This is a genomic window from Chromobacterium sp. W521 (assembly GCF_052805975.1).
In genome coordinates, this window is the sequence record NZ_JBRBAF010000005.1 from 114,157 (window position 1) to 228,960 (window position 114,804).

Sequence of the window (114,804 nt, forward strand, 5' to 3'; positions counted from 1 at the left end):
TGCAACGGGTGTGCTCGGCGATTCTGGCCAATCCAGGCGACCGCCGCGGCCTGAGCGAATGGGCGGAACTGGTGGGCGCGTCCAGCCGCACGCTGGCGCGTTTGTTTCAACAGGAGTTGGGCGTGTCCTATCTGTACTGGCGCCAACAAGTATGCGCAATGGCGGCCCTGCCGCGGCTGGGCGCCGGCGAGCCGGTCACCCTGATTGCCTCCGACCTGGGCTACGAAACCCCCGGCGCGTTTTCCTCCATGTTCCGCCGCATTATGAACGCGGCCCCCAGCCAGTACTTCTCTTGAGCTCATAAGCTGTTCAAAGCCGCGCCGGCAAAAGCGAGGCTTTGAGCAGCCACTCCTCCACCCCGCGGCCCCGCGCGCCGACACGGCTTTGCCGCAGCGCAGCATGATTGTCCGTTTTGACGCAGCAATTGTCCGCTTGCAAGAAGCCTGAGCCAAACCGTTTCAATATGATAAATAGCTATTGAAACCGCTGTCTGGCCAGGTGACCATGTCCCATCCCAACTACGACGCCAAACGCTATTGGCTGCTGATTCTGGCCGCCACCTTTTTGTTTGGCTCCACCTTCCCCACCTCCAAGATCGTGCTTTCGGAAATGCCGCCCTTATGGGCGGCGGTGGCGCGCTTCACCGCCGCCGCCGCCGGCATCGTCCCCATACTGCTGTGGCAGCGCTTCCGCTATCCGCGCGCTTTCGTCCGCCCGCGCCCCTGGGGCGTGCTGGCGCTGATCGGGCTGCTGCAAACCGCCGGCTCAATGGGCTTTCTCAATATCGGGCTGCGCAGCACCACACCGGCCAAGGCCGCCATCCTGATGGCCTGCACCCCCTTGATCGTGGCCTTGATGTCGCGGCTGGCGCTAAAGGAAAAAATCCACCCTCTGGCCGCCGTCGGCCTGGTCCTCGCTTTCTTCGGCGTCGCCGTCTGCATCGGCTTGAACAAGCTGGACGGCTTCGGCGCCGGCGACGCGCTGGTGCTGTGCGGCGCGGCCTGTTGGGCCGCGTCCACGCTGGTGATCAAGGGCAGCCGCATCGTGATCAACGTCTGGGTGCTGACTTTCTGGCAGATGCTGGTCGGTTCGGCCTGCCTGGCGCTGCTGGCCTGGGCCGGCGGAGAAGTCCCCGCCCCGCCGCACAGCGAGCGGGTGTTGGCCGCCTTTTTGTGGCTGGCGCTGCCGGCCACCACCGGGGCCATGGCGCTGTGGTTCATGGCGCTGGACCTGGGCGGCGCGGTGCGCACCAGCGGCTTCCTGTTTCTATCTCCGCTGTTCGCCACCCTGATTTCCTTTGTCGCCTTCGGCTATTCGCTGTCGTTGCATGAACTGATCGGCGGCGTGCTGATTGGCGTCGGCATTTATCTGGTGTCCAAGCGCCCAACCGCCGCCGCGCAGCCTCAAACCGCGCCCGCAGGCGACCAGATCTGAGCGCCGTCGCTTTTTACCCTTTATTCACATGAGCTTTCCCACCATGCAAAAACTCATCATCACCGCCGCCGTCAACGGCGGCATCACCAGCCGGCAAAAACATCCGGGCGTTCCGTTCTCGCCTGAGGAAATCGCCCAGGCCGCCTACGAATGCTGGAACGCCGGCGCGGCGGTGGTCCACATCCACGCCCGCAACCCGGACGGCACGCCCAGCTACGACGCGGACGTCTACGGCGAGATCGTCCGCCGCATCCGCGATCGCTGCGACATCCTGATCAATCTGAGCACCTCCGGCCTCAACCTGCCGCCGCAACTGGAGAAGAAGGAAGCCTGGAATCACCTGCCCTTCCGCCCCGACATCGCCTCCTTCAACTGCGGCTCGGTCAACCACGGCAGCAAGCCCTTCATCAATCCGCCGGAGCTGGCGCGCGCGCTGGCCTTGGACATCCGCGAATACCGCGCCAAGCCGGAGATCGAGGTCTACCACCAGGGCATCATCGGCGAGGCGTTGAAACTGCAGGAAGACGGCTACCTGAGCGGCCCGCTGTGCTTCAGCTTCGCCATGGGCATACAGGGCGGCGCGGCCGCCACTTGCAAGAACCTGCTGCATTTCGTCGAAAGCATTCCGCAGGACAGCGTGTGGTCCGCGCTGGGCATAGGCAAACACCAGCTGGCGATCAATCTGCACACCCTGCTGCTGGGCGGCCATGTTCGCACCGGCCTGGAAGACAACGTCTATTACCGCTACGGCGAACTGGCCCGCGACAACACCCAACTGGTGGAGCGCCTGGCGCGCCTGGCCGGCGAAGTCGGCCGCGAGATCGCCTCCCCCGCCGAAGCCAAGCAGATTCTGGGCATCCACTAAGAACATGTTTACGTTCTCGCGAGCAAGAGCGAGACAAGGCGAAAACGGCTGAAGAAGCGGAGTGTACATACGGTACATGAGCATTCCGAAAACGGTTTCAACGCCGTATCGCCGACGCGCAGCAGATCGTAACGCCAAGCCATTCAAAGGACACACTACATGAGCACGATCGATCCGAATCCGCACAAAGAACAAGGCCTGGAAATCTACGGCGCGCCGCTGAACCAGGCCAAACTGGCGGTGGTGCTGCTGCACGGCCGCCGCCAGAGCGCCCTGGACGCCTACAAAAACGGCGAGGCCATCGGCCTGGCCGACGTCGCCTACATCCTGCCCATCGCCAAGGACCGCACCTGGTATCCGCACAGCTTCATGGCGCCGCTGGAGAGCAATCAGCCCGCGCTGGATCAGGCGCTGGATTGCGTCGAGGCCACCATCGAAGAATTGCGCGGCTACGGCTTCGCTAATCGCCAGATCGTATTGATGGGCTTCTCCCAGGGTGCTTGCCTGGCCGCCGAATTCATCTATCGCCGCCCCAGCCCGATAGGCGGGCTGATCGCCTTCTCCGGCGGCCTGTTCGGCCCCGACGAGTCTGCCTGGGGCGAGCCAACCGCGGCGCTGGACTTCCCGGCCTTCTTCGGCACCAGCAACAGCGACAGCTGGATGCCGCTGGAGCGGATCCAACGCAGCGCCGAGGCCTTCCGTCGCGCTGGCGCCAAGGTGGATTTCCGCGTTTATCCGGACATGCCCCACCACGTTTGCGCCGACGAAATCGACGCGGCGCGCGATTTGCTGTCCGCGCTGTTGCAACCGCAAACCAGCTTGAGCTGAGAGGAAACCGCAATGACCGACGCCTTCATCTGCGACGCCGTGCGCACACCCATCGGCCGCTTCGGCGGCGCCTTGTCCGGCGTGCGCGCCGACGATCTGGCCGCGGCGCCGCTGCGCGCCCTTCTTGAGCGCAATCCGGGCCTGGACCCGGCGGAGATAGACGAAGTCATCCTGGGCTGCGCCAACCAGGCCGGCGAGGACAACCGCAACGTGGCCCGCATGAGCCTGCTGCTGGCCGGCTATCCGGAGAGCGTCCCGGGCCTGACTGTGAACCGCCTGTGCGCCTCCGGTCTGGACGCGGTGGCGCTGGCGGCGCGCGCAATCAAGTCCGGCGAGGCCGAGCTGCTGATCGCCGGCGGCGTGGAATCCATGTCGCGCGCGCCCTTCGTGATGCCGAAGTCGGAAAAAGCCTTCGGCCGCGACATGCAGATCTACGACACCACCATAGGCTGGCGCTTCGTCAATCCGGTGATGGAGAAGCAATACGGCGTGGACACCATGCCGGCTACCGCGGAGAACGTGGCGCGTGAATTCGGCGTTAGCCGCCAGGATCAGGACGCCTTCGCGCTGCGCAGTCAGCAGCGTTACTTCGCCGCGCTGGAAACCGGCGCCTTCGCCGAGGAAATCGTGCCGGTGACGATTCCACGCCGCAAGCAGGACCCGCTCATCGTCAGCCGCGACGAACACCCGCGCCAGACTTCTCTGGAGGAACTGGCCAAGCTCAAGGCGCTGTTTGGCCCGGAATCCAGCATCACCGCCGGCAACGCCTCCGGCGTCAACGACGGCGCGGCGGCGATGATCATCGCCTCGGCTTCGGCGGCGCAACGTCACGGCCTGCGTCCGCGCGCGCGGGTGCTGACCTCGGCCAGCTCCGGCATCGCGCCGCGCATCATGGGCGCGGGCCCGATAGAGGCCAGCCGCAAGGCGCTGCGCCAGGCCGGCCTGGGCATCGAGGACATCGACATCATTGAACTGAACGAAGCCTTCGCCGCTCAGGCGCTGGCGGTCACCCGCGCGCTGGGCCTGCCGGACAACAGCGAACGCGTGAATCCCAAAGGCGGCGCCATCGCGCTGGGCCACCCGCTGGGGATGAGCGGCAGCCGGCTGGTTTTGACCGCCGCCGCGCAGTTGCAGGCCAGCGGCAAGCGCTACGCGCTGTGCACCATGTGCGTGGGCGTGGGACAGGGCGCGGCTCTGATTCTGGAGCGGGTATAAGCCGGACGAGGCGGCCATGACGGCCGCCGCCAAACCATACGAGGGGGGAAACATGCATCAACACGCCAATATCAAAAAAGCCATTCAGTTGAGTAACAGCTTCTGGGACATCACCACCCAGGCCGGCATGGCCAATATCGTCACCCGCAACCTGGGCGACGGCCGTCACGAGGCGGTGGCCAACGGCAAGCGCTTCGTCAATATGTCGTCCTATTCCTATCTGGGCCTGGACTCGCACCCGGACATCCTGCAAGCGGCGGCGGACGCGGTGTTGAACACCGGCTCGCTGAATACCTCGATTTCGCGCATCCGCGTGCAGTTCGACATCCTGCAGCAGGCCGAGGACGCGCTGGCGGAACTGGTGGACGCGGAAACGCTGACCGTGCCGTCTTGCGCCGCCGCCGCCGCGGCAGCCCTGCCCCTGCTCGCCTCCGGCGCGCTGACCGAGGATGTGCCGCCCTTGATGGTGTTCGACAAGAACGCCCACTTCTGCCTGAACATGATGAAGCCGATCTGCGCCGACGAAGCCGAGATCCACACCATCCGCCACAACGATCTGAACGCGCTGGAAGACCTGTGCAAAACCCATGCGCGCGTGGCCTACGTCGCCGACGGGGTCTACAGCACCGGCGGCATGGCCCCGGTGCCGGAGCTGCTGGCGTTGCAGGACAAATACGGTTTGTTCCTGTTTTTCGACGAAGCTCACGGTCTGTCCACGCTGGGCCGCCACGGCCGCGGCCTGGTGCTGGAAACCATGGGCGGCATCAATGAGCGCACCTTGATCGTCACCTCGCTGAACAAGGGCTTCGGCGCGTCCGGCGGCGCCATCTTCCTGGGCCCGCGCCACCACGCGGAGCGCCGTAAGCTGGCCACCCGCTTCGGCGGACCGGTGACTTGGTCGCAACGCATCAACACCGCCGGCCTGGGCGCCATCATCCAGTCCGCGGCCATTCATCGCTCCGAGGAGCTGCCGCGCCTGCAACAGCGGTTGCAAGACAATATCCGCCTGTTCGACCAACACGTGGCCTCCGACAATAGCGGCGAGCCGCTGCCCATCCGCTTCGTCTCCATCGGCTCGGAAGAAAACACCATCTTCTACGCCAAGAGCTTGCTGGAAGACGGTTTCTACACCTCGCCCATCTTCTTCCCGGTGATCGCCAAGGGCCGCGCCGGCCTGCGCATCATGATCCGCGCCAATATGAGCACGCAGGAGATCGAACGCTTCGCCGCCTGCCTCAATCAGTTGCGAGCCGCCCATGAATGAGAAAACCCTGACCGCGCCGCAAGCGGCGCTGGCGCAGCCGGCCGGCCGGCTGATGGCGCTGGCCTGCCTGATCGTGTTCATGGCGCAGATGGCCACCACCGTGTATCTGCCTTCGCTGCCGGCGGTGATGCGGGAGTTGGCGATGAGCCAGAGCCTGGTGGAGATGTCCATTTCCGGCTATGTGGTGGGCGCGGCCTTGCCGGTGCTGTTCTGGGGCTCGGCGGCCGACCGTTGGGGCCGGCGCGGACCGCTGCTTATTTCGCTGGCGCTATTCATCGTCTGCAGCCTGCTGCTCGCCTTCGTGTCCAACGCCGCGGAGCTGCTGACGCTGCGCGTGGCGCAAGGCATCGCCGGCGGCGGCGCGGCCATCATCGCCCGCATCATCGTGCGCGATCACTGGCGCGGCGACGATCTGGCTCGCAAATTATCCGTGCTGTCCATCGCCTTCATCACCGCGCTGGGCGGCGGCCAGTTCATCGGCGGTCTGATCGGCAAATACAGTCATTGGGAAGCCGGTTTCGCCTTGATGGCGGTCACCGGCGCCGTGGCGGCGCTGCTGACCATGGGCCTGCCGCTGCAAGCCGGCCGCCCGGCCGCCTCAGCCTCCGGCCCCAGCCCGTACTGGCGCATTCTGCGCCGCCCCGGCTTTCTATGGCCTGCCTGCGCCGGCGGCCTGGGCTTCGCCACCACGGTGACCTTGCAAGAAGTCAGCCCCTTTGTGTTTCAGGAGCACTTCGGCCTCGCGGTGGCCGGTTTCGGCAACGTCGGCCTGTTGATCGGCCTGTCTTACTTCAGCGGCGCCATGGTGGTGAACCGTCTGGTGGCCCGCGTGGGCGGGTTGCGGCTGATGCGCGCCGGCTCGGCGCTGCTGGCCGCGGCCACGCTGGCCATGCTGCTGGGCTGGCATCTGGGCTTGTTGGAGCATCAGCCCGGCTTGTGGCTGTTCATCGGCCTCTACTGCCTGACCATCTTCGGCCAGGCGGTGCTGTTTCCCAACAGCATGGCCACCGCCGTCAGCGACGCCAAGGAACACGGCGCGCATGCGATGGCCTTGTGCGGCTTCCTGCAGCAAGGGCTGGCCGGCATCGCCGCCACCGTCTCGGTGCTGCTGCATCACGATGGCGCCTGGACGCTGGCGGTAGCCGCCCTCGGCCTGTTGACCCTGTCCCAAGTGCTGTTCAAGGTGCGCCCGCGCGCGTCCTGAATCGAGGAAGCTTATTCATGTCCCGTATTGAATCCCGCGTTCCCGCCTCCGGCGAGGCGTTTGAACGCAATGCCGAAGCCTACCGCCAACTGCGCGAGCGCATCGCCGCCGCCCGCGACGCCGCCCTGCAAGGCGGCGGCCCCGAAGCGCGCGCCAAACAGGCGGCCAAGGGCAAGCTGTCCCCGCGCGAGCGCTTGTCGCTGCTGCTGGACCCCGGCACGCCCTTTCTGGAGATCGGCCAACTGGCCGCCCACGACGTTTACGACCATGCGGTGCCCTGCGCCGGCATCGTCACCGGCATCGGCATCGTCGCCGGCCACGCAGTGGCGGTGTTCGCCAACGATGCCTCGGTCAAGGGCGGCACTTATTACCCGCTGACGCTGCGCAAGCATCTACGCACCCAGCAGATCGCCCGCGAACAAGGCCTGCCCTGCCTCTATCTGGTGGATTCCGGCGGAGTCTACCTCCCCTTGCAGGAAGACATTTTCCCGGATGAGCAGCACTTCGGCCGCATCTTCCGCAATATCGCCGAGATGTCGGCGCTGGGCCTGCCGCAGATCTCCGCGGTGCTCGGCTCCTGCACCGCCGGCGGCGCCTACATCCCGGCGATGAGCGACGAAACCATCATCGTGCGCGGCAACGGCTCCATCTTTCTGGGCGGCCCGCAACTAGTGCGAGCCGCCACCGGAGTGATCGTGGACGCGGAAACCCTGGGCGGAGCCGACGTGCACGCCCGCGACAGCGGCGTGGCCGACCACTATGCGCTGAGCGACGAGCACGCGCTGCGGCTGATGCGCGACATTGTGGCCCGCCGCGGCCGCGGCAGGCAGTACGCGCCGCCGCAAACGCCGCGGCCGCCGCGTTATGATCCGGCTGAGCTGGCCGGCATCGTCAGCGCCAACCCGCGCGAACATATTCCGGCGCGGGAAATCCTGGCTCGGCTGCTGGACGACTCCGCCTTTGCCGAATACCGCGCCCGCTTCGGCGCCACCATTCTGTGCGGCACCGGCCACATCGGCGGCTATCCGGTGGGCGTGCTGATCAACGACGGGGTGTTGTTCTCGGAGAGCGCGCAAAAAGCGGCCAACTTCATCGAACTATGCGCGCAACGCGGCATTCCCCTGCTATTCCTGCACAATATCAACGGCTTCATGGTGGGCGCGGAATACGAGGCCGGCGGCATCGCCAAGCACGGAGCCAAGATGGTCAACGCCGCCTCCTGCGCCCGCGTGCCCAAATTCAGCATCCTGATCGGCGGCAGCTACGGCGCCGGTAATCTGGCCATGTGCGGCCGCGCCATCGGCCCGCAGTTGATGGCGATGTGGCCCAACGCCAAGACCACGGTGGTGGGCGGGGAACAGGCGGCGACAGTGCTGGCGCTGATCCGCGCGGAACAATTGGAAAAACAGGGCAAGGCCTGGACGCCGGAAGAAGAGGAAAGCTTCAAGCGGCCGATCCGCGACGCCTACGAGCGCCAGGGCCAGGCGCTGTACGTGGCGGCCCGCATGTGGGTGGACGCCATCGTCGACCCGGCCCAGACCCGCGAATGGCTGGCGCTCAGCCTGGCGCTGGCCGCCGCCGCTCCCGTCCAAGACACCCGCTTCGGCGTTTTCAGGATGTAAACACCATGTTCAAACGAATTTTGATCGCCAACCGCGGCGAGATCGCGCGCCGCATCGCCCGCAGCTGCCGGCGGCTCGGTATCGAGCATGTCGCCGTCTACTCCACGGCCGACGCCGACGCCGCGCACCTGGAAGGGGCCGCGGAGCGGCGCTGGATAGGCGAGGCCCCGGCCAGCGCCAGCTATCTGAATGGAGAGGCCATCATTGCCGCGGCGCTGGCCAGCGGCTGCGAGGCCATTCATCCCGGCTATGGCTTCCTCTCGGAAAACGCCGACTTCGCCCGAGCGGTGACCGCCGCCGGCCTGGTCTTCATAGGCCCGGACGCCGACACCATCGCCCAGATGGGAGACAAAGCGCGCGCGCGTCAGTTGATGGCGGCGGCGGGCGTGCCGGTAACGCCGGGCTCGGTGGAGGCCACCGAATCCTACGGTCTGATCCTGGAGAGCAGCGCCGAGATCGGCTATCCGGTCATCCTCAAGCCGGTGGCCGGCGGCGGCGGAAAAGGCATGCAGGTGGTGTGGGAAGAAGCCGCGCTGCGCGAGGCGGTGGACGCCGCCGTGCGCGTCGGCCGCTCCAGCTTCGGCGACGGCCGCTTGCTGGTGGAGCGCTACATCGCCCAGCCGCGCCACCTGGAAGTGCAGGTGTTCGGCGATAGTCGCGGCAATGTGGTGCATCTGTTCGAACGCGAGTGCTCCTTGCAGCGTCGCCACCAGAAAATCATCGAAGAGGCACCGGCCTGCGCGATGCCGGCCGCCACCCGCGCCGCGCTGCTGGACACCGCGGTGCGCGGCGCGGCAGCCATCGGCTACCGGAACGCCGGCACTTTTGAATTCATCCTGGCGCCGGACGGCCAGTTTTATTTCCTGGAAGTGAACACCCGCTTGCAGGTGGAACATCCGGTTACCGAAGCCGTCACCGGCCTGGACTTGGTGGAATGGCAGCTGCGCGTGGCCGCCGGCGAAGCCTTGCCGCTGCGCCAGGAGGAGATCCGCGCAGATGGCCACGCCATCGAGTGCCGAGTCTACGCCGAAGACCCGCTGCGCGAATTCGCGCCCATGCAGGGCAAGGCGCTGCTGGCGCGCTGGCCGCAAGGCTGCCGAGTGGACGCGGCCTTCGACGGCGGCGGCGGCGAAGTACCGGCCTTCTACGATCCGATGCTGGCCAAGCTGATCGCCCACGGCGGCAACCGCGGCGCGGCGCTGGACACGCTACAGGCCGCCGCGCGCGACACCGCGCTGCCGGGCCTGACCAGCAATCTGGGCTTCATCGACCGGCTGCTGCGCGAACCGCGGGTGCGGGCCGGCCTGCTGGACACCCATCTGGTCGACCAGCTCGCCGCCGCGCCGGAAAGCGCGCCGGTGGCCGAAGCCGTCGCCTGCGCCGCAGCCGTCGAACTGGCGCTGAACTGCGCCGAATCATCCTCGCCCTGGCAGGGCGGCATCGGCCCCCACGACCGCGCCGCGCTGGACCCGGACGCGCCCTTGGGCCGCCTGAGCTATCGCGCCGGCGCTTCGCGCTGGCAGGCCCGGCTGCTGGATCGCGCCGGCGCCCATGCCCGCGTGGCGGTGGGAGAGCGGAGACTGTGCGTGGAACTGAGCCGCGACGGCGAGCTGTGGCGCGGCGAGGTGGACGGGCTGCGCTGGAGCGCCCTGCCCTGCGGCGACGACATGGAGCTGACGGTGGGCGGCCATCGGCTGCGCTTGCAGGCGGAGCAGCCGGAGGCTGCCGAGGCGGACGCCGACGCCGGCCAACGGGTGACCTCGCCGATGCCGGGCACCGTGGTGGCGCTGCCGGTGGCCGTCGAACAGCGCGTGGAAGCCAACCAGGTACTGGCCGTGGTCGAAGCGATGAAGATGGAAAACCGGATCTATGCGCCGCGCGCCGGCGTCGTCAGCGCGCTGCACTGCCGGGTGGGCGACATTGTCGCCGCCGACCAAGTGCTGGTCAGCGTCGCGGCCGACGACGTGTGATCGCGCTCTAGCCGCTCAGCCATGAAAAAAGCGCGGGCCGCGGCCCGCGCTTTGTCTTGGCTTGCTGACATTCAGGACTGCGCGGTGGCGCTCAGGCCGGCCAGCTGTTGGCGTTCCGGCTGCCGGAAATCCACCGCCATCATCACGGATAGCGCGGTGATGGTGATGATGGAAAAGAAGAACACCTGACGCGCCCAGACGCGGTCGTCGGTGCTGCTCTTGTAGCCGGACAAGGCCATCTTCAGCCACCACAGGCTGGTGGCTCCGGCCACCGCCAGATAGCCGTAGCCGGCGTATCCGCCGAAAGCCAGCATCGCGGTGGCGGCGCCGAAGGCCAGGATATAAAGCACGATCTGGCGCTTGGCGCTGGAAATGCCCTTGACCACCGGCAACACCGGAATCCCCGCCGCCTGGTAATCCTGCAGGCGGAAGATGGCGATGGCGTAGGAATGCGGCATCTGCCACAGACAGAACATCAGCAGCAGGATAGCCGCGCCGGCGTCGAAACGGCCGGTCACCGCGCAGTAGCCGGCCACCGGCGGCACCGCGCCGGACAAGCTGCCCACCAGGGTGCCGTACACCGAATGGCGCTTCATATAGAGGCTGTACACCCCCACATAGATGACGAAGCCGAACAGCACGCAGCCGAAGGCCAGCGGATTGGTCCAGCGCCACAGCGCGTAGAAGCCGGCCAGGCCGAGCAGCAGGCCGTGAGCCAGCGCCGCCCGGGTGCTCATCGCGCCGGTGACCAGCACCCGCTTGCGGGTACGGGCCATCTTGGCGTCGATGTCCTGGTCTATGCAGTTGTTGATCGCACAGCCGGACGCCACCACCAGCGAGAGGCCGGCCAGCGTGGCCAGCAGCAAGCTCCAGTCAACTCGGCCCTGGGCCGCCAGCAGAAAGCCGCCGACGGCCGAGATCAGGTTGCCGAAGATGATGCCCGGCTTGGTCACCTGCAAATAGCGCTTGAATTTCAAGGCGGTCTCTCTCAACGCCGTCTCAACGCATCATCAGCGCGTCGGCGGTGTAGATGATCCAGATCGACAGCCCGACCAGCAGCACGATCACCATGCCGGTGAACAGGAAGGACATGGTGTTGAGCTTGCCCTCCTTGCTGAAGTCCAGGTGCAGGAAATACTTCAGATGCACCACGATCTGCACCACCGCCAGCGCGAAGATGCCGATGGCCGTCGCCTGCGGCGTGAAGGCGCCGCCCATCACCATCCAGAACGGAATGGCGGTGAGCACCACCGACAGCAGGAAGCCGATCAGATAGCTTTTCACGCTGCCGTGCGCGGCGTGTTCATGTGCCTGGCTCATCCCATGGCTCCTTTCAGGTAGACGACGGTGAACACGCAGATCCACACGATGTCGAGGAAGTGCCAGAACAGCGACAGGCAGTTCAGGCGCGTCATCGCGCGGCCGGTCAGGCCGGTCTTGGCCACTTCCATCATCATCACCGCCATCCAGATCAGGCCGGCGGTCACGTGCAGGCCGTGCAGACCCACCAGGCCGAAGAAGGCCGACAGGAAGGCGCTGACCTGCGGGCCGTGGCCCTCGGAGATCAGGTGATGAAACTCGTTGATTTCCAGGCCGATGAAGACGGCGCCAAACAGGAAGGTCATGCCCAGCCAGCCCAGCACCGCGGATTTATTGCCCTTCTGACCGGCGATCATCGCAAAGCCGTAGGTGATGGAGGACAGCAGCAGCGCCGCGGTTTCCACCAGCACGTATTGCAGATCGAAGATATCCTTGCCGGACACGCCTTCCGCCACATTGCGGAACAGCACGGCGTAAGCCGCGAACGCGCTGGCGAACAGGATGCAGTCGGTCATCAGGTAGAACCAGAAGCCCAGCACGGTTTGCGAACCGCTGTCGTGGTGCTCGTGGTCCTCATGCGCTTCGTGCGCGTCTTTTACATAAGTCGTCATGTCGGATTCAGCCCCTTACGCGGTGGTGGTCGGACGCACAGCCTTTTGCGGCTGGGCCGGATCACGCTCGGTGTAGTTGTCCACGTCGATGCCCAGCTTCTCGAAGCGCTCGCGCTCGATGGCTTCCACTTCCTCCGGCTGCACGTAGTAGTCCAGGTCGTTGTCGTAGGCGCGCGCCAGCATGCAGCCGACGATGCCCACCAGGCCAACGATGGCCAACCACCAGATATGCCAGATCAAGGCGAAGCCCAGCACCGTGGTAAAGCCGCCGATGTAGACGCCCACCGCGGTGTTCTTGGGCATGTGGATAGGCTCGTAGGACTTCGGCACCGCATAGGCCACTCCTTTTTCCTTCATGTCGGTGAAGGCGTCGATGTCATGCACCACCGGCAGCTTGGCAAAGTTGTAGAACGGCGCCGGCGACGAGGTGGACCACTCCAGGGTATGGCCGTTCCACGGGTCGCCGCTGACGTCGGCCAGCTTCTTGCGGTCGCGGATGCTAACCGCGATCTGCAGCAGTTGGCAGGCGATGCCGCAGGCGATCAACAGCGCGCCGAACAGCGCCAGGTACAGCCACGGCTCCCATTCAGGATTGGTGGTGTAGTTCAGGCGGCGGGTCATGCCGAGGAAGCCCAACACATACAGCGGCATGAAGGCGAACATGAAGCCGATCTGCCAGAACCAGAACGAGGCCTTGCCCAGTTTCGGGTTCAACTTGAAACCAAACACTTTCGGGAACCAGAAGGTCACGCCGGCCAAGTAGCCGAACACCGCGCCGCCGATAATGGTGTTGTGGAAGTGGGCGATCAGGAACAGGCTGTTGTGCAACACGAAGTCCGCGCCCGGCACCGCCATCAACACGCCGGTCATGCCGCCGATGGAGAAGGTAACCATGAAACCCAGCGTCCACAGGATGGGAGTTTCAAAGCGCAGGCGGCCGCGGTAGATGGTGAATAACCAGTTGAACAGCTTCACCCCGGTCGGGATCGAAATGATCATGGTGGCGATGCCGAAGAAAGCGTTGACGCTGGCGCCGGAACCCATGGTGAAGAAGTGATGCAGCCATACCATGAAGCCCAGGATGGAAATCGCGCCGCTGGCGTAGATCATGGACTTATGGCCGAACAGGCGCTTGCCGGTGAAGGTGGACACCACCTCGGAGAAAATGCCGAAGGCGGGCAGCACCAGAATGTACACCTCGGGGTGACCCCAGGCCCAGAACAGGTTCAGATACATCATCGCGTTGCCGCCGGCTTCCGCGGTGAAGAAATGGAAGTCCAGGTAGCGGTCCAGGCTCAGCATGGCCAGCGCGCCGGTCAGGATCGGGAAGGAACTGGCGATCAGCACATTGGCCCAGGTGCAGGTCCAGGTGAAGATCGGCATGTCCATCAGCTTCATGCCTGGAGCGCGCATCTTGATCACGGTGACCAGGAAGTTGATCGCCGTCAGCGTCGTCCCTATCCCTGATATCTGCAAGGCCCAGGTGTAGTAATCCACCCCCACGTCTGGACTGAATGCGATGCCGGCCAAGGGCGGATAGGCCACCCAGCCGGTGCGGGCGAAGTTGCCCACGCCCAACGACAGGTTGACCAGAATCACCGCCGCCACCAGCAGCCAGAAGCTCAGCGAGTTCAGGAAGGGGAAGGCCACGTCGCGCGCGCCGATCTGCAGCGGCACCACGATGTTCATCAGGCCCGTCATGAACGGCATCGCCATGAAAATGATCATGATCACGCCGTGGGCGGTGAAGATCTGATCGTAGTGATCGGGCGGCAGCACGCCATGGCTACCGCCGGTGGCGATGGCCAGTTGCGCGCGCATCATCAGCGCGTCGGCGAAGCCGCGCAGCAACATGATCATGGCGACGATGATGTACATCACGCCGATCTTCTTGTGATCGACCGAAGTCAGCCACTCATGCCACAGATAGCCCCATTTGCCCATTTTGGAGATCAGGGCCACCAGCATCAGCCCGATCAGGCCGGCGCCGCCCAGCGCGCCCATCACGATGGGTTCGTGGAAAGGGATGGCGTCCAGCGTCAGTTTGCCTAACAGCATGTCTTGATTACTCCTTCACCGTCAGCGGTTCACACAGGCTCTTGGCCAGCGCGGCCAGCTTGACGTCGGCCTCGGTGGCGGCCAGCGAGGTGCGGCCGGTCATGTATTTGTGCAACACGCCCTGGAACAGATAGGGGGTGACGGCGCCGTAATAGGTCACCGGGTTCTTTTCGCTAGGCAGCACCAGGCCGCGATAGCCGTTGACGTCCAGCGTCTTGCCGGAAGCCTTGACCTTGGCCACCCAGGCATCGAACTCAGCCGGCGTTTTGGTGGCGACGGCGTTGAACTTCATGCCGGAGAAGCCGGCGCCGCTGTAGTTGGCGGAGAAGCCCTTGTACACGCCCGGCTCATGCGCCAGCAGATGCAACTGGGTCTGCATGCCGGCCATCGCGTAAATCTGGCCGCCCAATTGCGGGATGAAGAAGGAATTCATCGCCGCGTCGGAAGTGATCTTGAAATTCACCGGCACATTACTGGGGAAGGCCAGCTCGTTGATCGTGGCGATCTGCTGTTCCGGGTAGATGAACAACCATTTCCAGTTCAACGCCACCACCTGCACCTCGATCGGCTTCTGATCCGAATCCAGCGGGCGGTACGGGTCCAGCTTGTGGGTGGTTTCCCAGGTGAGCACGGCAAGGAAGGCGATGATGATGCAGGGAATCAGCCAGACCACCAGCTCGATCTTGGTCGAGTGCGACCATTTGGGCTCGTAGACGGCGTCCTTGTTGCTGGCTCGGTACTTCCAGGCGAAGAACAGGGTCATCACGATCACCGGGATGACCACCAGCAGCATCAGCGCGGTTGCCGTGATGATCAGGGACTTCTGCTCCGCCGCCACCGGGCCCTTGGGGTCAAGGATTCCGCCTTGACACCCGGCGAGCAGCAACGCCGAAGCAATAGCAAGTCCCCGCCACAGGCGTGAGGGTCTTTGGTTTCTCATCATTTACGACTTTACGGGTTGAACATTCTTGTTATCTCGCCCGGGCGCTACGGCTGCGCGCCATCGGCCCCGGCGGCGGTAATCCAGGCCCGGCTCATGACCGGACGGCAACAGCGAGCCCTTGCGCGGCCGACGGCCATGCAAATGCTATCGTCATAATAAAAAACAATGCGGAACTCGCAGCGCGAGCTGATCAAAATCGAAAGGTCGGTATGATCAATCGACAGGGGCGACGTGAATCGCTCCAAGCGGATGACGCGACAGGAGAGCGGCGACAGCCGGCTTTCTCCTGCTGGGACATCACAACGCTGACAGCCGGCGAACCCTCGGGCGGAGACGCGTCTTCCAGCGGGCAAGCGGCCCTGGACGGCGCAGAAAGCGGCGGGAGCATCCCGGTTGTGAAGCCAGGCGGCGCTATTAAAAACAGTTCGCCCCCAACTTTCAAGGGCAAATTTGATCCAGGTTAATGGCCGCCCGCAGGGCAAAACCAGATCACTTGTTACAGATCAATGACGAAAATAACGCCCAAGCTCAGACATGGCGTGATCTAGAACGAAAGCATGAAGTAAATACTCGAACATATACACAGTTTCAAACTGTTACAAAAAAGCAGGAACTCCACCCTTCGCTGTGCACAAAAACAACGCGATTCAATACAAATCGCAACAAAAACATAAACCAAACCGTATGGATTGACAGCCGCGGGAAAAGCCTTTCCCGCGTGCTTCAGGACTCAGGCAGGCATAGCAAGGCATTGCGCAGAAACTCTTCGAAGCTGCGGCTTTCCACCAGCCGGACGCCGGCGCGTTGGCGCATGAAGGAAACGAACAGTTCGTAGATCGCCATCGCCTCCTCGTACTCGGTCTTGCTGATCGCCAGCAGAAAAATCACCCGCGCCACGCTGCCCTCGCCCCAGGCGACGCCGTGCGGCGCGATGATGGTGCACACCGTGGTTTTGCGCGCCAGCAGACCCAGCGAGTGCGGCAAGGCGATGCCGTCGCCCAGCATGGTGCTGAGAATGTCCTCGCGCTCGCGCACCGAAGGCAGGAAATCGGCGTCGACATAGCCCTCCTCGCGCAACTGCCCGCAAACACGCTCGAACAAGGCCTGCTGGCTCAGTCCCGCTTCCGCCACCCAGAAATGCTTGGCGGAAAAATAGCGTTCCAACATATAAGGCCGGGTACGGTCCACCGCCACCAGCCGCGCCAATTGCTCCAACTGGTAATCCGATGGAAACGGCGACAGCAGCGCCACGGGCTTGCGCTTGTCTTCCAAGCGCACCGTGGACACCACGAAATCCGCGCTCACATGCTCCAGCGCCTCGTATTCCTGACAGGACAAGGAGGCGCACACCTCCAACTGCGGGAAACGGCGCCGCAACACCGCCTCCAACGTGCGCAGCGTAGCGTTGCCGCCGTCGCACACCAGCAGGGCCTGCGGCCGGCGCAGATAGCCGATCTGGTAATGGCGCTCCAGCCCCACGCCGATGTGCAGCACCAGATAGCCGATCTCATTTTCCGAGATCCGGTACGGCGAGTGCTTGGCCCAGCTAGACACCGCCGCCAGCGTGAAGTCGTAGGCCAGCGCGTAATGCTGCTTGATGTCGGCCAACACCGGATTGGGCAGATTAATCTGGTAACGCACCCGGGTGATCATGGTTTTAACGTGGGTGATCAGGTCCTCTCGCAATTGCCGGTCGGCGCGTAGATCGTAACGGTAATGGCGGTTGATATAGTCGAGGATGTAGCAGACCAAGGCGTCGGCGTCGTCGGCGTTGATCGCGCTGGGCAACATGCCGGTCAGGCTGCGCGCGGCAATGTTGACGCAGAGAAAGGCCCGCTCGGCGGCGGCGATTTCCACTCCGCTCATGCGCCTCAGCAGGCCAACGATATGCGTGGCGGCCTGATCCACCGCCGGCAGCGTCTCCTCGCCGCAGAAGTCCTGTAGCGGAAAACCGTCGACGATGCGCTTGGCCGCCACCGCGCAATAAAAGGTCAGAAACTGAGCGCCATCGTCGCTGAGACGGACGCCGGCGCGGCTCAAACAGCCCGGCAGGCCCGCGCGCACCGTCGCCAGCGCGTCGGCCAGCACCGGGTCCGCGCTCAACAGCGGGTGGTCCGGCCGCTCCGCCGCCAGTTGCGCCAATAGATCGCTAAGGCAGACGCGGATGGAGGATTCCGCGCCCAACAGCTTCATGCCGTAGTGCGGCTTGGCCTCTATGCTCAGACCGTAAGCGGCCAGACGCTCGCGCACCTCGGCCATGTCCGCCTGCAAGGTGGCGCGGCTCACGCACCAGGCGTCGGCCAGATCTTGCAGCTTCAAGGCGTAGGCGGAACCGAGAAATTGAGCCAGCAGGTAGTGCACCCGCTCGCCGGCCTGTCGCGGGATGGCGCGGCCGGAACCGGCCTGCGGCCGCACCCGCTGGAAGCGTTCCGGGTCGTCGGCCTGCAGCCGGTAGCCCTCGCCGCGCTTGAGCACGAAGCGCGCGCCGTGCTCGGCCAGAATGGCGTTGAGCGCGTCGATATCGTTGCGCACAGTGCGAGTGGACACCGCCAGCCGACGCGCCAGCTCTTCCTGCGGCAGCGCTTCCGCCTGCAGGGCGGCAAAGGCCTGGGCCAGCCGTTGATAGGGGAATTTGACCATGAGCCTCTTTCTTGAACCCATCCGCGCCCGGCCTCCCCGGGCGCGTCTACAACAAGGCTTTCACCATCGACAGCAGCCGTTCAACGTCGCCCGGCCGGGTTTCGCCATTCGCGTCGATGATGGAGCTGTACACATGCGGAATCACCTTGGGCACGCCGGCCTCCAGCGCCAGGCGGACGATCTCGCTGAAGTTCTCCAGCGAGATGCCGCCGGTGGGCTCCAGCCAGAAATCATGGCGCGCGCAGGCTTCCGCCACCGCCAGGTACTCATCGCGGCAGCCCAGTCCTCCCATGGGAAAGTACTTGATCGAACTGCCGCCCATATCCTTGAGCATGGCGATGGCGGTGTCCACCGGCGCCGCGCAAACGGGCGATTCTGCGCTGAGCGGACCGGTGGACACCTTCACCAGGCCAGGAATGCCGCTGGGCGAAACCAGGCCGTTGACCACGGTACGCGCCTGGCCCAGCAGCGCGCGGCTGGCGCCGACGCCGGTGAACACCTGATTGACGTGCTGCGGCTGCACTTGGCCGGCAATGGCGCTGACCATGTCCGACTGGCGCGGATCGCCGGCGCCCAGCCCCACCGACAAGGCGTTGTCGATCAAGGCCGCGTATTCGCGCATGTCGGCAACCGCGCTGTCCACATCGGCGTAGTTCTTCGACAAGACTCCCACCAATACGTGTCCTTCCGCCGCTTGGTGGATATCTCTGGCATTGTGCTTGCTACCCGCCAACACATTCAAGCAAACGCGGCCTTGATAAAAATTGGGTTCCAGTTTCATGCTTATTCTCCCGTCAGCAAGCGGCGGATGCGCGCGCTGATCTGTTCCAGCTGGGCGGCGTCCACGCTGCGCGCGTCCACTTCCAGCTTGCCCTCGTTAGCCCGGTATTCCCGGAAATAAATGGCGATGTCGCCCTGTTTCAGCGCGGCGGCCGCGGCGGCCGCGCTGAGGCCGGACGCGGCGGCCGCGCTGAGGCCGGACGCGGCGGCGTCAAAAGCGATCTCGGCGCGAGCGATGTCGCGGCCGGCGGCGTCCCAGACCAGCCGCGCGCTCACGCCGGCCAGTTGGTTCAGGCCGGCGATGAAGGGCTGCAGCCGTTCCGCCATGGCCGCTCCGCTTTCCTTGTCCTGTTTGAGATAGCGTTCGATCGCGCAGGTCAGGCCCAGGATGCCCTCCTTGCCCACCTTCATCGCCCGGCCTATGCCCTGGCTTTGCAGCTTGACCCATTCCACATACTGGCGGCGGCCCAGCACCAGGCCGCTGGTCGGCCCCTCAATCGCCTTGGCTCCGCTGTAGATCACCAGGTCGGCCCCTTGCAGGTAGTAGGCGCGCAAGTCCTCCTCCGCCGCCGCATCGACGATCAGCGGCACATGGCGGCGGCGCGCCACCTCGGCGGCCTCAGCCACGCTGAGCACGCTTTTCTGCAAGGCGTGATGCGACTTGATGTACAGAATGGCGGCCGTGTCGGGCCCCACCGCGGCCTCAAGTTGCCCGACCGAACACTCATTGCCCCAGCCGGCTTCCACCACCCGACCGCCGCCCAGCGCCACCATGGTGCCAACCGGCGCGCCGAAATTGACGTTGTGCCCTTTGGGCAGCACGATTTCACGCGGCCCGTTGACTGCCTGCGCGTGCAGGTTCACCAGCAGACGCGGATCATCGCGGACAATGACCGCGGCCACCGACTGAGCAATGCCGGCGGATGCGCAGGACACCACGGTGGCGGCCTCCACCTCCAGCAAGCGGGCGATGTAGTCGCCGGTTTTGTCGACCAAATCCTTCATCTCGAAATACTGGCCCAGGCCCTGCGCCACCGCGGCCGTCACCTCCGGCGCAGGCGTGGATACGCCAAGCATGGTCATGCGGCCGGAGGCGTTGATCACCGGTCGCAGCTGGTACCGTTCATAGATTGAAGACATGGCAAGCCTTTCCTTGTTCGGTGGGCAGCAAAACGCCGCCCGCCACCGCCGCCAGCGGCACCAGGTTACGCACGCAAGTCAGCGTGTCGCCGTCGCTGTCGCTCAGCGGCCGCGGCGCGGTTTCAATGTCGAAAATGGTGAGATCGGCGTCCGCGCCGACTTCCAGCCGCCCTTTGCCGCTGAGCCGCAGCGCCTCTGCCGGCCACCGGGTCACGCAGTCCAACACCCGATCCAGCGGCATGCCCAGGCTCAGGAATTTGGACATCACCGCCGCCAGGCCGAACACCGGCCCGCTGACGCGGTTGCGGCAATAGATGTCCGAGCTGATGGTGTCCGGGTACACGCCCAGCGCCATGGCTTCGCGCGCTACGCGGAAACTGAAGCTGGCGCTGCCGTGGCCGACATCCAACAACACGCCGCGCTCGATCGCGGCCCGCACCGAGGCGCGCAGCGCGCCGGCGGCGTCCAGGATGCGGTTGGGCTTGCCGTTGAAACAATGGGTGACGATATCGCCCGGCTCCAGCCATTCTGCGATCTCGTCCAGCGACGGCGGAGTATTGCCGATGTGCACCATCAGCGGCAGCGGCCCAAAGCGGCGCTGGATCTCCTTGGCCCGCGCCAGCGGCGCGATCCCGTTGGCGCCGACCACGCTGCCGCTCAGCCGAGCCTTGATGCCGACGATGAAATCGCGATGAGCGCGGATCGCCGCGCCCGCCAACGCCACGTCGACATCGTCTAGATTGGCCAACTCATGCTGAGTGGCGAGGCCGATGCGCGAAATATTCAACAGCGCGCGCACATCGGTGCGGCAGCCGCCGGCCAACTCGCGGAAAGCGGCGACATCGTCGGCTCCGACGCTCCCCGCGTCCACTACCGTGGTGACGCCGCCGGCCACGCCCACCTGGTCCGGCTCATCGTGGTAAATCGGCGAAGCCGGGTTGCAATGCACATGGCCGTCTATCCAGCCGGCGCTGAGCCACCAACGGCCATCCAGCCGCACCGTGCGCCGGGCCGGTCCTTCCTGACGCCCCAGCCCGGCGATCTTGCCGTGGCGGACGGCGACGTCCAGCACCGAGCCATCGGCCAGCAAGGCATCCTTGATCAGCAAGTCATCCATCAGCGCCTCCTCAGACAATCGCCACCGGGAACAGCGTGCCCAGCAGCATCGCGCCGAGGATGGCGCCGCCGGTGATGGGTTTGCCCCACAGATAGAAGACCAGCGCGCCCAGCAACGAGCCCACGCCAATGGGAATGGACGCCGCCATCGCCGACAAGATGATCAAGGGGCCGAGGAAGCGGCCAGAGGAGTTGCCGGCGCCCATCATCACGTCGGCGCCGTAAGTGGAATTGCCCTGATTGATGGTGAATTTGCGCGCAAAGACAATCACCGCGCCTATCAGCAGGCCGATGACCAGGCCGGTGGCCAGCGCCGCGCCGAAGTTTTCCACCGGAAACAGAATCCCCGCGCCGAGGAACATGGCCGGAATGCCGAGGCCGACGCCGGTCATGATGGCCCCGCCTATGTCCAGAATGCCCACCAGCGAGCCTTCTATCACCCGGGCAAAGAGGAAGCTGGCGCCGAAGGCCGCCACCGCGCCGTAAACGCCGGTATCCATGCCCGCTCTCAGCATCGAGACGAAAGCCACCTCGTTGAAAGCGCCGATGCCGTAGACGTAATACATATGTGTGCCGGCAAAGACGCCGGCGGACAACAGCCCCACCAAGAGCGGGAAAGACCAATCCGCCAACCAGAAACCAGCGTTGTGTTGTTGCTCAATCATTACGTTCTCCTTACGAACCTGTTTACGATCTGCTGCGCTGCGGCGATACGGCGTTGAAAACGGCTTCGAAATACTCATGCACCACGTGTACATTCCGCTTTCTCAGCCGTTTTCGCCTTGTCTCGCCCTTGCTCGCCAGATCGTAAATACGTTCTTAGCGCTCAAGCGCCGCGCACTGCGGCGTGCAGCAGTTCCAACCAGGACGGGGCGTTCAAGTGGAAGCTGCTGAGCAACTTCAGATCAAAGCCGCGGAAGAAGGCGCTGAGCGCGAACAAGGCCACGATAGCCGCCATCATCAACTTGGTGATCTTGTTCCAGCCGCCCTCGTCCACTCCCTTGCCGATCAGAATGCCCAGCACCAGGCCCGGCACGGCATTGCCCATGATCAACTGGGCCAGACCGCCAAACACCGTGCCCCACAATCCGGAGCGACGGCCGGCCTCAATCGCCGCCAGCCAGAAAATCACCGGCATCACGGTATTGACCAGCAGATTGGCCGCGGGCACCAAGACCTTGACCGCGGTGATTTGCAGCGAAGCCGGCACCGCCGAAGCGGTGGTGTTCAGGAAGGCCACCAGCAGCATGCCTATCACCCCGCACACCAAGGCCATCTTGCGCGGGTTGTGCAGGGTCTCCGCCAGGTTGCGGTTGCGCGCCAGCAGCGCCGCCGCCCCCCAGTGCGGGATCACCCGGTGATCGATGTCCTGAGTGAAAGCGCCGGCCGCCACCGACGAGGCCCAGGCGTTGAAGAAAAAGCCCAGGCCGAAGGAAAAATGCGAGGCCGGATCGCCCTCGCAGGAATTGAGTTCGCCCAGGGTGCGAAAGGCGCCCATGCCTTGGGACGTTGGCGCATGGAACATTCGGGCCGCGCCGGCGCCCACCGCAACCCCGACCAAGCCGCCGATCAACAGCGACTTGAGAAGAATGATCAGAAGCATGGCTTCCTCCTCTGGTATGAAACGACAGCCAGCGCCTAAGCTTGGCGCACAGTGAACGGCACGGCCTCGATATCCAGCACGGTCACGCTGACCTCCACCTCCAACGTGACGGCATAGCTGAGCCGGTCCCGCGGCAGAAAGAAGAACAAAAAGCGCTCGCAACGGCGGACTTCCTCCGCCGCGACCACCGCCACCCGCAGGGGCTCAATGCGCAGCAGCACCTGATGGCCGGCCGCCGTCACCGCGCGCTGCACGCCGGACAAGGCATCGGCGCAAGCCTGCGCCTTGCTGTCGCCGCGGCCGCTGACCGTCACGCTGGATTCGAAACGCCTTTGCATCGCTCAGCCGCCGTATTTCTTCAAATAGGCGGCCACCAGCCGCTGCCCCAGCTCTTCCTTGTCCATGAAACCGAACCCGAGCACGGTGTAGCCCTCCTCGATCGCGGTCACGCCCTCCTCCACCGAACGCATGCCGTATTTGGCCTTGTAGCCGTACTTGGTCTGCGCGGTGATGGCGCCGGCGCCGCCGCTGCCGCAGAAGGAAATCCCCAGCTGCGCGCCCTCCGCCTGCATCACGTCGCCCAATTTCATGTCCGCGGCCATGCCCGGAACCACCACCGCGCGCGCGCCGGCGGCTTCCGCCCCCGCGCCCACTTTCTGTCCCTTGCCCAGGCGGTCGCCAATCACTACGGTTATCTGCGTCATAGTCTTCTCCTCTATCTCTCTAGCTTTGCACGGCGGACTTCAGGCCTTGTTCTTGGCCATCTCGAAATGAATGGACAGCAGCAGCGCTTCTTCTTCCGGCAGGTTGCCGAATAAGGCCACCACCGCGGCGGACAAACGCCGCGTAGTGTCCGAGATCTCGTCGAACAGGCTCTTGTCGAAATCCGGCAGGCCCTCTCCGGTCAAGGAACGGCGTGCCATCGCCAGCACATGCGAATCCAGCTTCTGCTGCTGAACCTCGGTCAAATATTTGCCGGCCGCGTCCAGCAAGGCGGGAACCTGCCCCAAAACCTGGTCCGCCAGACGACGGATAGCGGCCTGGTCGACAGCGATGGGACGGACTTGATCGTTCATGGGGTTTCCTTTGCAAAACGGTTGGCGATGTCGAGAAACTGTAATCAAGCCGCCGCCAACTGTGGACCGGTGGATTTTCCGCTTCGAAACGGAAATCGCCTGCTCGCCGGACCGGAACAACACCGTCCTGACCGTGCTTGCAGTTGAAGCGCGCGGCGGCTCGGGCGATACTTCGCGGATTGACCACTGAATAGATGGATGCAAGGCATGACTCACCGCATCGTGTTTGTAGAAGACGACGCCGACCTGGCCGAGCTGATCAGCGACTTCCTGTCCCGTCATGAAATGGACGTGGTTGTGGAGCCGCGCGGCGACGCCGCGCTGGACACCATAGCCCGCGAAGCGCCCGATCTGGTGCTGCTGGACATCATGTTGCCCGGCAAGGACGGTCTCTCCATCTGCCGCGAGCTGCGCCCCAAGTTTGACGGCCCCATCATCATGCTGACCTCGCTGGACAGCGATATGAACCAGATACTGGGCCTGGAACTGGGCGCCAACGACTACATTCTGAAAACCACGCCGCCCTCGGTGCTGGTAGCGCGGCTGCGCGCCCAATTGCGCAACCTGCGGCCCGCTCCGGCCAACGCCGACGCCGCCGCGCCCAAGCCGGGCACCCGGAAAGTGGTGTTCGGTCAGTTGGCCATAGACCCGATCAGCCGCGACGTGACGCTGGCCAACGAAAAGATTCCGTTGTCCACCTCGGACTTCGATCTGCTGTGGTTGCTGGCCAGCCACGCCGGCGAAACCCTGAACCGAGATATCCTGCTCAAGGAAATGCGCGGCGTCAGCTACGACGGACTGGACCGCAGCATAGATGTGGCCATCTCGCGGCTGCGCAAAAAACTGGGCGACAACCCCAGCGAGCCGTTCCGCATCAAGACCGTGCGCAACCGCGGCTATCTGTTCTCCTTGTCCGGCTGGGAGTAAGCGCGCATGCGCCGATTGTTCATCCAGTTCTACCTGCTGCTGATGACCTGTTTCCTGGTGGCAGTGGTCTTGGTGGGCGCGGTCTACAAACAGGCGGTGGACGATGTGGGCGAGCGCTATCTGTCCGACCTGCTGCGTACCACGCTGTCGCTGATCGAGGCCGATTTGCGCGGCGTGCCGGAAGACCGCTGGAGCGAAACGCTGGCCAACTCCGATCACGGCTTCACCTTCCGCGTCAAAGTGGAAAAGATGAGCAGCTATCTGCTGGACGACGAATCCAAGCAGGCGCTGGACCGCGGCGAAATCGTGATGCTGGAAGACAAATACGTATTCCTGCAAAAACTGGAGGACAGTAACTACCTGTTGGTGGCCGGCCCGCTGCGCTATCTCTTTTTCCTGCATCAGCTCAAATGGTTCGACTACGCCCTGCTGGGCTTCATCGGCCTGTCGTTGGCGATCCCGGTTTTCCTGTGGATGCGTCCGCACTGGCGCGATCTGGTGGCTCTGGAACAAACCGCCGGCAAGCTGGCCAGCGGCAACCTTTCCGCCCGCGTCGACCTGCCGCCGCGCTCTGGCGTCAGCCAGTTGGGCGTCGCCTTCAACCACATGGCCGACAATATCGCCGCGCTGATCAACAGCAAGAAAACGCTGACCAACGCCGTGGCTCATGAGCTGCGCACGCCGCTGGCGCGGCTGCGCTACCGGATGGCGCTGCTGGAAGGAGACGAAAGCAGCCCGGAGCGGCAGGCGATCGAACGCGACTTGTCCGCCATCGACAAACTCGTGGAAGAATTGCTGCTGCACGCGCGGCTGGACCGGCCTGAAGCGCCTCTTAAGCTCAGCACCTTCGACGCCATTCCCTGGGCCAAGGACCGCATCGCCGGCCAAGCCGCATTGACGCAGGACATTCAGTGGCTGGAGCCTGCCGGCGCCAGTCTGGCCATCACCGCCGACGAACACCTGCTGACCCGGGTGCTGGACAACTTCCTGTCCAACGCCCGCCGCCACGCCAACCACCTGGTGCAAACCAGCATCATCGTCGAGCAGCGCCACTGCATCATCATGGTGGACGACGACGGCCCCGGCATTCCCGAACAAGACCGCAGCCGAGTATTCGACGCCTTCGTGCGGCTGGACGAAAGCCGCGGCCGCAAAACCGGCGGCCATGGTCTGGGCCTGGCCATCGTTGCCGGCATCGCCCGCGCCCACCGAGGCGAAGTCAAAGTGGAAAGCTCGCCGCTGGGCGGCGCGCGCTTTCTGTTCCGCTGGCCGATCTGAACCCCGCCGCCGCCAAATATGTACATTCCGTAACATTGGGATACACAGAGAGCATAGACTCAGCCCCTTGTCATGGTTAGCATTTCGGCCTGAAAAGGATTATGTGTCCACTTTCATACCAATCCAAGAAACTTAGGAGTTTCACAAATGAAAAAGCTGGCTCTGCTTGCTCTGACCGCTGCTTTCAGCCTGGTGTCCGTTAACGGCTTCGCCGCTGAAAAAGCTGCTGCTTCCGCTCCGGTTGCGATCCACAAGGCTAAAAAAGCCGAGAAAAAAGTAGCGAAGAAAGAAGCTTCCGCTGCTCAAAAAGCTCAGGCCGCCAAAGCCGAAGCTTCTGCTCCGAAGGCTAAAAAAGCCAAGAAGCACGTAGCTAAGAAAGAAGCTTCCGCCGCTCAGAAAGCTCAAGCCGCCAAAGCTGAAGCTTCCGCTCCGAAAGCTAAAAAAGCCAAGAAGCACGTAGCTAAGAAAGAAGCTTCCGCTGCTCAGAAAGCTCAAGCCGCTAAAGCCGACGCTTCCGCTCCGAAAGCTAAAAAAGCCAAGAAGCACGTAGCTAAGAAAGAAGCTTCCGCCGCTCAGAAAGCCCAAGCCGCTAAAGCCGACGCTTCCGCTCCGGCCAAAAAAGCCGCTAAAAAGCACAAAAAGCACGCTGCTAAGAAAGAAGCTTCCGCTGCTCAGAAAGCCCAGGCCGCTAAAGCCGACGCTTCCGCTCCGGCCAAAAAAGCCGCTAAAAAGCACAAAAAGCACGCTGCTAAGAAAGAAGCTTCCGCTGCTCAAAAAGCCCAGGCCGCTAAAGCCGACGCTTCCGCTCCGGCCAAAAAAGCCGCTAAAAAGCACAAAAAGCACGTAGCTAAAAAAGAAGCTTCGGCTGCTCAGAAAGCCCAAGCTGCTAAGAAAGAAGCTTCCGCCCCGGCCAAGAAAGCCGAGAAGAAAGATTCCAAAAAAGCCGCTCAGAAAGCCCAAGCCGCTAAGAAAGAAGCTTCCGCTCCGGCCAAGAAAGCCGAGAAGAAAGCTTCCAAAAAAGCTGCTTCCGCTGCCAAGTAATCAGGCGGCAAGCATTGCCGGCACCTCCGGCAATCGCACATAATTCGGGGCGCTTCGGCGCCCCGTTTTCATTTGCAAGGCCACACTCGATGAAACTCCCCCTGCTTGTCCTCAGCCTGCTGCTGGCTCCGCTGGCTTCCGCCGCCCCCAAGATCTCCGCGGAACACAAAATCCTGTTCTTCGGCCAGGACGACCGCGTTCGCACCCGCCCCGACCATCAACCCTGGCTTGCGGTAGGGCAATTGCAAACTCGTTCGCGCACCATTTGCACCGGCGCGCTGGTGGCCCGCGACGTGGTGCTGACCGCAGGGCATTGCTTTGTTGACGAGAAAGGCCGGTTCGACCCAGCCGTCAGCTTCACCGTCGGCCTGTGGGGCGACGAATACACCGCCCGCAGCAAAATCCTGGAAGTTCAGGTGGACAAGAGCTTCCTCAAAGGCCTGGACCGCCGGGCGGACGGGCTCTACATCCCCCCGCGCATCGCGCCGCGCGACTTCGCCTTCGTGCGCCTGGCCACCCCGCTGGGCGATACCCAGGGCGTATTGCCGGTCTTCAGCGGCAACGCCAAACAGTTGCGCGAACTGCTGAATCAGCAAAGTTGGACGCTGACCCAAGGCGGCTACCCCATCGACGATCAAAAGCACCTGCTGGTGCATAACGCCTGCAAAGCCACCAAACTGCGCCCCGACGGCCGGCTGACGCACCGCTGCGACACCCTGGAGGGCAATAGCGGCTCGCCTGTGTTCGTGATGGGGCCGGGACAGCCCGTGATCGTCGCGGTGCAAAGCTCCGCCCCCGTCGCCGCGCGACGCAAACAAGAAGACAATATGAGCGTCAGCGCGCCGATGTTCTACGATGCGCTGCAGCAGTTCATTCGCAAGAGCGCCAAGCCATGAAAAAAGCCCCGTTTCCGGGGCTTTTTTATTGAACTGGGCTCGACTCACTCCGCCAGCGCCTGGCGCTGCAGCGCCACCAGCTCGCGGATACCGGAACGGGCCAGGCCCAACATCGCCTGCAGCTCTTGATCGCCAAACGGCTCGCCTTCAGCCGTGCCCTGCACTTCAACAAAACGGCCGTCGCCAGTCATCACCACATTCATATCGGTGTCGCAGTTGGAGTCTTCCGCGTAATCCAGATCCAAGACCGGCACGCCCTGATACAAGCCGACCGAAATCGCGGCCACCTGGTCGCGCAGCGGATTCTCGCTCAACTTGCCCTCGCGCAGCAGCAGGCCAATCGCATCGGCCAAAGCCACATAAGCGCCGGTAATGCTAGCGGTGCGGGTGCCGCCGTCGGCCTGGATCACATCGCAATCAATCTGGATCTGGCGCTCGCCCAGCTTCTCCAGATCCACCACCGCGCGCAGCGAACGGCCGATCAGGCGCTGGATCTCCTGAGTGCGGCCGGACTGCTTGCCGGCGGAAGACTCTCGCCGCATGCGGGAGCCCGTGGAACGCGGCAGCATGCCGTACTCGGCCGTTACCCAGCCGCGGCCCTTGCCCTTCAGGAAGCCCGGCACGCCGTCGTCCACGCTGGCAGTGCAAATCACCTTGGTATCGCCAAACTCAATCAACACCGAGCCTTCGGCATGCTTGAGGTAATGGCGGCTGATCCGCACCGTGCGCAAAGCATCGGCGGAGCGTTGGGAAGGTCGCATCATGTCATCGTCCAGAACGGGAAATGCCGACGATTATAACAGTCGTCGCAGCCGGCGCAGGCGCTCAGTCGTGCTTGCCCGCTACCCGGCTGGCCAGAATCTCCTGATGCATGGTTTCCAGGTTGGAATCCAGAATCATCCGTCCCAGCTGACGCGGCGTCGCCTTCTCGGTGTCCAGCACGTCCTCGCGCTCGCCGTAGTCCTGCGCCTCGTCCAGCAAGGTCACCGCCGCCGCGGACAAATTGTCTCCTCCCGCGCCGGCGCGGCGTTCCGCCACGTTCATCAACGCCGGCAACACTTGGCTGACATTGCGGCGGACAAACACCTTTTCCAGTTCGGGGTCCATGACTTGCGACCACAGGCCATCTGAACACAGCAGGATGGAGCACCCCGCGCCCACGCTCTGTTTCTCGCCGACATCGATGTCCGGATCGCTGGCCGCCCCCAGACAGTTGTAGATCTTGTGGCGTTCCGGATGCACCTTGGCGGCATCCTCGCTCAACTGGCCCTGATCGATCAGGCGTTGCACCTGAGAATGGTCGCGTGAACGCAGCCGCAGCCCCTTATCATCCAGCAGATAGAGCCGGGAATCGCCTACATGACACCAATACAACTGACCCTGCTGGATGATGGCGGCCACCACCGTGGTACTTGGCACCTCAGGCAGCCTATGATCTGCGGCATAGTCGAGGATGACCTGATGCGCGGTGCTCACCGCGTTGACCAGAAAACGGTTGGGATGCGTCAAAAGCGGCGTGGCTTGCTGATAGAACAACTCGCTGAGCAGGTCCACCGTGATCTGCGCCGCCACCTCTCCACGCAAATGCCCGCCCATGCCGTCCGCCACCACCAGCATCACGGCATCTCGAGAATGCGCAATCACCAACCGGTCCTGGTTATACGCCCGCCCGCCGATTCGGCTTTCCTGATAAATGGATAGTTTCATGCCGATCCCCTCATCATGAGCGTCCGCCAGTCAGATTTTTTATCCATCCCACCCACTTGCTGCCCGCCAACTCTTCCGGCTGACTGTACTCCTCAGCCATCAGACGCTTTTGCAGCTCCGGCACCGTGGCCGGCCTCTCTTCCGGAGACAGCGCCAGGCATTGGTCGGTCAACTCCAGCAACTCGCGGGAATACAAATGACGAAACGCCTTGCTCGCCGGCGTCAGCCTGTCGCTTTCCTTGCGTTCCTTGGAAATCTGCGGCGTACCGCCGCCCATGCAGGCGTAAAGACAGGCCCCCAAGGCGTAGATGTCGGTCCAGGGCCCAAGCGGCGCGTCTTTCTCATACTGCTCGGGCGCGGCGAAACCGGGGGTGTACATCGAGGCGAAATGTTTGTCGCGGCGAGACAGCGTCTGCCTGGCCGCGCCGAAATCCAGCAATAGCGGCGCGCCGTTGCGGCGCACATAGATATTGGCCGGCTTGATGTCCAGGTGCAGCAAACGCTGCAGATGAACTTCGCGCAGCCCGGACAACAGCGCGGCGAACCATTTGCGCAAGCGTCGTTCCTCCAGCCGGCCACCAGCGAGTTCCAGCTCGCGCACCAGCGAACGGCCGTCCGCGTATTCCATCACCATATAAACCGTCTGATTAGCGCGGAAGAAATTAATCACGCGCACCACGGTGGGGTGGGAAATGCCGGAGAGAATCCGCCCTTCCTCAAAGAAACACTTCAAGCCCAGGTTGAAAGCCTCCCGATCCAGTTCGTGCGGCACCGTCACGTGGCCATCCTCGTCCCGCAGCGCCAAATTGCGCGGCAGGTACTCTTTGATCGCGAACTTATTGTCCTGATCGTCCAAGGCCAGATAGACCACGCTGAAGCCGCCCACTGAGAGTTGGCGAACAATCGTGTACTCCCCCAGCCGGGAGCCGGCCGGCAGGGCTGTCTGCTGGTTCGATTGAGTCATGGGATGTCAGTTGTTATAGTGTCCACAGGCCTTGGATTGAGCTTAGCAAAGCAATTCGGGCCCAGCCTTGAGAATGTAAACAATCCGCTCATCTAAGGGGGTGTCTGATGATTTTAAGTATGACAGGCTTTGCCGCAACCAGCAGGGAATTTCCCGGCGGCTTGCTTAGCCTAGAAATTCGCTCGGTCAACCACCGCTACCTTGATCTGCAAATGCGTTTGCCGGAAGAGCTGCGCGTGATCGAACCGCAACTGCGCGAACTGATTTCCGCCAAAGTCAGCCGCGGCAAGCTGGAATGCCGCGTCGGCATCAATCAGGTGGACAGCGCCGTGCCGACGCTGGAACTGAATCAGAGCGTTCTGCAGCGCCTGATCGAAGTCTCCCAGCAGGTGCGTGAGCAGGCAGGGGAAAACCGCGGCCTGTCCGTGGGCGAACTGATGCGCTGGCCCGGCGTGATGAAAACCAACGAACTGGCGCCGGAAGTGCTGCAACAACTGTGCACGGAAAGCCTGACCGTGGCCTTGAAGGACTTCAACGCCTCGCGTAGCCGCGAAGGCGAAAAGCTCAAGGTGGTGCTGGAGGAGCGCATCGCCGGCATGGAAGCCATCGTCGTCGCCATCAAACCCAAGCTGCCGGCCATTCTGGACGCTCATATGTCCAAACTGTCCAGCCGCCTGCAAGAAGCGCTGGGCAATATCGACGAAGACCGGCTGAAGCAGGAATTCGCGCTGTTCGCGCAGAAGATAGACGTAGACGAAGAACTGGCCCGCCTCAGCACCCATCTGAGCGAAGTGCGCCGCATCCTGAAGGCCGGCGGCCAATCCGGGAAGCGCCTGGACTTCCTGATGCAGGAACTGAACCGCGAAGCCAACACCCTTGGGTCCAAATCGGTATCCACCGAAACCACCCAAGCCTCGGTGGAACTGAAAGTCCTGATCGAACAGATGCGCGAGCAGATCCAGAATATCGAGTAAGCACGGCACCGGCGGCCAAAGCCGCCGCGGCAAGCGTTCCTAGACCTTAGGGAAAGACCAAGACATGACCAAAGCAGAACTGATCGCGGCATTGGCGGAAACATCCGGCCTGAGCAAGGCCGACGTGCTCCGCGTATTGGGCGCTTTTGACGAAGTGCTGCAAAACGCGTTGGCCAAGGGCGATGAAATCACCACCGTGGTGGGTAAATACAAAGTCAAGGAAAGCGCCGCGCGAACCGGCCGCAACCCCAAGACTGGCGAAACCATCGAGATCGCCGCCAAGCGTAAAGTGGTGTTTCTGCCCAGCAAGCAGTTGAAGGACAAAGTCGCCTGAAGCGTTCTCAGCTCTCACCGCTGTTCGAAAACGGCGAGGCTGAGCCTCGCCGTTTTCTTAAGCACCGGTTCCCAATCTGCCGCGCTGCGTCGATGCGGCGAAAACAAGCTCAAAATGCTCATGTCCCCCTCGACCATTCCGCTTTTTGGCTTGTTTCCGCCTTGTCTCACTCGTGCTCGCTAGATCGGGAACAGACTCTTTTCCGCCGGCTCAGTTCTGCCGCCAGATCAGCCTGGCGATCGCCGACGAATCCAACTCGCCCTCGCCCTCGGCCACGATCTGATCAATCAGGCCCGATACCCGTTCGGCTTCCGGCAAACGGATGCCCTGCTCGCGCGCCGTCTCCAGCACGATGCGCATGTCCTTGGCGTGCAACTTAGCCTTGAAGCCTGGCGCGTAATTGTCATCTATCATCCGCTGGCCGTGGATATCTAGCACTTTGCTCTGCGCAAAACCGCCCAGCAAGGCCGCTCGTACCGGCGCGGGATCGACATTGCAGGCCTGGGCCAGCTTCATGATTTCCGCCACCGCGGCAACCCCGACGCCGACCGCGATCTGATTGCAGGCCTTGGCCACCTGACCGGCGCCGCTGGCGCCGATATAGGTAATGGTTTGCCCCATGGCCTGCAAGGCCGGCCGCGCCCGCTCCAAGGCTTCCGCCTTGCCGCCAACCATGATGGTCAGCGTGCCGTTGACAGCGCCCACCTCGCCTCCGGAAACCGGGCAGTCCAGGAAGTCCACGCCGAAAGACGCCAACTTTTCCGCAATGCGGCGCGCGCCATTGGGTGCGATGGTGCTCATATCGGCGCATACCAGGCCCGCGCCGGCTCCGTGAACCGCGCCTTCCTCGCCCAGCAACACCTGCTCAACATCCGCGGTATCCGACACATTGGTGATCAACAGCTCAACCTGGCCAGCCAGCGCGGCCGGGCTGTCCGCCCAACTGGCGCCGGCCTTCAACACATCCTCCGCCCGTTCGCGGCTGCGCGCCCACACCGCCACCTGATGGCCCGCCTTCAGCAGATTCAATACGCAGGGACGGCCCATGATGCCCAGACCGATATAACCGACTTTCATTTGCGACTCCACGATGAAAACGACGACATTCATCGAGGATAAGGGGAAGCGCGCCGCAACGCCAGCGCGCGGCGGAGGGAAATCAGGGCTCGGGCAAGGGTGCCGGCTTTCGCCCACCCAACCAGGCCTCGAACTCATAATCCTTGCCGGAGGCGTGATGCTCCAAAAAATAGACGAAGGCCAGCACCTCGGCTACCGCGCGGTAGAGTTCCGGCGGGATGTTCTTATCCAGGTCCACCTGCATCAGCAAGGACACCAGCTCCGGGGAATCATGGACGAACACGCCGGCTTCCCGGGCGCGGTCGATGATGCGCTCGGCCAGCTCGCCGTAGCCCTTGGCGACGACCTTGGGAGAGCGGTGGCCCTCCTGGTAAGACAAAGCCACCGCCGAGCGGCGCTTGTCCTCACTCGGCGGCCGCGCCATCGTCCTTCACCACCAAGCTAGCCAGGGCCAGGCCGGCCGAGGCCAAGCCCGCCTCCAGCCGGCTGGCGTTTTGAGTGATCAGCTGTCCCGCCTGCTCGTCTTCGGCGGCAAAAGACACCTGCACTGTCTGGCCCACCAGACGGATGCGCGCCGCCATGCCGCCCAAGGCCGGCAGGTTCAAGGATAGATTGGTGGACCAGGCCTGCATCTCCTGCTGGCCATTGCCCTCCCGGTCGGCCTCGGCCTTTTCCTGCTCAATCACCATTTGCATCGGCTGGCCGGGCCAAGCCATCCCTTGAAACTGTAGCTGCTGGTTTTCCAAGCCATTGAGCTGTCTTTGCACCAGATTGCCCAGTTCCTGAGCCTGCGGCCGCACGCTAGCCGCGGCGTGCTCGGCGCTTGCCAGCGTCTGGCTCATTTTGGCTTGCGGTTCCTGCTTGATTTCGGCCAGACTGGTGCGGCCGTCGGCGAAGTCCTTCAGATGAGACTCATAAAACAAGCCGCTCTTGGCCACACCCTGCTGCAAATCCTCAGCCACCTTGGGCGGCGGCTGCTGTGCCGCATTGACCAGCACCGGCTTGCCGGCGTCGCTGGTCTGGGTGGACAACAGATGCGTCAGATAGCGGGAAGCCGGGCTCAAGGCCACTTGCACCGAGCTGCTCTTGCTTTGCTCTGCGCTTTCCTTGCTTCCATCCTGCAATAAGAAGGTCAGCGCCGGCTGCAACGACGCAACCTTCAGCTGCAAGGTATCCCCGCTGACCGTCGCTCCCTGAGGCAGATTCAGAGTAAACAGCGCATTCTTGATCAATACCGCCAGCTGGTTATTGTCCAGCCGATCCGCTACGCGCGCGGTCACCTGCTCGCCCAGCAACAGCGTCGGCAAGCGGCTGGGCAGCGTCGCGGTTTCCAGCAACAGCTTGGCCCCCTCGCCCAACAACTGCGAGGAGTTGATCTGCTGCGCCGGCAAGACGCCGGTATTGATCGACGGAATCATGAGGTGGGACTATTTCGGTACAGGGAAACGATCAACTCGGCCTCGCTGCGGGAAATGCCGCAGCGGGAGGCCACTTCGGAAGCCGTCAGGCCCTGGCGAATCATCTCGATAGCCTGGTTGTAAGGGCTGAGCCCGACATCCCCGTGCGCCTGCTGTTCCATGCGGGACAATAGGCGCGACATATCCCGCTGCATAGCGCTGATCTGCTGTTGCTGCTGGTCGAGATACATGGTGGTCAAGCTGTCGCGTTTGGTTTCCAGGCGCAGCACGCGCCAGTAAACATAGGCCACCGCCATGGCCAGCATCAGCCAGAGCACAACCATCAGGTATGGGAAGAAGGTGCCGGACATCTTGGTTCCCCATGGAAGAGTTTCCGCCGTGACTTAATTTTATGGCGAAACCTCCAACAACCCAAGGCCAACCCGCCATCAAATCATCCCCGCCGTCCCGGCTGGGCGATCCCGGCGGCTTGCGGTCAACGATAGTGTTTGAGCACCCGGGAATTCTGATTGATCAGCACCAGTTCGGCGCGGATCTCCTCGCTCCATTGCGCAAGTTCAGCCTGAACCGCCTCACGGCGGCGCACCAGTTCGCACAAGCTGTCGCGCTGCTGCTCATCCAGCACCTCCAGCGCCTCTTTGCTCAACGCCGCCAGCAAACGCGACATAAGCTTTTCCTGCTGCGCCTGCAAGGCGCTGAAGCCTTCGTAATCCTTGACCGTCACCGCCGCGGCCACACGGGAAGTCAAGGTCTCAAGTTCCGCCAACAGCGAGCCAATGGCCGTGGCGTGCGTCGTAGCCGTCATGTCCCCGCCACCGCGCTGGCGGCCGGCTGACTGCGGTCCACCTGCTGCCAGGCCGGAAGTATGGTTTCCAACAAGCTGCGCACTTCAGCCAGAATTACTAAGTCATTCTTGAGACTGGCTTGACCCAAGCGGGTTTTCATATATAGATACAGCTCGTTCAGGTTCACTGCCGCCTCACTGCCAGCTTCGACATCCAAGGCAATGCGCAAGCCTTCGACGATGTCCATCGCTTTCGAGATCATGCGCGCCTTTTCATCGAAACGCTGAGCTTCGATTGCAATGCTGGCAGTCATGATCGCCTTGATTGCGCCCTCGTACAGCATCACCACGATCCCGATAGGACTGGCGCCATAGACCGCCGCTTTCAAGGCATCGTTTTCATAAGCCTTGTTGAACTGCTTCAACATTCTGGAATTCAGCATTTTGTAACCACCCGCTGTACCGGGCCAGTGTGCTGTTGCTCAGCCCGCACCGGCCCTCAGCTAAAAATCATGACTGGACGACTAAACTTATACCTGAGACATCAAACCACTCAAATTATTGGTGGAGGCCTGCATCTTGGCCAACGTCGCATTCAACGCGGTATATTGCTGAGTATATTGTTTCTGACGCGCAGTCAGCCGGGCAGTCAGCGAATCCTGCGAGGCTTTCTCATTGGTGATGCGCGAATTGATCGAAGTCTTGCTGCTTTCCACCACGCCGGTCGGACCCAACAAACTGTTGATTTCCTTGTTCAGCAATTGGGCAATCCCATTATTGCTGCTGTTGCCAAACAAGTTTTTGACCGCGGTTGGATCTTTCTTCAAAGCATCGTTGAACTTGGTCGAGTCCAACTTGATAGTGCCATCCTTCTGAATGGCAATACCCGCCTGAGACAGATAAGCGAAGGAATTGACCGGATCGACGCCGGGGATGGCTTGAGTCAGCACGCTCTGCAACTGCTGCTGAATGGACAAGACAGAGGCATTGCCCTTCATGCTGCCGGTACGAGCATCCTTGATGGAGCTGAGCACCTGGTTGTAGGCGTCGACGAAGCTCTGCAAATTCTTGCTGATACCGGCCGCATCCTGGTTCAAGGTCACGGTGGTATTGGCATTTTCCTTATATAGGTCCAGTTCCACCCCAGGAATCGCGCCGCTAACCTTGTTACTGCCGGATGTTACTTTCACGCCGTTGACGGTCAGTTCCGCATTACCGGCAAGCTTGGACTCGCCGACCGCATCCGTGCTCTGCGACAGTCCAGCCATCACATTGCCGTCCACCCTGCCGGTGTCCGTGCTGCCGGCACCTGTGATGGTGAAAGCGTTGTCGGTGCCGGAAGAGGTCGAAGCCAGGACCAGTTTATAATTATTACCGTTCTTGACCACGGACGCGTTGACGCCCATGCCTTCGGCATTGATCTTATCGGAAATGGACTGCAGGCTGACCTTGTCGCCCGGCTTGTCGCGCAGCTTGACCGTCTGTTCCTTGCCGTTGACGGTGAACTTCAATTCGTCAGGCGCGCCGGGGATATCCGCCTGGGCATCGGTGATCTTGTTACTGCCTATCTGATCGAACACCAGCTGCCGCGAAGTGGCCAGTTTCGACACATTGACGACATAGGTACCGCTAACGCCACCGGAGGTAGTGCTGACCCCTGCCACCGAGCTATCGCTGGCGGAGACTTTGAAAGCTTGCAGAAACGACCCGGAAGACAAGCTGGTAATTGCGCTTTGCAGCGCGGACAACGCAGATCCGATCTTGCCGAGGTCGCTCAGCTGGGTGTTGTAGCCTTCCAGTTTCTTCTGGCTGGCGAGCAATGGCCGGGAATCGATCGCCATTAGCTGGCTTACGATGGTTTGAACGTCGATCGCGCCGACTGCTGTAGTTATCCCTGCCATATATTCATCACCCTTTCAATTTTTATTGAGCCGCGCCCCGGACTCAGGCCTTGTCCTTCAGCAACATGCCCTTGAAATCGCCAATCGCCTTGGCGATCCGGATCGCGTCCTCGGAAGGTATCTGCCGGATTACCTTCTGAGTTTCCTTGTCAACGACTTTCACCACCTGTAAATCGGTATCCTTATCCACCGAGAACTCCAGCTGGTTATTGTACAGCGAGGCCACGCTGTTCAGCTGCTTCAACGAGGACTGCAGCTGCTCGGTAACCGACGGCTTGTCCTTATTGGCGGTATTCCCCGCCTGCTGTTGCTGAGCCTGGCCGGCTGCAGCCACTGCCTGGGCGTTGTCAGGCAGGCTCGCCGCCTTGTCAGCGCCCTGGCCACTTTGCGCTAGTTCCACCGCTTGCTGGCGGGGAGCGGGCGACGCTGTGTTGGCGATCGGCAGCGATTGTAAAGAAGGTATTTGCATGGCTACTCTCCTGACGCGCGCAGCTCCGGTTGCCCAACCAACCGGAGCTGCCGCTGGCTCATACCATCATTCTAGAACTTATTGCAGCAGGGTCAGTGCCGACTGCGGCAGCGAGTTGGCGTTCTTCAGAATCGAAGTACCGGCCTGTTGCAGAATCTGGTTCTTGGTCAGGTTAGCAGTTTCCGCCGCGAAGTCCACATCCACGATACGGCTGTTGGCTGCGGTCAGGTTTTCCACGTAGTTCTGCAGGTTGGCCACTACCGCGTCGAAACGGTTCTGCACCGCACCGAAAGTCGACCGGATGTTCGAGATCGAAGCGATATCGGCATCCAGCGACGACAGCGCGCCCGAAGCGTTGGACTGCGTCGTCACGGTCACGGTACCGGTGTTGGTCAAGCTCGAGTTGTAAGTGTTCAACACACCCGCCGAGGTCAAGTCTGTCGACGAGATGGAAACTTGGTTGTTGGCCGCGCCGGACGACCCCACCTGGAAGGTCAGCACCGAACCACCAGACAACAGGCTGGTGCCGTTGAACTGCGTGGTTTGCACGATACGCGAGATTTCCTGGGTCAGCTGGTCCACTTCGCTTTGCAGCTGCGAACGGTTGGTGTTGCTGACCGAGCCGTTGGCGGCCTGCACCGCGATTTCACGGATACGCTGCAGGTTGTTGGCAATCTGCCCCAACGCGCCTTCAGCGGTTTGCCCGACGGAGATACCGTCGTTGGCGTTCTTGATTGACTGGTTGTTACCACGAATGGCGGCGGTCAGGGTCTGGGAAATGGCCAGACCAGCGGCGTCATCCTTGGCGCTGTTAACGCGCAGGCCGGAAGACAGGCGTTGCAGGGAAACCTGCAATGCATTGTTGGAGTTGCCGAGGTTGCGCTGCGCATTCAGCGAAGCAATGTTGGTGTTGACGGTAATAGCCATGGTGATTCTCCTGATGTCCAGTTGGGCAAAGCGACTTGCTTATTCACCATATCGTCAGGGTCACAATAAACTTTATAGCTGCAATGTGAATTTTACCGCATCACTACCTTCTCGGTACTTCCATATCTGGCCTGAAACTCAGCAAAGTAGGATGCCCGAGCAAACAGACACCCTGCCTTGCGTCCTCAACTTACTGCAGCAGCGTCAGAGCGGACTGAGGCAGCGAGTTGGCGTTCTTCAGAATTGAAGTGCCAGCCTGTTGCAGAATCTGGTTCTTGGTCAGGTTGGCGGTTTCCGCCGCGAAGTCCACATCCATGATCCGGCTGTTAGCCGCGGTCAGGTTCTCAGTATAGTTCTGCAGGTTGGAAACCACGGCATCAAAGCGGTTCTGTACCGCGCCGAAAGTCGACCGGATGTTCGAGATTTGGGCGATGTCCGCATCCAGCGAAGACAAGGCGGCTGATGCCCCTGCCTGCGTGGTTACGCTGATCGTCCCGGTATTGGTCAGGCTGGAGTTGTACGCATTCAGCGTACCGGCCGAGGTCAAGTCGGTGGACGAAATCGATACTTGGTTAGTGGCCGCACCGGACGAGCCGACCTGGAAGGTCAGCACCGAACCGCCAGACAGCAGACTGGTGCCGTTGAACTGGGTGGTCTGAACGATACGGGAGATTTCCTGGGTCAGCTGGTCCACTTCGCTTTGCAGCTGCGAGCGGTTGGTGTTGCTGACAGAACCGTTGGAAGCCTGTACCGCGATCTCGCGGATACGCTGCATATTGTTGGCGATCTGGCCCAGCGCGCCTTCGGCGGTCTGACCAACGGAGATGCCGTCGTTGGCGTTCTTGATAGCCTGGTTGTTACCGCGGATGGCGGAAGTCAGGGTCTGGGAAATCGCCAGACCAGCGGCGTCATCCTTGGCGCTGTTAACCCGTAGACCGGAGGACAAGCGCTGCAGGGAAACCTGCAAGGAGCTGTTGGAACTGCCGAGGTTGCGCTGCGCATTCAGCGAGGCAATATTGGTGTTTACGGTAATAGCCATGTTATTCCCCTAGAGATCAAGACTGCGTCAAGCGGAACTTCGTGAGTTGCGCAGCATGCTTACTAGATCGTCTAAAGGTTAATAAACTTGACCAAAACGGTATTTTTACCAAACCATTCCCGTTAGCACCACGCCCCGGCAACGCCCCGCAGTCTGGCGCAAACACAAACAGGCTCCAAGAGCCTGTTTGATATCACCCCACCTTTGAGCGGCCTAGACCACGAAGCCAGCGCCGGAATACCAGCATCCTCACCGCTCAAAATGGCCTCAACCGCTCAGAACCCGGAACCAGTCATCGTTATGGTCCTCCAGCCAGTAATGGCGCTCTACCCAGGCGCGCAGCTGATCGCCCTCGCGCTCAGCGGCATCCAGATCATGAACGCGACTACGGATCGCCTCGACCCAAACCCCCACTTCATTCGGCACCCGACATACCGGCGCGTCATTGGTCTGGTAAGGGAAGATATCAGTGCATACCACCGGCCACGCCATCGCGCCATATTCCAGCAGGCGCAAATTGCTTTTAGCCTCATTGAAGGCATGGATCTCCAGCGGCGCAACCGCCAGGTCCAGATCCAGCTTGGCAACGACTTCCGGATACTCTGCGAATGGCACAGAATGATGGACCTCGGCGACATAGGGGCGGAATTGCGGCAGGCACATGCCCATGAACACCCAGTCCACCTCGTCAGCAGTCTGCTTGATCACTTCAAACAGCAACTCCAGATCACCGCGATGCTGAGATGCGCCTACCCAGCCTACTCTTGGCTTTCGACCTGTCCGGCGCTGAGCGCGCAAGTCGCCCCATATGCTCTTGCGCAGACGGTTAGGAATCACGATACGCTGATCTATCATATCGCGGGTAAACTGTTCCAACGGCTCGGTGGACACCACCAAGGCATCGCATAAGCGCAGAACCTTGCGCAAACGTTGCTTGGCATCCGGGTACAAGCGCTTCCAGTGATCGTACAGATTGCTCTTTTCCGGCGTGCCTCCAATCAGATCATCAATGCCGAACACCACCCTTATTTCCGGCATGAACTCTCGGTAAGCCCCCAAGGCATCCTGAACCGCATCATTGATGCCGGTATGCAATAAGAAGGTATCCGGCGCATGCCGCGCCATTTCGACCAGCGATAGCAATCCATGCGATGGTTGATGGATTTCGCCGTCCAACTTGCCTTGTTCTTGCAGCACGGACAAGGGCTGGCTCAGACGGTATTCACCGCTTCCCCCCGGCACCGGCAGTCCCAATACCCGCTTGCGTCCAGCCACCTGTATATCCCAGGACACCACCTTGTGTGTTTCAAGCTCCATCTTCCGGCCGCTTAACGACAAGTGGCGGTTATATCCAGGATCCGTGGCCGCACTTGGCAGCCAGCGCCGCAATGCGGCCTTCAATTCGCTTCGCTCCCTAACCGCCGCCTCCAGTGCCACGATAGGATCCACTGTTGCCCTGCCAATACTCTTGGCATGATGGTGATACAGAGTCACAAAGGGGTTATACACATTGCGCAGGCCGGCAGCCTGTACCTTCAAGCACAAATCCACATCGTTAAAACATACTTTGAAATCTTCCTCGTCCATACCACCAACCTGAAGATAAATCTCCTTGCTCAGCAGCAGGCAGGCCCCGGTAACCGCAGAGTAGTTTTGCAGAGTCACTGAGCGGTTTAGATAGCCGTTCTCGGTCAGATCTTGACCTTCAAACACGTGGTCGGCAATCGCGTACATTCGCCCAGGCAGACCCAGCACAATGCCCGCATGCTGGATCTTGCCGATTTCGGGGTAGATCAGGCGCGCGCCCACCACCCCGACGCCAGGCTGCTGGGCCGTCGCCAGCATGCGCTCCAACCAGCTGGCAAAAATAATCTCGGTATCATTGTTCAGCAGTAGCAGAAACTCCCCTGCGGCATGCTGAGCGGCCAGATTGCACTGGGCCGAAAAATTGAAGGGCGCGTCGTAGCGCAGCACTTTCACCCGCCCGGGGAAACGTTGCTGCAAGAGCTGGTAGTACTCCTCCGTTTCCGGCTGCTCGGAGCGATTATCTACAATCAGCAGTTCGAAGTGGGGATAGCCGGTCTTTTCAAACAGACTGTCGACACATGGCTCCAAATACTCCAGCTTGTCGCGAGTCGGCACGATGACCGAAACCAACGGCTGCCCTCCCACTTGGTAATTGAAATGGAAAGTGCCTGGTGCCATACCCTCGCTGACTTCCGCCGCCGGAACCAGCCCTGCGGCGTGATTCTGCAAGGCAACCAGCCTTGCCGCCTGGCCCAAAGGCTCGATATCGCGGCTGCTCCAAGGTAGCGAAATCAACACATCATCCAGGTGACCGATGCTCTGCGCGCCCTCCAAGGCGAGCAACCGCAGCAACACGTCATAATGATAGGCATTGGGGAAGGCCTGAAAGCCGCCGATTTTGGCCAAGGCCGCGGAAGAGAAAGCGACTGCACTGCCGACGTAGTCCATGGAACGCAGGTAGTCCGGCGAAAAATCCGGCAAGAAGGACGGCAGGAAACGCTCACGCATCGGCGAGATCACATCGTGATCGGTATAGATAGCCAGCCACTCCGGATGGGCATCGATCGCCTCGCCCAATCGCAGCAAAGCATGCGGCTGCAAATGGAAGCCCGCCGGCAGCAACAGTGTCCAGTCGGCGGGAACATCGGCAACGATTCCATTCACGGCCGTCACCATGGTTTCATAATCTTCCAGGCTGTCCAACTGCAACCACCCCAGTTGATCACTGCTATCAAATACCGGATCAGGCACCGGCGCATCCGACAGCACGATCAAACGCCAATACGGGTATAACTGACTCTCCATGCCCTGGAAGCTCGCAGCCAAGCGCACCAACTCTGTCTGCGGCGCCAGGCACAGCAGATTGAATTTGGGACGCGATGACCACTCTTTCATCATGCGCTCGGCCAACTGCTCCGCATGGATCTCGCGGAAGTTATGGTTGCGCCACCACAATTGGTACTTTCTCGCCTCAGCCGCATCGTCTCCGGTCAAAGGCTTCATGGCGACCTCGCCCCAGGCCTCCGGCATCGGTTTACGCAGCAAGGGCGGCAACACACTGTTCCACAGGGAGAAGACCCCCGGCATGATCTGCTCCAGCAGCCGATTGTTCAGCACATGCTCCCTAGCCATTCTGGCTTGGCGTTTGCGTAAGTCCGGGTTATCGATCAGCGCGGCGATGGCGTCAAACCAGCCATCCTCGCTATTGTCGGCCAATTGAGCTAGACCAGTCCCCTTCAACCAGGCATAGGGCGGCACATCAGATACTACAGAGGCCGCTCCAACCAGCGAATACTCGAGCCACTTCAGATCTGACTTGCCGTTATTGAACTCAGATGCCTTCAACGGCGCCAGAGCGATGTCCAACCGTAGTTCAGCCAAAGCACCCAGATATTTCTGGTAAGGCAAAAAGCTCGAAACCCGACGTACGCCTTTCAAACCGAGCAAGGACTGGGGCACATCTCCCCAGAACACGAAGCGGACCTGGCCAGCGTAATCCTGGTAGATACGATACAAGGCCGCCGACAGCACCTCCATGTCCTTCTTATGCGTTTCTGTACCGGCAAAGCCTATGGTCAGCACATGCTCATCGTTCAGATCGACCAGCGGCTCCACCAGCCGCGCGGAAGCCACGCAGTTGGGCACCACGGCGACATTGGCGTTATAGCGTCTCAGCTTCTCGGCCAGAGTCTCAGTCGTGGTGGTGATGAGGGCGCAAAACGGCATCAGCCATTCGATGACCGGGAACAGTTCATGAAACATATCGTACATCGGGTGGCTTTCCGGCATCCCAATCAGCCAGTCATCCACTTCGTAAATGATAGGCTTGCCCGAGTCGACGATCATTTGCAGCAAGGGCTTCCACCCCTTGGAGGGGAAAGCCCGCTGCACGACAAAGACGTCCATCGCGTCCACATAAGCCTGTTCGGACTCATACGGGAATTCGCCATTCGGCATCAACTGCGCCGAATTGCTGTAGAAGCAAGTATCGAAAACAGGCGCCAGCATATTCAGCATATCGCCAAGGCGAAGGCGAAAGCACGCGGCATCCAGGCCGTCCCGCGTTAGCACGCCTATCCTCGGTTTCTTGCCTATGATGTCTAGAAGACGATGCTGCAGCTTGTTTTCACTCATTTTCTAATCTCTTTTCTTTAAACATGGAATGACAACGGATAGAGTGCCCGACAATCGAATTCTGTCGCCTTCCCCCGGCTCACGGTAAACGCATGGCCACGACTCACTTCCCAATGCCCGGATCATGCCGCAAGCGACAGGGCATTGCCAGCATACGGACCTTCCCTTTTCGGCGCAGCCCCATTTCCCCAGGCTAAAGGCCATTAGTAGCCTTGCGGCAATTTCCCCCTTTCTATAGCCTACCGCCACTCAAGTTAAGCGTATACCAGACGATAAAATGCTAGCCCGCACACATTGGCATCACAAGGAATCCTCCATGCAAGTCTTGGTAACTGGAGCCGCCGGCTTCATCGGCAGCCATGTCTGCGATCTGCTATTGAATGAAGGGCATCAGGTCATCGCGCTGGATGATCTGTCCACCGGCAGCGAGCGCAACCTGTCCGCACTTTCCTCGCATCCCCATTTCCGTTTCGTGCACGCAGACATCCGCGAGCGCGAAGCCATCAAGCCTCATTTCGCCGGTGTCGACTGGGTCATTCACCTGGCAGGGCGATCCGACATCGTGCCTTCCATCGAACAACCGGAAGATTATTTCGACGTCAACGTCAACGGCACGCTGAATGTGCTGCAAGCCGCCAAGCTTCATGGCATCAAAAAGCTGGTGTACGCCGCATCTTCTTCCAGCTACGGCATTCCCGATGTGTATCCGACACCCGAGGATACTCCGATCAAACCGGAGTATCCGTATGCCCTGACCAAGGCCATGGGCGAAGAACTGGTACTGCACTGGGCTCGCGTCTATCAATTGCCGGCCTTGTCGCTGCGCCTGTTCAATGTTTATGGCCCGCGCTCGCGCACCAATGGCGCTTACGGCGCGGTATTCGGCGTATTTCTGGCCCAGAAGTTGAAAGGCTTGCCGCTGACTATCGTCGGCGACGGCACCCAGACTCGCGATTTCACCTTCGTCACCGATGTCGCCAATGCTTTCGTCACCGCCGCAGCGTCCTCGCTCAGCGGTCAAGCTCTGAATGTCGGCAGCGGCAACCACTACAGCGTCAATCGTCTGGTGGAGCTGCTGGGCGGTGAGCGCACCTATATCCCCAAGCGCCCCGGGGAGCCGGACTGCACCTTCGCCGATACCCGCCGCATCCACGAGCTCCTGGGCTGGCAGCCCAAAGTCAGCTTGGAACAAGGCGTGGACACCATGTTGTCCTGCATCCAGGACTGGGCCGAGGCGCCGGTATGGACCCCAAGCAGCATCGATAGCGCCACTCGCAGCTGGTTCACCCACTTGGGACAAGCATCATGATCACTGATAGTTTCACCGCGGCGCTGGCTCGCTTCCAGCAAGTGCTGTCCAACCTGCGCGTCACGGTGGCGGACCAGGAATTGACGGCCGAAGCCGGCCTGCAACGCGCGCTCGAACTGCTGCGCCGGGCCGGCGCGGAGGACCGCGCGGTCTACCTGATAGGCAACGGCGGCAGCGCCGCGCTGGTGGCGCATGTACAGAACGATCTGGTCAACAAGGCGCGGCTGCGTGCCCATGTATTGCACGAACCGGCACTGATGACCTGCATGAGCAACGACTACGGCTATGCGCGTGCCTATGCCGAATTGCTGGAACGCTATCTCAGAAGCGGTGATATCCTGATCGCGGTCAGCAGTTCCGGCCGTTCCGCCAATATTCTGGCCGCGGCGGAAGCCGCTTCCGCCCGATCGGCCCAGGCCATCACCTTGTCCGGCTTCGCGCCCAACAATCCCTTGCGCGGCGCCGGCCACGTCAATATCTGGTTGCCATCGGACGATTACGGCGAAGTCGAGGTCGGACACCAGTTGATTCTTCACTACTTGTCTGACGCGCTAGCAGAGAAATAGCATGAGCACGGAAAAAATCAAAAGCCTGGACGCGCTGGGCAAACTGGCGCAACAGGCCAAGCAAGCGGGCCGCAAAGTGATCCACTGCCATGGCACTTTCGACCTGATGCACACGGGACATATCAAGCATCTACAACATGCTCGCTCTTTGGGCGACATGCTGGTGGTCACCGTCACTTCAGACGCCTTCGTGCGCAAGGGGCCGGGACGGCCAGTCTTCACCGAATTGCTGCGCGCCGAGAATCTAGCGGCGCTGGCCTGTGTCGACTATCTGGCGATCAACGACGCCGAAACCGCCAGCAACGCCATCGAACACATTCAGCCCCACCTCTATGTCAAGGGCAGTGACTACGCCGACGCCAGCCAGGACCCCAGCGGCAATATCGCGCGCGAAATCGCCTCGGTGCGCCAGTTTGGCGGCGACATCTACTTCACCGACGAAATCACTTTCAGCTCCACCAAGTTGCTGAACGACCACTTCGACGTTCTGCCGCAAGACACCCGACTGTTTTTGGAGAGCTTCAAAAAAAGTTGCCCACTGGCGGATTTTCTCGCCCACGTTCAGGCGCTGGCGAAGATGAAGGTACTGGTGATAGGCGACGCCATCATCGACGAATATCATTACGTTCACACTCTGGGCCAGACCGGCAAGGGCACCTCGCTAGCGGTGCGCTATCAAAGCGAGGAGCGCTTCGCCGGCGGCGCCATCGCAGTGGCCAACCACATCGCCGGCTTCGCAGCCAACGTCACGCTGCTGACGGCACTAGGCCAGCACGACGATTCGCTGGAGTATGTCCGCGGCAAGCTGAAAGCCAATGTCCAGCTTGAGCATCGTTTCTTTAAAAACGCTCCGACGCTTATCAAGCGCCGGTTCGTCGACCAGGAGCTACAGCGTCTGTTCGAGATTTACTTTGGCGGCGAAGAGCAGGAAGACGAAGCACTGGAGCAATCCTTCTGCGACTGGATCGCCCAATATGCCGGCACCTTCGACGCAGTGATCGTGCCAGACTTCGGCAATGGCCTGATCAGCCGCAAAATGGCGCACAGTATCTCCCAGCACGCGGCTTTTCTCGCGATCAATACCCAAATCAACAGCGGTAACCGCGGCTACCACATCATCACCCGCTATCCCAAGGCGGACTTCCTGTGCTTGAACGAACCCGAAGCGCGGTTGGCCACCCATGACCGCCAGTCCCCGCTGGAAGAAGTCGCCGCGGACCTGCGCGCCAAGCTTGATGCCCGGGCAATGGCCATCACCCGCGGCGCCAAGGGCGCGCTGATCGTGGACCACAACCGCGCGGTGCCGATTCCCGCCTTGTCCTCCCACGTGGTGGACCGCATCGGCGCCGGCGACGCCTTCCTGTCGCTGGCCGGCCTGTGCATGGCTTCGGGCGCCTCGTCCGAAATGGCGGTGCTTGCCGGCAGCATCGCTGCGGCACTGGATGTTCAAATCGTCTGCAACCGCGAGCCGATCGACCCGGTCCTGTTCGCCAAGTACGCGACCACGCTGTTGAAGTGAAGGAGTAACGTTCATGGACACCTTTCTGATCGACAGCCACAAGCTGGTCTACCACCCGCGCCGCGTCGCCGACCTGATCGAATCCGGCGACGACTGGGAAAAAGCCAAACACATCTATCCGATCTATCTTGAGCTGTCTCCGGTAGGCGCCTGCAACCATCGCTGCACCTTCTGCGCGGTGGACTACATCGGCTACAAATCGGTGATGCTGGATTACGCGATGCTGGAACAGCGGCTGCCGGAAATGGGCCGGCTCGGCGTGAAAAGCATCATGTACGCCGGCGAGGGCGAGCCGCTGCTGCACAAGAAGATCAACGAGATCGTCGCCTTGACCAAAGCTTCGGGCATCGACGTATCCTTCACCACCAACGGCGTGCTGCTAAACGCCGAGTTTGTCGAACGCTCGCTGGACAAGACTTCCTGGATCAAGGTTTCGCTGAACGCCGGCACAGCCGCTTCCTACGCCGCGGTTCACCAGACCAGGGAGCGCGACTTCCAGCGCGTGGTGGATAATCTGAAATACGCCGCCGCCTATAAGCGCCAACACAATATTGCCTGCACCATAGGCGTGCAAGCGGTATTGCTGCCGGAAAACGCCGCGGACATGCCAGAGCTGGCGCGCATTTGCCGTGATGAGATCGGCGCCGACTATCTGGTGATCAAGCCCTACTCCCAGCATCTGTTCAGCGAGACCCATCAGTACGAAGACATCAACTACCATCCCTATCTGGCGATGGAAGAAGAACTGACCGCTTTCAACAGCCCTGACTTCCAACTGATCTTCCGCAGCCACACCATGCAGAAATACCTGGAAAAACCGGAAGCCCGTTATCAGAAATGCCATGCAACGCCCTTTGTCTGGGGCTATGTGATGGCCAACGGCAGTGTCTACGGCTGCAGCGCCTATCTGTTGGACAAGCGCTTCGAATACGGCAACTTGAACCAGGCCGGCTTCCAGGAAATCTGGGAAGGCGAACGCCGCAAGGAAAGCTTCCACTTCATCCGCAATCAGCTGGATATCAAGGATTGCCGCCGCAATTGCCGAATGGATGAAGTCAACCGCTACCTGGACCGCCTGGTGAACCAGTCGGTGCCTCACATCAACTTCATCTGAGCGCCGCCATGAACACCGCGCACTCACTATTGGAAAACATGCTGCTGATCCGGCGCACGGAAGAGGCCATCGCCCGCCGCTACCCGGAACAGCGGATGCGCTGCCCGGTCCACCTGTCCATCGGCCAGGAGGCCGCCGCCGTCGGCATCGGCCTGGCGCTGGAACGACAGGATCAGGCGGTCAGCACCCACCGCGCCCACGCTCACTACCTGGCCAAGGGCGGCGACCTCGACGCGATGATCGCCGAACTCTACGGCAAGGCCAGCGGCTGCTGTGGCGGCCGCGGCGGCTCAATGCACTTGTCCGACCCGCAAGCCGGTTTCCTGGCCAGCACCGCCATCGTCGGCAACAGCATTCCCGTTGGCGTCGGCATGGCGTTGGCTCAACAACAACAAGGCTCCCGCCAGATCAGTTGTGTCTTTCTCGGCGACGGTGCCACCGAAGAGGGCGTGTTCTTTGAAAGCGCCAACTTCGCCGTCGTGCGCAAACTGCCGGTGCTGTTCGCCTGTGAGAATAATCTTTACTCGGTCTACAGCCCGCTTTCCAAGCGCCAGCCACCTGGCCGCTCGCTGGCCGGCTTCGCCGAAGCCATCGGACTGCGCGCCATCACCGTGGACGGTAATGACGTGGAAGCCGTCCACGCTGTCGCTGGTGAAGCCATTGCGACAATCCGCAACGGCGGCGGCCCCTGTTTCATAGAGATGCCGACCTATCGCTGGCTGGAACACTGCGGCGCGTTTGATGATGACCATCTGAACTACCGGCCATCGGGCGAGTTGCAAGCCTGGAAAGACCGCGACCCGATTCCGCGCCAGATCGAGCGCGCCGGCATCAGCCGCGAATGGCTAGCCGCTTGCGAAGCGCGCATCGCCGCCCGCGTCGACGCCGCCTTCGCCAAGGCAGAAGCCGCGCTGTTTCCGGATGCGGAGAGCGCGCAGAACGGCATCTACGCCACGCCACTGGGAGAGCGAGCATGAGTATGATCAATGCCGCCCAGGCCATCAATCAGGCGCTGCACTTGGCCATGGAGCAAGACCCGGCGGTCATCTGCTATGGCCTGGGCGTCGACGACCCCAAGACCATTTTCGGTACTACCGCCGGCCTGCAACAGCAGTTCGGCCCGCAGCGGGTATTCGACATGCCCACCTCGGAAAACGCGATGACCGGCATCGGCGTCGGCGCGGCGCTGGGCGGGTTGCGGCCAGTGATGTGCCACCAGCGGCTGGACTTCTTCCTGCTGGCCATGGACCAGTTGGTCAACAACGCGGCCAAATGGCGCTATACCTTCGGCGCTCCTCACCGGGTGCCGCTGACTCTGCGGCTTATCCTGGGTCGCGGCTGGGGCCAGGGCCCCACCCACTCGCAAAACCTGCAAGCCTGGTTCGCCCATGTGCCGGGCCTGAAAGTGGTAATGCCGGCCAGCGCCGCCGATGCCAAGGGCCTGCTGCTGTCGGCGATTTTCGATGACGATCCGGTGGTGTTTCTGGAGCATCGCTGGGTGCATCCGGCCACCGACGAAGTGCCGGACGGCGATGTTCGCGTCCCCATCGGTCAGGCCAATATCGTGATGGAAGGCGACGCCGTCACCATCGTCGCGATGTCCTATCTGGTAGCGGAAGCGCGTCACGCCTGCCAGGCTCTGGCCCAAGCCGGCGTGCACTGCGAGCTGATCGACCTGCGCAGCATCAAACCGCTGGACATGCCCGCGCTGGAGCGCTCGCTGGCCAAGACCGGCCGCCTGCTGGTGCTGGACACCGGCGCGACCACCGGTTCCGTCGCCGGCGAAATCATCGCCCGGCTCAGCATCAGCCACTGGTCAGCATTCCGCTGTCCACCGCGGCGGCTATGCGCGCCGGACTGTCCGGAGCCCACCAGCTACGGCCTGAGCAAAGCGTTTTACACAGAAGCAGCCGACATCATCGCAGCCGTCGGCGACATGTTGGGATTGGCAACCCTTCCCCTGGATGCCCTCCCCCCAGCCCGTCCCCACCACGATGTGCCGGGGGACTGGTTCACCGGGCCATTCTGAATGACTTAAGGAGCTTGCCATGAGCGAGAACAAACCCAAGGAAGGCGTCAACCGCTTCGGTCAAAAGACCACCACCATGATTCCAGAGGAAGCGCCGCTGGCCCGCAATCCAGGCCACAAGCTGCGCACCTCCAACGTCATCGTCAACCGCAAGGCGCTGACCGAGGCCGAGGCGCTGCTGGACAGTTATCAACTGGAAAAAAGCACCGGCCAAAAGATCCAGTTCTACAGTGAAGGCAACCAGATCGGCGTGATCCGGATGTCGGAGGGCGAAGGCAACGGCGACGAGCATGTGCCCAACCAATTCACCGGCCCCAGCTTCCGCAACCCGCCGCAGCGTTTCCGCTTTGACGGCCACAAGATGATGCATCACCTGGACCGTGTGCTGGCCTGGCAGCGTGGCGAGCGCTTCGCACCCATCCATATCGACATGGGGCTGACCAAGTTCTGCAATACCGCTTGTATTTACTGCTATGCGGTGGTGCAGAACATGACCAAGGGCACCATGATAGGCCGTGAGGCCCTGCTGTCCTACATCCGCGACTGCGGCCGCCTGGGTGTGCGCTCCATCGGCTTCATCGGCGATGGCGAGCCCACGCTCAACCCAGCGCTGTACGATGCCACCGTGCTGGCAGGGGAGCTGGGCGTGGACACCTCTATGGCCACCAACGGCCTGCTGCTGGACATGGACCGCGCCCACGATCTGCTCAAGAACATGAGCTGGATCCGCTTCAACCTGTCCGCCGGCACTCGCGAGGGCTTCCGTCGCGTGCATCAATCCAAGGAAGCCAATTTCGACCTGCTGGTGGAGAAGATCCGCGCGCTGGTGCAGATCAAAAAGGAATACGGCTACAAATGCACCTTAGGTCTGCAAATGGTGCTGATCCCGGAGTGCTTCGACGAAGTCATTCCCGAAGCCAAGCTGGGTGCCGAACTCGGCGTGGATTACTTCGTCATCAAGCATTGCTCCGACTCTGAATACAAGGAAATCGGCATCAACTATGATGAATATCTGACGATAGGCGACATGCTCAAGGAAGCTGAAGGATATTCCACTGCGGACTACGTAGTGCAGGCCAAGTGGAACAAGATCAACGCCGCCTCCGAATCCGCTTTGTACAAGAACGGCTTCCGCAAATACGATGTCTGCCACGGTACGCCCTTCCTTCTGCAAATATCCGGCAACGGCAAGATCTATCCCTGCGGCCCCTTCTTCAACAAGGAACGCTTTTACATCGGCGACCTTCACGAGCAGTCGTTCTTCGACATTGTGATGGGTGACCGCTACTGGGCGGTGCACAAGGACGTCAGCGAATCCGTGGACGTGCACAAAGACTGCGCCATCGGATGCCGCCAGGACTACGTGAACAAGTTTCTGTGGGACCTCAAGAATCCCCCGGAACACATCAATTTCATTTAACTCGATATCTAACTCGGGGCAGTAATATATGCCCCGTTTTTCAACATACTTAGGTAGCTCGTCCTATGATCTCCGTCGTCATCCCTGCCTACAATTACGCACAATACCTGCCGGATACGCTTAATAGCATATTGCGGCAAGGAATCGATGACCTTGAAATAATCGTTTGCGACGACTGCTCAACGGACAATACCGCGGAGGTGATTCAGAAGTTCGCCGCCAAGGATCCACGGGTTAAGTACTACCTGAACGATAAAAACCTGGGCGCAACGCTTAATATTAATCAAGCCGTCAAGAAAGCCAGTGGCGACTATATTGTGCTTGTCGGCGCCGACGACATGCTGGCGCCCAATAGTCTCAAGACCCTGAAAGAAGCGTTGGACCAACATCCCGAATGTGGCTTCGTCTATGGACGCTACACACTGATCAACGAAAATAATCAGCACTTCCCGCTGCAGCACCCGGGCTGGCTCGACCATGATTACTTCGGCGAACGGGATGAACTTCCAAATCTGCTTACATTCGATTGCTACATCAATATCGTCGCATCAATGTTCCGGCGAGAAATCGTTCTAGATGAGGATTTCTTCGACACCAGTCTGCAAGCCTTCGACGATGAACCCTTTTTCCGGGCCACAGATTGGGACAAGAGCTTGCGACTCGCTGAGCAAGGCATCAAGATCGGCTTCGTCAACAAGAACATCTCGATCTTCCGCGTGCATCAACAGCAGGCCTCCTCCGGCGATAAATATGGCCGCTCCGGCCTAGCACTGTTCGAACACGCTCTCTTGCTCGAGAGATACTTCACCACAGCCAATCTCGAGCGCTTACTGCCTCGGCTCGCCGACATCATCCGTCTGTTCCAGTCCAAATTCGAATACTTTCACAGCCAGGCACTGCCGGAATTCGCCCATCGGCGCGAACTGGCTGAAGCGCGCGCCAATGAAGTTCTGTCTAAAGTGGAAAGTGTGCTATCCAAGCACGCCCAACAAGGTTCCCACGATTTCACTGAGTCGCAGCTACCCGAAGCCAGCGCCACCACACTGAACCCGGAGCACCCTTTTTTCAGCATAGTGTTCACCACTTACGACCGTCCGCACCTTGCAATCAACGCGCTACAAAGTATCGCCGCGCAAAGTTTCAAGGACTTTGAGGTTATCTTGGTCAACGATGGCGGCCTACCCCAAGAGAGCTTGATGGAATGGTTGGGTAGCGAGATCAACGTCACTTATGTGCGTCAGCCAAACCGCGGAGTGGCCTCGGCACGCAATCTGGCGCTGCGGCTGTGCCGTGGCCAATACGTTGTCTATCTCGACGACGACGACATCATGTACAACCACCATCTCGCGCGGCTGCATCACGAAGCCACTCGTCACCCGGGCGCGCTGGTCTTCGGCAACGCCCACTTCATTACCGAGCAGGTCCAATGCGGTATGCGGGAGGAACAAGGCCGCGCGCTGATGGCTTGCAAGCAGTTCGACTTTAACCGCCTGCAAATCTCCAACTACATCCCCATCAACGCGCTGGCCCATCCACTGCTGGTCATCGACGAAGTAGGCGGCTTTGATGAAACCCTAGCCTCGCACGAGGACTGGGATCTGCTGATCCGCCTATCGCGCAAGATTCCCTTTGCCCATTTCAACGACATTACCGTCCAGGTTCGGCGGCGCCTTGGAAACGGCCAGGAATTCGATTCAAGAACAGTGCGCGCCTGGCAAAGCATGAAGCAGGACTTCATGGAAATTTACAGCCGCTATGACGATATGGGGATAGAAGAAATCAAGAAGGCGCGTGCGAAAGTCATGGCGGCAGACCACCCAACCCAAGCCGGCTTGAACTTCAACTGAGCACAGCCAGCCTCCCTTGTCTATGGCGCGGTCGCTGCTCCACACCTGCGGCGACCGGCGACTCAGATCTTCCTGGCGGCAACCAAAACCTCGTTGGTGGGAACTTCGACATAATCCGGAAGCTCTGGCAAAGCCGCATTGAAAGCTGCCCGATATATTTCCGGCGTACGGCTCAGCAGGCGGTCCACATAAACTTCCTTAGCCTGCTCCATCAAATACGGCTTGAGCCAGACCAACTCCAGTCCCAAGGAGTCGAACAAAGCCTGGAAAGACGATTTCGTCCAGTAGGTCAAGTGTTCGATCGGCTTGTAGTAATAAGGGATCGGGCCTTCGGCGTCCACCGTAGTCAAAACCAGATAGCCATTTTGCCTCAACAGCGGCATCAGCTCACGCAATGTTTCTAGCGGGCGGTTCAAATGTTCAAGTACCCCCCATAAGGTCACAAAGTCGAATTGATGCGGCTGAAACGCCTTCAGGGACGCATGGATACGCTCGGCGACGGGCGCCCCCAATTCGACGCCATGGCATCTTGCACCGGCAACCTGAACAAAATCACCGCGCCCCGCGCCGAAATCAAGAATCTCCGAATCATTGCACAGACCCAATACGCCCAATGCCGACAAATTACGCGAGGCATTGCGCATCACCACATCCTGCCGCGCGCGCACATCATGATATTGAGCGTAAAACGCGCTCAACTCTTGGTCCGATGGCATCGGAAAGGTGTACTCCAAACCGCAGGCAGCGCACTTGATCACCTCATGACGCCCAACACCAACTGAGTAGCGTCCTCCCTCCTCCGTACAAACGGGGCACCGTCTCATGTATCCTGTTCTCCAGGGTTCTGGCCTGATTCAGCCCTGATAAAGAATCAGACGCAGCAAATGCTGCGTCTGCACACTGGCATCAAGCCGCTGCGCCATCACGCAGCATGGCCTGCAACACCCCGGTGCACATCTCCACCCCCATCGCGCCGGTGGTGGCGTCAAACTCCACCGTCGCCGCGCCGCCCTTGCCGGCCGCCCAGTTGCTGACCAGGCACAGGTGCGCGTAAGGCAGGTTCATCTCCCGCGCCAACGCCGCTTCCGGCATGCCGGTCATGCCGACTATATCGGCACCATCCCGCTCTAACTTCAATATTTCCGCGGCGCTTTCCAAACGCGGCCCCTGAGTGCAGGCGTAAACGCCGCCCACCACCCCGCTGTGGCCGCTGTCCGCCATCGCGCGGATCAGGCGCTCTCGCAACACCTCGTCATAAGGCGAGGAGAATTCGGCGTGCACCACCGGACGGTCCAGGCCTTCAAAGAAGGTATGCTTGCGGCCCCAGCTATAGTCGATGATGTTGTCCGGCACCACCAGGCGGCCCGGCGGCATGTCGGGACGGATGCCGCCCACCGTGCCGATGGCGATCACGCCCTTCACGCCCTGATCGTGCAGCGCCCAGATATTGGCGCGGTAATTGATTTCATGCGGCGCCAGCGAATGGCCGTAGCCATGGCGGGCGATGAATACCACGTTCTGTCCATTCAGCAGGCCGAAGGTCAGTGCGCAGGAAGGGTCGCCATACGGCGTGCGCACGACTTGACGATGGGTGACTTCCAATACGGGCAGCTGGGCCAGGCCGCTGCCGCCGATGATGGCCAACATGATATGTCCCCTTTGATAATGGTGCGACGGATCGCTTTTTTCACCGCGGCCTGAGCTGGATACGCCCGGCGCGGCTGCGGGATTCTTGCTTGCGGCGGAGCGCCGACGCTCCAATTATGGCCGATTATTTTCCGCCGGCACATGCCGCCGCGCGGTGAATTTGCCCGCGGCGACAGCGCCGGCAATCACCACTTTGTAAAACAAGCACTTGGGGTTTCCTTCCGGATTGCGCAAAATTTATACAATCGTACAAATTCGGCTCAATGCGCTTATACATCCGTATAAACATACAAACATGAAATCGACCAACGCCACTCGACAGCAGCTGCTGGACTGCGGACTAATAATGGCCAAAGAAGCCGGCCGGCGGCGGCTAACCGCGCGGCAAACCCTGTCCGCCGACCTGATCGCCTTGTATAAGGCGCTTGGCGGCGACACACAGCCCGGCATCCCGCCACGCTAAACCGGTCCCCCGCGCCGCGTTTAAGCTGCGCTTAAGTTTACGGTGTTCCAATCGTCTCAATCCCCTATCGCAAGAAAGGACATGGCGATGAACCGTAGACTTCCCCTGCTTAGCCTGCTGCTGCTCGTCAGCGGCGCCTTATACGCCGCCGCCAGCCTGTGGCAAAACGGTTTGCCCGCCAACTACTGGCAATGGCGGCACGAACTGGTCATGCTCAGCGGCGTGCAATTAATGACGGTGATGAGCGCAGCCATGCTGCTGGCCACACGCCCGCGTTGGCTGGAACCGTTGCTGGGCGGCCTGGACCGCCTATACGCGCTGCACAAGCGCCTCGGCATCGCCGCCGGCCTGCTGCTGGCCGCTCACTGGCTGATCAAGCTCTCGCCCAAGCTGATGCTGGCGCTGGCCTGGGTCGCACCGCGGATCAAGAGCGGCGGCGGCAAAGACCCGTTGGTTTCGCTGGCCAAGGACATAGGCGAATGGGCCGCCTGGGCGGTGCTGGCCATGGTGATTCTGGCGCTGCTGCGCGCCGTGCCCTATCGCTTCTGGCGCAAGCTGCACAAGCTATTCGCCCCGCTCTACCTGATGGGCGCCTTCCACGGACTGATCCTGATGCCGGCCGAGATGTGGACACAACCGGTGGGCTGGCTGCTGGCCACGCTGATGCTGATCGGTTCCGGCTGCGCGCTCTACGCGCTGGCCGGCCGCATCGGCAAACAAGGGCAATACGCCGGCCGGGTGGACCGCATAGAAGCCCTGCCGGCCGGGCAACTGGAAGTGATCTGCCAGATGGACGGCTGGCCCGGCCACCGCGCCGGACAATTCGCTCTGGTCAACTTCACCGCCGCCGAAGGCGCCCACCCTTTCACCATCGCCAGCGCCGACCACGGCGACGGCCGGCTGCGCTTCATCATCAAGGCGTTGGGCGATTACACCCGCCGCCTGCCGGACGAACTAGAGATCGGCCAGGCCGTCACAGTGGAAGGCCCCTATGGCGGTTTCCAGTCACGTGGCGGTACACGCCAGGCCTGGGTGGCGGGCGGCATCGGCGTCACGCCTTTCCTGGCCTGGTTGCAAAGCAGGGCGCTGGCGGAGACGCCACTGGATGTGGATTTCTACTACTGCGTGCGCCATCGCGACGAAGCGGCGCGGCTGGAAGAAGTGCGGCAAGCTTGTCGTCAACGCGGCGTGCGGCTGCATCTGATCGAAAGCGAAACCGGCGCACGGTTGAACGCCGATATGCTGCCGGAAGTGGACGAGGTCTGGTTCTGCGGCCCGCAGGGCCTGGGCAAAGCGCTACAGCACGGTCTGAGCCAGCGTGGCGCGCAAGCGCCGGCTTTCCACCACGAGGCGTTCTCAATGCGCTGACGCAAAACGGGCATTCCAACATGCCGGAACGCCCGTCATACCCTCAAGCAAGCCGCTGCAACGCGGCTTGCGCCTCGCCGGCTTTAGCGCGTGGCGTAGACGCTGCGCCTTCCCTGCTCGTCAAAACTCAACACCTGATACGGCTGCTTGCTCGGCCCTTCCATACCCGGGCTACCCATGGGCATGCCCGGCACCGCCAGGCCCACGATCTTGGGTTTGTCCTTCAGCACCTTCTTCACCAAATCCGCCGGCACATGGCCTTCGAACACATAGCCGCCCACCTCGGCGGTATGGCAGGAGCGCAGATCCGCCGGCACTTTCAACCGGCTCTTGACTGCGGACATGTCGGCCTCGTTGCGGCTTTGCATCGCCACGCCGTTTTTCTGCATATGCTCGGCCCAGGCGGTGCAGCAACCGCAATACGGGTCCTTGTGCATCACGCCGTCGGCGGCGGCGGCAAGCGGAGAAATCAGGGAAACGGCCAGCGCGGCGGCGGCCCAGTACAAAGGTTTAGTCATGGCAAGAACTCCAATGCTTTTTGAATGAAAACGCGCGCCAGCCCGCAAACACACGGTTGGCGCAAAAAAACGGCTCATTCATAAAGATTGGGGAGGCCGCTCCGGCGGCGCGGGGATAAAACCGGACCACACTACTTCGGCCTTGGCCTGCAATACCGGGCGAATCGTCTGCAGCGGCAAGCAGGGCGCCGCCGGCCACGGAGCGGCCGGCAACTGGCAACAGGCCGCGGCCTGGGCGGCGCTGGCCGGCTGGGTATGGCAGGCCGCGCCGTCATCCGCCATCCACACGCAGGGCGCGCTGGCGGCCACGCGCCCGCCCATGCTCCAGCCCGCCTGCGGCAAGAGCAGCAGACAGGTTAGCAACAGCAGCAGGGGTAGGCGGATAAGCATCGATTCAGTTACGCGCTCAGCTTGGAACAGGCTTGGGACTGACAGCTAGCGCCTTGGTTCCCAAGCTGTTTCTCAATTTTTGTCGCCCCGAACAAAGTTTGAGCCATGTCATGTTAGCGTCAGATTGCTTGCAATCAAGCCCAAGCCGAGCATCAATCAATAACGATTCGCATTTGCGTTCGCATTAATTCGGTGGGATACTTACGGTCCCATTTGACATTCCTTGCGCAAACTAAACGCCAACGGCATGCAAACAGCGCCGGCCATGCCGTGACGCGGATCAAATGGGCTTCGTTCATGTGATGATTTCCAGGTATCCACGATAATGAAAACCTTTGACTCCGCCGCCCGTCACGGCGTGCGCCTCGCCCTGTTGTCCGCGGCGGTTTCCGCCCTCTACCTGCCCGCCGCCCACGCGGCGGAAGCCGAAGCCACCCTGCCCTCGGTAGTGGTCACCGCCTCCGGCTACGAGCAAAAAATCAAACAAGCCCCGGCTAGTATTTCGGTGATTACTCGCGAAGATCTGGCGAAAAAGCCGTTCACCAACCTGGCCGACGCGCTGACCGATCTGGAAGGCGTCAGCATCAATGGCTCCGGCCCTGGCGATAAGGACATTGCCATCCGCGGCATGCCCGGCGAATACTCGCTGATCCTGGTGGACGGCCGCCGCCAAGGCACCCGCGAAGTGCGCAGTCGCGGCACCGGCGGCTTCCAGCAATACCAGATCCCTCCGATGGAGGCGATTGAGCGCATCGAAGTGGTGCGCGGCCCGATGTCCTCGCTGTACGGCTCCGACGCCATGGGCGGCGTGGTCAACATCATCACCCGCAAAGCGCCCAAGGAATGGCATGGCTCGATGACGCTGGGCGGTACCATCACCGAACATTCGAACGAAGGCAATACCGGCCAGAGCAGCTTCTGGCTGGGCGGCCCGCTGATGAAGGACCTGCTGTCGCTGCAAGTCTACGGCTCGCTGAACAACCAGGCGGAAGACAATATCTTCTACTCCAAGAGCGGCGATGGCGGCAAAGACGCCAACCACATGTCCGACATCAACGCCAAGCTCAGCTTCACCCCGAACCAGGACCACGAGATCACCTTCGAGGCCGGTCATAACGAGCTGCGTAAAACCACCACCGGCGGCAAGAGCATTTCTCCGACTCTCGGAAAATACGATCAATACGATACCCGTGATCACTGGAGCCTGAGCCACAACGGCAAGTACGGCAATATCCGTTCCAATGTCGCGCTGTATCAGGAACTGGCCAAGTCTAGCTCGGACGAAAATAACGTCAGCGACGGCAAAGGCGTGAAGTTGGCCAATACCACGCTGGACGGCCAACTCACCTTCCTGCTGGATCGTCACACCGTGAAAGTCGGCACCCAGCTTGGCCGACAGGTTGGCTCTGATCTGCAGGCTCAAGAAGCCTTCGATCCAAATCGTTTCAAATACACTGGCGCGCCCAACCCGGACAAGGTCACCGTCAACACCTGGTCTCTGTTTGCCGAAGACAGCTTCGAAGCCACAGACAGCCTGACCATCACCGCCGGCGGTCGTGTCGACCACCACAGCGTGTTTGGCACCCACTTCACTCCGCGTGCTTACCTGGTTCAGCACCTGAACTCTCAGTGGACCCTGAAAGGCGGCATCGGCAAGGGTTTCAAGGCGCCCACCATTCGCCAGAGCACCGACGGCTACTGCATGCGTACCGGCAGCCGCGTGGAAACCGGCTTACTGTGCGGCAACTCCAAGTTGAAGCCGGAGGAAAGCACCTCTTACGAAGTGAGTCTGCACTTCGACAATGAACAGGGCTTGAGCGCTAACGCCACGCTGTTCAACAACGACTTCAAGAACAAGGTGGTCAGCTACGGTACCGATCAATTCACCAATGCATTGATCTCTAAGGGCAAGCCGGCCCGCGTCTACATATACGACAATGTGGACTCGGTCAACATCCGCGGCCTGGAATTGTCCAGCAGCTGGACTTTCATGCCGAAGTGGACACTGTCCGGCAACTACACCTACACCAAGTCCAAGCGCGAGGGCGGTAGGGAAACCTCGCTATCCGGTCAATCTCTGAACGGCCTGCCGCTGGACAAAACACCGGAACACGCCGGCAACGTGAAGCTGGCCTGGGCTCCGATGGAAAAGCTGGACCTGTACACCCGCCTGAACTTTGAAGGCAAGCAGTACTACACCGGCTTCCGCAACGGCGCTTACGATGCGCGCACCCGCGGCGGTTCCAGCACCTGGGACTTCGGCGGTAGCTACAAGCTGAGCAAGAACTTCGACGTCAACTTCGCCGTCTTCAATCTGGCCGACCGCAAGGTAGCGATTGATGACCGTGTGGGCAATGCCGAACCCGATCGCACTAAAGCGCCGCTTAACGGCAACTGGATGGTCGATGAGGGCCGCCGCTATTGGCTGACCTTGACCGGCAAGTTCTAAGAAAAGGTTCACGGGCTAGCAAGCATCGTGAACCGCTTCTGACGGCCCGTCTCCGGACGGGCCGGAAATACCGCACGGCAGTTGCCGAATCCGCCGGATTCGCCAACTGCCTGTTCCCGTTTTTACGATTGGAGAATTGATGATGTTGAGCAGCCGCGCCCAATTGACCACGCCCAATGCCGACAAGGTGCTGTACAAGCTGTGCAAGCACTACGCGCTGAAAGTGCCGGTGGAGTTCGACAGCCACCAGGCCCACGTGCACTTCCCCATAGGCGAATGCCGGATCCAGCGCCAGGACGACACCCTGGACATGATCTGTGCCGCCGACGCCGCCGACAAGCTGGCCAAGATCGAATTCATCATGGACGAGCATCTGGGCCTGATGGCCAAGACGCCGGACTTGAAGCTGGACTGGGCCAAGACCGAGTAAGAACCCCAGCCTATCGGCGTTTTCCGAGTACGCCGGGCCTGCCCGGCCGCTCTCGTTTCGGTATGATGCTTGCCCACCCGCTCCACTGCCAAAGCCCGTCCACCCGCCCCTACGGCGGGCTTTGACAGCGGAGCCGTATCGCTCAAGGAATCACAATGAAAACACTGTTCTCCCGTCTGCTGCTGGCCGGCGCGCTGGCCGCGGCCACGCTGGCGGCCCAAGCCGCCACCGTCACCGATATCGCCGGCCGTAAAGTGGAAGTGCCGGCCAAGGTCAACCGCATCCTCTTGGGCGAAGGCCGGCTGTTCTACGCGCTGGCCTTGCTGGAAGGCAAGCAGCCCATCGCCCGCATCGCCGGCTGGCAGGGCGACTTCCGCCAGCTGGACCCGCAAACCTACGCCCAGTACAAACAGCGCTTCCCCGCCATCGACCGGATTCCGCTGATCGGCAAAACCAGCGAGAACTCCGTCAGCGCCGAGAAAGTGCTGACCTTGCGCCCGGACATCGCCGTGTTCAGCATCTCCGGCCACGGCCCGGGCCTGAACAACCCCATCGTGCAGCAGCTGCAAGCAGCCAAGGTGCCGGTGGTCTTCGTCGATTTCCGCAACGCCCCGCTGGAACACACCGTGCCCAGCCTGCGCATCATGGGCAAGGCGCTGCAGCGCGAGGCCGAAGCCGAGCGCTTCATCCGCTTCTACCAGGGCAAGATGGACGCCATCCGCAAGGTGGTGGCCGCCATCCCGGCGCAGCAAAAGCCCAAGGCCTTCCTAGACCTCCGCGCCGGCGCCTTCAGCAATGTCACCAGCGCCGGACGCGGCAGCCTGGGCGAGCTGGTGGACGCCGCCGGCGGCGTCAATATCGCCGACAAGCTGATCCCCGGCGCGGTGGGCGAAGTGAATATGGAGCATGTGCTGGCCAGCAATCCGGACCTGTACATCGGTACCGGCACCGCGGACGCCGCCGAGAAAACCGGCATCCAGTTTGGCGCCAACATCAGCGCGGCGCAGGCGCAGGCCTCACTCAAGCGCACCGCTGCGCGCAGTCCGGTGGGCGCCTTGCGCGCGGTGCGCGAAGGCCGCACCTTCGGCGCCTGGCACCACTTCTACAACACGCCTTACCACATCGTGCTGCTGGAAGCCTTCGCCAAGGAATTGCAACCGGCGCGCTTCGCCAAACTGGACCCGGACGCCAGTTGGAAGCAGCTGCACCGCGACTTCCTGGCCATCGAGCCGCAAGGCACTTACTGGGTCAAGGGCGTTAAATGAGCAGCGAAACCATGACGCTTTCCGCCGCCTCGGTGGCGGCGGATTACCGCCGCACCCTGCTGCGCCGGCTGCTGCTGGTGGCCGTGCTGCTAAGCCTGCTCGCCATCTCGCTGACGCTGGACGTCACCACCGGCGCCAGCGGCATGCCGCTGGCCGAATTCTGGCAGACGCTGTGGCACCCCTCCGCCGCCGATCCCGCCACGGAAGTCATCGTCTGGCAGATCCGCCTGCCCTACGCGCTGATCGCCATCGCCGCCGGCCTGGCGCTGGGCCTCGCCGGCGCGGAAATGCAGACCGTGCTGCACAACCCGCTGGCGGACCCGTTCACCCTGGGCCTGCAGCCCGCGGCCGCCTTTGGCGCGGCGCTGGCCATCCTGCTGGATGTCAGCATCCCCGGCGTCCCCGGCCCGTGGATGCTGCCGGTCAACGCCTTCGTGTTCGCGCTCGGTTCCGCGCTCTTGCTGGACGTGGTGGCGCGCTGGAGCAATATGCCCACTAGCGGCGTGGTGCTGTTCGGCATCGCGCTGTTCTTCAGCTTCAACGCCCTGGTGTCCCTGCTGCAATTCGTTTCCACCGCGGACTCGCTGCAAGACCTGGTGTTCTGGCTGATGGGCAGCCTGTCGCGCGCGGACTGGCCCAAGATTGCCTTGCTGTTCGGCGCCTTCGCGCTGATCCTGCCCTGGTCGCTGAGCCAGTCCTGGCGGCTGACTGCGCTGCGGCTGGGCGAAGACCGCGCCGCCAGCTTCGGCATCAATGTGCGCCGGCTGCGGCTTAGCTCGCTGCTGCGCGCCAGCCTGCTCACCGCGCTGGCGGTGGCCTTCGTCGGCACCATAGGCTTCATCGGCCTGATCGCGCCGCATATCTCGCGCCGGCTGGTGGGCGAGGACCACCGCTTCTACCTGCCGGTGAGCGCGCTGACCGGCGCCGCCATCCTGTCCATGGCCTCGGTGGTGACCAAGAACCTGGTACCCGGCGTCATCGTGCCGGTGGGCATCGTCACCTCGCTGGTGGGCATCCCCTTCTTCATCGCCATCGTGCTGCGCAATGGAGGCCGCCAATGAGCTCCGCCCTGTCCATCCATCAACTCTCGGTCAGCTACGGCAAGCGCCAGGTGATAAGCGCGCTGGACGTGCCCTGTCTGCGGGCGGGCGACATCACGGCCTTGCTGGGCCCCAACGGCAGCGGCAAATCCACCTTGCTGCGCGCCTTGGCCGGCCTGCAGCACAGCCGCGGCGACGTCCGCCTGGACCAGCGCGCGCTCAGCCGCCAGCGCGGCGAAGTGGCCTACCTGCCGCAAACCCTGCCGCCCAGCGTGCATCTATCGGTGTTCGAATCGCTGATGGTGGCCGGCCAGGCCACCGCCGCCGGCTTGTCTCGCCGTCATGACGACCAGCAAGTGTTCGCGCTGCTGCAATCGCTGGGCATCGAGCAACTAGCGCTGCGCTACCTGGACCAGTTGTCCGGCGGCCAGCGCCAGCTGGTGGGGATCGCCCAGGCGCTGATCCGCGAACCGGCGGTGCTGCTGCTGGACGAACCGCTGTCGGCGCTGGACCTCAACTACCAGTTCCACGTGATGGATCTGCTGCGCCGCGAAACCCGCCGCCGCGGCATGGTCACCATCATCGTGCTGCACGACCTCAACGTGGCGCTGCGCCACTGCGACCGGGTGCTGATGCTGAAGGACGGCGCGCTGCAAGCCAACGGCGCGCCGGACGAAGTGATAGACAGCCAAAGCCTGCGCCGCGTCTACGGCGTCAGCGGCCGGGTGGAGCGCTGCTCCCAGGGCGTGGCGCATGTGCTGGTGGACGGGCTGCACAGCGGTTTGCGCTGAGAACCTGTTCATAATCTGCTGCGCTGCGGCGATACGGCGTTGAAAACAGCTTCGAAATGCTCATGTACCACTTGTACATTCCACTTTCTCAGCTGTTTCCGCCTTGTCTCGCTCTTGCTCGCGAGATTTTGAACAGGCTCTGAAAGTCTGTCAGATGTCTGCTGCGAACGGCCGAGGCCGCTGGCGATCCCCAGCAGCCTCGGCTGTTTTCATGGCCAGCCCGGCCTCAAGCCTTGCAAAACCCCAGTGCCGGATGGAAGCGCCAGCCATTGTCAGACTGCGGCAAGCTCAACCCGCCAAAGCGCCGCGCGCAAGTCTCCAGTTCCATGCCCAGCTCCGCCGCCAGCTCGGCCAAAGCCGTTGGATAATCGCTGACGCCCCAGGGTCGGATATTCGGCTGCGTCAACGCCGCCTCCGGCACTCGCTGGTTCAAGCTGGCCTCCACCGGCGTGAAATGCGGCGGCTCCGGCCACGGCCGGCTTTCCACACGGTGCAGCGCGTAATCGTCCCCGTCCTCGGTGGGCAATAACAGCAAATCCACCTCCGGCTCGCCGCCAGCGCGGAAAGGCTGCTGCTGCGCCAGCACGCCGCTGAGCAGCGCCTGAGGCTGTTGCCAACAGCTATACGCCCCCATCGGAGCGATGGCCGGCCCCTCGCGCCCCGGCCGGCTGCTGGCGGCTTTAGCCTGGCCCGCCGGCGACATCAGCTGCGCCAGCCGCGCATGCTCCAAGTGCGACAAGCGCCGCTGCGCCTGCAACGGCTCTGGTTGCACGATGCGCGGCCGCGCGTCCAGGTGCCGGTACTCGTCTTCCTCCAGCAGTTCGCTCAGCAGATGGCTGCCCAAGGGGAACGCCTCATCCTCAAAGCCCGGCCAGCGGAAGGCCGGCTGCGCCGGCTGCTCCACGCTGCGCAGATTGCGCTCGCCAATCAGCACATTCACCTTGTCCCAAGGCTCCGGGCGGTGGCGGCGCAGCCGCCCGGCCAGCTGAATCAGCGAACGCATGGACGAAGGCTCGACAATCGCCCAATCGTAATCATGATCCCGTCCCACCTCCGTCACCGGCGAACCCAGCACGATGAACACATGCTCGCGCTCCGGCTCCGCGTCCAGCTCGCGGCGAATGGCCGGCAGCGTGAACACCGCTTGCGGATCGGAACGATTCAGCGCCTGGTCCAGCTGGCGCTCGATGCCGGAACGCAGCAACAAGGGGTATTGCGAGTGGTAAACGCATAAATGCAGCTGCCAATGCGCCGGCCACGGCAACGCGTACAGGGCCAGCGCCACCTCGAACAAAGGCTGGATATTGGCCATGCGCACCAGGCCGAAGCTGACCGCCTGACCGCGGAGCGGATCCCGCTGCTGATTGAGCCGGTGCAAACGCTCGATGGCCGGCTGTAGCTGAGCGGCGAACTCCCGACGCAACGCCGGCGCCTGCCCCTGGCCAAAACTCAGCGGCAATAGTTCAGCGTTGCGCCGCGCCGGCTGCGTGGCCAGCCAATCGGCGCGCCGGCCGGCAAACTGACGTTGCCTCTGGCGGAAAGCATCGACATCGGCACAGTCTTGCTGCGCCAGGGCATTCTCATCCACCCAGGCGCAGCAGACCGCCAGCGACCGCCCCGGCTGACCGCGATTGGCCTGAAACTGACGACGGCCGGCCAGATAGGCCTCGAACAAGCCCTCGATCAGCGCTGGCGGCAAGGTGGCCGACGACAGCAGCAGCCGGCTGCCCAACAGGCCGGCCCAATGCGCCAGCCGGGTCAGCGCCGGCAAGTCCGCCAAGTCGAAATCGTCCGGTTCATCCAGCACCAAATCCCCGCTCATCAGCCTCAGCATGGGCGCGATCTGCCGCCCGCCGCGCTGGCTTTCCGTCGCTGGCGTCAGATGATCTATGGTGCACACCAGCAACGGCGCCTGCAGCAACTTCGCCGTTTGCGGATCGCGCAGCGCGCGCGACAGCAAGGGATGCTCGCCGCCGGCCTCGTAACGCACCTCGCCGCCCTCTTCCCACAAGGCCTGGCGCGACGCCGAGCCGCTGGCCTCCGCCTGCTCTTGATAGTGCTCGAACAACTGAGTGTTGGCGCTGCCGCCCACGCAGATGGCCAGATCATCCTCGTTCAGGCCCAGCCGCTGGCGGAAAGCCTGGCCGGTTTGCAGCGTCAGCGCGCGCAAGCCCAGCGCAAACGCGCAACGCAAACCCAAGGCCGGGTCCGCCAAGGCATACATGATCCGCGCATTGCCCAGCGTCTTGCCGCAGCCGGTGGACGCCATATTGACGATGAAAGCGCCCTGCTCCGCCGCCCGCGCCCGCATCCCCGCGGCCAGGTCCGCGGCGCGGTCCTGCCAGCGGAAGCGCCCGTCGGCGCTGCGTTGCTGCAAGCGCTTGCGCCGCAACAGCCGCGGCAACTCCCGCTCAAAACCGGGCAAGGCGCGGCATACCAAGGCGCTATGCTCCGCCACGCCCAGCAAATGCTCGTCCAGCGGCTGGTTGAAATCGCCGGACCGGCCATGGGTGTTGGCCCATAGCGGATAGCCGGCCTGGCCGCGCTTGTGCCGCAGTTGGGCGTAATCCAGGCTGGAAAAATGATGATCCGCCAGCATCAGGCTCAACCGCGCCACATGCATCGCGTAAAGATTGTCCAGCCAACGCGTCTCGCCGCGCACGGCCAAACGCGCCGCCAGCTTATCCGCCAGCCGTGCGGCGCGGCGGCTCCAGGCCGGCGTGTTCACCGGCAGCCCCTGCGGGAAGCGCCAGTACGGCGCCAGCTGCGCCGGCTCGGCCTCCGCCTCCCGCCATTCATTCCAGCGCGCGTCGATATGTGCCGGAATATTCAACAACATGCGGCTTTGAAAGCCCTGTAGCTTGCCGCCCAGGCGGCATTGCTTGCCCTGCGCGAAATCCGGCATCAGCGGCAGCCGGTGATGCGTCAGCACCAGCCAACCCACCGCGGCGGCCAGCGGCGGCAAACGGGAAAACGGCGGTTCGCACGCCGCGCCCATGCCGTCCGCCTGCAAACGATCCAGCCAGCTGGCGTGATCCCGCTCGGTCGGCTGCCGCAAGCGCGCCAGCCAGCCGGCGTCGTCGTCGTCGCCGACAAACGCCTGGAACAAGCGCAAGGACACCCACTCGTGGCGGTAGAGATTACGCTCGCTCCGCTTGCCGCGCAGCCTCTCCTGAAACGCCTGGCTGGCCTTGCCCAGGTCATGCAGCAAAGCCGCCAGGCCGGCCAGCAGTTGAATGTCCTCCCCGCTGTGCCAGTCGTTTTCGTCCGCGCTGCGCAGCACATTGCGGCGGGTACTGTGCGTGGGCGTGGCGCCGTCGGCGTTGAAGCGGCTGGCGTCGCCGACTATCCACAGCAGCTCGCTATGGTCCTGGCCTCGTATCCAGTGGCAGGCCACCGCGGTGTTCTTGCGCGCGCTCTGGCGCAGCAAGCGCCGCAGCGTGTCCAGCCCGGCCTGGGTGATGGGCGTTTGCCAGACCCGGTCGCCGCGGCACTCGGCGAACTGGTCCAGAATCTGCCGGCTGCGCGTCAGCGCTTTCTTGTCGCATTGCGAAATCAGCAGGATATTCATGCCGCCCGCCCCCGCCGCTCGGCAATATCCTTCAAGGTGTCGATGATGAAGTCCAGCGCCTCGCCGCGGGTCAGCGCCTCGATACAAGCCTGGCGGAAGGTCTGCTCGTCGTCGCCGCGCATCGCGGAGATAAAGGCCTGCGGCAGGATCAGCGCGTCCTTGACCAGGTCCGCCGCGTCGAACACCAGCCCGCCGCGCCGGGTCTTGCCGTGCAGCACCGCCAGGCCGTGCGGCAAGCCCAGCACCCAGGCCGCGGTGGCGCCCAGGCCGTAAGCCAAGTAATTGCCGTGATCCAGAAAGGCATTGGCCGGGTCCGTGCCGGCGCCGCGCTTGGCGCGGCTGAAATCGCCATAACGGGTGGCCTGCGCGGCCAAGCGGAACAGCAGCTTGGTCAGCCGCGCCTCCTCTGTCAGCAAATGCGCGTGGTCCGGCGCCTGGGCAATCGCCTGGCGCGAGGCTTGCAAGGCGGCTTCCAAGCCGGCCGCCTCCACCTCGAAACCGGACTCGCGCAAGGCGCGGCTGCCCAGCCAATGCCGCTGCAAGCAACCCAGCCGCGCCAGTTGCACATCCTTGGCGGCGGCCAGCCGCTGCGCGTCGTCAAACCAAAAGCGCACCCAGTACTGCAGATATTCCGTGGGCCGGTACTCGCTTTGCGGCGCGAACCACGCCGCCTCCTGCTCCAGCTCATTGGCGCTGAACAAGGGCGTGCCGCCCCCGCCGCAAAAACCCACCATCACCCCGGCCTTGGCCAATTCCCGCATTGCAGCCTGCGTCACTGAAGTGCCGGTGCCCAGCAGGATGCAAGTGGTGTTGGCGATGGGGATATTCCAGTACAGCGAAGCCTTGCCGGCATCGGTGACGTACTCCACCCGCCCGCCGTTGACCAGCACGCGGCAGTGCTGCAGATAGTAAAGATTGGCGCGCTTGGAATTCAGAATGGTCTTGAGATCGGACGGGGAAAAATCGGACATGGCCATACCTATGGGATGTGACGCGATAGCACATCTTGCCATGAGCATGGACGAAGGAACAGGCAGCGCGGCAAAAACCCTTTTTTTCAAGCCCCTCATCAGCCCCAATAAAAACAATCACTTAGCCTTTGTCTGAACATTTGGGTCAAACCCGGAAAAATCGCCGCAGATGCCTACGCCATAAGGCGAGGGGGCGGTGTAAACTCTAGTTCACTGCCGGATAGGCAGCTTAGAAAGGAAGACGTGACGCAGGCCGGCCAGCGCCGCCGTTCACTGCCGGATAGGCAGCTTAGAAATAGCTGCACTCATGAAAAGCAACAAAGGCAGTGTTCACTGCCGGATAGGCAGCTTAGAAAATTTGAGCGTGGCGCATGGCGCCGCCGTTGCACGTTCACTGCCGGATAGGCAGCTTAGAAACGCTCATGCAAATGACAGTGAACCAATCGACTGTTCACTGCCGGATAGGCAGCTTAGAAAGTAACGGAATGGCGCGCTTGGAAAACCGGCGCGTTCACTGCCGGATAGGCAGCTTAGAAATGATGACAGGCCAAGGACTGCTAATATCTGGCGTTCACTGCCGGATAGGCAGCTTAGAAAGTCTAGGCGCTTGACCACAACGTAATCACCCCGTTCACTGCCGGATAGGCAGCTTAGAAAATTTAATTACCTCCTGAACAACACGCAACCATGTTCACTGCCGGATAGGCAGCTTAGAAACAGGGAAGCGGCTCTCCCGCAGCCGAGGCTGCGTTCACTGCCGGATAGGCAGCTTAGAAATGATGGAGATCCCAAAAACCAGAACGGTACGAGTTCACTGCCGGATAGGCAGCTTAGAAATGACGCTGCCGAAGCCTGATAAGCAAGGCTGGGTTCACTGCCGGATAGGCAGCTTAGAAAGTCCGCAGCAAAATGAATCGCAATCTCCCCTGGTTCACTGCCGGATAGGCAGCTTAGAAAGCTGGCGATCTGGACACAAGCCAGTCCCAAAGGTTCACTGCCGGATAGGCAGCTTAGAAATGCCGGCTATTGGTGGTCAGCGGGTGCGGAAGGTTCACTGCCGGATAGGCAGCTTAGAAATGGCGCAAGGCGCGCATTCACCTGGTTGATGCGTTCACTGCCGGATAGGCAGCTTAGAAAAAGAGAATATCAAAATGGGTTTTTAGTATGCTGTTCACTGCCGGATAGGCAGCTTAGAAAAAGAGAATATCAAAATGGGTTTTTAGTATGCTGTTCACTGCCGGATAGGCAGCTTAGAAAAACGACAAAATGGAATAGACAGACAAAGCCCGGTTCACTGCCGGATAGGCAGCTTAGAAAACCATCGGCGCGCCGCCGTCCGCGGCGTTCAGGTTCACTGCCGGATAGGCAGCTTAGAAATGTTCCATCACGCGCAGATCATCCAACAGCGCGTTCACTGCCGGATAGGCAGCTTAGAAATGGACGGTGCGCTCGTCGAGAAAACGCTGCTTGTTCACTGCCGGATAGGCAGCTTAGAAATGCAAATGAATCTGAACGAATTCCGCGTGGCGGTTCACTGCCGGATAGGCAGCTTAGAAAATCCAGCGCGGTGCCACTCACGCCAGCATTCTGTTCACTGCCGGATAGGCAGCTTAGAAACAGTTCGCGGGCAACAATAGCCAAGCCGTGGCGTTCACTGCCGGATAGGCAGCTTAGAAAAGACTGCAAGCTAGCCGTATTGTCGGGCATGGCTCACGGCCGAATAAGCCGCTTAGAAAACCGAGGCGGGGTCATTCAAGCTGCTATGTATTTGAAGACGAGCACAGCAAGAATCGGGTCGTCCACAAGGGCGCGCCGCCATAGACTTCGAGCATTTCAATGTTACGAAGGAGAGCGACATGGCTTGGCAACTGAAAACCCTTGACCCGGTTTTCGTCGAGCGGGCACGGCACAAAGGAATTGATGCGCTCGGCCAAACCATCCAACGGATGACGGCCGCTGGCGGCGAACCCTTCCGCGACGCGCTGCGCCGCGCCACTCCGGGAGAGGGGCTGATTCTGGCGAGCTACAGCCCATTCCACCAAGCCGGGCCATACCGCGAGTATGGTCCGGTTTTCCTGGCGGCTGAATCACAGCCAGAACCTCTGCCCGAGCTGTCGTCGCTACTGCTCCGCGTCGGTGGGAATGCCTACCTTGGCGACATCGTGGCGCTGCGCGCTTACGGCAAAGAACAGACCATGTTGGAAGCCACATTGCTGCCAACACATCAGGTGGAGGCGATACTGGCGCACTGGGAGACAAGGCCAGAGATCGCTTTCGCTATGCTGCGTTTCCCCGCCCATGGTTGCTATGCGCTGCGACTGAACCGGAGCGAATGAAATAGAACCCATGCCATGCGTGATCGGCCATCTGAAAATCAGCCCTTAGAACCTGCCCAAGGCCTACTGCGCTTCGTGAAGCGTTACACGGTGTGTACAAACTCAAAATGCTTATGTACCCCTCGACCATTCTGCTTTTTCACTTGTTTTCGCCTTGTCTCGCCCTTGCTCGCGAGACTTTGAACAGCCTCTTACGGAGCAATCCGCGCTCAATAAAGCAAAAACGCCGCTCACCCAAGGTGAACGGCGTTTTTTATCAAACCGGCGCGGTTCAAGCCAAGCGCCGCGCCAATTCCTCGCCTATCCTTCGCATCGGTTCCGGATCGCTCATGCCGAAGTGGTCGCAGTCCAGCTCCACGCACTCCAGTTTGCCGCCGAGGAAGGGCTGCCAGTCTTCCGGCTTGGGCGCGTCTTCCGGGTGGACGCCGGCGCGGAACAGCAGCACGTCGCCGTGGTAGCGCGGGGTTTGGCTGTCGCGAAACAACTGCATGCCGTGCAGCGAGGCCTCGCCCAGCCGTTCCAGCGCGGCGCGGCCCAACGGCGCCAGCGGGCTGCCAGGGCGCAGCAGGCGTTGGTAGATCGCCTCATTGTCCAGCGGCTGGCCGTTCTCGTCGGCGTCCACTTCGCCGTTGACGCTGAGCACTGTCACCAGCGCGTCGTGCAATGTCGGTTGCGGCCGGCCCTGCCAGCTGGCGGTTGGGTAGCTGTCCATCAGCGCCGCCAGTTCCACGGTTTCGCCGGCGGCGCGCAGCTGCGCCGCCATCGCCTGCGCCAGTCCGCCGCCCAGGGACCAGCCCAGCAACCGGTACGGCCCTTGCGGCTGGACCTCGCGCACGCGGGCCACGTAGTCCGCCACCATCGCGTCGAAGCTGACCGGCTTCTCGCCGGTGATGCCGGTGGCCTGTAGGCCGTAGATGGCCACGCCGGGCAGGTGTTTAGCCAGACCCAGGTAGCACCAGGACAGGCCTTCCGCCGGATGCAGGCAGAACAGCGCCGGCAGCGCACCGGGCTGGATGGTCAGCAGCGGCGCGAATTCCTGGCCTTCACTAGCGGACGGGGGCCGGTGCGCGGCGGGAGCGCTCAGCGCCTGCGCCAGCGCCGCCACCGTGCTGTGGCTGAATAGCGCGGACACCGCCACTTCGCGGTTCAGGCGCTGCGCCAGCCGGTTGGCCACCTGGATGGCTTGCAGCGATTTGCCGCCGAGTTCGAAGAAGTTGGCGTGCCGGCTGGGCGGGGTGACGCCCAACACTTGCTGCCACACTTCCATCACCTGGCGCTCCAGCGGGCTGGCGTTCTCCGCCGCGGCCGGCGCTTGCGCTTCCATGCCGGCGGCCAGCTGCTTGCGGTCTATCTTGCCGTTGACGTTGCGCGGCAGGCTGTCCAGCCAGCGCCAGTGGTCCGGGATGGCCGCCGCCGGCAGCACTTCGGCCAAACGCGAGCGCATCGTCGCCGGCTCGGTCTCGCCGCCGCTGAGGAAGGCGGCCAGGGTATAGCCGCCGCCGGCCAGCGGCAGGCCCACCACCGCCGCTTCGCGCACGTCCGGGCAGGCCAGCAGCGCGTTTTCGATTTCGGCCGGGTCGATGCGCAGGCCGCTGATTTTCATTTCATGATCCAGCCGGCCCAGAAAGCGCAGTTGGCCGTCGCTCAGGCGCGCGCGGTCGCCGGTGCGGTAGGCGCGCGGTGCGCCGGGCAGGGCGTCCAGGGTGACGAAACGGCGCGCGGTGAGTTCTTCGCGGCCCAGGTAGCCGATGGCCAGCGCCTCGCCCAGCAGGCACAGTTCGCCGTCCTCGCCCTGCGCCACAGGCTGCAGGCGCTCGTCCACGATGACGGCGCGCACGCCGGGGCGCGGCAGGCCGATGGGCACGCTGTCGCTGCCGTCCCACACCGCGCCGGGGCCGGACAGGATGGCGCTGGTGGCGATGATGGAGGCTTCGGTGGGGCCGTAGCTGTTGAGCAGCACGCTGCCCGGCAATAGCGCTTGCCAGCGGCCGGCGCGTTCCGGCAGCGCGGCTTCGCCGCCGATGATGGTCAGCCGCACGCTGGCCAGCTGCGCGGCCAGCTCCGGCTGCAAGGCAAAGGCCAGTTCGTGCCAGAAGGCGGTGGGGAGGTCCAGCACGCTGATGCGCTGGCGCGCCACCGCGGCGGCGAAGGCCGGCATGGATTCCAGCATCGCGTCGGTGCGCAGCACCAGGGTGCCGCCATGGCACAGCGCCAGGAAGATTTCTTCGATGCTGGCGTCAAAATGCAGCGGCGCGAATTGCAGGATGCGTTCGTCGGCGCCGATGCGGTACAGCTGGCCGGCGCTGCTGACGAACTGGGCCAGCGCACCGTGGCTGACCAGCACGCCGTTGGGCTTGCCGGTGGAGCCGGAGGTGTAGAGCAGATAGGCGGCTTGCTCGGCTGCCGGCGCCGGGTCCGCGGCGGCCAGCGCGTCCTGTTGCGGCGGCAGGTCCAGGCACAGCGCCGGCACGTCGCCCAGTAGCGGACGCCAGGCGCTCAGGGTGACGGCCAGCCGAGGCTGCGCGTCGTCCAGCACCATGGCCAGCCGCGTGGGCGGGCCGTGCGGGTCCAGCGGCACATAGCAGCCGCCGGCCCACAGCGTGGCCAGGATGGCGACGATGGCTTCCGGGCTGCGCGGCAGCACGATGGCCACCCGTTCTTCCGCCTGCAGGCCGGCGGCTTGCAAGCGGCCGGCCAGTTGCAGCACGCGCTGCAACAGCGTGCGGTAGGACAGGTGCTCGCCGTCCTGCTCCAGGGCTATCGCATCCGGCCGCGCGGCGGCGGCGGCGCGGATCAGGCTCAGCACCTCCCGCGGTTCGCGCTCCAGCGCCGCGCCGTTCAGCACGCTCAGCGGCGGCAGCTCCGGCAACAGCTCTCTCAGAACGACGTCCGGCGCGCGGCCGGCCCAGGCGTCCAGCCAGGCCAGCAAATCATCGCGCAAGCCGTCCAGCTCCGCCTGCGGGTAGGCGTTGGGGTTGGCTTCCAGGCACAGCCGCCATTCGGTGTTCAACAGGCTGAAATTGATCGACACATCTTCCACCGGGCCGGAGCCCAGCGGCAGCACCCGGCTGTCCAGGCCGGCAAACGGCGCGCGGCGGTCGAAAGGCATCAGGTTCACCACCGCGCCGAACAAGCGCTGCTGGCCGCCCACGCGCGCCAAATCGCCGCGCAACTGCTCGTAGCGGTAACGCTGATGCGGCCGGATCGCGCGCAGGCTGTCCGCCAGCTGGCGGCTCAAGTCCGCCGCGCTCAGGTCTTCGTCCAGCCGCAGACTCAGCGGCGCGATATTCATCGCCATGCACGGCACCGCCAGCGCCGGCGTGCCCAAGCGGTTCATCACCGGCAGGCCCAGGGTCAGCGCGCGGCGGCCGCTGCGCTTGGCCAGCCAGGCGCCCACCGCGGCCAGCAGCCAGGCGCCCCAATCCACGCCGTGCTGTTTGGCCGAAGCCTGCCAGGCGGCGATCTGCGCCGGGCTCAGCCATTGCTCGGCCTTGTTCACCCCGTCCGCCAGCAAGGCGGCGGGCGCCAGCGTGCTGGCCGCCGGTTGCCGACCCTGGCGCTGCAGCCAGAAAGCGCGGTCTTGCGCGCAGGCCTCGCTGGCCTGGTAGTCGTGATCGGCGGCGACGATCTTGTCCAGCGACCAATCCGCCAGCGGCGGCAAGGCTTGCTGCTTGACGCGGGCGCTGTAGCGCGCCGCCAGCGCCTGGCTCAGCAGGCCGTAGGCGAAGCCGTCCAGCGCGATATGGTGGGTCTGCAGATACCACCAGTGCCGCTCCGGCCCCAGCTTCAACACCGCGCCCAGATAGAGTGCGTCCCGTGCTGGATCGCACGGCCGCGCCAATGACTGGGCCACCCAGGCCCGCGCCGCCGCTTCCGGTTCCGCTTCCGCGCTGAAGTCCAGGCAGTGTATCTCCGCCTGCGCGGCCACCGGCCGCTGCCACAGCTGGCTGCCGTCAAACTCGAAGCGCATGTTCAGCGCCGCGCAATTGGCCAGCACCTCGGCGGCGCTCTCGCGCAAGGCGTCCAGATCTAGCGCGCCGCGCAGTTCGGTGGCTTCTGCGGTGAGGTAGCTCGGGTTGTCAGGGGAAAGTTGCTGCCCCATCCAGATGCCGTGCTGTGCGGCGCTGACGGGGAGGCGAGAAGCGGTCAAAGTCATAAAAAGGCGTGCCGTTGCGGTTCCATGCCTGCGCTATGTAGTGCGGGCAGATCAATGAGAGCCGCAATCTTACACCATAAATGGGAATGATTATCAATATTGACTTGATGACCCGTCTGTTCAAGCCTTCTCTACAAAGGCGATGCCGTGGCAGGCGCAGAACGCGCGCAGCGCCGGCCCCAAACGCTTCCGCGCACCATCGCCCACGCTTAGACCGGACAGTCGCACGCTCAGCCACAGTCCCTGCTCGGTTTCAAACGCCAACGCGGTGGGCAGCGCGCTGTGGTGGTAATACAGCCGCGCCGAACGCACCTGGCCCAAGGCGCAATGTCTGGCCGCGCCAAAGCGCCGCGCCACGTATAGCTCGCCATTCTCCACCCAGGCCAGCGCCGCCTGCTTGCGCGCACGCGCCACGCCCAGCCCCAGGCTGGCCACCGCCAATACCGCCACGGCCGAGGACCAGGGCAAATCCACCGCTTGGAAACCTTGGTTCAACAGCAAGGTGGCGGCCGGCGCGCAAGCCAGCGCCAGTTCGCCGGGGGAGTGCTCTACTAGGATGGCATTCATCTACGGTTCGTTTCATTCCATGGGCAAGTGGCGGAATCAAACCTTGCATGGCTGTCTGCGTCAAGCCGCCACACAGCCCACGCCGTTTCCCCAACGGCATGCCTCCTTCTAAACTGAGCCCCTCCACCGCATGATGCAAATCAATTAAATCCAGACCACAGTCCATTCCAATATGATCTCGCCGCAGGCACACTAGTAGACGTCATACCAATCGAATGGGCCTAAAAAACGCCCCCATCCCAATCCCTTGCACAACAGGAGGATCCGCATGTAATGAAACACCGAGCCAAGGCCCCGGCAGCCCAATCGCGCCGGGGCCGCGTAGCTGTTTGTTTCTGACTTTGTGATCCAAGGACAGCCATGCCCCCTACCCTCACGCCCCGCGCCACCGCACTACGCGCCTTGATGGCCGACTTCATCCGGCAACGGCGCGACGACAAGCTGGACAAGCTTGCACCCGACGACGACGCCAAGCGCGAAGCGCTGCTGGCCCAACACCAGCCCGCCGCCTGGCTGGCGGACGCGGCCCGCCGCGCCGGCCAACTGCAAGCCGCCACCCATACCCTTAAAGCCATCCACCCAGACGCCCGCGGCAGCAATCTGTACGCGCCGCCCTCCACCCTGCCGCCGCGCCGCGAAGTGGGCAGCCACTGCCTGGGCGCGGATTTTGCCGACGACGTGGTGGGCAACGCCGCCGCGCTGGATGTGTACAAGTTTCTGAAGCAACAGCACGACGGCCAAAGCCTGCTGGCGCTGGCCTTGGCTCAGGACGCCGACTTGGCCGCCGCGCTCAGCGACAACCCCGAGCAGGCGCAAGCCTGGATCGCCGCCTTCGCCGCGCTAACCGACGCCGGCGCGGCGGCCGCCAGCCACAGCCGCGCCAAGCAAGTGTATTGGCTGGTGGGTTACGAGCCGGCCAAGGACGAGCACTACCACCTGCTGGCTCCGCTTTACCCCAGCGCGCTGGCGCAACGGCTGTACCAAACCATCCAGGAGCACCGCTTCGGCGAAGCCGCCAAGGCCGCGCGCCAGGCCCGCCGCGAACAGCGCGATCACCCGCACGGCTATTGCGATTATCCGCAGCTGGCGGTGCAGAAGCTGGGCGGCACCAAGCCGCAGAATATTTCCCAGCTCAATAGCGAACGCAAGGGCAATAACTATCTACTGGCTTCCTTGCCGCCGCAGTGGCGGAGCCTGGGCCTGAAACCGCCGCTCAATAGCGAGGACGCGCTGCTGCGCTTTGGCCGCCGCAACGATGTGCGCCGGCTGGTCCGCCAACTGCGCGCCTTCCTGGAAAGCCAACCGCGCAAGATCATGGACACCCGCGACCGCCGCGACGAGCTAAGCGACGCGCTGCTGGAGGAACTGCTGCTGTTTGGCAAGGAAATGCACGAAGGCCTGCCGCCCGGCTGGAGCGCGGACACGCGTTGCCGGCTGCCGGAATACCAACAGCTGTGGCTGGACCCTTGGCGCGCCGATACCGACGCGGACTTTGCCGCGCGCTGGCACGGCGAGGACTGGCCGCTGGAAGTGGCCAAGCGCTTCGGCCGCTGGCTGAACCAGCAATTCGACGCCAGCCCGCTGGAGATGGGCGACGCGGAATTCCGCCACTGGGCGCGGGAGCTGGCCGGGGACCTGGGCTGGCAGGCCCAGCACGATCAAACCCGCCGCCAGCTGGCGGCCATGGCCAAGGAGCAAGCATGAGCACCCTGCCCGTGATCACCGGCCTGCTGAGCGTGCCCCGGCTGCGGGTGCAAAACGCCAACGCCATTTCCAGCCCCTTCACTTGGGGCTTTCCGGCCATTACCGCCTTCACCGGCCTGGCCCAGGCGCTGGAGCGCAAGCTGGCCGGCAGCCTGGATTTGCAGTTCGAGGCGGTGGGCGTGGTCTGCCACCATTACCAGGCGCAGACCAGCGGCGCTTACACCCAGGGCTTCCACCTCAGCCGCAACCCGGTGGACAAGGACGGCGCCACCGCCGCCATCGTGGAGGAAGGCCGCATTCATCTGGACATTAGCCTGCTGTTCGGCCTCACCGGCGAAGCGCTGGCCGCACCCAAGGAACAGCTGCCGGAACTGGCGCGGCAGGTGGCTGACACCCTGCACGGCATGCGCATGGCCGGCGGCAGCCTGACGCCGCCGCTGCCCGGCCGCCGCCGTCCCGCGCCGCAGTTGATGACCTTGAGCGAGAACGAGACGGAACGACGCGAGCAATTCCGCCAATTGCGACGCAGCCTGCTGCCCGGCTTTGCGCTGGTATCCCGCGACGACCTGCTGCAAAGCCACCTGGCCGCCCTGCGCGCCAGCCAACCGCAGACAGACCTCTTCGACGCCTGGCTGGACCTGTCCCGCATCAACCACGCGCCGCACTGGCAGGAACACGCGGACCCGGCCGGCGGCGAGCCGCGCCGCACGCTGGAATGGCGCAGCCAACGCGGCCACAGCCAGGGCTGGACCGTGCCGATGCCAGTGGGCTACGGCGCGCTGTCCCCGCTCTACCCGGCCGGCAGCGTGGCCAACGCCCGCGACGCGCATACGCCGTTCCGCTTTGTGGAAAGCCTGTATTCGCTGGGCGAATGGGTCAGCCCACACCGGCTGCACGATGTCGCCCAGTTGCTGTGGTACGCCGACGACGACACCGCCAGCGGCTTGTACCGCTGCCGCAATGATTACGCCGCCACCTTGGAAATAGAAGACTAGAAAGGAAGCCTCATGAGCACCGCACCGCTGAAAACCGCTACCGTATTGGCCTTTGAACGCAAGCTGGACCCGTCCGACGCCTTGTTCCACGCCGGCGACTGGCAACAGCGCGAGCAGCACGCCGGCTGGGAGCCGGTTCTTGTTGTTCCCAAATCCGTGCGCGGCACCATTTCCAACCGCCTGAAAACCAAAGACCAGGACCCGGCCAAGCTGGACGCGCAGATTGAAAACCCCAATCTGCAAACCGTGGATGTGGCCGCACTGCCGCACCATGCGGACACCTTGAAAGTCAGCTTCACGCTGCGGGTATTGGGCAATGTCGGCGCGCCGTCCGCCTGCAACGACAGCGCCTACCAGGCCAAGCTGCGCGCCACCGTGGCCGGCTATGTGCAAGCCTACGGCTTTGCCGAGCTGGCGCGCCGCTATGCCTGCAACCTGGCCAACGGCCGCTTCCTGTGGCGCAACCGCGTGGGCGCAGAGCAGGTGGAGGTGCGGGTGGCGCTGCTGGAGCAAGGCCAGCCGGCGCAGCAATGGCAATTCGACGCGCTGGCGCTGTCCCTGCGCCACTTCGACCCCGGCAGCCAGGCCGCCGCGCTGGAACAACTGGCCGCAGCCATCGCCGCCGGCCTGGCTGGTCAGCGCCATCTGCTGCTGCAAATCACCGCCTTTGCACGGCTGGGCGCCGGCCAGGAGGTGTTCCCCTCGCAGGAGCTGATTCTGGACCGTGGCCGCGGCGACAAGAGCAAAACCCTGTACGCCATTGAGCAAGGGGCGCTGAAGATTGCCGCCATCCACTCGCAGAAACTGGGCAACGCCATCCGCACCATAGACGACTGGCACCCGGAAGCCGAGCAACTCGGCCCCATCGCGGTGGAGCCCTACGGCTCGGTCACCACGCTGGGCAAGGCCTGCCGCCAGCCCAAGGCCAAGTCCGACTTCTACACCCTGCTGGACAACTGGGTACTGAAAGACCAGGCTCCGTCGCAGCATGACCAGCACTTTGTGCTGGCCACGCTGATCCGCGGCGGCGTGTTCGGCGCGGCGGAGTAAGCCATGGATCATTACCTGGACATCCGGCTGCGCCCGGACCCGGAGTTTGCGCCCACGCTGCTGATGAACGCGCTGTTCGCCAAGCTGCACCGCGCGCTGAGCGAGCAAGGCCGCGACGACATCGGCGTCAGTTTCCCGCGCGCGGCCCCGGCCGCCGCGCTGGGCGACACCCTGCGCCTGCACGGCGGCCACGCCGCCTTGCAGCGGCTGATGGCCGGCGACTGGCTCAGCGGCATGCGCGACCACATCGCGCTGGCCGCCATCCAGCTGGTGCCGCCTCAGGCGGAAGCCTGGCAGGTGCGGCGCAAGCAGGCCAAGACCAATCCGGACAAGGAACGCCGCCGGCTGGTGCGGCGGCTGGGCATCAGCGCGGAAGAAGCCGCGCAGCGCTTCCCGGACAGCGCCGCCCGCCGGCTAACCCTGCCCTTCCTCACCCTCAACAGCGCCAGCACCGGCCAGCGCTATCAGTTGCACATCGAGCAACGCCCGGCCCCAGCCACCCGCAGCGGCCGCTTCAACACCTTCGGCCTCAGCCCCGACGCCACCGTGCCGTGGTTCTAACCCTTTTTTTCGCGCCCCGCCGCCAAGCCTTTTAAATCAATGTCTTGGCGCGGGGCGGGATAAAAGGGTTTTTATTGGGGAAAGCGATGCTTTCCCCGGCTGGCGCGGGTTTGCGGGAGAAAGGGTCTAGTTCTCTGCCGGACAGGCAGCTTAGAAAGTCCGAGTATGCCGCCGCTACGTCTTCGGTTTGTTCTCTGCCGGACAGGCAGCTTAGAAAACAACGACAAATACTTGTACCGGCGAAGGCTCGTTCTCTGCCGGACAGGCAGCTTAGAAATGGCTGTGGGCGACTGTTAACAACTTTGTCAAGTTCTCTGCCGGACAGGCAGCTTAGAAAGCGCAGGTACTGAGCGATGGTGTTCCTGTGAAGTTCTCTGCCGGACAGGCAGCTTAGAAAACGGCGGCAAAAGCCAGAAGGGCACAATGATGGTTCTCTGCCGGACAGGCAGCTTAGAAACTCAGCCGTTCTGCCGCCTCGCGCCGCATCCCGTTCTCTGCCGGACAGGCAGCTTAGAAATCAATCAAAGTTTTGCGTTCTTTGGTTTCCACGTTCTCTGCCGGACAGGCAGCTTAGAAATGGTTGGTTGTTCATACGCCGGAAGGTCCACGGTTCTCTGCCGGACAGGCAGCTTAGAAAAGCCACCAGCCGAAATAGTGCGGGTGTCCGCCGTTCTCTGCCGGACAGGCAGCTTAGAAAATGCCAAGGGTTTCGCGCAGCACCGGGCAATCGTTCTCTGCCGGACAGGCAGCTTAGAAAAATCGGGATCGGTAGGCCCTGCGCACTGGTCTGTTCTCTGCCGGACAGGCAGCTTAGAAATTAGAATCTGCGGCTGTTGCGAAACGCCCGCCGTTCTCTGCCGGATAGGCAGCTTAGAAATAGGGGCCCCATGCGGGCGTTTTGTGCCCGCCGTTCTCTGCCGGATAGGTAGCTTAGAAAGAACCAGCCACTGGGTCTGTGCGCTTCTATGGGTTCTCTGCCGGATAGGCAGCTTAGAAAATATCAAAATAACGACCGAGGCGTAGGGCGGTGTTCTCTGCCGGATAGGCAGCTTAGAAAAAGATACACAGTGCGCTTTGCCGCCTCAGATTGTTCTCTGCCGGATAGGCAGCTTAGAAAATAGGGCTGATACCAAGCCGGGAATGCGATTGGTTCTCTGCCGGATAGGCAGCTTAGAAATCGAAAGATAGGGCGGATGCTAACGCGGTATTGTTCTCTGCCGGATAGGCAGCTTAGAAAATCCTGGCCAGGCGTTATTCTGCGCATGAGCGGTTCTCTGCCGGATAGGCAGCTTAGAAAAAGCCATGGCCGGACAAACACGATAGAGAGATGTTCTCTGCCGGATAGGCAGCTTAGAAATTCACGAAGCTGACCCGTGTGCCGGCGCTCATGTTCTCTGCCGGATAGGCAGCTTAGAAACAGACCGGGTGGCGTTCGGCATCAAACACAGGGTTCTCTGCCGGATAGGCAGCTTAGAAATCGATGGTGGCTCGTTTGGCAGTGAGCTTCTTGTTCTCTGCCGGATAGGCAGCTTAGAAATGGGGGGCCAGTCCGTGGTAACGGCTCTGTCAGTTCACTGCCGGCTAGGCCGCCTAGAAAGGCTCCCCAACCCCTCCCCCGCAATCCTTCCAATCACATTATTCTCAATTTGAATAACAATCTAATTTTCCAGATTTTTAACATATATGCAATCGTGCTAGATTTTGTTTTCCAAAATCAAGAAAGGGCCGGCCCTGCCGGCGTTCCACGATGGCATATCCACATTTCACTCTCTCCGCGCTGGCGCTGGCCTTGGCAGGGCAAGCCTTGCCGGTGCTGGCCAGCGACGGCAACACGCTGGACAGCGTCACTATCACCGGTTCGCGCATTGCGCGCGCCGGCAAGGAAGGCGCCACCGGGGTCACGGTGTTGACCGGGGCCGATATCGAAAAACAGGGTTATACCAATGTTTACGACGCGCTGAACAATCTGGCACAGAACACCGGCTTCACTCAGGGCGCGGATTTCGGGAATACCTTCACCCCGGCCGCCAACGCCATCAGCCTGCGCGGACTGGGCCCCAACCATACGCTGACCTTGCTCAACGGCCGCCGCATCGCCGATTACCCGGTGGCTTACGAGGGTTCGGTCAACTTCGTCAATCTGGCCAATATCCCGGCGGCGATGATTGAGCGCATCGAGGTGCTCAACGGCGGCGCGTCGGCGATTTACGGCTCCGACGCCATTGCCGGCGTGGTCAATGTGATCCTGAAGAAGAAGGCCGACGGCACCACGGTCAACGTCAAGGCCGGCGGCAGCGAGCATCACGGCGGCGAAAACCTGCGCCTGCAGCTGAGCGGCGGCAAGAGTTGGGACAAGCTGAACCTGGTCTACGCGCTGGAGTTAAGCCAGCGCAACCCGATCTGGTCGCGCCAGCGCGGCTTCATGGCGGACAATACCGTCAACGGCGCGGCCCCCACCACGGTGTGGTCTCAGAAAGATGTGAAGACCGGCAAATTCATTGATCCCGGCTCGACTTGCGGCGACCTGGGCGGGCTGTACGCCGGCAGCGTACGCGCTTACCGCACCAGCAAGACCAATGTCTGCGCCAGCCCGCTGGCCAAGGCCTCGTACTGGACGGTTCAGACCGCCAACCAAAGCCAAAACGGTTATCTGAGCCTGAACTACGCGCTCAACGATCATCTTGAGCTCTTTGGCGACGCGCTGCTGGCCTTCAATCACAGCGAGAACAACACCCGCGGCCCCAGCTGGACCTCCGCCGGCGGCAACGGCGGCTATTTCCTGAACCAGAACAGCGGCCGCTACGAGGCCTGGACCCGGCTGCTGTCGCCGGAGGAGATGGGCGGTGCCAGCCGTTACAACCGCAAGTGGGACGATGTGGCGGCCAACCTGACGTTCGGCCTGCGCGGCGCGGTGCCGGACAGCAGCTGGAGTTATGAAGCCGCTTACAACGCGTCGATCTACACCAGCCAGAACATCGCGCCGCGGCTGCTGGCCAATGCGGACAGCTTCTTCCTGGGCCAGCAGCAGGGCGTGGACGCCAAGGGCGTGCCGATTTACGCTCCGTCGGCCGGGCCGTTCAACCGCCGGCTGACGCAGGCGGAGTTCGACAGCATCGCCGGGCGCTCGGTGAGCCAGAACAAGTCCTGGCTGCAGGCGCTGAGCCTGAGCGGCAGCGGCGAGTTGTTCAAGCTGCCGGCCGGCGCGGTGAAGCTGGCCGGCACGCTGGAATGGGGCAGCCAGGGCTTCAGCAACGATCCGGACCCATTGATCAACCAGGGCGCCTTCTACAACACCTCGCCGGCCGTGCACGCCGGCGGCACCCGCTCGCGTCAGGCGGCGGGCAGCGAACTGTACATCCCGGTGTTCAAGCAGTTGAACCTGACCCTGTCCGGCCGCTACGACCGCTACCAACTGCCGGACAGCAGCGCGGGCAAGTTCACTTACGGCGCCGGCCTGGAATTCCGGCCCCTGAACACGCTGCTGCTGCGCGGCAGTTACGCCACCAGCTTCCGCGCGCCGGACATGAATTACCTGTTCCTGACCCAGAGCCGCGGTTATTACTCGTCCAGCACCGATTACTGGCGCTGCGCCCAGGCCGGCCAACCGCTGGCCAGCTGCGACTACAAAAGCATGTCGCCCGGCGCGGATTACGTGAAGAACGGCAACGCGACGTTGAAGCCGGAAAACGGCAAATCCTACGGTTTCGGCTTTGTGTGGTCGCCCAGCAGCAGCGCGGATATTTCGGTGGATTACTGGGATATCGCCATCAACGATCTAGTCACCGACCTGAGCGGCGACAAACTGCTGCGCGACGAGGCGCTGTGCCGCGCCGGCATGCTGGACGCGTCATCCCAGCTGTGCCAGGACACATTGCGCCGGGTGCAGCGCAATCCAGCCAATGCCTTGATCAATCCGGGCGCGATCAAGCAGATCATCGTCAACCCGATCAACGCGGCCAGCGAGCACACCAGCGGTTTCGACATCGCAGGCAAGCTGCGCTGGAAAACCGCCAACTGGGGCGGCTTCCTGCTGAAAGCCAATTACACCAAGGTGTTGAAGCACACTTACCAGCAGTTTGCCGGCGATGCGGAAAAGAATATGTTGAACGATCCGGAAAACACCGATTGGCCGGACAAGCTGGATACCAGCCTGACCTGGGACATTGGCCCGTGGTCGTCCACCGTGCTGCTGACCCGCTACGGCAAGATTCCCAAGGCCAGCGGCAACGGCAATCTCACGCCCACGGTCTTGGCCAATTTCAGCACTCAGTACCAGTGGAACAAGCGGACGTCGGTGGGGCTTATCGTCAACAATGTGCTGGACACCATCAAGCGCGACGACACCAGCGGCTGGCCTTACTACCCGGTGGGCAGTTATCTGCCCTATGGCCGCCAGTGGTGGGTTGAGTTGAACCACAAGTTCTGAGCCAGACGGCCTGCGCCGATCCGCGCGGGCGGCCTGCCGCCGCCTGCGCTCAAAGCAACGGCGCAATGCAAAAAGCCCATCGCTTGCGCGATGGGCTTTTCTGAATCTGGCGTCCCCACGGGGAATCGAACCCCGGCTACCGCCGTGAAAGGGCGGTGTTCTAACCGCTAAACTATAGGGACATCAAGTGGCGCACCCGGAGCGATTCGAACGCCCGACCCTCTGGTTCGTAGCCAGATACTCTATCCAACTGAGCTACGGGTGCGCTGACTGGCGGAGAAAGAGGGAATCACTAAAACACCCACTTACAAAGTGCCAAACCCTTGAAGTTTCAAGCAACAGTGCCTGCTGCGTTGTCGATCAAGAGGTGCAAATTATGGGACCTTTATGGGACCTTTGTCAACATCCTGTTCTGAGTTTTTTTCCAAAATCAGCAAAACAGCAAAAATTTTCGCGAGGCGGTGTCTGATTCAACAAAGCCCGCAATTCCCCCTATCCGGCCTAGCTCTGCCACTCTCCCCACAATTCTCATTTTCATGGTTCATCTTGGGTATACCTCACGACAACCAACAAGATGGGTCAATTTAGACGGTGCATGAACACCGTTATTGGATGTGTCGTGAACCACTTGATCGTTGACCATTCGTTGTGTACCATTTGCAATATTGATAGCGACTGCACGCACCCAAATAGGAGAACCACACCATGTTCATCCGTGCCTATCTTCGCGCCAGTACCAAGGAACAAGATGCCACGCGAGCCAAACAACAACTGACTGACTTTGCGCAGGAACGCAGGCGGAAGATTGCCTGCTACTACACGGAGAACGAGTCTGGAGCCACGCTCAAGCGCCCAGAACTGATGAAGCTGATCGATGAAGCGCATGAAGGCGATGTGCTGCTGGTGGAGCAGGTAGACCGCCTCAGCCGCTTGAGCGAAGCCGATTGGGCCAAGCTGCGAGCCATCATCGACAGCAAGGGCTTAGTGATTGTCGCGCTGGACCTGCCAACCAGCTGGAATGCCCTGCAAGCGCAGGAGAGCGACACCTTCACGCGGCAGATGTTGAAGGCGGTGAACGGCATGTTACTGGACATGCTGGCAGCCATCGCACGCAAGGACTACGAGAACCGCAGGCAACGGCAAGCACAGGGTGTACAGAAAGCCAAGGCCGAGGGGAAGTACAAAGGCCAAGCCCCGGACACGGAGAAGCGCGAGCGAGTGCGCAGGCTACTGGGTGAGGGCAAGAGCTGGAACGATATTGTGAGCCTGACGGGCATTAGTCGTGGATTGGTGGCGAAGGTAGCCAAGGAACTCAGGCAGGTGCAACCGGGCCAGTAAGCCGCTTTCAGGGCCTCAGAGGGCCTTGGATAGCTCAACACAGCAACCAAGAGACAAGACGATGACGAAGGACGTAGAGGCCCTGCTAGGCCCCAAGAAGCGCATTCGATTGAACCTGATCGATATGGACGAGGATCAGTTCCAGATTCGGGACTTTGGGGCGAATAGTGACTACATCAGCGCCAGATCACAGGAGTATCGAAGCGCCGATACCGTGAAGCGGATGCTGGAGAAGCTGAACGAGCAAGGGCGAGCGTACAGGCTTGACCCTGTCTACGTAATAGCAAAGACGGACGGCCGGTATGTGGTTGTGGATGGACATCATCGGTATGAAGCCTACACGCTCTGTAATTGGGCCAAGAGGCAAGACTACTCCATTCCTGTTCGAGAGTTTGCAGGAACGCCCCAAGAAGCCCGACTACTGGCCCTGAAGACCGGACAGAAGGCACGAATGCAGATGAGCCGGTCAGAAGAGATTGAAGCGGCTTGGCGGCAGATCATCGACTCGCCAGAAGCCTTGAAGGGTGCAAGCGTGCGGGAGCTGTCCACAACCTTGGGTATCTCGAAATCTCTCGTCAGCCTGATGAAGAAGCGGCTGGATGAACTCCGTCAGAAAGACACCCAAGACTTTCCCAGATGGAAGGAAGTAGCCGGTAGAGATTGGGACGCGTACACCAAGGATGATGGCGACTCAGAAGAACGAAGACTGAAGCAGATCGAAAGGGCCAAGCAGAAAGCCCGTAAAGCCATCCGGCTACACCTGCCGGGGATGTTGAACGATCCCGCGTTCTGGTCAGTACTCCGGGAGGAGGCCGAGCATTTGGGCGTGGAAGTCAGCTGGAGAATGGAAGACCTGAACAATTACGAATGGGATCAACGCCAAGCAGCCGAAGAAGGACATGAAGGGGAGAAAGCCCTTGAGGACATGTACGAGCAGATGGGCTACTGACGCCGCTTATGGACTGGTTTCAGGGCACTATCCGAGGCTTGAAAAGTTTGGAGCAGCCTCAAACATTTCACACGAACACATATGCAACAAGCTATTGATTTTTTTAATTTATCAAGAGATTGATAGCCAGATGAAGATGTCCATAAAGCAAGCCGAAAAGACAGGATATAAGGAAAGGGGAACAACCAGATGAGCAAGCTCCAGAAGCGGCACCAGCGAGCAGAGTACATCGCGGCTAGAGCCAAACAGACCGACGAACACCAGAGATGCAAAGCGCCGATGTGTACTAGGCTCACCCGCGCAGCAGTTGGCGATGGAGTGGGCAAGCACTACTGCAAGATGCACGAACAACGCCTCATGCGGCACGGCAGTGCGATCAAGGACAGCTACCGTGCACCGGACCTGAACAGATACACCAAACGGACTTACGAATGGCTGAAGGCGAATCAAAACCATCCAGTAGCACAAGGGGCCAAGGCGAAGCTAGATCGGACATTGCGAGAGGCAGGACACTACGAGTCGCAAGCCAACGTCCCATACAAGACCCCTGCCGAGAAAGCCCGTATGGCATGGATGCGGATCAGGGTAAAGCAACTAGAACCCGAACTGGTGTTAGCGCGACTGATAGCCGTGGACGCGATGCTGAAGGTTGATCCACCATTAAGCAGTGAGGCGGAGCAGTACAGGTTGTGGCAGCTTGGCAAAGTTGCCCACCGCATGGCGGGAGGATATCACCGAAGAGTGGTAATGCCCGGACAGAAGCATTGGAAGTTTTTCCAGAGTTCGGGCCGTGTGCTGAAACATTTAGGCGAACAGGCTGCAAAGACCATAGCAGCGTTAGCGGCCCTATATAGGTTACAGGACGGCAAGAACAAAGACCACTCCTGACGAAAGAGAGGTGTACAAAGAATTCGAATACAGACAGGTACCGTCTGAATAAGTCCGAAAATTTTAAGACTCAAACCTGATCTTATGACTTACAGGGCAATGAGCCTTTTGAAAAATTTATTCAGACAATTTCTAGCACACTTAAGCTCCTTCTAACATAAGTCAATGGAAAAGCCCAGTGCAATCTTTACGCCACCCTATTTCGGACGTTTGGCCAGATTCGGACACTGCGAAGACCATTTAACGAATTTAGCATTATAGACAGAGTCATCATCGCTGATAAAAGAGACCTTTCCCTCTTTCGAGCCACCCTTCAGAACCCCCAACAGATCCAGCTGCACTGTCCTCGACTGAAACTCTTTACCTTTCTCATCAAATGCCTTGTAACAACCAACGAAGCCGGTTAATTCAATAGGCTCCTTAGTTTTACTATATACAGCGACTTTAAATTTTTTCTCATATTTTGGCTGCCCGTCAACGACTACCGTCCCCTCTGAAAACGGAGCAGCCTCGATGATCAGACTATTATGTGCATCTTCCGCAGCAACAGAAGAAAATGAAAGTAGAACAAGCGAAGAAAAAAGAACCAGATATACCTTTTTCATTGAACACCTGCCTTATAAGAAGTTAGTTAATAATTTCTACAGCCGTTTTTCACGAATAAAAAACAGAAGCGGGGTTAAATAAATCCAAGCCAGAAGCAGTCCGAACAAGTCTTTTTTTCAAAAGCCGAGCCAGATAGATGAAAAAAGCTATTGCAACTGGATTCTAGAGCCTACTCGAACCATGCCTACGCTTAGTGCCCCTCGACATATATTTTGCTCCCAAATTAAGTGCATCAAAAGAACTGTCTTGAATTTTTAACCAACTAAACTGTTGATGTTGAAGATCACAGACGCATCACGCACTATCAAATTTTTCACAAAAGTCTCCGACAGACTTAACTAAAGCACCAGGGCTGTGCAACATAGCCAGACTCAACTATTAGAAGTCCCACACCCCAGCCACAGACAAGGACTTCCGCATCTTTTCGACGGTGAAGCGCTTTCCGTAGCGGCCCGTAGTGATGTCACCCAACTCATGTCCGACGAATTCCTTCACCAGCGTTTCATTCACCTCGCGCTGCTTACAGCGGTCCATAAGCGAGTGGCGCAGGCCGTGAAAGCTCTTGGTCGGGTTTAGCAACTTCAGGAACTTGTCATTAACATGCTTACCCGCCGAGTTCCCATATGACTCCTCCGATTTCCGATAGTTCAACTCCGGGAACACTCTCTCCCCTAGCTGGATCGCCAACTCGCCGATAAATTCCTGAGCCATCGTGGGAGGAAAACCAAGCGGGATATCACGTCTGGCATTCTTGGTCTTCAAATGCTGCATAGGCCCGTCATCCGAGATGTGCAGCCAAAGCGAGCCATCCTCCCCACTGCGCACATCATCCTTGCGAAGTTGAGCAATCTCGTTCAAGCGAGCGCCCGTGTAGACCCCAATACGGGTCATCCATTTGGTGGTATACGGAGCGGTCTTCGCGGCCTCTAGAATCTGGAGCAATTCTCCATCCTCCCAGCGCTTGCGCTCTTCGTGATCCAGCTGCATACGGTCAGCCTTGCCCTTTTGGGGGTGAAGGCGAGTCGCTGGGTTGTACCATTCCATGGGCAGGCGGGGGCGCTGGGTCTCTTCCAGCCACTTAAAGAACGTGGAGACCATGCCAATCCGCTTCTTGACAGTAGCAGGAGCCTTATCGACCAAATGGGCATCACGCCAAGACAGCAGGGCATCCCTCGATACCCCAGCAATATCAGCGTCAGCCCCCAGCACCTCGGCGAGTGCAGGATAAAAGGTGCGGTACTCCTTCATCGTCTTGGCTGCAAAGCTGCCCGCTTCCTTCTCAGCCATGAAGCCATCAATGGCCGCTTGAACAGTGTAGACAGGGCGTGATGGAACCTCTACAGGGGCCGCTGACGGGGCTGACTGGACGCTGGCAGCCAATGACTCCCGGAGCGTGCGAAAGGCCGCCCAATCACCTTGCAGTGCCGCCGCTTGAGCACGATTCAAACACGAGCGAAGGTGCATTTCTTGGCGATCATTCATGTCCGTCGCAAAGCCCAATTGCGAGAGCATGTCATCGAGCGTGTCAGCTGCTTGGCTCAACCCACCCACAACACTGCACGCATCCGGTTCGATATCCTCGAAGACCTCGAACAACTTGCCCTTGGCAATGCTCTCCAACTCGAAACGCTCCAGATCAGCCAATATCCCCCGCTTGATGTCGTGACTACTGCTCAACGCTATCCCCCTCCGTTTGTGATGGATAGCGAGTATATCAACCTTTGCTGATACAAGGCACATGAAGGCTTTCTGCTGACCTTCTAGCAGCCTACGCAGAGACATCGAGAAGTCCAGCCCTCCGAGGCACTGCGGGAGCTTCACTCGCAGCAGCGGAGCCTTTCTGCGGCTTCTGGAACCTGTGTTCGTGCGGATGTGTGCCATACGGGTGTGCCCATGCCAGGCAGCAATGGCGGGCAGTGCTTGGAAGGAAACGATGAAGTGTGGGACCATAATGGGCCCTCTGTGGGGCCACTAGACGCAAAAAAGCCCTCGAATGTTTCCAATCAAGGGCTTAGTGCAAACTGGCGGAGAAAGAGGGATTCGAACCCTCGATACAGGTTTAAGCCCGTATGCTTCCTTAGCAGGGAAGTGCCTTCGACCACTCGGCCATTTCTCCGTTCAGAGAGCGCCATATTAATTAGCGCTGCGCCCTCTGTCAAGCGTGTATCCGAAATTATTTACGCCGGCTGGTCCAGTCCAAAAACTTTATGCAAAACGCGAACCGCCAGCTCCAGATACTTCTCGTCCAGCAGCACCGATACCTTGATTTCCGAGGTGGAGATCATCTGGATGTTGATGCCCTCTTCCGCCAGGGTGCGGAACATGGTGGAGGCGATGCCGCAGTGCGAACGCATGCCCACGCCCACAATGGAAATCTTGGCCACCTTGTCGTCGGCGTCGATCTTGGCGGCGCCGATATGGGTCTGCACTTCGCGCAGGATGGTCAGCGCGCGCTGGAATTCGCCGCGCGGCACGGTAAAGGAGAAATCGGTCGCGCCGTTTTCGCCCACGTTCTGGATGATCATGTCCACTTCGATATTGGCATCAGCGATCGGCCCCAGAATCTGGTAGGCGATGCCAGGCTTGTCCGGCACGCCCTTGACGTTGATGCGCGCTTCGTTACGGTCAAATGCGATGCCTGCGACAACGGCCTTTTCCATGCTTTCATCTTCCTCATACGTAATCAGGGTGCCTTCGCCTTCGTCTTCGAAGCTGGAGAGCACGCGCAAACGAACCTTGTACTTGCCGGCGAACTCCACCGAGCGGATCTGCAGCACCTTGGAGCCCAAGGACGCCATTTCGATCATTTCCTCGAAAGTGACGGTCTTCAGGCGGCGCGCTTCCGGCACCACGCGCGGATCGGTGGTGTATACGCCGTCCACGTCGGTGTAGATCTGGCATTCGTCGGCCTTCAACGCGGCGGCCAACGCCACGGCGGAGGTGTCCGAACCGCCGCGGCCCAGCGTGGTGATATCGCCGTCTTCGTCCACGCCCTGGAAGCCGGCGACGATGACGACGCGGCCTTCATTGAGGTCGGAGCGCATCGCGGCGTCGTCGATATCCTGAATGCGGGCCTTGGTGTGGGCGTTGTCGGTGACCAGTTTCACTTGCCAGCCGCAGTAGCTCTTGGCCGGCACGCCGATTTCCTTCAGCGCCATGGCCAGCAGGCCGATGGTGACTTGCTCGCCGGTGGATACCACCACATCCAGCTCGCGCGGGTCCGGATAGTCCTGAATCTCCTTTGCCAGGGCGATGAGGCGGTTGGTTTCGCCGCTCATGGCGGACACCACCACCACGACATCATGTCCCTGCGACTTCCACTTGGCGACACGGCGGGCAACGTTCTTGATCCGTTCGGTGGTTCCAACCGAAGTGCCGCCGTACTTTTGTACGATGAGTGCCATGCTTGTTTCTTATATTCGAAAGGGTTGAAATGTCGAGCTTCGATTCTGACCCTAACTTGCCAAGAATTGCAAGACGGAATTCACCGCCGATATTGCATTGCAAAACCGGCTGCCGGCCCCTGCCGGAGCATCGCGGCGCAAGCTGCCGGCGCTGCCGTGCTTGCCGGCATCAATCCACGGCAGCCATGCCGTTTACTGGCAGATTATTTCTGTTGGATTACATGTGCAAACGTTCGGGACAACTATAGAGATTGGCGCGGCCGCGGCCGGCGAAGCCGATCAAGGTCAGGCCGTAGCGCGCGGCCATCTCCACCGCCAGCGAAGTGGGCGCGGACATCGCTATCAGGATTTCGATGCCGGCGGCGGCGGCCTTCTGCGCCATTTCATAACTGGCGCGGCTGGTGACGACGGCTGCGCCATCGCTCCAGCCTTGGCGCGCGCGCGCGCCAATCAGCTTGTCCAGCGCCACATGACGGCCCACGTCCTCGCTAAGATGCAGGAGTTCGCCCTGAGGCGTCACCCAGCCGGCGGCGTGGGCGCAGGCGGTGGCTTGAGATAGGCTTTGCGCCTGCTGCAAGGCCGGCAAGGCGCGCGCCAGCGCGTCCAGGCTAAAGCTTTGAGTAACCGGCAGCGGCGGCAGCGGCCTGTGGATTTCGGCCAACTGCTCCACGCCGCACAGACCGCAGCCGGTGCGCCCGGCCAGTTGGCGGCGGCGTTCTTTCAGGGCCATGAACCGGGCCGAAGCCAGCTCGATATGGACCTCCACCCCGCGCTCGCCCGGAAGGATGTCGATACCGTAGATTTCACCCGAATGGGCGATGATGCCTTCGGCCAGGCTAAAGCCGAGCGCGAAGTCTTCCAGCGCCATCGGGCTGGCCATCATCACCACGTGGGACAGGCCGTTGTACACCAGCGCCACCGGGGTTTCCACCGCCACCCAGTCTTGCCTGGCCTGAGCGCCGCCATCGCGGCAATCTAGAATGCCCAGCTCAAGCGCCGCATGCTCCAGCGCTTCATTTTTTTTCATAGAATTTGGCCCGCCATCCGCTGCAATAGTTTGTACTAATTGATACCTAGGGCGATAATAGATTTTCCGCTGTGAGTGAGCAATGCGCCCTTGGTGGGTCAAGGGCGCCAGGTTCATACCAAGGAGACAAACCCATGCAAGTCAGCAGACGGCAGTTTTTCAAGCTCTGCGCCGGCGGCATGGCAGGCACCACCATCGCGACCCTGGGCTTCATGCCCGAAACCGCGCTGGCCGACACGCGCAGCTATAAATTGATGCGCGCGACGGAAACCCGGAATACCTGTCCATACTGTTCGGTAGGCTGTGGCATCTTGATGTACAGCCTGGGCGACGGCGCCAAAAACGCCAAAGCCGATATTTTCCACATTGAAGGCGATCCGGACCACCCGGTCAATCGCGGCGCGCTCTGTCCCAAGGGCGCCGGCCTGATCGACTTCATCCACAGCCCCAACCGCCTGCGCTACCCCGAAGTGCGCGAAGCGGGCTCCAACGAATTCAAACGCATCAGCTGGGACGAAGCCTTCGAGCGCATCGCCGCCCACATGAAGCGCGACCGCGACGCCAACTTTGTCGAGAAAAACGCCGATGGCGTCACCGTCAACCGTTGGCTGACCACGGGCTTCCTGGCCGCATCCGCGTCCAGCAACGAGGCCGGCTGGCTCACCCACAAATTCACCCGCAGCCTGGGGCTGCTGGCGGTCGACAACCAGGCGCGTGTATGACACGGACCAACGGTGGCAAGTCTTGCCCCAACATTTGGTCGCGGTGCCATGACAAACCATTGGGTCGACATCAAGAACGCCAACCTCATTGTCGTCATGGGCGGCAATGCGGCCGAGGCGCACCCGGTGGGTTTCCGCTGGGCGATTGAAGCCAAGACCCGCAACAAGGCGAAGCTGATCGTCATTGATCCGCGCTTCACCCGCACGGCCTCGGTGGCGGATTATTACGCCCCCATCCGCACCGGCACGGACATTGCGTTCCTGTCCGGCGTGATCCGCTACCTGCTGCAAACCGGCAAGTACAATAAGGAATACACGCTGGCCTACACCAATGCCGCGCTCTTGGTGAACCCGGACTTCAAGTTCGACGACGGCCTGTTCTCCGGCTACAACGCGGAGAAGCACAGCTACGACAAATCCACCTGGACTTACCAGCTGGACGACAAGGGCATGGCCAAGCGCGACGACACCCTGTCCGACCCGCGCTGCGTAATCAATCTGATGCGCGACCACGTGGCCCGCTATACGCCGGAAATGGTGGAAACCCTCTGCGGCACGCCCAAGGAAGCTTTCCTCAAGGTATGCGAATACCTGGCGGAAACCGGCGCCCACGACAAGACCACGTCCTTCCTGTACGCCCTGGGCTGGACGCAGCACTCCATCGGTTCGCAGAACATCCGCACCATGGCGATGATCCAGCTGCTGCTGGGCAATATGGGCATGGCCGGCGGCGGGGTCAACGCCTTGCGCGGCCACTCCAACATCCAGGGTCTGACCGATATCGGCCTGCTGTCCACCAGCTTGCCGGGCTATCTGAACATGCCCTCGGAGAAAGAGCCCACGCTGGAGGCCTATCTGGCCAAGTACACCAGCAAGCCGCTGGCCGACGGGCAGATGAACTACTGGCAGAACTATCCCAAGTTCTTCATCTCGCTGATGAAGGCGATGTGGGGCGACAAGGCCACCGCCGACAACCAGTGGGGCTATGACTGGCTGCCCAAGTGGGACAAGAGCTACGACGTGCTGCAGTACTTCGAGCTGATGCACCAGGGCAAGATCAACGGCTACTTCTGTCAGGGCTTCAACCCGGTACTGGCTTTCCCGGACAAGAACAAGGTGGTGTCTTCGCTCTCCAAGCTGAAGTACTTGGTGATCATGGACCCGCTGGCCACCGACACCTCCACCTTCTGGAAAAACCACGGCGAGCAGAACGATGTGAAGACCGCGGAGATCCAGACCGAGGTGTTCCGCCTGCCCACCACCTGTTTCGCCGAGGAAGACGGCGCGGTGGTCAACTCCGGCCGCTGGCTGCAATGGCACTGGAAAGGCGCGGACGCGCCGGGCGAAGCCATCACCGACGCGGAAATCCTGGCCGGCATCTTCACCCGCCTGAAGGCGCAGTACGCCAAGGACGGCGGCAAGAACGCCGAGGCCATCATGAGCCTGTCCTGGGCTTACGGCAACCCGCACGAGCCCAAGCCGGAAGAACTGGCCAAAGAGCTCAACGGCAAGGCGCTGGCGGACATCCCGGATCCAAAGAACCCTGGACAGTTCCTGGCCAAGAAAGGCGAGCTGCTGTCCGGCTTCGCGCTGATGCAGGCCGACGGCAGCACCGCGTCCGGCTGTTGGATCTTCGCCGGCAGCTGGACCCAGGCCGGCAACCAGATGGCGCGCCGCGACAACAGCGACCCGTCCGGGCTGGGCAATACCCTAGGCTGGGCCTGGGCGTGGCCGGCCAACCGCCGCGTGCTGTACAACCGCGCTTCCTGTAAGCCGGACGGCACGCCGTGGGACAAAAAGCGGACGCTGATCAAGTGGAACGGCGAAAAATGGGTGGGCGTGGACGTGCCTGACTTCAAGGCCGACGAGCCGCCCGGCAGCGCCATGGGCCCCTTCATCATGCAGGCCGAGGGCCTGGGGCGGCTGTTCGCGCTCGACAAGATGGCGGAAGGCCCCTTCCCCGAGCATTACGAGCCGTTCGAAACGCCGCTGGGCACCAATCCGCTGCATCCCAAGGTGGTGTCCAATCCGGCTGCGCGGGTATTCGCCGCGGACCGCGAACAGATGGGCAAGCACGACGCCTTCCCGTACGCGGCCACCACTTACCGGCTGACCGAGCACTTCCACGGCTGGACCAAGCACGCGCGGCTGAACGCGATCGCCCAGCCGGAGCAATTCGTGGAAATCGGCGAGGCGCTGGCCAAGGAGAAAGGCATCGCTCACGGCGACACAGTGAAAGTCTCGTCCAAGCGCGGCTACATCAAGGCCAAGGCGGTAGTGACCAAGCGCATCCGCGCGCTGCAGGCGGGCGACAAGACGGTGCACCAGATCGGGATTCCGATTCACTGGGGTTATGAAGGGGTGGCCAAGAAGGGCTTCAGCGCCAACACGCTGACGCCGTTTGTCGGCGACGCCAACACCCAGACCCCGGAATTCAAATCCTTCCTGGTCAACGTCGAGAAAGTATAAGGAGCGACCATGTCATCACTGCAATCGCAAGATATCCTGCGCCGCTCCGCCAGCCCCACCCAGCCGCCGGTAGTGCGCGATTACAAGGCCGAAGTAGCCAAGCTGATCGACGTGTCCACCTGCATCGGCTGCAAGGCTTGTCAGGTGGCCTGCTCGGAGTGGAACGACATCCGCGACGAAGTGGGCAGCAACGTCGGCGTCTACGACAACCCGGCCGATCTCACCGCGCACAGCTGGACAGTGATGCGCTACAGCGAGGTGGAGGAAAGCGGCAAGCTGGAGTGGCTGATCCGCAAGGACGGCTGCATGCACTGCGCCGACCCGGGCTGTCTGAAGGCCTGTCCGTCGCCGGGGGCCATCATCCAGTACGCCAACGGCATCGTGGACTTCCAGTCCGAGCACTGCATCGGCTGCGGCTATTGCATCTCAGGCTGTCCGTTCAACGTCCCGCGCATCAACCAGAAGGACAACAAGGCGTATAAATGCACCTTGTGCTCCGACCGGGTGATGGTGGGCCAGGAGCCGGCCTGCGTGAAGACCTGTCCCACCGGAGCCATCCGCTTCGGCACCAAGTCCGATATGCAGGCCTACGCCCACGAGCGGGTGGAAGAACTGAAAACCCGCGGCTACGCCAACGCCGGGCTGTACGATCCGGAAGGCGTGGGCGGCACTCACGTGATGTACGTGCTGCACCACGCCGACAAGCCGGAGCTGTATTCCGGCCTGGCCAAGGATCCCAAGATCAGCCCGGTGGTCAGCCTGTGGAAGGGCATCCTCAAGCCGCTGTCCACCATCGGCCTGGCGGCTTCGGTGTTGTTCGGCTTCTTCCACTACATCGGCGTCGGCCCCAATAAGGCGGAAGAGGAAGAGGAGGAACAGGCATGAGCAAGGAAAAGCTGATCAAGCGCTACAGCGCGGCGGAACGCGTCAACCACTGGATCGTGGCGGTGTGCTTCGTGCTGTTGGCGATTTCCGGCCTGGCCTTCTTCTACCCGGCCTTCTTCTGGCTGACCGGCGTATTCGGTACCCCGCAGCTGGCGCGCATCATCCACCCCTTCGTCGGGGTGCTGATGTTCCTCGGCTTCGCGCGCCAGTTCCTGCGCTACTGGCATCACAACTTCCTGGACAAGGAAGACGTGAAGTGGATGATGGCGGTGAAGTCGGTGCTGTCCGGCCACGAGGTCGGCGACATCGGCAAGTACAACGGCGGCCAGAAAGGTATGTTCTGGCTGATGACCGGCTGCATGCTGGTGCTGGTGTGCACCGGCTTCATCATGTGGCGGCCGTACTTCGCGATGTACTTCCCCATCCCGGTGATACGCGTGGCGCTGCTCTTGCACGCCTGGAGCGCGCTGATCCTGATCGCCGGCATCATCGTCCACGTCTACGCCGCCATCTGGGTGCGCGGCACGATACGGGCAATGGTGGAAGGCGTGGTCACCCACGCCTGGGCCAAGAAGCATCATCCGCGTTGGTATCGTGAAATGACCGGAGACAAGAACAAGCCATGAGCATACGCATCGTCCCCCTGGACGAGGCTGGCCGGCTGCAAACCGCGGCGGGAGAGATCCCGCCGTTGTTGCTGCCCCAGCCCGCCGAACGCTATCTGGCCCGCAGCCAGCGCCTGACGGCGCTGGCCGACGGCCACCCGATGGCGGCCTATCTGGCGTTCGCCGCCCGCATCGCCGCGGCTCAGCACCGGCTGGTGCGCGAACAGCCGGTGGCGCTGCCGCAGCGCGGCGATTACTTCCATCATTGCGCCGAACACGGCCTGCCGCCCTTGGGCGCAGCCGCCTGGCCGCGCGATCCTGTCTGGCGCGGCCTGCTGCGCGCGCTATGCGCGGAACTCTCCGCCCTGCCCGGCCCCGCCGGCGAAGTGGCGCGCGAGCTGGGACAGGCGAGCGACGACGCGCTGGAAAGCGCCGCGCGCGCGCTGCTGGACGGGGACTTCGCCGCCGTCGGCTCGGCGCGAGCGCCCTTGCTGTGGGCGGCGCTGTCGGTTTACTTCAGCCAGCTGGCCTCGCAATTGCAAGTTGCCGCGGTGGCCGAACCCGACGACGCCCGCCACCTGTGCCCGGTGTGCGCGATGCCGCCAGTGGCCAGCGTGGTGCGTCTGGGCAACGAGTCCGGCCTGCGCTACCTGCACTGCAGTCTGTGCGAAAGCGAATGGCATCTGGTGCGCGCCAAGTGCAGCAATTGCGAAGCCACGCGCGACATCGGCTACTGGTCGCTGGAGCAAGGCGACAGCCAGCAGGCCGCGGTGCGAGGCGAAAGCTGCGGCGACTGCGGCAGCTATCTGAAGATCCTGGCGCTGGACAAGGACCTGAACGCCGAGCCGGCAGCCGATGACCTGGCCTCGCTGGCGCTGGATCAGCAGCTGGAGCAGCGCGGCTTTGCCCGCAGCGGGGTGAATCCGCTGCTGTTCCCCGGCTGAGAAGCGCTTCTGTTTCCACCCTGCCAGCCTCCTTCACGGAGGCTTTTTTATTGCCTAGGCAAGCGGCTTGGCCGCTCCGGCCGTTTGCATAAGAAAAAACCAACAACTACAAAAAAGGTATGACTTTTTTCTATTCCGGTTAATCGACATGGCTCTGCTCCCGCCTCTGACGCCAAGAAACCGCCTGCTGCTGGGGCTGGCCATCAATGGCGGCGTCTTGTGCTGGCTGTTTTGGGGGCATGCCCTGCTCTGGGCCGGGCTGGCGCTCAGCTCCGTCGCACTGGCGCTGGCGCTGAGCTGGCCCTCTCCGGTCGACGCCGCGGAGGAGACGCCAAACCCGGATGCCTACTGGCAGGGCTTCGCCAGCCATGTTTGCGCCTTGCTCCCACTGTGGGCCGGCCACATCTCCTTGGGCAAGGAACAAATGGACGACGCCGCCAACCGGCTGACCCTGCGCTTCGACGGCATCTTGCGCCAAGTCGGCGGCGCGGTGCCCAAACCCGGCGAGCACACCGACCAAGCGGCGCTGGCGCAGGCGGAAAGCCGGCTCAAGCACATGCTGCAGCTCTTGCAAAACGCCACCCGACAACAAACCGACCTCGCCATCCATCTGCACACTTTGGGCCAATCGGCCAATACCCTGCAAAACCTGGTGCGCAGCCTGATCAGCGGCCGCCAGTTGGACGGCGAGCAAAGCATCGAGCAACTGGGCAGCGACACGCTGGAACAGCTGTCCCGTTTGCAAAACCAGATCGACAAGGCGATGGGCAGCCTGGCGCAGATGGCGCACGAGCCGCTGCGGCCGCACACGCTGCTAAACCCCGCCGACCCCGCCGCGCAAGATAAAGAAGCCGTTCTGGACGAAGAGGCCGCTCAGTCTCAATCCTTGCAGCAGGCGCTGGAAGACATCCTGGTGCAACTGCAATTCCAGGATAGGGTCGATCAAATCCTCAGCGGAGTGCAAAACGACATGCGCAGGCTGGAAAGCGTCTTCAGCCAGGCGCTGATCGATACCAAACAGCGGCCGACGCCGCCGGACACGGCAGCCTGGCTAGAGGCCTTGAAAAACAGCTATACCACCCATGAGCAGCGCGTCCTGCACAGCAGCGACAAGACTGAATCGGGCAATAACCAAAACAACATTACCTTTTTTTGATCCGGGGAACGCTTCCGATGGCCAAAACCATACTCATCGTCGATGATTCGGCCAGCCTGCGACAGGTGGTGCGCATGACGCTTGCCGGCGCGGGCTATGAGGTGCTGGAGGCCGGCAACGGCCAGGAGGCGCTGGATGTGCTGGACGGACGCAAAGTCCATCTGATCGTCTCCGACGTGAACATGCCGCTGATGGACGGCATCGCCTTGCTGCGCAATATCAAGGTCCATCCCAATTACAAATTCACTCCGGTCATCATGCTGACCACGGAATCCTCCGAGGAAAAGAAGCAGGAGGGCAAGGCCGCCGGCGCCAAAGCCTGGGTGGTCAAACCATTTCAGCCGCCGGTGCTGTTAACCGCCGTTTCCAAATTGATCCTGCCCTGAACGGGAGCCCGACATGCCGCGCACCCGCAAAAAATCAGACGCCCAAGACGGCGCGCCCGCCACACCGTCCGCCGACGTTTTCCAACTGACGCTCAGCGGAGAACAAACCATTTACCAGGCGGCGGAACTGCATCAGCAGCTTCACGCCGCCCTGGCCGGCCACGCCGCCATCGAGCTGGATATGTCCTGTGTCGGAGAACTGGACTGCGCCATCGCCCAGGTGCTGCTGTGGCTGCGCCGGGAAAGCCTGCGCAAGGGCGTCGCGTTGCGCTTCATCGCCCCCAGCCCGGCCTCTCAGGACTTCATACGACTCGTCGGCCTGCAAGGCGAGCTCTCATTGGAAGAGGCCGCGCATGGATCTTGAACTGGCGCTGCAAACCTTCTTCGAAGAGTCCAACGATCTGCTGGGGGAGATGGAAAGCATCCTGCTGGACGCGGAGGCCGACTCCACCACCACGGAACAGCTGAACGCGCTGTTCCGCTCCATGCACACCATCAAGGGTTCCGCCGGGCTGTTTGGTCTGGACATCGTCGTCGGCTTCACCCATGAGGTGGAAAACGTGCTGGACCTGCTGCGCGACGGCGCCCTGCGGCTGGACGATATGCTGACCGGCCTGCTGCTGCGCTGCCACGACCACGTCAAGGAGATGCTCACCGCGCTGGCGGCCAAGGACAGCCTGGAGCGCTTCGCCGACACCGAACTGCTGGACGAGCTGATCGCCTACAACCGCGCGGCCGGCGGCGCCGCGGCTCAGGATGCGGCGGAAACAACCTCGCCCCCGGAAACACCGCCCGCAGCGGCCCCATCCGAACCTCCGGCCGCGCCCGACGCGCAAAAGCCGGAGCAGTGGCTGCTGTCGCTGCGCTTTGGCCCGGACATGTTGCGCAACGGCATGGACCCGTCTTCCTTCATCCGCTATCTCGCCACCATCGGCGAGATCGATCGGATCGAAGCCGTCACCACCCAACTGCCGGCCGGCGACGCCTTCAATCCGGAAACCAATTATCTGCGCCTGGAGGCGCTGTACCGCAGCCCGGAAGAACAGCAGACGCTGCTGGATGTCTTCGAATTCGCCCGCGAAGACAGCGAGGTCCATATCTGGCCGTGGCCGCCCACTTCGCGACAACAAGCGCAGACGCTGGCCAGCGCCGCGCCGGAGGAGGCCGAGGCGGTGCAGGCGGTATGGCTGCGCTTTGGCCTGGAACCCGAGACCGCCGAGCCGGAAGCCGCGCCCGACGAGTCCTTCGCGATGGAGGTGGAAACGCCGCAGGCGGAAGTCGTGGAATTGGCGCAGGAGGAACATTCCACCGCGGACCTCGATCCTGTTCTGCTCGTCGACGTGGCCCAGGAAGCCCCGGCAGCCCGCGCCGGCGTCAAGACCTCCGGCGACGCCAAAAGCGGCAAGCAGGCTGAAAGCAAATTCATCAAGGTGGAGGCTGGCAAGCTGGACAGCCTGATCAACCTGATAGGCGAACTGGTGATCGCCGGCGCCGCCGCCAACCTGGTGGCGCGTCGTTCTCAGCAAAGCGCGCTGGTGGAGGCCACTCAAACCATCGCCAACCTGATCGAACAGATCCGCGCCGGTACGCTGTCCATGCGCATGATCCAGATCGGCGAAATCTTCAGCCGCTTCCCGCGCGTGGCGCGCGATGTCTCCCGCGAACTGGGCAAGGACATCCAGCTGCACATCTCCGGCGCGGAAACCGAGCTGGACAAATCCATGGTGGAAAAACTGGGCGACCCGCTGATGCACATCGTGCGCAACGCCATAGACCACGGCATCGAAACCACGGAGCGCCGGCTCGCCAGCGGCAAGCCGGCGGAAGGGCATGTCTGGCTCAACGCCTACCATGAGTCCGGCAGCATCGTGATCGAAGTGGCCGACGACGGCGGCGGCCTCAACCAAGAGCGCATCCTGGCCAAGGCGGTGGAACGCGGCCTGGTTCCCGCCGATTCCGCGCTGCCGGAGCAGGACGTGTTCCGGCTGATCTTCGAGGCAGGCTTCTCCACCGCGGACCAGGTCACCAACATCTCCGGCCGAGGCGTCGGCATGGACGTGGTGAGAAAAAGCATAGAGCAGCTGCGCGGCACCATAGACATCGAATCAGAACTCGGGCTCGGCACCACCTTCCGCATCCGGCTGCCGCTGACGCTGGCCATCATCGACGGCTTCCTGGTGGAAGTGGCCGCCGCCACCTTCGTGGTGCCGCTGGAAGCAGTGATCGAATGCATAGAACTACCCGCCGCCCTGGACAAAGACAGCGTTCACGACTGCCTGAATCTGCGCGGCGAGTTGCTGCCGCTGCTGCGCCTGGACAGCTTCCTGGATTTGCCGTCGGTCGCGGCCAAACGCCGCAACGTGGTGGTGGTCCACTACGGCGATCGCAAGGCTGGTCTGGTGGTGGATGCCCTGCTGGGCGAATTCCAGACCGTGATCAAGCCGCTGGGCAACCTGTTCCGCCATCTCAAGGCCATCAGCGGCTCCACCATCTTGGGCACCGGCGAAGTCGCCTTGATTCTCGACGTGCCCGCCCTGATCCACCATGCCACCCAAAAAGAGGCGGAGCGGTACGCACTGCTTCCCGCCCGGGAATGGGACGCTGGCACGACAAACACCGCGGCGAAAACGGATAGGAGCGCCCAATGAGCCAATACAAACACGGCATGTCCATCGCGCAGAAGCTCGGGCTGGGTTTCGGCCTGATCATCGCGCTGATGCTGATCTGCGTCAGCGCAGCGCTGTACGGGCTGGAAGTCAGCAATATCGCCCTGCGCGACATCACCCAGGTCAACAACACGGAAAGCCGGCTGGCGCGCCAATTGATCAGCGATAATCAGGACATCCGGATTGCCTACCGCAACGTGATGCTGGCCGAGGGGCCTGCCGACATCAACAACGCGCTGCAAGCCTATCAGGCGGCAAAAATCATCTATACGGACAGGGAAAAGAAGCTGGCCGAAGTGTTCCGGCAAGCCAGCAACAACACCCCACAAGAACTGGAGCAGATGAGCCGCATCCAGAATATGCGCCCCGCCACGCTGGCCCTGGTGGACAAGGCGGTGGATCTAGCCAATCAGGGCCGCCAGGATGAGGCCAAGAAATTGATGCAGAACGAGATCGCTCCGCAAATGATCGCCTTCAACCAGCAACTGACCGCGCTGGCGGACCTGGAAGACAAACTCAACGACCAACTGGCCAATCAGGCCGACGCCAGCTATCAGCAAGCCCACTGGGTGATGATAGCGCTGTCCTTGCTGGCCACCTTGATCAGCGCCGGCCTCGCCACGCTGATCACCCGCAACCTGCTGCGCACTCTGGGCGGCGAACCGCACTACGTGTCCGAAGTGATGCGTCAGGTGGCCGACGGCAATCTGGACGCGGAAATCCGGCTGCGGCAGGGAGACCAAAGCAGCCTGTGCGCCGCCATCGCCGTCACCATAGAACGGATGCGCAACATCATCGCCGAGGTCAAGAGCGGCTCCGAGGCGCTGTCCAGCGCCGCGCAACAGATCAACTCCACCTCCCAGGCGCTGTCCCAGGCCGCCAGCGAACAGGCCGCCGGCATTGAGGAGACATCGGCCTCCGTGGAAGAGATGTCCTCGTCCATCAGCCAGACCAACGACAACGCCCGCGTCACCGAGAGCATCGCCACCAAGGCCTCGCGCGAGGCGGCCGAGGGCGGCGAGGCGGTACGCCGCACCGTAGAGGCGATGCGTCAGATCGCCGATAAGATCGGCATCGTCGACGACATCGCCTACCAAACCAATCTGCTGGCGCTCAACGCCGCCATCGAAGCCGCGCGCGCCGGCGAGCACGGCAAGGGCTTCGCCGTGGTGGCCGCCGAAGTGCGCAAGCTGGCCGAGCGCAGCCAGATCGCCGCTCAGGAAATCAGCGGCGTGGCCGGCAGCAGCGTCAAGCTGGCCGAACAGGCCGGCCAGTTCCTGGAGGAAATCGTCCGCTCCAGCAGCCGCACCGCCGATCTGGTGCAGGAAATCGCCGCCGCCTCCAACGAACAGGCCAGCGGCGTCAGCCAGATCAACTCCGCCATCCAGCAACTGAGCCTGACCACGCAGCAGAACGCGTCCGCCAGCGAAGAACTGGCCTCCACCGCCGAGGAAATGAACGACCAGGCCGAACATCTTCACGAATTGATGGGCTACTTCAAGCTGGGCGCCGCCGAATCCTTCCACCCCGCGCCGCGCGCGCGGCGCGAGTCCGTGCTGCAGCACAAACCGCTGCACCCGCCGCTGGCGGAAGAGTCCGACTTCATCCGTTTCTAACCGGACTAGCGCCATGAAACCGCTCCATCTGCAGCGCAAACACGACAACGCCGTCTCCGCCGAAGGGCAGACCGACGCACGCCAATACCTGACCTTCCAGCTGGGCGGCGACGTCTTCGCCATCGGCATCCTGGCAATACGTGAAATCCTGGAATATTTGAAACCCACCCATGTGCCGCTGATGCCGCCCTTCATTCGCGGCGTGATGAATTTGCGCGGCTCGGTGGTGCCGGTAATAGACCTGTCGTTGCGCTTCGCCCGAGGCGAAACCGAAATCAATCGCCGCACCTGCGTCGTCATCATCGAGGTTGAAGGAGAGGACCAGCTGCAGTTGATCGGCATTCTGGTGGACGCGGTGCACGAAGTGTTGGCCATTCCCGACGCAGACATCGAGCCTCCGCCCCAGTTCGGCAGCAAGATCCGCGTCGACTTCATTGCCGGCATGGCCAAGCTGGACGGCCACTTCATCGTGCTGCTCAATGTCAACAAAGTGCTGTCGGTCGATGAAATGGCCCTGATCTCCAGCCTGGGCCAGCAGGAAACCGCAGCGGAAACCCAAACGGAAAAGGCCTGAGCGGCCATGCCGGCCCACTTCGCCTCCGCGCCCGGCCCAAGTTTTCTGTCCGTCTCCCGGCAGTTGAAACTGGGCTTCGGCGCGCTGCTGTTTCTGCTGCTGGCCTTGATTGGCGCGGGGCTGTACGGCCTGGAACAATTCCACGTTCAATTGGAGGAGATCACCCAAGTCTATGGCCGCCACGCCCGGCTCAGCGACCGCATGCAGGTCCAGATCCAGGAAATGCGCATCGACTACCGCTCGCTGATCATCGTCTCCTCCCGCCGCGACATCGACACCTGGCGCGAACGCTATTTGAGCGCGCGCAACCGCTACCTGGAGCTGGAGCAGCGCCTGGCCGACGGCATCGCCCGTCAACAAGCGCCGGGCCGGGCCAGCCTGCAACAGGCCCTGCGGCAACTGCAAAATCGCCGCATAGAGGCCTTCATCCAGTTGGACCAGGCGATGCGCCAGGCCGCCGCCAACCAAAAATACGAAGCGCGCAAAGTCCTGGGCCACGCTACGCCCAATTTCCTCGCCGCCTTGCGGAAGCTGCGGACCGAAACCCACGCCTTGCAGCAACAAGCCGCCCTGCAAGCGGAGAGCCGCGGCCGGGAATTGAAAACGCTGTTGCTGACGCTGGCCGGAGGCAGCGCGCTGGCAGGCCTGCTGCTGGCTTGGGCCATTCACCGCAACCTGTGGCGCATCCTGGGCGCGGAGCCCGACGAGCTGGCCGAACGCATGCGCGAAATGGCCGCCGGCCGGCTATGGCGCGGCGGCAAGCTGCCCGCGGGAACGCGCCGCAGCGTGCACTCCACCTTGGAATACAGCAGCCGCCACCTGAGCGACATCATCCAAGACGTGCGTCACAACGCCGACCAACTGGCCGACAGCGCCCGCGAAATCCGAGCCACCGCCGAGGCGCTGGCGCAAAACAGCTGGGCCGCCGCGCTCAGCGTGAGCGCCACCGCCCAATCCTGCGCTCAAATGCACGACGTCAGCCAAGGCAACCTGGCTCAGGCCGAACTGACCAACGCCGCCGCGCACGACGCCGCGCGCCAGGTGGCTGACGGCAAACAAGCGGTGCAGACCGCGGAAAACGCGCTGGAACAGATTGCCGAGCGCATCGCAACCGTCGAAGACATCGCCTACCAAACCAATTTGCTGGCGCTCAACGCCGCCATAGAGGCCGCCACCGCCGGCCGGCACGGCCATGGTTTCGCCGTGGTGGCCGGCGACGTGCGCAAGCTGGCCGAACGCAGCCATCACGCCGCCCGGGAAATCAGCGAACTGGCCCGGCACAGCCGCCATGAAGCGCGTCAGGCCGCGCGCGCGCTGTCCGGCATTCTGGAACGCAGCGCGGCCACCGCGGAACTGGTGGGCGGCATCAGCGCCGCCAGCCGGGAAGAGGCGCGCGGCATATCCCAAGTCCGCGACGCGATGGAGCACCTGGGCGAGGTGTCCCAGCGCAACACCTCCAACAGCGAAGCGCTGGCGGCCACCGCCGCCGAAGTGCACAAACAGGCGGCGCGTCTGCAACAGCAAATCGCTTACTTTCTGATTCAGGAGACAAGCGCGGAGACGGAGAGCGCGTCGAATCCACCCTGAAACGGCGCGGCAACTGATCTACATTAAAACGAATGAACCGGTCGCTTGGCCACCTTCGGCACAAAGGCCCTGGTAATGACAAAACAAGACGTCGATATTTTCCTTCATCCCGGCGATTGGTACTTCGGCGACAAGCACCACAAGGTCCGCACGCTGCTAGGTTCCTGCGTCTCGATCACGCTGTGGCATCCCAAAGCCAAAATCGGAGGGATGTGCCACTACCTGCTGGCTCGGCGCACCGACCGCAGGGCATCGACATTGTCGGGCCGCTACGGCGACGAAGCCATGCTGTTGATGCTGCACGAGGTGCTGAACTCCGGACTGCCCTTGCAGGAATTCCACGCCAAGCTGGTGGGTGGAGCCGCGGTGCTGGCCGGCATCGAACGCGATCAGCCGCACGACGTGCCGTCGCGCAATATCGACATGGCCTACCAGTTGGTGAAACAACTCGGGCTATCCGTGCATGCGGAGGATTTGGGCGGCAACAGCCCGCGGTTGGTAATGTTCGATCTGGCCACGGGCGATGTGTGGGTAAAACAAACGCAAGACGCGGACATGAGCAAGATCTCCGCACACCATAAGGCAAGGACTCGGGCATGACTATCAAAGTGCTGATCGTGGACGACTCTGCAGTGGTTCGCCAAGTGCTGAGCCAGGTTTTCAGCCAGGCAACCGGCATGACGGTGATGGATGTGGCCACCGACCCCATCGCCGCGATGGAAAAAATGAAACAGCAATGGCCGGACGTCATCGTGCTGGACATCGAGATGCCGCGCATGGACGGCATTACCTTTCTCAAGCAGTTGATGGCCAGCCGGCCGACGCCTGTGGTGATCTGCTCGTCGCTGACGCAAAAAGGCACCGACATCAGCATGCAGGCGATGGCCGCCGGCGCGGTGGAGGTAATCGCCAAACCCATGGCCGGGGTCAAGGGCTTTCTCGAAGAGAGCGCCAGCCAACTGGTGCATGCGGTGCGCAGCGCCGCCGCCGCCCGAATGAACCGAGTGCGGGTGATGCCCTCCGCCGGCGGCGGAGCGCCCTCTGGCGGCCCGGCGCCAACACCCAACCCGCTGGAAACCCGGCCCAAGCTGTCCGCTGACGCCATCCTGTCCGCGCCCACCGGCGGCAATATGTTCGCCACCACGGAACGCATCATTGCCGTGGGCACCTCCACTGGCGGCACCCAGGCCTTGGAAACCGTCCTCACCGCTTTGCCGCGCACCTGCCCCGGCCTCGCCATCGTCCAGCACATGCCGGAAAAATTCACCCGCTCTTTCGCCGAGCGGCTGGACAGCCTGTCCCAGATCGAAGTCAAGGAAGCCAGCAACGGCGACCGCATCCTGCCGGGCCGCGCGCTGATCGCACCCGGCGGCAAGCACATGATGATCAAACGCAGCGGCGCCTTCTATCTGGTGGAAGTGGTGGATGGACCGCTGGTCAGCCGCCACAAGCCGTCGGTGGACGTGCTGTTCCGCTCCGCCGCCAAGTTCGCCGGCAAAAACGCGCTGGGCATCATCATGACCGGCATGGGAGACGACGGCGCCAAGGGCTTGAAGGAAATGCACGACTGCGGCGCCAAGACCATCGCCCAAGACGAGGAAAGCTGTGTCGTGTTCGGCATGCCCAAGGAAGCGATCCGCCTGGGCGCGGCCGACGAAGTGATGTCGCTGGACACCATCGCCAAGGCGATTTGCCGCTGAACGAGGAAACACCATGCAACTGGATATCCAGGACGTCCTGATCATTGACGACAGCACCTTGCAGCGCCAGCACGGCTGCGAGATCTGCCAAGGCCTGGGCGCGCAGCAGATCCGCCAGGCCGCCAACGGCGAGGAAGGTCTGGAGCGGATGCGCGAGCAACTGCCCAGCCTGATCCTGCTGGATTTGGAAATGCCCAAACTGGACGGCGTGCAAGTGATGCAACACATGGCCAAAGAGGGGCTGACCGCGCCGCTGGTGGTCACTTCCAGCAAAGACTATCTGTTGATCTCCACCGTGGAGCTGATGGGGCGGGAGCTTGGACTGCCGGTGCTGGGCGGCTTAAAGAAGCCGCTGCGCCAGCCCGAGCTGCTGGACCTGCTCAAACGGGTCTGGACGCCCAAGGGCAGCGACGAACACCATGCCGAACTGTTCAGCGAGGTGGAGGTGCGCGAGGCCCTGGACAAGGGCGAGATCATTCCCTACTACCAGCCCAAGGTCACCCTCAACGGCGGCTTGCTCAAAGGCGCGGAAATGCTGGCGCGCTGGCAGCACCCGGAGCTCGGCATCGTCTCGCCCGCCCGCTTCATCCCGGTGGTGGAAGCCAGCGGCTGGGCCACCGAACTGACGCTCAGCATGCTGGACCAAGGCCTGAAGCAATGGCAGGAATGGGCGCGTCGCGGGCTGCGGCTGCCGCTATCGGTCAATCTGTCGGCGCTGTCGCTGAAGGGCGACGATCTGACACAGCAAATCGAGCAGCGGCTGCTTAGCACCCATGTGCCGCCTCGCTTCATCATCTTCGAAGTGACCGAGACCGCGATCGCCGACAACCTGGCCGAGGCCATCGGCATCGCCGCCCGGCTGCGGCTGGGCGGCCTGGGCCTGTCCATCGACGACTTCGGCACCGGCTTCGCCACCTTGCAGCAACTGACCCGTTTCCCGTTCACCGAACTGAAAATCGATCAATCGCTGGTCACCTCGGTGTCCACCAAGCCGCACCTGGAAGCCGTGCTCAACAGCGTGATCGAACTGGCCCAGCGCATGCAACTGACTACCGTGGCCGAGGGCATAGAAACCACCACCGACCTGGACTTCATGGGCAACCGCGGCTGCTTGATGGGCCAGGGCTATTTCATCGCCAAGCCGATGGACGCGCCCCACTTTGAAAGCTGGGTCAAGGAAAGAATGCAGCAGCATAAGGAGGCCAGCACCGGCTGACCCCGGACTTTGAACCGGCGCTTAGAGCCTGTTCAAAGTCTGCTCTGCGCTTCGTGGAGCCTTGCACGGCGAGTACAAACTCAAAATGCTCATGTACCCCTCGTACACTCCGCTTTTTCGCTCGTTTTCGCCTTGTCTCGCTCTGGTTCGCAAGATCGTAAAATCGCGCTTACACCGACCACAACGGCGGCTCGTCCAACAGCGCAATCTGCTCGCGCAAGGTCAGAATCTGCTCCTCCCAATAACGCTGGCTGTTGAACCAGGGGAAGGCGGCCGGAAAGGCCGGATCGTGCCAACGCCGAGCCAGCCAGGCGCTGTAATGGATCAGACGCAGGGTGCGCAAGGCCTCCAGCAGATGCAGTTCGCGCAGGTCGAATTCGCAGAAGTCCTCGTAGCCGGCCAGCACCTTGGCCAACTGCGCCGATTGCTCCTCGCGGCTGCCGGACAGCAACATCCACAAATCCTGTACCGCCGGCCCCATGCGGCTGTCGTCAAAATCGACGAAATGCGGGCCGTCGTCGGTCCACAGCATATTCCCGACATGGCAATCGCCGTGCAGCCGCAGCGCGCTTACCGCGCCTGCTCGCTGGTAAGCGCGGTCGACGCCGGCCAAGGCTTGCTCCAGCACGCCGCGAAACACCTCGCGCAATTCCGGCGGCAAGTCCGCGTGCCGCAACAGGTATTCCGCCGGCTCGCGGCCAAAACTGTCCGGGTCCAGCGCCGGCCGCCGCGCGTAGCCCTCCACTCGGCCCAAGGCGTGAATGCGCCCAAGGAAACGGCCGATCCACTCCAAGGTTCGCGCGTCGCCCAGCTCAGGCACCCGGCCTCCGCGGCGAGGAAACAAGGCGAAGCGGAAACCGCCGTGATGGTGCAGCGTCGCGCCGTTGAAAGCCAACGGCGGCACCACCGGGATCTCGCGTTCCGCCAGCTCCAGCGAAAACGCGTGCTCCTCCAGTATCTGCTCGTCGCTCCAGCGCTCCGGCCGGTAAAACTTGGCCACCAGCGGCGCGGCGTCGTCGATGCCGATCTGATAAACCCGGTTCTCATAGCTGTTCAGCGCCAGCAAGCTGCCGGAGCTGAAAAGGCCTAGGCTGTCCACTGCGTCGAGAATGGCGTCCGGCGTGAGACCGGCGAAGGGTGGCGTTTGATGTGTCTGCATCCAGGCATTATACGCAGCCGGCAGCTCTCAAGCGTAAGCGGGTAAAATGAAGGAATCTGACGTCGCGCCGGAAGCCCCCATGGATCTGAAAAACCTCTATACCCGCCTGCCCTCCGTAGACCGCCTGCTGAGCCACGACCGTCTGTCCCGCCTGCTGGGCCGCCACGGCAACGCCGCGCTGGCCGAAGCCGTGCGCCAGACGCTGGAGCAGGCGCGCCGGACCATACGCGAACAGCACGCGCTGCCGCCCTGGGCCGCCAGCGACGACAGCCTGGCCGCCGCGGTAGGCGACCGCGTCGCCGAGCGTCAGCGCATGCGCATGCGCCCGGTGTTCAACCTGTCCGGCACCGTCTTGCACACCAATTTGGGCCGCGCGCCGATGGCCGAGGCCGCGGTGGACGCGGTGACCGCGGCGATGCGCGAAGCCGCCACGCTGGAATTCGACCTGCAAGGCGCCGGCCGCGGCCACCGCGACCAGGCGGTCAGCGAACTATTGCGCGAACTCACCGGCGCTGAAGCCGCCTGCGTGGTCAACAATAACGCGGCGGCGGTGCTCATCATGCTGTCCACCGTGGCCGCCGGCCGCGAGGTCATTCTGTCCCGCGGCGAGATGGTGGAGATCGGCGGCGCCTTCCGCATGCCGGACGTGATGCGCCAGGCCGGCTGCCGGCTGGTGGAAGTAGGCGCTACCAACCGCACTCACCTGAAGGACTATCGCAACGCGATCACGGCGGAAACCGGCCTCCTGCTCAAGGTCCACACCAGCAATTACGCGATTCAGGGCTTCGCCAGCAGCGTGGCGGAGGCGGAACTGGCCGAACTGGCGCGCGAACGCGGCCTGCCGGTGGCCACCGACCTGGGCTCCGGCGCGCTGATCGACCTGGCCGCCCACGGCCTGCCTCACGAGCCGATGCCGCAGCAGATGATCGCCGCCGGCGTAGACTTGGTCAGCTTCTCCGGCGACAAGCTGCTGGGCGGGCCGCAGGCCGGCCTGATCATCGGCAAGCGCGAATGGATAGACAAGATTCAGCAACACCCGCTCAAACGCGCGCTGCGCTGCGACAAAATGACGCTCGCGGCGTTGGAAGCCACGCTGCGGCTATATCTGGAACCGGACCGGCTGCCCGAAACCCTGCCGACGCTACGCCTGCTGACCCGCCCGCAAACAACGATGCGCGCCAGCGCCGAGCGCCTGCGCGCCCCGCTGGCCGCCGCTCTGGGAACGGACTATCTGGTAGAGGACGCCGCCTGCCTGTCCCAGATCGGCAGCGGCTCGCTACCGGTGGACCGCTTGCCCAGCTGGGCGCTGGCGGTTTCGCCCGCCGACGGCCGAGGCGGCACGCTGGAACGGCTGGCCGAAGCGCTGCGCGCGCTGCCGCGGCCGGTGATCGGCCGCTTGGCCGACGGCCGGTTATGGCTGGACCTGCGCTGCCTGGAGGATGAAACCGGCTTTATCGACAACCTGGGCTCATTGGCGCGTCCATAGCCACACCAAAACGCCGGCGGCCATGGCCCAGCATGCCGCCGCGCCCAGCAAGGCCGCGCCCAAGCGCCAACGGTCGACCAGCCAATACAAAGCCAACAAATAAATAAAATAAGGCAGCAGCGAAGCCATGCCGAACAGCAAGGTGGTTTTCAGCTCGGCCACGCCGCGCTCGCTGCCCACAATATAATGCGCGATCAGCGCGAAGGTGGGAAACAGCGGCACCAGGCCGGCGATATAGTAATTTCTGGACCTGGCCAACACGCTGATCAACAAGACCGCCAGCGCGCCCAAGGCGCTTTTCAACAATAAAGCCATTTCCTTACCCGCCCGCGGAAAACCACGATTGTGTCACAAGCCGTCCAGCCAACGGCTGAGGTTCATTCTTGTTCTCATTCTCATTAATAAAAACAATCAATTTTTTAAAATTAATAGCCAATATGCGATAATAGCGATATCCCACCCACTGCCGGACTGCACTGCCATGGCCCACACTCATCACGCCATCGACGGCGACAGCGTAGAAAAACGCCGCGCCGGCCGCATCAGCACGCTCGTCAGCGTCGCGGTCAACCTGATTCTCTCCACCACCCAGATCGTGGTGGGCGCCCTTGCGCACTCCTCCGCCTTGATCGCCGACGGCCTGCACTCGCTGTCCGACCTGATCGCCGACTTCGTCGTCTTGCTGGCCGGCAAACACAGCCACAAAGCGCCGGACAACGATCACCACTACGGCCACCACCGCTACGAGAACGCCGCCTCGCTGGTTCTGGGCCTGCTGTTGCTGGGTGTCGGCCTGGGCATGCTGTACAGCGCCGCCGCTAAATTCCACGACCCCGCCTCCATCCCCACCGTCCATGTCGTCGCCTTGTGGGTGGCGCTGCTGGCCCTGGTGGTCAAAGAGGCGCTATTCCGCTACATGCTGGCGGTGGCTAAACGCGTGCGCTCCAGCATGCTGGTGGCCAATGCCTGGCACGCGCGCTCCGACGCGGCCTCCTCGCTCGTGGTGGCGCTGGGCATTATCGGCAACCTGATGGGCTACCCGCTGCTGGACCCGGTGGCCGCGCTGCTGGTGGGGCTGCTGGTCGCCCGCATGGGCTGGCGCTTCGGCTGGGATGCGATGCATGACCTGATGGACCGCGCCGCCGACGACGAGGCCGTCGCCGCCATCCGCCAAACCCTGCTGGCCACCCCCGGCATCCACGGCGTTCATGACCTGCGCACTCGCAAGATGGGCGATCTGATCCAAGTGGATGTGCATCTGGAAGTAGACGGCTCAATCAGCGTGGAGCAGGCCCACGCCATCTCAGAAGCCGCGCGCCACCATGTGCTGGAACGGCACCCGGTGCTGGACGTGCTGATCCATATCGATCCCGTCGAGCACTACCTTCCGGACGCCGCGCCCACTAGCTGAGCGCGGCCCCATGGCCAAGCCCGCCGTTTCTGGCGATACTTGGCCTTTTACCCCTTCAGCTTCGCCCGCCATGATTATCGCCACCGCCGGACACGTAGACCACGGCAAAACCGCCCTGCTGCACGCCCTGACCGGCACCGACGCCGACCGTCTGCCAGAAGAAAAAAAACGCGGCATGACCATAGATCTGGGCTATGCCTATTTGCCCACGCCGGACGGCGGCGCGATCGGTTTCATCGACGTGCCCGGCCATGAACGCTTCCTCGGCAACATGCTGGCCGGCGTAGGCGGCGTGCGCCACGCGCTGCTGGTCATCGCCGCCGACGACGGCGTAATGCCGCAAACCCGCGAACACCTCGCCATTCTGCAATTGCTGCAGCTGGACAGCCTGACCGTGGCCGTCAGCAAAAGCGATCTGGTCGGCCCGGAAGCACTGGAACGCGTCATGAGCGAAGCGCGACAGACGCTGACGGAGCACGGCCTGCAAGCGACAGCGCTGCTCCCGGTTTCCGCGCGCACCGGCGTCGGCGTCGATGATTTACGGCGGCAACTGCTGCAACAGCGCGGCGACGCGACGGGAACGGAACGGCGCTTCCGTCTGGCGATAGACCGCGCCTTCACCATAGGCGGCGCCGGCCTTGTGGTAACCGGCACGGCTTGGGGCGGCCGCGTCAGCATGGGCGACACGCTATGGCTGAGCGGCAAGGACGTTCCAGTCCGCGTACGCGGCCTGCACGTGCAAAACCAGCCGGCGCGGCAAGGCCAGGCGGGGCAGCGCATCGCGCTCAACCTGGCAGGCGACATCGAAAAACAACAGATTCAGCGCGGCGACTGGCTGCTGGCGCAAGCGGCCCCGGCACCGAGCACCCGCGTCAGCGTCCGCTTGCGCCTGGCTCCGGGGCTTCACGCCGCGCTGCGCCATTGGCAGGCCGTACATATCCATCACGCGGCCAGCCACTGCACCGGCCGGGTGGCGCTACTGGAACGCTCGCAGCTCCATTCCGGCGACGAGGGGTTGGCGGAACTGAGCCTGGACCGTCCGCTCCACCTGGCCGACGGCGACCGGATAATCCTGCGAGACGCCGGCGCGCAGCACACGCTGGCCTGCGCCACGGTGTTGGAGCGGCAACCGCCCACCCGCGGCAAGCGACACGACGAACGGCTGGCCTATCTGCGCGCCCTGGCCGCGGCGGGAATGGAGGATGTCGAGAATCTGCGGCTCCGCCTCAGCCGGCAAGCGGTTTCCCTGCCCGATCTGGCCTGGGACCGGCAATTAAACGAAACCGGCCTGGCGGAACTGCTGCGCGCCGCGCCGCTACGCATCGCCGGCCAACATGCTTATGCGCCGGAACACTGGGCAAGTTTGCTAGAACAACTGCTGCAACGGCTGGCGGCGCTGCATCTTCAGCAACCGGATCAACTGGGCGCCAGCCGCGGCCGCGCGCGCCGGCTGGCGCTGCCGCAGGAAAGCGAGGCGGCCGTCAACTTGATGATTGATCAGTTGCTGGCGGAAGGGAGGCTGGCCAACACCCGCGGCTGGCTGCACCTGCCCGAGCACGTGCTGGCTTTCAGCTCAGAAGAGACCGCGCAGTGGCGGCGATTGGAACCGGCTTTCGCCGAGGAGAACCAAGCGCACTGGGTACGGGATCTGGCAACGGCTGCCGGCTTGGAAGAAGAACAGGCGCGCGCCTTGCTGCGCAAAGCCGCACGACTAAGTCATGTCCACGCCGTGGTGCGGGACCGCTATTGCTCCAGCGCGACCATACGCGGCATGGCGGCCATCGTTCGGAACCTGAACCAAGACGTCGGCTACGCCGACGCCGCCAACTTCCGCGATCAGTTGGGCTGCGGCCGCAAACTGGCGATTCAGATCCTGGAATACTTCGACCGCTGCGGTTTTACCCGTCGCTTGGGCGACAAAC

99 protein-coding genes, 3 tRNA genes and 2 CRISPR repeat arrays (2 of these 104 cut by a window edge) are annotated in these 114,804 nt (G+C 62.2%); of the genes, 57 read left to right on the plus strand and 45 right to left on the minus strand.

All coding sequences use genetic code 11. The features are described 5' to 3' along the window. The 9 genes from ACUXV1_RS09005 to ACUXV1_RS09045 all read left to right on the plus strand — a co-directional run. Positions 1–296, plus strand: partial view of an AraC family transcriptional regulator gene (locus ACUXV1_RS09005; protein ID WP_208854926.1) — the final stretch only. The gene continues 466 nt to the left of window position 1, outside the view; 296 of the gene's 762 nt are visible here — the last part of the coding sequence; its start codon lies off the left edge, out of view; its stop codon occupies positions 294–296. Positions 297–504: 208 nt separating this feature from the next. Beyond that, entirely contained in the window at positions 505–1,434 is a 930-nt protein-coding gene (locus ACUXV1_RS09010; protein ID WP_446015175.1) for a DMT family transporter, read from the plus strand. Positions 1,435–1,477: 43 nt separating this feature from the next. After that, positions 1,478–2,299, plus strand: coding sequence for a 3-keto-5-aminohexanoate cleavage protein (locus ACUXV1_RS09015; protein WP_446015176.1), 822 nt, complete (start codon positions 1,478–1,480; stop codon positions 2,297–2,299). Positions 2,300–2,458: 159 nt separating this feature from the next. Further along, entirely contained in the window at positions 2,459–3,127 is a 669-nt protein-coding gene (locus ACUXV1_RS09020; RefSeq protein ID WP_446015177.1) for an alpha/beta hydrolase, read from the plus strand. A 12-nt stretch (positions 3,128–3,139) separates the two neighbouring features. Then, positions 3,140–4,342, plus strand: a complete 1,203-nt coding sequence (pcaF, locus tag ACUXV1_RS09025) for a 3-oxoadipyl-CoA thiolase (protein ID WP_446015179.1) — start codon at positions 3,140–3,142, stop codon at positions 4,340–4,342. A gap of 52 nt (positions 4,343–4,394) precedes the next feature. After that, positions 4,395–5,606 (plus strand): 8-amino-7-oxononanoate synthase family protein, encoded by a 1,212-nt coding sequence (locus ACUXV1_RS09030; RefSeq protein ID WP_194427673.1) that lies wholly within the window; start codon positions 4,395–4,397, stop codon positions 5,604–5,606. Beyond that, positions 5,599–6,810 (plus strand): MFS transporter, encoded by a 1,212-nt coding sequence (locus tag ACUXV1_RS09035; protein WP_196783839.1) that lies wholly within the window; start codon positions 5,599–5,601, stop codon positions 6,808–6,810. Before ACUXV1_RS09030 ends, ACUXV1_RS09035 begins: the two co-directional genes overlap by 8 nt. Positions 6,811–6,827: 17 nt before the next feature. Continuing rightward, entirely contained in the window at positions 6,828–8,432 is a 1,605-nt protein-coding gene (locus ACUXV1_RS09040) for a carboxyl transferase domain-containing protein (RefSeq protein ID WP_043642150.1), read from the plus strand. Between the two features lie 5 nt (positions 8,433–8,437). Further along, positions 8,438–10,402: an acetyl/propionyl/methylcrotonyl-CoA carboxylase subunit alpha gene (locus ACUXV1_RS09045; RefSeq protein WP_446015180.1), complete on the plus strand. Its 1,965-nt coding sequence runs from the start codon at positions 8,438–8,440 to the stop codon at positions 10,400–10,402. A gap of 71 nt (positions 10,403–10,473) precedes the next feature. Here the strand turns inward: ACUXV1_RS09045 and cyoE are convergent, their stop codons facing one another. From cyoE to ACUXV1_RS09115, 14 genes are all read right to left on the minus strand, one after another. Next, positions 10,474–11,379 (minus strand): heme o synthase, encoded by a 906-nt coding sequence (gene cyoE, locus ACUXV1_RS09050; RefSeq protein WP_039754342.1) that lies wholly within the window; start codon positions 11,377–11,379, stop codon positions 10,474–10,476. A 22-nt stretch (positions 11,380–11,401) separates the two neighbouring features. Continuing rightward, a complete protein-coding gene (cyoD, locus tag ACUXV1_RS09055) occupies positions 11,402–11,722 on the minus strand; it encodes a cytochrome o ubiquinol oxidase subunit IV (RefSeq protein ID WP_043591087.1) in 321 nt (106 codons plus the stop codon). Then, positions 11,719–12,333, minus strand: a complete 615-nt coding sequence (gene cyoC / locus ACUXV1_RS09060) for a cytochrome o ubiquinol oxidase subunit III (protein WP_446015181.1) — start codon at positions 12,331–12,333, stop codon at positions 11,719–11,721. The genes cyoD and cyoC overlap by 4 nt, the downstream gene beginning before the upstream one ends. A gap of 15 nt (positions 12,334–12,348) precedes the next feature. Further along, complete coding sequence (cyoB, locus tag ACUXV1_RS09065; RefSeq protein ID WP_019100422.1) at positions 12,349–14,391, minus strand: cytochrome o ubiquinol oxidase subunit I; 2,043 nt, start codon at positions 14,389–14,391, stop codon at positions 12,349–12,351. A gap of 7 nt (positions 14,392–14,398) precedes the next feature. Then, the gene (cyoA, locus tag ACUXV1_RS09070) at positions 14,399–15,334 is read right to left on the minus strand and encodes a ubiquinol oxidase subunit II (protein ID WP_446015183.1); all 936 of its coding nucleotides are present in this window, start codon (positions 15,332–15,334) and stop codon (positions 14,399–14,401) included. 723 nt (positions 15,335–16,057) lie between these two features. Then, the gene (locus tag ACUXV1_RS09075; protein WP_043642142.1) at positions 16,058–17,974 is read right to left on the minus strand and encodes a BglG family transcription antiterminator; all 1,917 of its coding nucleotides are present in this window, start codon (positions 17,972–17,974) and stop codon (positions 16,058–16,060) included. A gap of 46 nt (positions 17,975–18,020) precedes the next feature. After that, on the minus strand, positions 18,021–18,755 hold the full coding sequence (dagF, locus tag ACUXV1_RS09080; RefSeq protein ID WP_446015184.1) for a 2-dehydro-3-deoxy-phosphogluconate aldolase: 735 nt from the start codon (positions 18,753–18,755) through the stop codon (positions 18,021–18,023). Between the two features lie 2 nt (positions 18,756–18,757). After that, positions 18,758–19,894 (minus strand): DgaE family pyridoxal phosphate-dependent ammonia lyase, encoded by a 1,137-nt coding sequence (locus ACUXV1_RS09085; protein WP_446015186.1) that lies wholly within the window; start codon positions 19,892–19,894, stop codon positions 18,758–18,760. After that, on the minus strand, positions 19,878–21,011 hold the full coding sequence (locus ACUXV1_RS09090) for an amidohydrolase/deacetylase family metallohydrolase (RefSeq protein WP_446015187.1): 1,134 nt from the start codon (positions 21,009–21,011) through the stop codon (positions 19,878–19,880). Before ACUXV1_RS09090 ends, ACUXV1_RS09085 begins: the two co-directional genes overlap by 17 nt. 10 nt (positions 21,012–21,021) lie before the next feature. Next, positions 21,022–21,675: a DUF4310 family protein gene (locus ACUXV1_RS09095; RefSeq protein ID WP_446015189.1), complete on the minus strand. Its 654-nt coding sequence runs from the start codon at positions 21,673–21,675 to the stop codon at positions 21,022–21,024. Positions 21,676–21,836: 161 nt separating this feature from the next. Beyond that, a complete protein-coding gene (locus ACUXV1_RS09100; RefSeq protein ID WP_019101592.1) occupies positions 21,837–22,613 on the minus strand; it encodes a DUF4311 domain-containing protein in 777 nt (258 codons plus the stop codon). A gap of 35 nt (positions 22,614–22,648) precedes the next feature. Then, on the minus strand, positions 22,649–22,951 hold the full coding sequence (locus tag ACUXV1_RS09105; RefSeq protein WP_446015191.1) for a DUF4312 family protein: 303 nt from the start codon (positions 22,949–22,951) through the stop codon (positions 22,649–22,651). Between the two features lie 3 nt (positions 22,952–22,954). Continuing rightward, positions 22,955–23,317, minus strand: coding sequence for an SFCGS family glycine-rich protein (locus tag ACUXV1_RS09110; RefSeq protein WP_043642128.1), 363 nt, complete (start codon positions 23,315–23,317; stop codon positions 22,955–22,957). Positions 23,318–23,356: 39 nt separating this feature from the next. Continuing rightward, a complete protein-coding gene (locus ACUXV1_RS09115; protein WP_048408841.1) occupies positions 23,357–23,689 on the minus strand; it encodes a hypothetical protein in 333 nt (110 codons plus the stop codon). Between ACUXV1_RS09115 and ACUXV1_RS09120 the strand changes: the two genes are divergently transcribed. From ACUXV1_RS09120 to ACUXV1_RS09140, 5 genes are all read left to right on the plus strand, one after another. Then, on the plus strand, positions 23,688–23,879 hold the full coding sequence (locus tag ACUXV1_RS09120; RefSeq protein WP_156183757.1) for a hypothetical protein: 192 nt from the start codon (positions 23,688–23,690) through the stop codon (positions 23,877–23,879). The genes ACUXV1_RS09115 and ACUXV1_RS09120 overlap by 2 nt on opposite strands. Before the next feature lie 17 nt (positions 23,880–23,896). Next, a complete protein-coding gene (gene rstA, locus ACUXV1_RS09125) occupies positions 23,897–24,616 on the plus strand; it encodes a two-component system response regulator RstA (protein ID WP_039755039.1) in 720 nt (239 codons plus the stop codon). A gap of 6 nt (positions 24,617–24,622) precedes the next feature. After that, the gene (gene rstB / locus ACUXV1_RS09130) at positions 24,623–25,894 is read left to right on the plus strand and encodes a two-component system sensor histidine kinase RstB (RefSeq protein WP_048408842.1); all 1,272 of its coding nucleotides are present in this window, start codon (positions 24,623–24,625) and stop codon (positions 25,892–25,894) included. 147 nt (positions 25,895–26,041) lie between these two features. Beyond that, positions 26,042–26,935: a hypothetical protein gene (locus ACUXV1_RS09135; protein WP_156183758.1), complete on the plus strand. Its 894-nt coding sequence runs from the start codon at positions 26,042–26,044 to the stop codon at positions 26,933–26,935. 89 nt (positions 26,936–27,024) lie between these two features. After that, positions 27,025–27,831 carry a trypsin-like serine peptidase gene (locus tag ACUXV1_RS09140; RefSeq protein WP_043642117.1) on the plus strand — a complete coding sequence of 269 codons (807 nt, stop codon included), beginning with the start codon at positions 27,025–27,027 and terminating at the stop codon, positions 27,829–27,831. Between the two features lie 44 nt (positions 27,832–27,875). On the opposite strand, the gene rph is transcribed toward ACUXV1_RS09140, so the two are convergent. The 3 genes from rph to ACUXV1_RS09155 all read right to left on the minus strand — a co-directional run bounded on the left by rph (position 27,876) and on the right by ACUXV1_RS09155 (position 30,502). After that, complete coding sequence (rph, locus tag ACUXV1_RS09145) at positions 27,876–28,592, minus strand: ribonuclease PH (RefSeq protein ID WP_043642296.1); 717 nt, start codon at positions 28,590–28,592, stop codon at positions 27,876–27,878. Positions 28,593–28,656: 64 nt separating this feature from the next. Beyond that, complete coding sequence (locus ACUXV1_RS09150; protein WP_043642115.1) at positions 28,657–29,538, minus strand: PP2C family protein-serine/threonine phosphatase; 882 nt, start codon at positions 29,536–29,538, stop codon at positions 28,657–28,659. 13 nt (positions 29,539–29,551) lie between these two features. Beyond that, a complete protein-coding gene (locus ACUXV1_RS09155) occupies positions 29,552–30,502 on the minus strand; it encodes a serine/threonine protein kinase (protein WP_043642113.1) in 951 nt (316 codons plus the stop codon). Positions 30,503–30,609: 107 nt separating this feature from the next. Here ACUXV1_RS09155 and ACUXV1_RS09160 point away from each other — a divergent pair, with 107 nt between their 5' ends. Continuing rightward, positions 30,610–31,476 carry a YicC/YloC family endoribonuclease gene (locus ACUXV1_RS09160; RefSeq protein WP_039756321.1) on the plus strand — a complete coding sequence of 289 codons (867 nt, stop codon included), beginning with the start codon at positions 30,610–30,612 and terminating at the stop codon, positions 31,474–31,476. Between the two features lie 64 nt (positions 31,477–31,540). Then, complete coding sequence (locus ACUXV1_RS09165) at positions 31,541–31,810, plus strand: HU family DNA-binding protein (protein WP_019103810.1); 270 nt, start codon at positions 31,541–31,543, stop codon at positions 31,808–31,810. Between the two features lie 210 nt (positions 31,811–32,020). Here the strand turns inward: ACUXV1_RS09165 and ACUXV1_RS09170 are convergent, their stop codons facing one another. The 11 genes from ACUXV1_RS09170 to ACUXV1_RS09220 form a co-directional block, all read right to left on the minus strand. Continuing rightward, on the minus strand, positions 32,021–32,887 hold the full coding sequence (locus ACUXV1_RS09170; RefSeq protein WP_446015193.1) for an NAD(P)-dependent oxidoreductase: 867 nt from the start codon (positions 32,885–32,887) through the stop codon (positions 32,021–32,023). Positions 32,888–32,969: 82 nt separating this feature from the next. After that, entirely contained in the window at positions 32,970–33,311 is a 342-nt protein-coding gene (locus ACUXV1_RS09175; protein ID WP_019103813.1) for an EscU/YscU/HrcU family type III secretion system export apparatus switch protein, read from the minus strand. Then, a complete protein-coding gene (fliK, locus tag ACUXV1_RS09180) occupies positions 33,292–34,305 on the minus strand; it encodes a flagellar hook-length control protein FliK (RefSeq protein ID WP_446015195.1) in 1,014 nt (337 codons plus the stop codon). Before fliK ends, ACUXV1_RS09175 begins: the two co-directional genes overlap by 20 nt. Continuing rightward, entirely contained in the window at positions 34,302–34,655 is a 354-nt protein-coding gene (locus ACUXV1_RS09185) for a DUF2802 domain-containing protein (protein ID WP_039756323.1), read from the minus strand. The genes fliK and ACUXV1_RS09185 overlap by 4 nt, the downstream gene beginning before the upstream one ends. Positions 34,656–34,780: 125 nt before the next feature. Further along, positions 34,781–35,110 (minus strand): hypothetical protein, encoded by a 330-nt coding sequence (locus ACUXV1_RS09190; protein ID WP_446015197.1) that lies wholly within the window; start codon positions 35,108–35,110, stop codon positions 34,781–34,783. After that, positions 35,107–35,517 carry a flagellar export chaperone FliS gene (gene fliS, locus ACUXV1_RS09195; protein WP_240315014.1) on the minus strand — a complete coding sequence of 137 codons (411 nt, stop codon included), beginning with the start codon at positions 35,515–35,517 and terminating at the stop codon, positions 35,107–35,109. The genes ACUXV1_RS09190 and fliS overlap by 4 nt, the downstream gene beginning before the upstream one ends. 102 nt (positions 35,518–35,619) lie before the next feature. Beyond that, entirely contained in the window at positions 35,620–36,990 is a 1,371-nt protein-coding gene (gene fliD / locus ACUXV1_RS09200; RefSeq protein WP_446015199.1) for a flagellar filament capping protein FliD, read from the minus strand. Between the two features lie 43 nt (positions 36,991–37,033). After that, on the minus strand, positions 37,034–37,459 hold the full coding sequence (locus ACUXV1_RS09205) for a flagellar protein FlaG (RefSeq protein ID WP_114153350.1): 426 nt from the start codon (positions 37,457–37,459) through the stop codon (positions 37,034–37,036). A 78-nt stretch (positions 37,460–37,537) separates the two neighbouring features. Next, complete coding sequence (locus tag ACUXV1_RS09210) at positions 37,538–38,386, minus strand: flagellin N-terminal helical domain-containing protein (RefSeq protein ID WP_446015201.1); 849 nt, start codon at positions 38,384–38,386, stop codon at positions 37,538–37,540. Positions 38,387–38,576: 190 nt separating this feature from the next. After that, positions 38,577–39,425, minus strand: a complete 849-nt coding sequence (locus tag ACUXV1_RS09215; protein ID WP_446015203.1) for a flagellin N-terminal helical domain-containing protein — start codon at positions 39,423–39,425, stop codon at positions 38,577–38,579. 267 nt (positions 39,426–39,692) lie between these two features. Continuing rightward, a complete protein-coding gene (locus tag ACUXV1_RS09220; RefSeq protein ID WP_446015204.1) occupies positions 39,693–43,586 on the minus strand; it encodes a glycosyltransferase in 3,894 nt (1,297 codons plus the stop codon). A 316-nt stretch (positions 43,587–43,902) separates the two neighbouring features. Between ACUXV1_RS09220 and ACUXV1_RS09225 the strand changes: the two genes are divergently transcribed. From ACUXV1_RS09225 to ACUXV1_RS09260, 8 genes are all read left to right on the plus strand, one after another. Next, positions 43,903–44,895, plus strand: a complete 993-nt coding sequence (locus ACUXV1_RS09225) for an SDR family oxidoreductase (protein ID WP_446015205.1) — start codon at positions 43,903–43,905, stop codon at positions 44,893–44,895. Continuing rightward, entirely contained in the window at positions 44,892–45,461 is a 570-nt protein-coding gene (locus tag ACUXV1_RS09230) for an SIS domain-containing protein (protein ID WP_446015206.1), read from the plus strand. Before ACUXV1_RS09225 ends, ACUXV1_RS09230 begins: the two co-directional genes overlap by 4 nt. 1 nt (position 45,462) lies before the next feature. Continuing rightward, entirely contained in the window at positions 45,463–46,980 is a 1,518-nt protein-coding gene (locus ACUXV1_RS09235; protein WP_446015207.1) for a PfkB family carbohydrate kinase, read from the plus strand. A gap of 13 nt (positions 46,981–46,993) precedes the next feature. Continuing rightward, positions 46,994–48,094 (plus strand): radical SAM protein, encoded by a 1,101-nt coding sequence (locus ACUXV1_RS09240; protein ID WP_446015208.1) that lies wholly within the window; start codon positions 46,994–46,996, stop codon positions 48,092–48,094. Positions 48,095–48,102: 8 nt separating this feature from the next. Then, the gene (locus tag ACUXV1_RS09245) at positions 48,103–49,071 is read left to right on the plus strand and encodes a thiamine pyrophosphate-dependent dehydrogenase E1 component subunit alpha (RefSeq protein WP_446015209.1); all 969 of its coding nucleotides are present in this window, start codon (positions 48,103–48,105) and stop codon (positions 49,069–49,071) included. Then, positions 49,068–50,123, plus strand: coding sequence for an alpha-ketoacid dehydrogenase subunit beta (locus tag ACUXV1_RS09250; RefSeq protein ID WP_446015210.1), 1,056 nt, complete (start codon positions 49,068–49,070; stop codon positions 50,121–50,123). Before ACUXV1_RS09245 ends, ACUXV1_RS09250 begins: the two co-directional genes overlap by 4 nt. A gap of 19 nt (positions 50,124–50,142) precedes the next feature. Further along, positions 50,143–51,543 carry a radical SAM protein gene (locus ACUXV1_RS09255; RefSeq protein ID WP_446015211.1) on the plus strand — a complete coding sequence of 467 codons (1,401 nt, stop codon included), beginning with the start codon at positions 50,143–50,145 and terminating at the stop codon, positions 51,541–51,543. Positions 51,544–51,608: 65 nt separating this feature from the next. Next, complete coding sequence (locus tag ACUXV1_RS09260; protein WP_446015212.1) at positions 51,609–53,390, plus strand: glycosyltransferase family 2 protein; 1,782 nt, start codon at positions 51,609–51,611, stop codon at positions 53,388–53,390. A gap of 62 nt (positions 53,391–53,452) precedes the next feature. Here the strand turns inward: ACUXV1_RS09260 and ACUXV1_RS09265 are convergent, their stop codons facing one another. Continuing rightward, positions 53,453–54,106: a class I SAM-dependent methyltransferase gene (locus ACUXV1_RS09265; RefSeq protein ID WP_446015214.1), complete on the minus strand. Its 654-nt coding sequence runs from the start codon at positions 54,104–54,106 to the stop codon at positions 53,453–53,455. Positions 54,107–54,296: 190 nt separating this feature from the next. Next, a complete protein-coding gene (locus ACUXV1_RS09270) occupies positions 54,297–55,037 on the minus strand; it encodes an S-methyl-5'-thioinosine phosphorylase (protein WP_446015215.1) in 741 nt (246 codons plus the stop codon). Between the two features lie 295 nt (positions 55,038–55,332). Between ACUXV1_RS09270 and ACUXV1_RS09275 the strand changes: the two genes are divergently transcribed. Both ACUXV1_RS09275 and ACUXV1_RS09280 read left to right on the plus strand, forming a co-directional pair. Beyond that, positions 55,333–55,500, plus strand: a complete 168-nt coding sequence (locus ACUXV1_RS09275; RefSeq protein ID WP_156039083.1) for a hypothetical protein — start codon at positions 55,333–55,335, stop codon at positions 55,498–55,500. 87 nt (positions 55,501–55,587) lie between these two features. Continuing rightward, a complete protein-coding gene (locus tag ACUXV1_RS09280) occupies positions 55,588–56,868 on the plus strand; it encodes a ferredoxin reductase family protein (RefSeq protein WP_043642080.1) in 1,281 nt (426 codons plus the stop codon). Positions 56,869–56,951: 83 nt separating this feature from the next. Here the strand turns inward: ACUXV1_RS09280 and ACUXV1_RS09285 are convergent, their stop codons facing one another. Next, on the minus strand, positions 56,952–57,386 hold the full coding sequence (locus ACUXV1_RS09285) for a DUF411 domain-containing protein (protein ID WP_052370994.1): 435 nt from the start codon (positions 57,384–57,386) through the stop codon (positions 56,952–56,954). Positions 57,387–57,464: 78 nt separating this feature from the next. Then, positions 57,465–57,776, minus strand: a complete 312-nt coding sequence (locus ACUXV1_RS09290; protein ID WP_043642077.1) for a hypothetical protein — start codon at positions 57,774–57,776, stop codon at positions 57,465–57,467. Between the two features lie 325 nt (positions 57,777–58,101). Between ACUXV1_RS09290 and ACUXV1_RS09295 the strand changes: the two genes are divergently transcribed. The 5 genes from ACUXV1_RS09295 to ACUXV1_RS09315 all read left to right on the plus strand — a co-directional run bounded on the left by ACUXV1_RS09295 (position 58,102) and on the right by ACUXV1_RS09315 (position 63,751). Next, positions 58,102–60,225 carry a TonB-dependent receptor domain-containing protein gene (locus ACUXV1_RS09295; RefSeq protein ID WP_052370992.1) on the plus strand — a complete coding sequence of 708 codons (2,124 nt, stop codon included), beginning with the start codon at positions 58,102–58,104 and terminating at the stop codon, positions 60,223–60,225. A gap of 139 nt (positions 60,226–60,364) precedes the next feature. Then, positions 60,365–60,655, plus strand: coding sequence for a DUF2218 domain-containing protein (locus ACUXV1_RS09300; RefSeq protein WP_227104831.1), 291 nt, complete (start codon positions 60,365–60,367; stop codon positions 60,653–60,655). Positions 60,656–60,810: 155 nt separating this feature from the next. Beyond that, entirely contained in the window at positions 60,811–61,920 is a 1,110-nt protein-coding gene (locus tag ACUXV1_RS09305; RefSeq protein ID WP_203389650.1) for an ABC transporter substrate-binding protein, read from the plus strand. Then, positions 61,917–62,981 (plus strand): FecCD family ABC transporter permease, encoded by a 1,065-nt coding sequence (locus ACUXV1_RS09310; RefSeq protein WP_337883838.1) that lies wholly within the window; start codon positions 61,917–61,919, stop codon positions 62,979–62,981. The genes ACUXV1_RS09305 and ACUXV1_RS09310 overlap by 4 nt, the downstream gene beginning before the upstream one ends. Next, positions 62,978–63,751: an ABC transporter ATP-binding protein gene (locus ACUXV1_RS09315; protein ID WP_081554785.1), complete on the plus strand. Its 774-nt coding sequence runs from the start codon at positions 62,978–62,980 to the stop codon at positions 63,749–63,751. Before ACUXV1_RS09310 ends, ACUXV1_RS09315 begins: the two co-directional genes overlap by 4 nt. A gap of 226 nt (positions 63,752–63,977) precedes the next feature. Here ACUXV1_RS09315 and cas3f read toward each other — a convergent pair whose 3' ends face one another. Further along, positions 63,978–67,322 (minus strand): type I-F CRISPR-associated helicase Cas3f, encoded by a 3,345-nt coding sequence (gene cas3f, locus ACUXV1_RS09320; protein WP_446015217.1) that lies wholly within the window; start codon positions 67,320–67,322, stop codon positions 63,978–63,980. Beyond that, complete coding sequence (gene cas1f, locus ACUXV1_RS09325; protein WP_446015218.1) at positions 67,319–68,293, minus strand: type I-F CRISPR-associated endonuclease Cas1f; 975 nt, start codon at positions 68,291–68,293, stop codon at positions 67,319–67,321. Before cas1f ends, cas3f begins: the two co-directional genes overlap by 4 nt. Before the next feature lie 208 nt (positions 68,294–68,501). Continuing rightward, positions 68,502–70,029: direct repeats of the CRISPR family, unit length 28 nt; unit sequence GTTCACTGCCGGATAGGCAGCTTAGAAA. A gap of 120 nt (positions 70,030–70,149) precedes the next feature. Between cas1f and ACUXV1_RS09330 the strand changes: the two genes are divergently transcribed. Beyond that, positions 70,150–70,629 (plus strand): DUF1203 domain-containing protein, encoded by a 480-nt coding sequence (locus ACUXV1_RS09330; protein WP_446015220.1) that lies wholly within the window; start codon positions 70,150–70,152, stop codon positions 70,627–70,629. Between the two features lie 271 nt (positions 70,630–70,900). On the opposite strand, the gene ACUXV1_RS09335 is transcribed toward ACUXV1_RS09330, so the two are convergent. Both ACUXV1_RS09335 and ACUXV1_RS09340 read right to left on the minus strand, forming a co-directional pair. Then, a complete protein-coding gene (locus ACUXV1_RS09335) occupies positions 70,901–74,785 on the minus strand; it encodes an amino acid adenylation domain-containing protein (protein ID WP_446015222.1) in 3,885 nt (1,294 codons plus the stop codon). Positions 74,786–74,905: 120 nt separating this feature from the next. After that, positions 74,906–75,352 (minus strand): hypothetical protein, encoded by a 447-nt coding sequence (locus ACUXV1_RS09340; protein WP_446015224.1) that lies wholly within the window; start codon positions 75,350–75,352, stop codon positions 74,906–74,908. A gap of 360 nt (positions 75,353–75,712) precedes the next feature. On the opposite strand from ACUXV1_RS09340, the gene csy1 reads away from it, so the two are divergent. The 5 genes from csy1 (at position 75,713) to ACUXV1_RS09365 (ending at position 84,088) form a co-directional block, all read left to right on the plus strand. Continuing rightward, a complete protein-coding gene (csy1, locus tag ACUXV1_RS09345) occupies positions 75,713–77,056 on the plus strand; it encodes a type I-F CRISPR-associated protein Csy1 (protein WP_194427648.1) in 1,344 nt (447 codons plus the stop codon). Beyond that, a complete protein-coding gene (csy2, locus tag ACUXV1_RS09350) occupies positions 77,053–78,051 on the plus strand; it encodes a type I-F CRISPR-associated protein Csy2 (RefSeq protein WP_446015226.1) in 999 nt (332 codons plus the stop codon). Before csy1 ends, csy2 begins: the two co-directional genes overlap by 4 nt. A 12-nt stretch (positions 78,052–78,063) precedes the next feature. Then, the gene (gene csy3 / locus ACUXV1_RS09355; RefSeq protein ID WP_446015227.1) at positions 78,064–79,101 is read left to right on the plus strand and encodes a type I-F CRISPR-associated protein Csy3; all 1,038 of its coding nucleotides are present in this window, start codon (positions 78,064–78,066) and stop codon (positions 79,099–79,101) included. 3 nt (positions 79,102–79,104) lie between these two features. Then, entirely contained in the window at positions 79,105–79,662 is a 558-nt protein-coding gene (cas6f, locus tag ACUXV1_RS09360; protein ID WP_114155328.1) for a type I-F CRISPR-associated endoribonuclease Cas6/Csy4, read from the plus strand. A gap of 129 nt (positions 79,663–79,791) precedes the next feature. Then, a CRISPR array of direct repeats spans positions 79,792–81,259; the repeat unit is 28 nt; unit sequence GTTCTCTGCCGGACAGGCAGCTTAGAAA. Positions 81,260–81,409: 150 nt separating this feature from the next. Continuing rightward, positions 81,410–84,088: a TonB-dependent receptor plug domain-containing protein gene (locus tag ACUXV1_RS09365; RefSeq protein WP_446015228.1), complete on the plus strand. Its 2,679-nt coding sequence runs from the start codon at positions 81,410–81,412 to the stop codon at positions 84,086–84,088. 107 nt (positions 84,089–84,195) lie between these two features. Here ACUXV1_RS09365 and ACUXV1_RS09370 read toward each other — a convergent pair. After that, positions 84,196–84,270 (minus strand) — tRNA-Glu (locus ACUXV1_RS09370). A 6-nt stretch (positions 84,271–84,276) separates the two neighbouring features. Continuing rightward, positions 84,277–84,353: transfer RNA gene (locus tag ACUXV1_RS09375), tRNA-Arg, on the minus strand. Positions 84,354–84,793: 440 nt separating this feature from the next. Here ACUXV1_RS09375 and ACUXV1_RS09380 point away from each other — a divergent pair. The 3 genes from ACUXV1_RS09380 to ACUXV1_RS09390 all read left to right on the plus strand — a co-directional run bounded on the left by ACUXV1_RS09380 (position 84,794) and on the right by ACUXV1_RS09390 (position 87,263). Continuing rightward, positions 84,794–85,426 carry a recombinase family protein gene (locus ACUXV1_RS09380; RefSeq protein ID WP_446015229.1) on the plus strand — a complete coding sequence of 211 codons (633 nt, stop codon included), beginning with the start codon at positions 84,794–84,796 and terminating at the stop codon, positions 85,424–85,426. A gap of 61 nt (positions 85,427–85,487) precedes the next feature. Beyond that, positions 85,488–86,375 (plus strand): hypothetical protein, encoded by an 888-nt coding sequence (locus ACUXV1_RS09385; protein WP_446015230.1) that lies wholly within the window; start codon positions 85,488–85,490, stop codon positions 86,373–86,375. A 189-nt stretch (positions 86,376–86,564) separates the two neighbouring features. Beyond that, entirely contained in the window at positions 86,565–87,263 is a 699-nt protein-coding gene (locus ACUXV1_RS09390) for a hypothetical protein (protein ID WP_446015231.1), read from the plus strand. Positions 87,264–87,460: 197 nt separating this feature from the next. On the opposite strand, the gene ACUXV1_RS09395 is transcribed toward ACUXV1_RS09390, so the two are convergent. From ACUXV1_RS09395 to fdhD, 5 genes are all read right to left on the minus strand, one after another. After that, positions 87,461–87,868 (minus strand): DUF4354 family protein, encoded by a 408-nt coding sequence (locus ACUXV1_RS09395; RefSeq protein WP_446015232.1) that lies wholly within the window; start codon positions 87,866–87,868, stop codon positions 87,461–87,463. Positions 87,869–88,247: 379 nt separating this feature from the next. Then, positions 88,248–89,819, minus strand: a complete 1,572-nt coding sequence (locus ACUXV1_RS09400; protein WP_446015233.1) for a tyrosine-type recombinase/integrase — start codon at positions 89,817–89,819, stop codon at positions 88,248–88,250. A gap of 72 nt (positions 89,820–89,891) precedes the next feature. Beyond that, a tRNA-Ser gene (locus ACUXV1_RS09405) sits at positions 89,892–89,985 on the minus strand. 61 nt (positions 89,986–90,046) lie between these two features. Beyond that, positions 90,047–91,273 (minus strand): aspartate kinase, encoded by a 1,227-nt coding sequence (locus ACUXV1_RS09410; RefSeq protein WP_048414282.1) that lies wholly within the window; start codon positions 91,271–91,273, stop codon positions 90,047–90,049. A gap of 217 nt (positions 91,274–91,490) precedes the next feature. After that, positions 91,491–92,300, minus strand: a complete 810-nt coding sequence (gene fdhD, locus ACUXV1_RS09415; RefSeq protein WP_446015234.1) for a formate dehydrogenase accessory sulfurtransferase FdhD — start codon at positions 92,298–92,300, stop codon at positions 91,491–91,493. Positions 92,301–92,434: 134 nt separating this feature from the next. Here fdhD and fdnG point away from each other — a divergent pair, with 134 nt between their 5' ends. The 14 genes from fdnG (at position 92,435) to ACUXV1_RS09485 (ending at position 108,826) form a co-directional block, all read left to right on the plus strand. Continuing rightward, positions 92,435–95,491, plus strand: a complete 3,057-nt coding sequence (fdnG, locus tag ACUXV1_RS09420; RefSeq protein ID WP_446015235.1) for a formate dehydrogenase-N subunit alpha — start codon at positions 92,435–92,437, stop codon at positions 95,489–95,491. Positions 95,492–95,500: 9 nt separating this feature from the next. Further along, positions 95,501–96,376: a formate dehydrogenase subunit beta gene (gene fdxH, locus ACUXV1_RS09425; RefSeq protein WP_043640061.1), complete on the plus strand. Its 876-nt coding sequence runs from the start codon at positions 95,501–95,503 to the stop codon at positions 96,374–96,376. Beyond that, positions 96,373–97,002 (plus strand): formate dehydrogenase subunit gamma, encoded by a 630-nt coding sequence (locus ACUXV1_RS09430; protein WP_019103010.1) that lies wholly within the window; start codon positions 96,373–96,375, stop codon positions 97,000–97,002. The genes fdxH and ACUXV1_RS09430 overlap by 4 nt, the downstream gene beginning before the upstream one ends. Beyond that, positions 96,999–97,925: a formate dehydrogenase accessory protein FdhE gene (fdhE, locus tag ACUXV1_RS09435; RefSeq protein ID WP_081554771.1), complete on the plus strand. Its 927-nt coding sequence runs from the start codon at positions 96,999–97,001 to the stop codon at positions 97,923–97,925. Before ACUXV1_RS09430 ends, fdhE begins: the two co-directional genes overlap by 4 nt. A gap of 148 nt (positions 97,926–98,073) precedes the next feature. Beyond that, positions 98,074–99,081, plus strand: a complete 1,008-nt coding sequence (locus tag ACUXV1_RS09440; protein WP_446015237.1) for a hypothetical protein — start codon at positions 98,074–98,076, stop codon at positions 99,079–99,081. A gap of 17 nt (positions 99,082–99,098) precedes the next feature. Then, entirely contained in the window at positions 99,099–99,467 is a 369-nt protein-coding gene (locus ACUXV1_RS09445) for a response regulator (protein ID WP_019103013.1), read from the plus strand. A 13-nt stretch (positions 99,468–99,480) separates the two neighbouring features. Continuing rightward, on the plus strand, positions 99,481–99,831 hold the full coding sequence (locus ACUXV1_RS09450; RefSeq protein ID WP_081554769.1) for an STAS domain-containing protein: 351 nt from the start codon (positions 99,481–99,483) through the stop codon (positions 99,829–99,831). After that, complete coding sequence (locus tag ACUXV1_RS09455; protein WP_446015239.1) at positions 99,821–102,115, plus strand: chemotaxis protein CheA; 2,295 nt, start codon at positions 99,821–99,823, stop codon at positions 102,113–102,115. The genes ACUXV1_RS09450 and ACUXV1_RS09455 overlap by 11 nt, the downstream gene beginning before the upstream one ends. After that, the gene (locus tag ACUXV1_RS09460) at positions 102,112–103,749 is read left to right on the plus strand and encodes a methyl-accepting chemotaxis protein (protein WP_052370718.1); all 1,638 of its coding nucleotides are present in this window, start codon (positions 102,112–102,114) and stop codon (positions 103,747–103,749) included. The genes ACUXV1_RS09455 and ACUXV1_RS09460 overlap by 4 nt, the downstream gene beginning before the upstream one ends. Before the next feature lie 13 nt (positions 103,750–103,762). Next, on the plus strand, positions 103,763–104,323 hold the full coding sequence (locus tag ACUXV1_RS09465) for a chemotaxis protein CheW (protein ID WP_019103017.1): 561 nt from the start codon (positions 103,763–103,765) through the stop codon (positions 104,321–104,323). Between the two features lie 6 nt (positions 104,324–104,329). Beyond that, on the plus strand, positions 104,330–105,910 hold the full coding sequence (locus ACUXV1_RS09470) for a methyl-accepting chemotaxis protein (RefSeq protein ID WP_052370715.1): 1,581 nt from the start codon (positions 104,330–104,332) through the stop codon (positions 105,908–105,910). Between the two features lie 75 nt (positions 105,911–105,985). Then, on the plus strand, positions 105,986–106,510 hold the full coding sequence (locus ACUXV1_RS09475) for a chemotaxis protein CheD (RefSeq protein ID WP_043591400.1): 525 nt from the start codon (positions 105,986–105,988) through the stop codon (positions 106,508–106,510). Next, entirely contained in the window at positions 106,507–107,610 is a 1,104-nt protein-coding gene (locus tag ACUXV1_RS09480; protein ID WP_043591196.1) for a protein-glutamate methylesterase/protein-glutamine glutaminase, read from the plus strand. The genes ACUXV1_RS09475 and ACUXV1_RS09480 overlap by 4 nt, the downstream gene beginning before the upstream one ends. 13 nt (positions 107,611–107,623) lie before the next feature. Further along, positions 107,624–108,826, plus strand: coding sequence for an EAL domain-containing response regulator (locus ACUXV1_RS09485; protein WP_043640049.1), 1,203 nt, complete (start codon positions 107,624–107,626; stop codon positions 108,824–108,826). A gap of 169 nt (positions 108,827–108,995) precedes the next feature. Here the strand turns inward: ACUXV1_RS09485 and ACUXV1_RS09490 are convergent, their stop codons facing one another. Further along, positions 108,996–109,985, minus strand: coding sequence for a serine/threonine protein kinase (locus tag ACUXV1_RS09490; protein WP_446015242.1), 990 nt, complete (start codon positions 109,983–109,985; stop codon positions 108,996–108,998). Between the two features lie 79 nt (positions 109,986–110,064). Here ACUXV1_RS09490 and selA point away from each other — a divergent pair, with 79 nt between their 5' ends. Next, on the plus strand, positions 110,065–111,471 hold the full coding sequence (gene selA / locus ACUXV1_RS09495; RefSeq protein ID WP_114153440.1) for an L-seryl-tRNA(Sec) selenium transferase: 1,407 nt from the start codon (positions 110,065–110,067) through the stop codon (positions 111,469–111,471). Here selA and ACUXV1_RS09500 read toward each other — a convergent pair. Beyond that, positions 111,454–111,786, minus strand: coding sequence for a GlpM family protein (locus ACUXV1_RS09500; RefSeq protein WP_194427639.1), 333 nt, complete (start codon positions 111,784–111,786; stop codon positions 111,454–111,456). The genes selA and ACUXV1_RS09500 overlap by 18 nt on opposite strands. Positions 111,787–111,952: 166 nt before the next feature. Here ACUXV1_RS09500 and ACUXV1_RS09505 point away from each other — a divergent pair, with 166 nt between their 5' ends. Both ACUXV1_RS09505 and selB read left to right on the plus strand, forming a co-directional pair. Beyond that, a complete protein-coding gene (locus ACUXV1_RS09505) occupies positions 111,953–112,882 on the plus strand; it encodes a cation diffusion facilitator family transporter (RefSeq protein ID WP_043640042.1) in 930 nt (309 codons plus the stop codon). 70 nt (positions 112,883–112,952) lie between these two features. Then, positions 112,953–114,804 carry the 5' portion of a selenocysteine-specific translation elongation factor gene (gene selB / locus ACUXV1_RS09510; RefSeq protein ID WP_446015244.1) on the plus strand. It continues 32 nt past the right edge of the window, so 1,852 of the gene's 1,884 nt are visible here — the first part of the coding sequence; its start codon is at positions 112,953–112,955; its stop codon lies beyond the right edge, outside the window.

Bases quoted from the DNA above. Each gene is read 5' to 3' on its own strand.
- ACUXV1_RS09010 (WP_446015175.1), top strand. From the start codon at position 505: ATGTCCCATCCCAACTACGACGCCAAACGCTATTGGCTGCTGATTCTG.
- ACUXV1_RS09015 (WP_446015176.1), top strand. From the start codon at position 1,478: ATGCAAAAACTCATCATCACCGCCGCCGTCAACGGCGGCATCACCAGC.
- ACUXV1_RS09020 (WP_446015177.1), top strand. From the start codon at position 2,459: ATGAGCACGATCGATCCGAATCCGCACAAAGAACAAGGCCTGGAAATC.
- pcaF (WP_446015179.1), top strand. From the start codon at position 3,140: ATGACCGACGCCTTCATCTGCGACGCCGTGCGCACACCCATCGGCCGC.
- ACUXV1_RS09030 (WP_194427673.1), top strand. From the start codon at position 4,395: ATGCATCAACACGCCAATATCAAAAAAGCCATTCAGTTGAGTAACAGC.
- ACUXV1_RS09035 (WP_196783839.1), top strand. From the start codon at position 5,599: ATGAATGAGAAAACCCTGACCGCGCCGCAAGCGGCGCTGGCGCAGCCG.
- ACUXV1_RS09040 (WP_043642150.1), top strand. From the start codon at position 6,828: ATGTCCCGTATTGAATCCCGCGTTCCCGCCTCCGGCGAGGCGTTTGAA.
- ACUXV1_RS09045 (WP_446015180.1), top strand. From the start codon at position 8,438: ATGTTCAAACGAATTTTGATCGCCAACCGCGGCGAGATCGCGCGCCGC.
- cyoD (WP_043591087.1), bottom strand. From the start codon at position 11,722: ATGAGCCAGGCACATGAACACGCCGCGCACGGCAGCGTGAAAAGCTAT.
- cyoC (WP_446015181.1), bottom strand. From the start codon at position 12,333: ATGACGACTTATGTAAAAGACGCGCACGAAGCGCATGAGGACCACGAG.
- cyoB (WP_019100422.1), bottom strand. From the start codon at position 14,391: ATGCTGTTAGGCAAACTGACGCTGGACGCCATCCCTTTCCACGAACCC.
- cyoA (WP_446015183.1), bottom strand. From the start codon at position 15,334: ATGATGAGAAACCAAAGACCCTCACGCCTGTGGCGGGGACTTGCTATT.
- ACUXV1_RS09075 (WP_043642142.1), bottom strand. From the start codon at position 17,974: ATGGTCAAATTCCCCTATCAACGGCTGGCCCAGGCCTTTGCCGCCCTG.
- dagF (WP_446015184.1), bottom strand. From the start codon at position 18,755: ATGAAACTGGAACCCAATTTTTATCAAGGCCGCGTTTGCTTGAATGTG.
- ACUXV1_RS09085 (WP_446015186.1), bottom strand. From the start codon at position 19,894: ATGTCTTCAATCTATGAACGGTACCAGCTGCGACCGGTGATCAACGCC.
- ACUXV1_RS09090 (WP_446015187.1), bottom strand. From the start codon at position 21,011: ATGGATGACTTGCTGATCAAGGATGCCTTGCTGGCCGATGGCTCGGTG.
- ACUXV1_RS09095 (WP_446015189.1), bottom strand. From the start codon at position 21,675: ATGATTGAGCAACAACACAACGCTGGTTTCTGGTTGGCGGATTGGTCT.
- ACUXV1_RS09100 (WP_019101592.1), bottom strand. From the start codon at position 22,613: ATGCTTCTGATCATTCTTCTCAAGTCGCTGTTGATCGGCGGCTTGGTC.
- ACUXV1_RS09105 (WP_446015191.1), bottom strand. From the start codon at position 22,951: ATGCAAAGGCGTTTCGAATCCAGCGTGACGGTCAGCGGCCGCGGCGAC.
- ACUXV1_RS09110 (WP_043642128.1), bottom strand. From the start codon at position 23,317: ATGACGCAGATAACCGTAGTGATTGGCGACCGCCTGGGCAAGGGACAG.
- ACUXV1_RS09120 (WP_156183757.1), top strand. From the start codon at position 23,688: ATGGGGTTTCCTTTGCAAAACGGTTGGCGATGTCGAGAAACTGTAATC.
- ACUXV1_RS09115 (WP_048408841.1), bottom strand. From the start codon at position 23,689: ATGAACGATCAAGTCCGTCCCATCGCTGTCGACCAGGCCGCTATCCGT.
- rstA (WP_039755039.1), top strand. From the start codon at position 23,897: ATGACTCACCGCATCGTGTTTGTAGAAGACGACGCCGACCTGGCCGAG.
- rstB (WP_048408842.1), top strand. From the start codon at position 24,623: ATGCGCCGATTGTTCATCCAGTTCTACCTGCTGCTGATGACCTGTTTC.
- ACUXV1_RS09135 (WP_156183758.1), top strand. From the start codon at position 26,042: ATGAAAAAGCTGGCTCTGCTTGCTCTGACCGCTGCTTTCAGCCTGGTG.
- ACUXV1_RS09140 (WP_043642117.1), top strand. From the start codon at position 27,025: ATGAAACTCCCCCTGCTTGTCCTCAGCCTGCTGCTGGCTCCGCTGGCT.
- rph (WP_043642296.1), bottom strand. From the start codon at position 28,592: ATGCGACCTTCCCAACGCTCCGCCGATGCTTTGCGCACGGTGCGGATC.
- ACUXV1_RS09150 (WP_043642115.1), bottom strand. From the start codon at position 29,538: ATGAAACTATCCATTTATCAGGAAAGCCGAATCGGCGGGCGGGCGTAT.
- ACUXV1_RS09155 (WP_043642113.1), bottom strand. From the start codon at position 30,502: ATGACTCAATCGAACCAGCAGACAGCCCTGCCGGCCGGCTCCCGGCTG.
- ACUXV1_RS09160 (WP_039756321.1), top strand. From the start codon at position 30,610: ATGATTTTAAGTATGACAGGCTTTGCCGCAACCAGCAGGGAATTTCCC.
- ACUXV1_RS09165 (WP_019103810.1), top strand. From the start codon at position 31,541: ATGACCAAAGCAGAACTGATCGCGGCATTGGCGGAAACATCCGGCCTG.
- ACUXV1_RS09170 (WP_446015193.1), bottom strand. From the start codon at position 32,887: ATGAAAGTCGGTTATATCGGTCTGGGCATCATGGGCCGTCCCTGCGTA.
- ACUXV1_RS09175 (WP_019103813.1), bottom strand. From the start codon at position 33,311: ATGGCGCGGCCGCCGAGTGAGGACAAGCGCCGCTCGGCGGTGGCTTTG.
- fliK (WP_446015195.1), bottom strand. From the start codon at position 34,305: ATGATTCCGTCGATCAATACCGGCGTCTTGCCGGCGCAGCAGATCAAC.
- ACUXV1_RS09185 (WP_039756323.1), bottom strand. From the start codon at position 34,655: ATGTCCGGCACCTTCTTCCCATACCTGATGGTTGTGCTCTGGCTGATG.
- ACUXV1_RS09190 (WP_446015197.1), bottom strand. From the start codon at position 35,110: ATGACGGCTACGACGCACGCCACGGCCATTGGCTCGCTGTTGGCGGAA.
- fliS (WP_240315014.1), bottom strand. From the start codon at position 35,517: ATGTTGAAGCAGTTCAACAAGGCTTATGAAAACGATGCCTTGAAAGCG.
- fliD (WP_446015199.1), bottom strand. From the start codon at position 36,990: ATGGCAGGGATAACTACAGCAGTCGGCGCGATCGACGTTCAAACCATC.
- ACUXV1_RS09205 (WP_114153350.1), bottom strand. From the start codon at position 37,459: ATGCAAATACCTTCTTTACAATCGCTGCCGATCGCCAACACAGCGTCG.
- ACUXV1_RS09210 (WP_446015201.1), bottom strand. From the start codon at position 38,386: ATGGCTATTACCGTCAACACCAACATTGCTTCGCTGAATGCGCAGCGC.
- ACUXV1_RS09215 (WP_446015203.1), bottom strand. From the start codon at position 39,425: ATGGCTATTACCGTAAACACCAATATTGCCTCGCTGAATGCGCAGCGC.
- ACUXV1_RS09220 (WP_446015204.1), bottom strand. From the start codon at position 43,586: ATGAGTGAAAACAAGCTGCAGCATCGTCTTCTAGACATCATAGGCAAG.
- ACUXV1_RS09225 (WP_446015205.1), top strand. From the start codon at position 43,903: ATGCAAGTCTTGGTAACTGGAGCCGCCGGCTTCATCGGCAGCCATGTC.
- ACUXV1_RS09230 (WP_446015206.1), top strand. From the start codon at position 44,892: ATGATCACTGATAGTTTCACCGCGGCGCTGGCTCGCTTCCAGCAAGTG.
- ACUXV1_RS09235 (WP_446015207.1), top strand. From the start codon at position 45,463: ATGAGCACGGAAAAAATCAAAAGCCTGGACGCGCTGGGCAAACTGGCG.
- ACUXV1_RS09240 (WP_446015208.1), top strand. From the start codon at position 46,994: ATGGACACCTTTCTGATCGACAGCCACAAGCTGGTCTACCACCCGCGC.
- ACUXV1_RS09245 (WP_446015209.1), top strand. From the start codon at position 48,103: ATGAACACCGCGCACTCACTATTGGAAAACATGCTGCTGATCCGGCGC.
- ACUXV1_RS09250 (WP_446015210.1), top strand. From the start codon at position 49,068: ATGAGTATGATCAATGCCGCCCAGGCCATCAATCAGGCGCTGCACTTG.
- ACUXV1_RS09255 (WP_446015211.1), top strand. From the start codon at position 50,143: ATGAGCGAGAACAAACCCAAGGAAGGCGTCAACCGCTTCGGTCAAAAG.
- ACUXV1_RS09260 (WP_446015212.1), top strand. From the start codon at position 51,609: ATGATCTCCGTCGTCATCCCTGCCTACAATTACGCACAATACCTGCCG.
- ACUXV1_RS09265 (WP_446015214.1), bottom strand. From the start codon at position 54,106: ATGCCATCGGACCAAGAGTTGAGCGCGTTTTACGCTCAATATCATGAT.
- ACUXV1_RS09270 (WP_446015215.1), bottom strand. From the start codon at position 55,037: ATGTTGGCCATCATCGGCGGCAGCGGCCTGGCCCAGCTGCCCGTATTG.
- ACUXV1_RS09275 (WP_156039083.1), top strand. From the start codon at position 55,333: ATGAAATCGACCAACGCCACTCGACAGCAGCTGCTGGACTGCGGACTA.
- ACUXV1_RS09280 (WP_043642080.1), top strand. From the start codon at position 55,588: ATGAACCGTAGACTTCCCCTGCTTAGCCTGCTGCTGCTCGTCAGCGGC.
- ACUXV1_RS09285 (WP_052370994.1), bottom strand. From the start codon at position 57,386: ATGACTAAACCTTTGTACTGGGCCGCCGCCGCGCTGGCCGTTTCCCTG.
- ACUXV1_RS09290 (WP_043642077.1), bottom strand. From the start codon at position 57,776: ATGCTTATCCGCCTACCCCTGCTGCTGTTGCTAACCTGTCTGCTGCTC.
- ACUXV1_RS09295 (WP_052370992.1), top strand. From the start codon at position 58,102: ATGAAAACCTTTGACTCCGCCGCCCGTCACGGCGTGCGCCTCGCCCTG.
- ACUXV1_RS09300 (WP_227104831.1), top strand. From the start codon at position 60,365: ATGATGTTGAGCAGCCGCGCCCAATTGACCACGCCCAATGCCGACAAG.
- ACUXV1_RS09305 (WP_203389650.1), top strand. From the start codon at position 60,811: ATGAAAACACTGTTCTCCCGTCTGCTGCTGGCCGGCGCGCTGGCCGCG.
- ACUXV1_RS09310 (WP_337883838.1), top strand. From the start codon at position 61,917: ATGAGCAGCGAAACCATGACGCTTTCCGCCGCCTCGGTGGCGGCGGAT.
- ACUXV1_RS09315 (WP_081554785.1), top strand. From the start codon at position 62,978: ATGAGCTCCGCCCTGTCCATCCATCAACTCTCGGTCAGCTACGGCAAG.
- cas3f (WP_446015217.1), bottom strand. From the start codon at position 67,322: ATGAATATCCTGCTGATTTCGCAATGCGACAAGAAAGCGCTGACGCGC.
- cas1f (WP_446015218.1), bottom strand. From the start codon at position 68,293: ATGTCCGATTTTTCCCCGTCCGATCTCAAGACCATTCTGAATTCCAAG.
- ACUXV1_RS09330 (WP_446015220.1), top strand. From the start codon at position 70,150: ATGGCTTGGCAACTGAAAACCCTTGACCCGGTTTTCGTCGAGCGGGCA.
- ACUXV1_RS09335 (WP_446015222.1), bottom strand. From the start codon at position 74,785: ATGACTTTGACCGCTTCTCGCCTCCCCGTCAGCGCCGCACAGCACGGC.
- ACUXV1_RS09340 (WP_446015224.1), bottom strand. From the start codon at position 75,352: ATGAATGCCATCCTAGTAGAGCACTCCCCCGGCGAACTGGCGCTGGCT.
- csy1 (WP_194427648.1), top strand. From the start codon at position 75,713: ATGCCCCCTACCCTCACGCCCCGCGCCACCGCACTACGCGCCTTGATG.
- csy2 (WP_446015226.1), top strand. From the start codon at position 77,053: ATGAGCACCCTGCCCGTGATCACCGGCCTGCTGAGCGTGCCCCGGCTG.
- csy3 (WP_446015227.1), top strand. From the start codon at position 78,064: ATGAGCACCGCACCGCTGAAAACCGCTACCGTATTGGCCTTTGAACGC.
- cas6f (WP_114155328.1), top strand. From the start codon at position 79,105: ATGGATCATTACCTGGACATCCGGCTGCGCCCGGACCCGGAGTTTGCG.
- ACUXV1_RS09365 (WP_446015228.1), top strand. From the start codon at position 81,410: ATGGCATATCCACATTTCACTCTCTCCGCGCTGGCGCTGGCCTTGGCA.
- ACUXV1_RS09380 (WP_446015229.1), top strand. From the start codon at position 84,794: ATGTTCATCCGTGCCTATCTTCGCGCCAGTACCAAGGAACAAGATGCC.
- ACUXV1_RS09385 (WP_446015230.1), top strand. From the start codon at position 85,488: ATGACGAAGGACGTAGAGGCCCTGCTAGGCCCCAAGAAGCGCATTCGA.
- ACUXV1_RS09390 (WP_446015231.1), top strand. From the start codon at position 86,565: ATGAGCAAGCTCCAGAAGCGGCACCAGCGAGCAGAGTACATCGCGGCT.
- ACUXV1_RS09395 (WP_446015232.1), bottom strand. From the start codon at position 87,868: ATGAAAAAGGTATATCTGGTTCTTTTTTCTTCGCTTGTTCTACTTTCA.
- ACUXV1_RS09400 (WP_446015233.1), bottom strand. From the start codon at position 89,819: ATGGTCCCACACTTCATCGTTTCCTTCCAAGCACTGCCCGCCATTGCT.
- ACUXV1_RS09410 (WP_048414282.1), bottom strand. From the start codon at position 91,273: ATGGCACTCATCGTACAAAAGTACGGCGGCACTTCGGTTGGAACCACC.
- fdhD (WP_446015234.1), bottom strand. From the start codon at position 92,300: ATGAAAAAAAATGAAGCGCTGGAGCATGCGGCGCTTGAGCTGGGCATT.
- fdxH (WP_043640061.1), top strand. From the start codon at position 95,501: ATGTCATCACTGCAATCGCAAGATATCCTGCGCCGCTCCGCCAGCCCC.
- ACUXV1_RS09430 (WP_019103010.1), top strand. From the start codon at position 96,373: ATGAGCAAGGAAAAGCTGATCAAGCGCTACAGCGCGGCGGAACGCGTC.
- fdhE (WP_081554771.1), top strand. From the start codon at position 96,999: ATGAGCATACGCATCGTCCCCCTGGACGAGGCTGGCCGGCTGCAAACC.
- ACUXV1_RS09440 (WP_446015237.1), top strand. From the start codon at position 98,074: ATGGCTCTGCTCCCGCCTCTGACGCCAAGAAACCGCCTGCTGCTGGGG.
- ACUXV1_RS09445 (WP_019103013.1), top strand. From the start codon at position 99,099: ATGGCCAAAACCATACTCATCGTCGATGATTCGGCCAGCCTGCGACAG.
- ACUXV1_RS09450 (WP_081554769.1), top strand. From the start codon at position 99,481: ATGCCGCGCACCCGCAAAAAATCAGACGCCCAAGACGGCGCGCCCGCC.
- ACUXV1_RS09455 (WP_446015239.1), top strand. From the start codon at position 99,821: ATGGATCTTGAACTGGCGCTGCAAACCTTCTTCGAAGAGTCCAACGAT.
- ACUXV1_RS09460 (WP_052370718.1), top strand. From the start codon at position 102,112: ATGAGCCAATACAAACACGGCATGTCCATCGCGCAGAAGCTCGGGCTG.
- ACUXV1_RS09465 (WP_019103017.1), top strand. From the start codon at position 103,763: ATGAAACCGCTCCATCTGCAGCGCAAACACGACAACGCCGTCTCCGCC.
- ACUXV1_RS09470 (WP_052370715.1), top strand. From the start codon at position 104,330: ATGCCGGCCCACTTCGCCTCCGCGCCCGGCCCAAGTTTTCTGTCCGTC.
- ACUXV1_RS09475 (WP_043591400.1), top strand. From the start codon at position 105,986: ATGACAAAACAAGACGTCGATATTTTCCTTCATCCCGGCGATTGGTAC.
- ACUXV1_RS09480 (WP_043591196.1), top strand. From the start codon at position 106,507: ATGACTATCAAAGTGCTGATCGTGGACGACTCTGCAGTGGTTCGCCAA.
- ACUXV1_RS09485 (WP_043640049.1), top strand. From the start codon at position 107,624: ATGCAACTGGATATCCAGGACGTCCTGATCATTGACGACAGCACCTTG.
- ACUXV1_RS09490 (WP_446015242.1), bottom strand. From the start codon at position 109,985: ATGCAGACACATCAAACGCCACCCTTCGCCGGTCTCACGCCGGACGCC.
- selA (WP_114153440.1), top strand. From the start codon at position 110,065: ATGGATCTGAAAAACCTCTATACCCGCCTGCCCTCCGTAGACCGCCTG.
- ACUXV1_RS09500 (WP_194427639.1), bottom strand. From the start codon at position 111,786: ATGGCTTTATTGTTGAAAAGCGCCTTGGGCGCGCTGGCGGTCTTGTTG.
- ACUXV1_RS09505 (WP_043640042.1), top strand. From the start codon at position 111,953: ATGGCCCACACTCATCACGCCATCGACGGCGACAGCGTAGAAAAACGC.